At 70.6% G+C, this 115,343-nt stretch carries 81 protein-coding genes, 1 tRNA gene and 2 pseudogenes (1 of these 84 running past the window's edge); 36 read left to right on the forward strand and 48 right to left on the reverse strand.

The genetic code is table 11. The annotated features are described in order from the left end of the window. The first annotated feature begins 148 nt into the window (after positions 1–148). The 3 genes from ACFWJW_RS14270 (at position 149) to ACFWJW_RS14280 (ending at position 2,774) form a co-directional block, all read left to right on the forward strand. A complete protein-coding gene (locus ACFWJW_RS14270) occupies positions 149–826 on the forward strand; it encodes a response regulator transcription factor (protein ID WP_387239700.1) in 678 nt (225 codons plus the stop codon). A gap of 5 nt (positions 827–831) precedes the next feature. After that, complete coding sequence (locus ACFWJW_RS14275; RefSeq protein WP_387239703.1) at positions 832–2,034, forward strand: ATP-binding protein; 1,203 nt, start codon at positions 832–834, stop codon at positions 2,032–2,034. Between the two features lie 164 nt (positions 2,035–2,198). Next, on the forward strand, positions 2,199–2,774 hold the full coding sequence (locus tag ACFWJW_RS14280; RefSeq protein ID WP_387239706.1) for a hypothetical protein: 576 nt from the start codon (positions 2,199–2,201) through the stop codon (positions 2,772–2,774). Between the two features lie 70 nt (positions 2,775–2,844). Here the strand turns inward: ACFWJW_RS14280 and ACFWJW_RS14285 are convergent, their stop codons facing one another. From ACFWJW_RS14285 to ACFWJW_RS14300, 4 genes are all read right to left on the reverse strand, one after another. Further along, positions 2,845–3,549, reverse strand: a complete 705-nt coding sequence (locus ACFWJW_RS14285) for a class I SAM-dependent methyltransferase (protein ID WP_387239709.1) — start codon at positions 3,547–3,549, stop codon at positions 2,845–2,847. 103 nt (positions 3,550–3,652) lie between these two features. Beyond that, a complete protein-coding gene (locus tag ACFWJW_RS14290; RefSeq protein ID WP_387239712.1) occupies positions 3,653–4,933 on the reverse strand; it encodes an acyltransferase in 1,281 nt (426 codons plus the stop codon). Next, entirely contained in the window at positions 4,926–5,921 is a 996-nt protein-coding gene (locus ACFWJW_RS14295; RefSeq protein ID WP_387239715.1) for an alpha/beta hydrolase, read from the reverse strand. The genes ACFWJW_RS14290 and ACFWJW_RS14295 overlap by 8 nt, the downstream gene beginning before the upstream one ends. Positions 5,922–6,119: 198 nt before the next feature. Then, positions 6,120–6,272: a hypothetical protein gene (locus ACFWJW_RS14300; RefSeq protein WP_387239718.1), complete on the reverse strand. Its 153-nt coding sequence runs from the start codon at positions 6,270–6,272 to the stop codon at positions 6,120–6,122. 541 nt (positions 6,273–6,813) lie between these two features. Here ACFWJW_RS14300 and ACFWJW_RS14305 point away from each other — a divergent pair. After that, the gene (locus ACFWJW_RS14305; RefSeq protein ID WP_387239721.1) at positions 6,814–9,783 is read left to right on the forward strand and encodes a BTAD domain-containing putative transcriptional regulator; all 2,970 of its coding nucleotides are present in this window, start codon (positions 6,814–6,816) and stop codon (positions 9,781–9,783) included. Positions 9,784–9,933: 150 nt separating this feature from the next. Here ACFWJW_RS14305 and ACFWJW_RS14310 read toward each other — a convergent pair. Further along, positions 9,934–11,152 (reverse strand): annotated as a pseudogene (locus ACFWJW_RS14310) (RNA-guided endonuclease InsQ/TnpB family protein); the annotation flags it as partial. A gap of 181 nt (positions 11,153–11,333) precedes the next feature. Here ACFWJW_RS14310 and ACFWJW_RS14315 point away from each other — a divergent pair. The 13 genes from ACFWJW_RS14315 (at position 11,334) to ACFWJW_RS14375 (ending at position 26,373) form a co-directional block, all read left to right on the forward strand. Next, complete coding sequence (locus ACFWJW_RS14315; protein WP_387239724.1) at positions 11,334–12,515, forward strand: cytochrome P450; 1,182 nt, start codon at positions 11,334–11,336, stop codon at positions 12,513–12,515. 113 nt (positions 12,516–12,628) lie between these two features. Continuing rightward, entirely contained in the window at positions 12,629–14,173 is a 1,545-nt protein-coding gene (locus ACFWJW_RS14320; RefSeq protein WP_387239727.1) for a tryptophan halogenase family protein, read from the forward strand. A 145-nt stretch (positions 14,174–14,318) separates the two neighbouring features. Further along, positions 14,319–14,897, forward strand: a complete 579-nt coding sequence (locus ACFWJW_RS14325; protein WP_387239730.1) for a flavin reductase family protein — start codon at positions 14,319–14,321, stop codon at positions 14,895–14,897. After that, the gene (locus ACFWJW_RS14330; RefSeq protein WP_387239733.1) at positions 14,891–16,294 is read left to right on the forward strand and encodes a cation:proton antiporter; all 1,404 of its coding nucleotides are present in this window, start codon (positions 14,891–14,893) and stop codon (positions 16,292–16,294) included. The genes ACFWJW_RS14325 and ACFWJW_RS14330 overlap by 7 nt, the downstream gene beginning before the upstream one ends. A 193-nt stretch (positions 16,295–16,487) precedes the next feature. Continuing rightward, positions 16,488–19,073 (forward strand): amino acid adenylation domain-containing protein, encoded by a 2,586-nt coding sequence (locus ACFWJW_RS14335; RefSeq protein WP_387239736.1) that lies wholly within the window; start codon positions 16,488–16,490, stop codon positions 19,071–19,073. Beyond that, the gene (locus ACFWJW_RS14340; protein WP_387239739.1) at positions 19,057–20,052 is read left to right on the forward strand and encodes a TauD/TfdA family dioxygenase; all 996 of its coding nucleotides are present in this window, start codon (positions 19,057–19,059) and stop codon (positions 20,050–20,052) included. Before ACFWJW_RS14335 ends, ACFWJW_RS14340 begins: the two co-directional genes overlap by 17 nt. Positions 20,053–20,115: 63 nt before the next feature. Continuing rightward, positions 20,116–21,153, forward strand: a complete 1,038-nt coding sequence (gene sbnB, locus ACFWJW_RS14345; protein WP_387239742.1) for a 2,3-diaminopropionate biosynthesis protein SbnB — start codon at positions 20,116–20,118, stop codon at positions 21,151–21,153. Between the two features lie 14 nt (positions 21,154–21,167). Beyond that, the gene (gene sbnA / locus ACFWJW_RS14350; protein WP_387239745.1) at positions 21,168–22,163 is read left to right on the forward strand and encodes a 2,3-diaminopropionate biosynthesis protein SbnA; all 996 of its coding nucleotides are present in this window, start codon (positions 21,168–21,170) and stop codon (positions 22,161–22,163) included. Continuing rightward, positions 22,160–22,396, forward strand: a complete 237-nt coding sequence (locus ACFWJW_RS14355; protein ID WP_387239748.1) for an MbtH family protein — start codon at positions 22,160–22,162, stop codon at positions 22,394–22,396. Before sbnA ends, ACFWJW_RS14355 begins: the two co-directional genes overlap by 4 nt. Next, positions 22,396–23,379 (forward strand): TauD/TfdA family dioxygenase, encoded by a 984-nt coding sequence (locus ACFWJW_RS14360; protein ID WP_387239751.1) that lies wholly within the window; start codon positions 22,396–22,398, stop codon positions 23,377–23,379. The genes ACFWJW_RS14355 and ACFWJW_RS14360 overlap by 1 nt, the downstream gene beginning before the upstream one ends. Before the next feature lie 39 nt (positions 23,380–23,418). Then, a complete protein-coding gene (locus ACFWJW_RS14365; RefSeq protein WP_387239754.1) occupies positions 23,419–24,387 on the forward strand; it encodes an ATP-binding cassette domain-containing protein in 969 nt (322 codons plus the stop codon). Further along, the gene (locus ACFWJW_RS14370) at positions 24,384–25,142 is read left to right on the forward strand and encodes an ABC transporter permease (RefSeq protein WP_387239757.1); all 759 of its coding nucleotides are present in this window, start codon (positions 24,384–24,386) and stop codon (positions 25,140–25,142) included. Before ACFWJW_RS14365 ends, ACFWJW_RS14370 begins: the two co-directional genes overlap by 4 nt. A 205-nt stretch (positions 25,143–25,347) precedes the next feature. Then, positions 25,348–26,373 (forward strand): hypothetical protein, encoded by a 1,026-nt coding sequence (locus ACFWJW_RS14375; RefSeq protein WP_387239760.1) that lies wholly within the window; start codon positions 25,348–25,350, stop codon positions 26,371–26,373. A 111-nt stretch (positions 26,374–26,484) separates the two neighbouring features. Here the strand turns inward: ACFWJW_RS14375 and tgmC are convergent, their stop codons facing one another. The 3 genes from tgmC to ACFWJW_RS14390 form a co-directional block, all read right to left on the reverse strand. After that, the gene (tgmC, locus tag ACFWJW_RS14380) at positions 26,485–27,606 is read right to left on the reverse strand and encodes an ATP-grasp peptide maturase system methyltransferase (RefSeq protein WP_387239763.1); all 1,122 of its coding nucleotides are present in this window, start codon (positions 27,604–27,606) and stop codon (positions 26,485–26,487) included. A gap of 150 nt (positions 27,607–27,756) precedes the next feature. Continuing rightward, entirely contained in the window at positions 27,757–27,933 is a 177-nt protein-coding gene (locus ACFWJW_RS14385; RefSeq protein WP_235468077.1) for a hypothetical protein, read from the reverse strand. Positions 27,934–28,118: 185 nt separating this feature from the next. Continuing rightward, on the reverse strand, positions 28,119–28,310 hold the full coding sequence (locus ACFWJW_RS14390) for a hypothetical protein (protein ID WP_387239766.1): 192 nt from the start codon (positions 28,308–28,310) through the stop codon (positions 28,119–28,121). A 106-nt stretch (positions 28,311–28,416) separates the two neighbouring features. Here ACFWJW_RS14390 and ACFWJW_RS14395 point away from each other — a divergent pair, with 106 nt between their 5' ends. The 6 genes from ACFWJW_RS14395 (at position 28,417) to ACFWJW_RS14420 (ending at position 52,259) form a co-directional block, all read left to right on the forward strand. Next, entirely contained in the window at positions 28,417–29,253 is an 837-nt protein-coding gene (locus tag ACFWJW_RS14395) for a Scr1 family TA system antitoxin-like transcriptional regulator (RefSeq protein ID WP_387239769.1), read from the forward strand. Beyond that, complete coding sequence (locus tag ACFWJW_RS14400) at positions 29,250–29,453, forward strand: DUF397 domain-containing protein (RefSeq protein ID WP_387239772.1); 204 nt, start codon at positions 29,250–29,252, stop codon at positions 29,451–29,453. The genes ACFWJW_RS14395 and ACFWJW_RS14400 overlap by 4 nt, the downstream gene beginning before the upstream one ends. Positions 29,454–29,666: 213 nt before the next feature. Beyond that, entirely contained in the window at positions 29,667–37,886 is an 8,220-nt protein-coding gene (locus ACFWJW_RS14405; protein WP_387239775.1) for an amino acid adenylation domain-containing protein, read from the forward strand. A 71-nt stretch (positions 37,887–37,957) separates the two neighbouring features. Further along, a complete protein-coding gene (locus ACFWJW_RS14410) occupies positions 37,958–45,832 on the forward strand; it encodes an amino acid adenylation domain-containing protein (protein ID WP_387239778.1) in 7,875 nt (2,624 codons plus the stop codon). After that, complete coding sequence (locus ACFWJW_RS14415) at positions 45,832–51,483, forward strand: amino acid adenylation domain-containing protein (RefSeq protein ID WP_387239781.1); 5,652 nt, start codon at positions 45,832–45,834, stop codon at positions 51,481–51,483. Before ACFWJW_RS14410 ends, ACFWJW_RS14415 begins: the two co-directional genes overlap by 1 nt. Further along, the gene (locus tag ACFWJW_RS14420; RefSeq protein ID WP_387239784.1) at positions 51,480–52,259 is read left to right on the forward strand and encodes an aspartate/glutamate racemase family protein; all 780 of its coding nucleotides are present in this window, start codon (positions 51,480–51,482) and stop codon (positions 52,257–52,259) included. Before ACFWJW_RS14415 ends, ACFWJW_RS14420 begins: the two co-directional genes overlap by 4 nt. On the opposite strand, the gene ACFWJW_RS14425 is transcribed toward ACFWJW_RS14420, so the two are convergent. Then, positions 52,196–52,975 (reverse strand): thioesterase II family protein, encoded by a 780-nt coding sequence (locus ACFWJW_RS14425; RefSeq protein ID WP_387239787.1) that lies wholly within the window; start codon positions 52,973–52,975, stop codon positions 52,196–52,198. The two genes, ACFWJW_RS14420 and ACFWJW_RS14425, sit on opposite strands and share 64 nt — an antisense overlap. A gap of 227 nt (positions 52,976–53,202) precedes the next feature. Here ACFWJW_RS14425 and ACFWJW_RS14430 point away from each other — a divergent pair, with 227 nt between their 5' ends. From ACFWJW_RS14430 to ACFWJW_RS14450, 5 genes are all read left to right on the forward strand, one after another. After that, positions 53,203–54,402, forward strand: coding sequence for an NAD(P)/FAD-dependent oxidoreductase (locus ACFWJW_RS14430; protein WP_387239790.1), 1,200 nt, complete (start codon positions 53,203–53,205; stop codon positions 54,400–54,402). 225 nt (positions 54,403–54,627) lie between these two features. Continuing rightward, entirely contained in the window at positions 54,628–54,762 is a 135-nt protein-coding gene (locus tag ACFWJW_RS14435) for a lasso RiPP family leader peptide-containing protein (protein WP_018090024.1), read from the forward strand. Positions 54,763–54,796: 34 nt separating this feature from the next. Beyond that, positions 54,797–56,635 carry a lasso peptide isopeptide bond-forming cyclase gene (locus ACFWJW_RS14440; protein ID WP_387239794.1) on the forward strand — a complete coding sequence of 613 codons (1,839 nt, stop codon included), beginning with the start codon at positions 54,797–54,799 and terminating at the stop codon, positions 56,633–56,635. Beyond that, positions 56,613–56,870, forward strand: a complete 258-nt coding sequence (locus ACFWJW_RS14445; protein ID WP_387239797.1) for a lasso peptide biosynthesis PqqD family chaperone — start codon at positions 56,613–56,615, stop codon at positions 56,868–56,870. Before ACFWJW_RS14440 ends, ACFWJW_RS14445 begins: the two co-directional genes overlap by 23 nt. Beyond that, complete coding sequence (locus ACFWJW_RS14450; protein ID WP_387239800.1) at positions 56,867–57,319, forward strand: lasso peptide biosynthesis B2 protein; 453 nt, start codon at positions 56,867–56,869, stop codon at positions 57,317–57,319. The genes ACFWJW_RS14445 and ACFWJW_RS14450 overlap by 4 nt, the downstream gene beginning before the upstream one ends. Positions 57,320–57,550: 231 nt before the next feature. Here the strand turns inward: ACFWJW_RS14450 and ACFWJW_RS14455 are convergent, their stop codons facing one another. From ACFWJW_RS14455 to ACFWJW_RS14480, 6 genes are all read right to left on the reverse strand, one after another. Next, entirely contained in the window at positions 57,551–59,638 is a 2,088-nt protein-coding gene (locus ACFWJW_RS14455) for a DNA methyltransferase (RefSeq protein WP_387239804.1), read from the reverse strand. Next, entirely contained in the window at positions 59,635–60,396 is a 762-nt protein-coding gene (locus tag ACFWJW_RS14460) for a hypothetical protein (RefSeq protein ID WP_387239807.1), read from the reverse strand. The genes ACFWJW_RS14455 and ACFWJW_RS14460 overlap by 4 nt, the downstream gene beginning before the upstream one ends. A 440-nt stretch (positions 60,397–60,836) precedes the next feature. Next, the gene (locus ACFWJW_RS14465) at positions 60,837–61,517 is read right to left on the reverse strand and encodes a hypothetical protein (protein WP_387239810.1); all 681 of its coding nucleotides are present in this window, start codon (positions 61,515–61,517) and stop codon (positions 60,837–60,839) included. Next, positions 61,514–62,074, reverse strand: coding sequence for a hypothetical protein (locus ACFWJW_RS14470; protein ID WP_387239813.1), 561 nt, complete (start codon positions 62,072–62,074; stop codon positions 61,514–61,516). Before ACFWJW_RS14470 ends, ACFWJW_RS14465 begins: the two co-directional genes overlap by 4 nt. 231 nt (positions 62,075–62,305) lie before the next feature. After that, positions 62,306–64,729: a DEAD/DEAH box helicase gene (locus tag ACFWJW_RS14475; protein ID WP_387239816.1), complete on the reverse strand. Its 2,424-nt coding sequence runs from the start codon at positions 64,727–64,729 to the stop codon at positions 62,306–62,308. Then, positions 64,726–66,318, reverse strand: coding sequence for a site-specific DNA-methyltransferase (locus ACFWJW_RS14480; RefSeq protein ID WP_387239819.1), 1,593 nt, complete (start codon positions 66,316–66,318; stop codon positions 64,726–64,728). Before ACFWJW_RS14480 ends, ACFWJW_RS14475 begins: the two co-directional genes overlap by 4 nt. A 1,573-nt stretch (positions 66,319–67,891) precedes the next feature. Here ACFWJW_RS14480 and ACFWJW_RS14485 point away from each other — a divergent pair. Beyond that, the gene (locus ACFWJW_RS14485) at positions 67,892–69,193 is read left to right on the forward strand and encodes a GNAT family N-acetyltransferase (protein WP_387239822.1); all 1,302 of its coding nucleotides are present in this window, start codon (positions 67,892–67,894) and stop codon (positions 69,191–69,193) included. 200 nt (positions 69,194–69,393) lie between these two features. Here the strand turns inward: ACFWJW_RS14485 and ACFWJW_RS14490 are convergent, their stop codons facing one another. The 9 genes from ACFWJW_RS14490 to ACFWJW_RS14530 form a co-directional block, all read right to left on the reverse strand. Then, positions 69,394–70,251: a hypothetical protein gene (locus ACFWJW_RS14490; RefSeq protein WP_387239825.1), complete on the reverse strand. Its 858-nt coding sequence runs from the start codon at positions 70,249–70,251 to the stop codon at positions 69,394–69,396. 332 nt (positions 70,252–70,583) lie between these two features. Next, entirely contained in the window at positions 70,584–71,369 is a 786-nt protein-coding gene (locus ACFWJW_RS14495) for a phosphotransferase family protein (RefSeq protein WP_387239828.1), read from the reverse strand. Positions 71,370–71,376: 7 nt separating this feature from the next. After that, a complete protein-coding gene (locus ACFWJW_RS14500) occupies positions 71,377–71,859 on the reverse strand; it encodes an NUDIX domain-containing protein (protein ID WP_387239831.1) in 483 nt (160 codons plus the stop codon). Positions 71,860–71,897: 38 nt separating this feature from the next. Then, on the reverse strand, positions 71,898–73,490 hold the full coding sequence (locus tag ACFWJW_RS14505) for a hypothetical protein (RefSeq protein WP_387239834.1): 1,593 nt from the start codon (positions 73,488–73,490) through the stop codon (positions 71,898–71,900). After that, positions 73,487–74,521 carry a glycosyltransferase family 4 protein gene (locus ACFWJW_RS14510; RefSeq protein ID WP_387239837.1) on the reverse strand — a complete coding sequence of 345 codons (1,035 nt, stop codon included), beginning with the start codon at positions 74,519–74,521 and terminating at the stop codon, positions 73,487–73,489. The genes ACFWJW_RS14505 and ACFWJW_RS14510 overlap by 4 nt, the downstream gene beginning before the upstream one ends. Further along, positions 74,506–75,048: a hypothetical protein gene (locus tag ACFWJW_RS14515; RefSeq protein WP_387239840.1), complete on the reverse strand. Its 543-nt coding sequence runs from the start codon at positions 75,046–75,048 to the stop codon at positions 74,506–74,508. Before ACFWJW_RS14515 ends, ACFWJW_RS14510 begins: the two co-directional genes overlap by 16 nt. Positions 75,049–75,077: 29 nt before the next feature. Further along, entirely contained in the window at positions 75,078–76,163 is a 1,086-nt protein-coding gene (locus ACFWJW_RS14520; RefSeq protein ID WP_387239843.1) for a hypothetical protein, read from the reverse strand. After that, on the reverse strand, positions 76,160–77,575 hold the full coding sequence (locus ACFWJW_RS14525; RefSeq protein WP_387239846.1) for a protoporphyrinogen/coproporphyrinogen oxidase: 1,416 nt from the start codon (positions 77,573–77,575) through the stop codon (positions 76,160–76,162). Before ACFWJW_RS14525 ends, ACFWJW_RS14520 begins: the two co-directional genes overlap by 4 nt. Before the next feature lie 56 nt (positions 77,576–77,631). Continuing rightward, positions 77,632–78,006 (reverse strand): ATP-binding protein, encoded by a 375-nt coding sequence (locus ACFWJW_RS14530; RefSeq protein WP_387239849.1) that lies wholly within the window; start codon positions 78,004–78,006, stop codon positions 77,632–77,634. A gap of 412 nt (positions 78,007–78,418) precedes the next feature. Here ACFWJW_RS14530 and ACFWJW_RS14535 point away from each other — a divergent pair, with 412 nt between their 5' ends. Continuing rightward, entirely contained in the window at positions 78,419–79,828 is a 1,410-nt protein-coding gene (locus tag ACFWJW_RS14535) for a hypothetical protein (protein WP_387239852.1), read from the forward strand. A gap of 26 nt (positions 79,829–79,854) precedes the next feature. Then, positions 79,855–80,427: a GNAT family N-acetyltransferase gene (locus ACFWJW_RS14540; RefSeq protein ID WP_387239855.1), complete on the forward strand. Its 573-nt coding sequence runs from the start codon at positions 79,855–79,857 to the stop codon at positions 80,425–80,427. A gap of 131 nt (positions 80,428–80,558) precedes the next feature. Here the strand turns inward: ACFWJW_RS14540 and ACFWJW_RS14545 are convergent, their stop codons facing one another. The 8 genes from ACFWJW_RS14545 to ACFWJW_RS14580 form a co-directional block, all read right to left on the reverse strand. After that, positions 80,559–81,425, reverse strand: a complete 867-nt coding sequence (locus tag ACFWJW_RS14545; protein WP_387239858.1) for a hypothetical protein — start codon at positions 81,423–81,425, stop codon at positions 80,559–80,561. 41 nt (positions 81,426–81,466) lie between these two features. Next, positions 81,467–82,774 (reverse strand): WXG100 family type VII secretion target, encoded by a 1,308-nt coding sequence (locus ACFWJW_RS14550; protein ID WP_387239861.1) that lies wholly within the window; start codon positions 82,772–82,774, stop codon positions 81,467–81,469. Further along, a complete protein-coding gene (locus ACFWJW_RS14555) occupies positions 82,774–83,091 on the reverse strand; it encodes a WXG100 family type VII secretion target (protein WP_387239864.1) in 318 nt (105 codons plus the stop codon). The genes ACFWJW_RS14550 and ACFWJW_RS14555 overlap by 1 nt, the downstream gene beginning before the upstream one ends. 273 nt (positions 83,092–83,364) lie before the next feature. Then, on the reverse strand, positions 83,365–85,080 hold the full coding sequence (locus ACFWJW_RS14560) for a relaxase/mobilization nuclease domain-containing protein (protein ID WP_387239867.1): 1,716 nt from the start codon (positions 85,078–85,080) through the stop codon (positions 83,365–83,367). Then, the gene (locus tag ACFWJW_RS14565; RefSeq protein ID WP_168480680.1) at positions 85,077–85,637 is read right to left on the reverse strand and encodes a MobC family plasmid mobilization relaxosome protein; all 561 of its coding nucleotides are present in this window, start codon (positions 85,635–85,637) and stop codon (positions 85,077–85,079) included. The genes ACFWJW_RS14560 and ACFWJW_RS14565 overlap by 4 nt, the downstream gene beginning before the upstream one ends. A 344-nt stretch (positions 85,638–85,981) precedes the next feature. Further along, positions 85,982–86,752 carry a DUF2637 domain-containing protein gene (locus ACFWJW_RS14570; protein WP_387239870.1) on the reverse strand — a complete coding sequence of 257 codons (771 nt, stop codon included), beginning with the start codon at positions 86,750–86,752 and terminating at the stop codon, positions 85,982–85,984. A gap of 473 nt (positions 86,753–87,225) precedes the next feature. Next, positions 87,226–88,539: a DUF3631 domain-containing protein gene (locus ACFWJW_RS14575; RefSeq protein ID WP_387239873.1), complete on the reverse strand. Its 1,314-nt coding sequence runs from the start codon at positions 88,537–88,539 to the stop codon at positions 87,226–87,228. 234 nt (positions 88,540–88,773) lie between these two features. Beyond that, positions 88,774–89,004, reverse strand: coding sequence for a hypothetical protein (locus tag ACFWJW_RS14580; RefSeq protein ID WP_168480677.1), 231 nt, complete (start codon positions 89,002–89,004; stop codon positions 88,774–88,776). 94 nt (positions 89,005–89,098) lie between these two features. Between ACFWJW_RS14580 and ACFWJW_RS14585 the strand changes: the two genes are divergently transcribed. Continuing rightward, positions 89,099–89,800, forward strand: coding sequence for a helix-turn-helix domain-containing protein (locus tag ACFWJW_RS14585; protein ID WP_387239876.1), 702 nt, complete (start codon positions 89,099–89,101; stop codon positions 89,798–89,800). Beyond that, positions 89,797–91,455 carry a tyrosine-type recombinase/integrase gene (locus ACFWJW_RS14590; RefSeq protein WP_387239879.1) on the forward strand — a complete coding sequence of 553 codons (1,659 nt, stop codon included), beginning with the start codon at positions 89,797–89,799 and terminating at the stop codon, positions 91,453–91,455. The genes ACFWJW_RS14585 and ACFWJW_RS14590 overlap by 4 nt, the downstream gene beginning before the upstream one ends. A 129-nt stretch (positions 91,456–91,584) precedes the next feature. Here ACFWJW_RS14590 and ACFWJW_RS14595 read toward each other — a convergent pair. The 5 genes from ACFWJW_RS14595 to topA form a co-directional block, all read right to left on the reverse strand. Further along, positions 91,585–91,658, reverse strand: a tRNA-Thr gene (locus tag ACFWJW_RS14595). Between the two features lie 103 nt (positions 91,659–91,761). Further along, the gene (locus tag ACFWJW_RS14600) at positions 91,762–93,351 is read right to left on the reverse strand and encodes an alpha/beta hydrolase (RefSeq protein WP_387239882.1); all 1,590 of its coding nucleotides are present in this window, start codon (positions 93,349–93,351) and stop codon (positions 91,762–91,764) included. 391 nt (positions 93,352–93,742) lie between these two features. Further along, positions 93,743–94,993: a DNA polymerase III subunit delta' gene (locus ACFWJW_RS14605; RefSeq protein ID WP_387239885.1), complete on the reverse strand. Its 1,251-nt coding sequence runs from the start codon at positions 94,991–94,993 to the stop codon at positions 93,743–93,745. Between the two features lie 238 nt (positions 94,994–95,231). Then, positions 95,232–98,564, reverse strand: a complete 3,333-nt coding sequence (tmk, locus tag ACFWJW_RS14610; protein ID WP_387239888.1) for a dTMP kinase — start codon at positions 98,562–98,564, stop codon at positions 95,232–95,234. Positions 98,565–98,695: 131 nt separating this feature from the next. Further along, positions 98,696–101,599: a type I DNA topoisomerase gene (gene topA, locus ACFWJW_RS14615; RefSeq protein ID WP_387239891.1), complete on the reverse strand. Its 2,904-nt coding sequence runs from the start codon at positions 101,597–101,599 to the stop codon at positions 98,696–98,698. A 495-nt stretch (positions 101,600–102,094) separates the two neighbouring features. Here topA and ACFWJW_RS14620 point away from each other — a divergent pair, with 495 nt between their 5' ends. Both ACFWJW_RS14620 and ACFWJW_RS14625 read left to right on the forward strand, forming a co-directional pair. After that, a complete protein-coding gene (locus ACFWJW_RS14620) occupies positions 102,095–102,688 on the forward strand; it encodes a hypothetical protein (RefSeq protein WP_387239894.1) in 594 nt (197 codons plus the stop codon). After that, on the forward strand, positions 102,685–103,125 hold the full coding sequence (locus tag ACFWJW_RS14625; protein WP_387239897.1) for a DUF2752 domain-containing protein: 441 nt from the start codon (positions 102,685–102,687) through the stop codon (positions 103,123–103,125). Before ACFWJW_RS14620 ends, ACFWJW_RS14625 begins: the two co-directional genes overlap by 4 nt. 117 nt (positions 103,126–103,242) lie before the next feature. Here the strand turns inward: ACFWJW_RS14625 and ACFWJW_RS14630 are convergent, their stop codons facing one another. The 7 genes from ACFWJW_RS14630 to bldG all read right to left on the reverse strand — a co-directional run bounded on the left by ACFWJW_RS14630 (position 103,243) and on the right by bldG (position 110,980). Beyond that, the gene (locus ACFWJW_RS14630; RefSeq protein ID WP_387239901.1) at positions 103,243–103,647 is read right to left on the reverse strand and encodes a hypothetical protein; all 405 of its coding nucleotides are present in this window, start codon (positions 103,645–103,647) and stop codon (positions 103,243–103,245) included. 231 nt (positions 103,648–103,878) lie between these two features. Next, entirely contained in the window at positions 103,879–104,076 is a 198-nt protein-coding gene (locus ACFWJW_RS14635; RefSeq protein ID WP_386681963.1) for a hypothetical protein, read from the reverse strand. 125 nt (positions 104,077–104,201) lie between these two features. Beyond that, entirely contained in the window at positions 104,202–105,740 is a 1,539-nt protein-coding gene (locus tag ACFWJW_RS14640; protein ID WP_387239904.1) for a methyltransferase, read from the reverse strand. 139 nt (positions 105,741–105,879) lie between these two features. Continuing rightward, complete coding sequence (locus ACFWJW_RS14645) at positions 105,880–106,464, reverse strand: small secreted protein (RefSeq protein ID WP_387239907.1); 585 nt, start codon at positions 106,462–106,464, stop codon at positions 105,880–105,882. Positions 106,465–106,682: 218 nt separating this feature from the next. After that, a complete protein-coding gene (locus ACFWJW_RS14650) occupies positions 106,683–109,088 on the reverse strand; it encodes a sodium-translocating pyrophosphatase (RefSeq protein WP_387239910.1) in 2,406 nt (801 codons plus the stop codon). Positions 109,089–110,090: 1,002 nt separating this feature from the next. Continuing rightward, positions 110,091–110,528: an ATP-binding protein gene (locus ACFWJW_RS14655; protein ID WP_387239913.1), complete on the reverse strand. Its 438-nt coding sequence runs from the start codon at positions 110,526–110,528 to the stop codon at positions 110,091–110,093. 110 nt (positions 110,529–110,638) lie between these two features. After that, entirely contained in the window at positions 110,639–110,980 is a 342-nt protein-coding gene (gene bldG, locus ACFWJW_RS14660; protein ID WP_018089983.1) for an anti-sigma factor antagonist BldG, read from the reverse strand. 81 nt (positions 110,981–111,061) lie between these two features. On the opposite strand from bldG, the gene ACFWJW_RS14665 reads away from it, so the two are divergent. Beyond that, positions 111,062–113,506, forward strand: coding sequence for a DEAD/DEAH box helicase (locus ACFWJW_RS14665; RefSeq protein WP_387239916.1), 2,445 nt, complete (start codon positions 111,062–111,064; stop codon positions 113,504–113,506). 456 nt (positions 113,507–113,962) lie between these two features. Here the strand turns inward: ACFWJW_RS14665 and ACFWJW_RS14670 are convergent. The 4 genes and pseudogenes from ACFWJW_RS14670 to ACFWJW_RS14685 all read right to left on the reverse strand — a co-directional run. Then, positions 113,963–114,154, reverse strand: a pseudogene (locus tag ACFWJW_RS14670) (Rv3654c family TadE-like protein); the annotation flags it as partial. Positions 114,155–114,209: 55 nt separating this feature from the next. Further along, positions 114,210–114,605 carry a TadE family type IV pilus minor pilin gene (locus ACFWJW_RS14675; protein WP_387239919.1) on the reverse strand — a complete coding sequence of 132 codons (396 nt, stop codon included), beginning with the start codon at positions 114,603–114,605 and terminating at the stop codon, positions 114,210–114,212. Further along, positions 114,592–114,783, reverse strand: a complete 192-nt coding sequence (locus tag ACFWJW_RS14680; RefSeq protein ID WP_387239922.1) for a DUF4244 domain-containing protein — start codon at positions 114,781–114,783, stop codon at positions 114,592–114,594. Before ACFWJW_RS14680 ends, ACFWJW_RS14675 begins: the two co-directional genes overlap by 14 nt. Before the next feature lie 199 nt (positions 114,784–114,982). Continuing rightward, positions 114,983–115,343, reverse strand: the 3' end of a protein-coding gene (locus ACFWJW_RS14685) for a type II secretion system F family protein (RefSeq protein ID WP_387239991.1). 452 nt of this gene lie beyond the right edge of the window; 361 of the gene's 813 nt are visible here — the last part of the coding sequence; its start codon lies off the right edge, out of view; its stop codon occupies positions 114,983–114,985.

The following is a 115,343-nucleotide window of genomic DNA, read 5'->3' on the forward strand; positions in this document are numbered from 1 at the left end:
GTCACTCTTCCCCAAGCTCTCGGCTTCGCTCGAGCAGGGGAGACCCCAACCGCTCCGCGTCGACTCCCTCCTCCGCCTTGCGATCGCACGCACCACACACCGCTCCCTGATCCGGCCTGATCGGAAAGACACCCCCTAGGACGCCCCGATGACCGACGTGCTGCTCGTGGAGGACGACCCGCTGTTGCGGGAGGCCACCCAACTCTCCCTGGAGCGTTACGGATACCAGGTGCGGGCGGTCTCCGACGGGCAGGCCGGGCTGGCGGAGTTCCGTGACCGGGTGCCCGATGTCGCCGTGCTGGACGTCATGCTGCCGCGGCTCGACGGGGTCGCCCTGGTGCGCCTCATCCGGGCGGAGAGCCGGCTGCCGGTGCTGATGGTGTCGGCGCGCACCGACCCGGTGGATGTCGTCGTCGGTCTGGAGGCGGGTGCCGACGACTACCTCACCAAGCCGTACGACATCCCGGTGCTGGTCGCCCGGATACGCTCGGCGCTGCGGCGCGCCACGGACACCGCCCGGAGCGCGCCGCCCGAGGACGATCCGGTGCTGCGGTTCGGTGACCTGACGGTGGACACCGCCTCCATGGAGGTCCGCCGGGAGGGCCGGCTGCTCGGCCTCACCCCCACCGAGCGCAGGCTGGTGCTGGAGTTCGCGGCCGAGCCCGGTGTCGTGCTGTCGCGGATGACCCTGCTGGAGCGGGTGTGGGACTACACGTGCGGGGGTGACACCCGGGTCGTGGACGTCCATGTGAAGCGTCTCCGCGTCAAGATCGGCCACGAACGCATCGTGACCGTCCGCGGGTTCGGCTACAAGCTGGCGCCCTGACCGCCGTGGGACTCCGTACCAAGACCGCCCTCGTCATCGCCGGTACCGCCGCGCTCGTCGCCACCCTCATCGGCCTGCTGGTGCATCAGCTCACCGCCGAGGACCAGCGGAAGAACGCCGCCCATGCGCTGGACGCCCGGCTCGTCGAGGCGGTCAGCGCCTACGCCTCCGGGGTCGACAACGGTGCCCTGGTGAATCCGCGGGAGCTGCCCGCCGCGCTCCGCAGGACCGTCACCGAGCGCCCCGTGCGGGCCACCTGCCTCCAGCACGCCGACGGCTCCCGGCCGGTGCTGTGGGCCGCCACCCGCAGTGGCCGTGACCTCGTCGCCGTCCGGCGCTCCTACGTGCCCCAGGCCCGTGCCCTGGCCGCACTCGACCGGGTGCTGGTCGGCTCGGGGGCGGCCGTCACCGCGCTCGGCTGTGTGCTGGGCATCGTCGCGGCGGCCGGCGCGGGGCGGCGGATCACCGCGTCCGCGCGCACCGCGCAACGGATCGCGGACGGCGATCTGACGGACCGGGTGGTGCCCCGCGGCAAGGACGAGATCGCCCGGCTCGGCGCCGCCGTCAACACCATGGCCGACGCCCTGAGCGCCCGCCTGGAGGCCGAGCGACGGGTCACCGCCGATATCGCGCATGAGCTCCGCACCCCGGTGGCCGGTCTGGTGACCGCGGTCGGGCTGCTGCCGCCGGGCCGCCCGGCCGAGCTGGTCAGCGGCGGTGTGGACACCCTGCGCAGCGTGGTGGAGAACGTCCTGGAGGTGGCCCGGCTCGATGTGCCGGGCGTCGAGCAGGCGCAGTGCGAGGAGGTGCTGCCGAGCGCCCTGGCGCACCGGGCGGCGGCGCTGGCGGACGGGGACGTCGAGGTGCTGGTGCGGGGCGAGTCGGCGGTGACGACCGACCACCGCCGGGTCGAACGGATCCTGGTCAACCTGGTCGCCAACGCCCGGCTGCACGGCGCCCCGCCGGTGACCCTGGAGGTGGCGGGGTCGGCGGTGCGGGTCCGCGACCACGGCCCCGGCTTCCCCGCCGAGCTGCTGGACCACGGCCCGCAGCGCTTCCGCACCGGCGCCCGCGAGCGCGGTGCCGGGGTGGGGCTGGGCCTGACCATCGTGGCCGGCCAGGCGCGGGTGCTGGGCGCCCGGGTGACCTACGAGAACCCGCCGGACGGCGGCGCCCTGGCCACGCTGGACCTCGCGCCTGACAGTTGACGGGCCGGGGCTGTCCCTCGCGGCCCCGTGTCCCCCGCCGACCGGCTCCGGCGGCGCCCGCCGATAGGCCAAGCGGCCGTACCCGACGCCCTACCGCGGTACGGGTGCGGGGACACCGCCGGGGAGTGACGCGGGTGGGCGCGGGGCGAACTTACTGTCCCGGCATGACGAACCGACCCCCTGCCGCCGTACGGCGCCCGGACGGCTCCGCGGGCCCGCCCCGGCTGGCCGCGGCGGCCCGGCACGCCGGTCTCGCGGTGACCCTGTTCCCCGCCGGTGCCCTGGCAGTCTGCTCCACTCTCACCGGCCACCGGGAGGCCGCCCGGCGGCGGTGGCTGCGCGCCGGGCCGCTGCCGCTCGGCGCCCCCGCACCCGGCGTCGCCCGGCTGGTGTTCCACGGCGCGCTGACCATACTTCTCGGCGTCCTCGCCCTGCTGCTGACGGGCGCGCTCGCCCTGGCGATCGCCCGGGGTCTGCTGTACGGGTTCGTCGACCAGGCGCCGCACGACCAGTCCTGGGGCGGCCCCTCCCTGGCGGGCGCCTGGCTGGCGCACTTCGCCGTCTCGCTGCCCTGCGTCGCCCTCGCCCTGGTCATACTGACCGGCCTCACCCGGCTGAACCGCCACACGACGGCTCCGCTGCGCGGCGAACGCCGCCCCGCCTGGGCGCTGCCCGCCGCGGCCGTGTCCTGTGTGCTCGGCCTGCTCTTCGTCGTCGCCTTCGTGCACCAACTGCCGTAGCCCCGCACAACACGAAGTCCCCCTCCCGGCGCCGGGAGGGGGACTTCTGTGTCAGATGCCGCGAACGGGCTCAGCTCTGCGGGAGGTTGAAGTAGATCATCGGGTTGTGGCGGCTCTCGCGGACCGGCTCGCTGAGGTTCAGCTCCTTCTTCACCTCGGCCAGTCGCGCCGTCACCTCGGGGGCCTTCGCCACGGACGGGGTGAAGAACTCGACGTTCTGGGCGGCCAGCCACTTGATGATGACCGAGCCCTCGCTCATCGGCTTCGGGCGGCGGCCGTGGAAGACGTCGTGGACGCTGGTGGGCGTCCCGGGGCGGACCACCGGGAAGAGGTTGTCGATGTACCAGCGCGCGAAGCGGGCGCCGTGGTCGGCGTCGATGAAGAGGTAGTCGGTCTCCGCGGGGACCTTGGCGATGGTGTCCCGCAGGTCGCCCTTGGTGAACGTCCAGCGGCCCTCGGAGAGTTCGGCCGGCACGTTCTTCACGACGTTGTCGACGATGTCGAAGGAGTACAGGTGGCCGGTGCCGTTGTCGCGCAGCGCGCTCAGGATCCAGGTGGTGGACCAGCCGCGGAAGGTGCCCACCTCCACGACGACCTCGGGCGCCAGGTCCCGCAGCAGCAGGTAGGTGATCTCCGCCTCGTAGTCGTCGAGCTGGGCCTTCACCGTCTCCTTGTTGTCCCGGAGGAACTTCCGCTGCTGGTCGCGCACCGCCCTCAAGTCGTCCGCGTACTTCACGTAAAGCGTGCTTATCGATTCGAGCGTGAGGGTGGACATCAATCCTCCGGAGGGGAACGAGTGCGGGTGGTGCTGACGTACGGACGGAAGGCTTCGACGGGCCGACGCGGTGGCGAACTACCTTCTCATATCTCGTTATTGTTCAGTTATTACTTCGGTGTGCGCGGGCGTCCCGGTCCCGGAAGGCCGTGCCGAGCACGACGAGGACCACCGCGAACACCGGAATCCACCCGCACCGCGCCGCGAGCCAGCCCGCGGATTCCGGGCTGGTGTGCAGGCCGGGGAGGGTGTGCCCCAGGCCCAGCGTGATGACGGTCGTGGTGAGCATCGCGGTCTGGTGCCAGAGGAAGACGGTGATCGCCGAGAGGTTGAGCAGCGCCACCGCCGCCCAGAGGAACTGCGCCGGGGTCGCGCGGGTCCGGGGCGTCGCCGCGGGGGCCGGAGTTGTCACCGCCCGGCGCAGGGGGGCGCGCAGCAGCAGGGCCGCGCCGGCCTGTGCCAGACCGAAGGCGACCGCCGCGACGGTGGGCGGGTTGAGGTTGGAGAGCGCGGTGCCCGGGACGCCGACCATGCTCGCGGGATAGCCGCCCCAGAGGATCAGCGCCGCCAGGGCACCGCCGCCGCCGAGCAGCAGCGCCAGCGCGCTCCGGCGGCGGGTGAATCCGCCGGCCGCCCAGACCGCGCCGAGGCAGTACGGGACCAGCCAGGCCACCGGGATGTTCAGCAGGCGCAGGGTGTCGGCCCAGCCGCTGTCCGGGAACACCGTGCGCGAGGCGTCCAGCGCGGCCACCAGCAGGCAGGCCGCCACCGCGAGGCGGGCTGCTCCTGCCCGGTGCACCAGCGGCGTCGCCGCGATCAGCAGCACGTAGACGCCGAGGAACCAGAGGGGGGAGTACGCCAGCCACATCAGCGTGTGGATCGTCTCGTGCGCGGTGCCGGCCAGCACCAGGCCCAGCCAGACGAGTCCCCAGGTGAGGGCGAACGCCTTCGCCGGGCGGAGCAGGCTCGCCAGCCGCTGCTTCAGCCAGGTCCGGTAGCCGGTCCCGCGGGCCAGCGCCGCCTCGTAGCCGCGGGCGCTGACCCGGCCGCCCACCAGGAAGAACACGGCCAGGGGCTGCAATAACCAGGTCACCGGGGCGAGTCCGGGCCGATGTCCCAGCGGGCTGTCCCCGACCAGATGGCCGCCGGCCTGGAGGACGACGCCGCTCACCAGCCAGTGGCCCAGGACCACCCCCGTGATCGCCAGTGCGCGCAGCACATCGGCCGCCCGGTCCCGTTCGGCCGGGGTCGCCGCGTCGATGCGCAGCACCGCCGTGTGGAGGGCCTGCCAGGGGGTGCGCCGCGGGGGACGGGGGCGCAGCGGGCCGGTGGGCAGCGGGGGCCGGCGGACCGCTGTGGGCGGGCGCAGTTCCAGGTCAGTCATCGGAGACCTCCGTGCCCCGGCCGAGCGCGATCAGGGATATGTTGCGCAGCGGGAGTCCGCCGGGGCGGAGGTAGTCGCTGTGGCTGCCGGCGCCCGCGGGAAAGATCCGCGCTCCGAACGCGTCGCTGACGGGGTCGGTGCCGAACCCGACCTGTTCGCCCAGCAGATCGAGGCTGACGTGGGGCACGCCCTCGATCCAGTCGGTCGCGCCCCGGCCCGCCCACACCGGGACCCGGGTGCGCAGTTCGGCCCGGGAGCGTACGCCCGTTCCCGGGCTGCCGAAGAGCACCACGTCCGCGAGGGAGGACTCGGCCGGGGCGTCCATACGGCGCAGGGCGGTGGCGCACACCACGGACCCGTAGGAGTGGCAGAGCAGGGACACCCGGGCCGCGGCATTCACCGTCCGCAGGTCCCCGACCAGTCCGGCGAGCCGACGGCCGCCGTCCAGGGCGCGGTCGGTGGAGACGATGTCCCGGCTCATGGTGCGGGGCGCCGGGTAGCCGTACCAGGCCACCACCGCGGTCTTCCGCCGCGGCTGGAGCCTGGTCATCTCGGCGTGCAGCGCCCGGGCGCCGCCGTTCAGCGAGGCGTAGACGGTGCCCAGTTGGTCGAAGGTGTCGACGGTGGTGTCCGAGCCGGGCACCACGACCGCGATCCGGTCGGCGTGCGCGAGGTCGCCGAGCACCTCCACGACCTGGCCGTCGCCCCGCGGGCTGAAGGAGAGGAAGTGCCGGTCCGTCCGGGAAAGTTGGCCGAGGACCTTCGCCCGGCCGTCGTCGCCCATGGCGCGGGCCGCGCGCCGGGACTCGGTGATGAAGCGGTGGTTCGCCGCGTACCGCGCCGCCAGATTGTCCGCGCGGACGGCGGGGAGTTCGGGCCGCACCGGCGTGCCCGGCACGGTGGACCGTGCCGCGGCGGCGACCGTCACCACGATGGAGCATGCGGTGAGGGCCATCGCCAGCCCACGTCTGAGACGTGCAGCGCGCATCGCCGGCCGTCCTTCCTGTCCGTTCGGGGAACTGGAAGAGGAGGTTAATGACATGACCGGCGGGAGGAATCACGCTGCGGAGCGCTCTTCGCGGTAGCTCTCAGGTAGGGGGTCGACTACCCGGTGCGGGCCGGGGGCCGCCCCGCCGGGGCACGGACGGGCCCGGCGAGCGGACCCCGGGCCGGCCCCTGCCTGCTGTCACACCCAGTCCTGATTGCCCCGGGGATGCGCGGATACGGCCTGGTGCGGGACGCGGACGTTATCGGGGACGTCTAAGGTGGCGCAGGCGATAAGGGCCGGTGCGAGCACGAGAATGACACGCTGGGTGGTGGCGCCAAGTATCGCAGTCATGATTCCCCCTAGTGAATACGTGCACGGACGGTGGTCGACCGTCGGTGCCATGAGGCATGAATTTATCCGGCGGACGGCTTCACATCGTTATTGGCCGGCTTTTTTCCGGGTCAGCGGGTGGAAGCCGTGGCCCTTCAGTCCGACAGGCCGGCGCTGCGCGCGGGTGTCGTTCCGGTGAACTCCGGTACAACGAGGCCCGATTCGCAAATCGGCCGTCCCGGGTGCGCCTTTTGTCAGGTGGCTTGATTGCCCGTCAGTGCGGTGCGGTCGGTCCGCCACCCTCCGGCCGGTCACCCCGTCCGGCTCCGCGGGACACCCTCCCCTCATCGACGGTGCTCCGCAACGTCGTTTACCGGCCATCGCCCCACCGCTGCGATGCCCCGTTCGGCAACAAAAATCACGGCGCGAAAGCCCGCAAAAGTGGTGGAGTAGACCTCTGCCCGGGCCCTCGGGAGGAGCCACGCTCAGTGACCGCGTTACGATCCCTATAGTGGCTGGATCACGGGCCTAGCGGTCGTGCTACACGGGGGGTAACACAGCCATGCCAGAAGACCGTTCCATACCTCGCGCCGTCAAATACGCCGTACTCCGACCGCTGTTGGTCATCACCGACAGTGGCCGAATCGTAGGGGTCCACGGTCCACGGCAGCGCACCATTCTCACCATGCTGATCCTCGCCTGGGGTCGTGTCGTGTCGGTCGACAGCCTGGTCGACGCGGTATGGGGCGATGAACCTCCGGCCACGGCCAGGACGCAGGTGGCCATTTGCATCGGGGCGCTGCGCAAGTCCTTCAAACAGGCGGGCGTCGACGGCGATGTGATTCTGACGACCCACCCCGGCTATCGGCTGGAGACCGCCGGGAGCGAACTCGACGCCCTCCAGTTCACCTCCCTCGTCGCCGAGGCCGCCGCGCAGGTCAAGCAGGGCCGCCACGAACAGGGCCGGGTCCTCTACCGGCAGGCCCTCGACCTGTGGAAGGGGCCGGCGCTGGCGGGGGTGACGGGGCGGCCGGTCGAGGACGAGGCGACCCGGCTCGACGAGCGGCGCTACGCGGCCTATGAAGCCTGGTCCGAGGTCGAACTCGCCCTGGGCCACCACCAGGACATCATCTCCGAGCTGACCACGATCGCGAACAGTTCCCCGCTGCACGAACAGCTCCGGTACAACCTCATGCTGGCCCAGTACCGCGCCGGTCTCCGGGCCGAGGCGACCGAGGGTTTCCGGATGTGGCGGCGCAACTTCGTCGAGGAACTGGGCCTCGAACCGAGCGTGGCCATAAAGGAATTGCACGCCTCCATTCTTCAGGACGACCCGGGTCTGACACTTCCGGTGCAAGTCAAGCCGATGGTGGTGCCCGCGCAGCTGCCGCCGGACGTGGACCTTTTCCAGGGCCGGGCGGGGGAACTCGTGCGGCTCGACCGGCTGCTCGGGGAGAAATCCCCGCGTATCGGTCTGATCACCGGCGTGGCCGGCGTCGGCAAGACCGGCCTCATCGTGCACTGGGCCCATAAGGCCGCCGCGGAATTCCCGGACGGTCAGCTGTACGCCGATCTCGCGCAGTACGACGGCACCCAGCCGGCCTTCGTCGCGGCCGCCCTTCAGGGGCGTTTCCTCCGGGCGCTCGGGGTGCCCGGGGACCAGATACCGTCCGACCCCGCCGAGCTCGCCGCGCTCTACCGCAGTGTGCTCGCCGACCGGAAATCGCTCATCGTGCTTGACAACGTTCGCGCGATGCATCAGATCACCCCGCTGCTTCCGGGCAGCGGCCGCAGCTGTGTCCTCGCGGCCAGCCGGGAACAACTCGCCGCCGATTCGGGCACGGTCCGGGTCGATCTGGGGCTGATGACCTCGCACGAGTCCCAGACCCTGATCACCAAAATCGCCGGTGCGGACCGGGCCGGCGCGGAGAAGGCCGCGGTCAACGAGCTCTGCCGGCTGTGCGACGGGCTTCCGCTCGCCCTGCGGATCGCGGCGGCCCGTCTGGTCGCCAAGCAGCACTGGTCCGTACAGCACCTGGTGGACCGGCTCCGCGACGAGCACCGCCGGCTCGATGAACTCAGCACCGGCGGCCTGGAGGTGCGCGCCAGCTTCGCCCTCAGCTACCGCGGCCTGACCGAGCAGACGGCGCGGATGTACCGCCTGCTCGGGCTGCTCGACGTGCCGGACTTCCCGGCGTGGGTGGGCGGCGCGCTCCTCGATGTCTCGCCGGCCGAGGCCGAGGACATGATCGAGCGGCTGGTGGACGCCCATCTGCTCACCCCGGTCGGCAGCGACGCCACCGGCAGCATGCGCTACCGCTTCCACGATCTGCTGCGGCTGTACGCGCGGGAGCGGGCCGAGTCCGACGAGTCCGAGGACAAGCGCCGCGCCGCGCTGCACCGGGTGTTCCGTACCTATCTCACGCTGGCCGAGCAGGGCCACATCCGGGAGTACGGCGGCGACTTCGCGATCATCCACGGATCGACGCCGCGCCGGCACCTCGACGCCCCGCTCGTCGCCAGGCTCCTCCGCTCGCCGCTCGACTGGTTCGAGGCCGAGCGCCCGTCCCTGGTGGCCTCGATCCTCCAGTCCTGCACGCTCCGGATGGAGGAGCTCGCCTGGGACCTGGCGATGTCCAGCGTGGTGCTCTTCGAGACGCGCAACTACTACGACGACTGGCGGGCCGTCAGCGAGAAGGCGCTGGAGGCGAACCGGAACGCGGGGAACGTCCGCGGTGAGGCGGCGATGTGCTACGAACTCGCCTCCGTGGAGATGTTCCAGCAGCGCTTCGACGCCGCCATGCCGCTCTTCAACCGGGCCTTCCAGCTCTTCGACAGCGTGCGGGAGGTCCACGGGCGGGCGCTGACGCTGCGCAACATGGCGATCACCGACCGGGTGCAGGGCGGTCTCCGGTCGGCCATGAGCCGGCTGGACGAGGCACGCAACACCTTCCGGGTGGTGGGCGACGTGTCCGCCGAGGCCCACACCCTCAACCAGATGTCCCAGATCGAACTGGAGTGGGGTAACCCGGACGCGGCGGTGCGGCTCTCGCTGGAGGCCGTACGGATCGCCACCGCCCTGGGGGAGACCCGGGGCGCGGCCCAGGCGCTCAACCGGCTGGCCGCCGCCTATGTGAAGCAGCGCCGTTTCGAGGCCGCCAAGCAGTCGTACGACGGGGTGCTGCGGATCGTCCGTGGCAAGGGCGACACCCGCGGTGAGGCGTATGCGCTGATGGGCCTCGGGGAGACCCTGGTGGCCTGGGGCCAGTACGTCGAGGCCGAGAGCATCCTGTCGGACGCCCTGGAGATCGCGGAGCGGGTCGACGACCTCTTCCTCCTGGCCAAGGTCCATCTGGCGCTCGGCGCGTGCAGCCAGCAGCTGAACCAGCTCACCCGGGCGAGCCAGCATCTGCTGATCGCGCGCAACACCTTCCACGAGATCGGCTCCGTGTGGGGGGAGTTGCAGGCGAGCGCGGACATCAGCCGGCTGTCGGCGGAGGCGTGCGGGGGGCGGACGCTGCCGGGGCGGTGACCGCGGGGGCGGCGGTGGTGTGCCGGGCCGATAACGGGCGGAAAACGGTGCGGGATAGCGTCCGCTGCCGTTCGAGCCGGCCCCCACCGATAGAGGTTCAGTTGACTCCTCCCCCTCGTAAACGACGGGGATTCCTGGTTCACGTTGCCTGCGGCCCGGCGGGCCAACAGGTCTTACACGATCAGCGCCAGCCGGGTTGAAGACCAGCCCGGACCAGCATCACGCGGGCGGAGTTCTTATCCCTGGGGGATACGGCTCCGCACGCGGTGCAGGCATAGGTTCTCTCGGAAAGAGGAAGTGCGTGCTTGGTTCTCGCTCCGCACTGCGCACAGTCCATCGTGGTGTGCGCGGGGTGTACCAGATGCACGGCCCGCCCGTGCTTGCGGGCCATCTCGGCCAACGCCGCCTTGGTGGCGCCGATCGCGGCGTCGGCGGCCTTGCGGGCCATCGAGGACTTGGCAAGGAACTTCGGCCTGAAGTCCTCCACCGCCAAAGCGTCATGATCACGGACCACGCGCTTGGCCCACTTGCGAGCGGTGTCCTGACGCTGCCGGGCCACCTTCTTGTGGAGTCTCGCGGTCTGCCGCTTCGCTTCGCGGTAACCCTTCGACGCGGCCTTTCCCTTCGCGGGTCTGCGGCGGGCCATCATCCGCTGATAGTGCGCGAGGCGCTGCGCAGCCTTCTTCCCGTGCTGCGGGTGGGGAAGGTCGTGGGCGTCGGATGTAGTGGTCGCGGTCTCCGTAACGCCCCAGTCGACCCCGATCACACGACCAGTGGCGGGCAGGTCCTCGGGCACGGCGGGCACGACGAAGGAGGCGTACCAGGCGCCGGTACCGTCGCGGTACACACGCACCGAGGACGGCGGCTCGGGCAGGTCCCGCGACCACACCACCCGCACCACGGTGCCACCCGCCAGGTGCAAGCGGCCGTCTTTCAAACGGAAGCCACGCCGGGTGTATTCGAGGGTGGGAAGCGCGTCACGCTTCCTCTTGTACTTCGGCATCCCCGCCCGCTGCCGCATCGGCAACCGGGCCCCGATGTCCTTGAGCGCCTTCGCCCGCGACTTACCGAAGTCTCGGACCAACTGCTGCTGCGGAACGCATGCGCCCTCCCGCAGCCACGGCATCCGGGCACGGGCCTCGGTCAGCATCGCGGCGAGCTGCACCGGACCACACGTACGCTTCTCCGCCCCGTCAGGACGGGTCCTGTTCCAAGCACCCACCTGCCTGGACCTGGCCACGCACTCGTTCCACACCCACCGGCACCGGTCCCACTCCGCTTCCAGTGCAGCGCAGGCCGTGGACGACACACGAAGCCGGTAGGCAAACCGGGCATGCCCGCCACCTGCCGCCTTCGCTTCCATCGCCATGAACAGCAACCTACCCGGGGCGACTGACAGTTGAGAGCTCCAAGCCCATGTGAGCCGCCTCGTCACCGTTGCAAGTGGACGCCGATCCGCCCTGACGGCGAATCGACTTCCCCTGCCCCCTCACACGGGAGCTCCTGTTCCCCACCCGGCCAAAGCCGGGCGTATCCACGAAAGAGAGACGATGACTGTGCGCGACGAGATCGCCGTCCCGGATGCCGACGGCAGCAACGAGCTGTTCGACTGGCTCGGCAGGATGCGGGAGGGGCATCCCGTGTGGCAGGAGGGGGACGGGCCGTATCACGTCTTCCGTTACGAGGACGTGCAGCAGGTCATCTCCGACCCGAAGACGTTCTCCAACGACTCCAGCCGGGTCATGCCCCATCTGAAGCCGCTGACCGCGGGCAACATCAACTCGATGGACCCGCCGGACCACGGCAAGCTGCGCCGGCTGGTCAACCAGGCATTCACCCCGAAGACGGTGGCCGGGCTCGAACCCCGTATCGCGGCGGTGACGGACGAGCTGCTGGCCGCGGTCGACACGGAGCGGTTCGACCTGGTGGACGTGCTGACGTATCCGCTGCCGGTGATCGTCATCAGTGAGCTGCTGGGGGTGCCCGCCGCGGACCGGGAGCTGTTCCGGGTGTGGGCGGACCGGTTCATCGCGCTCGGCGAGCAGCCGATCGCGCCGGAGGACTTCGTCGCCACGTTCCAGGCCGCGACCCGCGAGATGGACGAGTATCTGCTGGGCCACTGCCGAAAGCGCCGGACGGACCCGAAGGACGACCTGATCAGCCGGCTGGCCACCGCCGAGATCGACGGGGAACGGCTCACCGACGACGAGGTCGTGAAATTCACCGGAATCCTCTTTCTGACCGGGCACCTCACGACGACGCTGCTGATCGGCAATGCCATGCAGTGCCTGGACAGCCATCCGGACGCCTATGCGGAACTCCGCGCCGACCGCTCGCTGATCCCCTCGGCGATTGAGGAAGTGCTGCGGTTCCGCTCGCCTTTCACCACGGTCAGCCGGGTCACCGTGACCGATGTCGAGGTGGGCGGACATCTCATTCCGGCCGACCGGATGGTCACGCCGTGGGTGATTTCGGCGAATCATGACGAGGCGCAGTTCCCGGACGCGCACCGCTTCGATATCCGGCGGACGCCCAACCGGCATGTCGCCTTCGGGCGCGGCGGTCACTTCTGTGTGGGCGCGCCGCTGGCCCGGCTGGAGGCGGAAGTGGCGCTCAATGCCCTGCTGGACACCTTCCGTGAACTGCGTGTCGATCACGGCCGCGACGTCGCCTATCACGCCCGCGGAATGTATGGCGCGAAGAATCTGCCGATGACGGCCCGGCGTGACTAATATAGATCGCTCGTTCCCCGATAACGAAGTAAAAATGCACCTGTCTAACTTCTGTGCGTGAATCAGCCCACCCGCCCTTCTGAGGCCCGTTCACGAACAACAGGAGTCACAGCGTGATTAATTCAGTGGTCATTGTCGGCGGCGGCACTGCGGGATGGATGAGCGCCTCGTACCTCAAGGCGGCGTACGGTGACCGCATCAACGTCACTCTGGTGGAATCCGACCGCGTCGCGACGATCGGCGTCGGTGAAGCGACCTTCAGCACGGTCCGGCATTTCTTCGACTATCTCGGCCTGGACGAGCGCGAATGGATGCCGGAGTGCTCCGGTTCGTACAAGCTGGGCATCCGGTTCGAGAACTGGCGGGAGCCGGGGCAGCACTTCTACCACCCGTTCGAGCGGCTGCGGACCTCCGACGGGTACACGCTGGCCGACTGGTGGCTTCAGGAGGGCGACCGCAGCGAGCCGTTCGACCGTTCCTGCTTCATCACCCCGGCGCTGTGCGAGGCCAAGCGCTCGCCGCGGCTGCTCGACGGTTCCCTGTTCGCGGGCGGTCTGGACGGCTCGCTGGGCCGTTCGACGCTGGAGGAGCAGCGGGCCCAGTTCCCGTACGCGTACCACTTCGACGCGGCCCTGCTGGCGAAGTTCCTGAGCAAGTACGGCACCGACCGCGGGGTCCGTCATGTCGTCGACGACGTGACCGAGGTGGGCCGCGACGAGCGCGGCTGGATCAGCCATGTCGCCACCCGCGAGCACGGCGACCTCACCGGTGACCTGTTCATCGACTGCACCGGCTTCAAGGGCATGCTCATCAACGAGACCCTGGACGAGCCGTTCGAGTCCTTCCAGGACGTGCTGCCGAACAACCGCGCCGTCGCGCTGCGCGTCCCGCAGCCCGACCAGGCCACCACCGGGATGAACCCGTACACCACGGCGACCGCGATGGACGCCGGCTGGATCTGGAACATCCCGCTGTTCGGGCGGAACGGCAACGGCTATGTGTACTCCGACGAGTTCTGCTCCCCGGAGGAGGCGGAGCGCACCCTGCGGAACCACGTCGCCCCCGGCCGGGACGACCTGGAGGCCAACCACATCCGGATGCGCATCGGGCGCAACCGCCGCTCGTGGGTCAACAACTGTGTGGCCATCGGCCTGTCCAGCGCCTTCGTCGAGCCGCTGGAGTCCACCGGCATCTTCTTCATCCAGCACGGCATCGAGCAGCTGGTGAAGAACTTCCCGGACGAGCGCTGGGACCCGGCCCTGGCCGACGACTACAACAACCGAGTCGCCGAGGTCCTGGACGGGGTCAAGGAGTTCCTGGTCCTGCACTACAAGGCGGCGCAGCGCGAGGACACCCCGTACTGGAAGGCGGCCAAGACCCGCGCCCTGCCCGACGGGCTCGCCGAGCGCCTCGCCATCGGCACCTCGCATCTGCTCGACGAGCGCACCATCTACCAGCCGTACCACGGCTTCGAGCAGTACTCCTGGATCACGATGATGCTGGGCCTCGGCCATGAGCCGGAGCGGCCGCGCCCCTCCCTCGCGCACATCGACCCGGCGAACGCGCGCGCCGAACTCGCGCGGCTCCGGGCGGACGCGGACGAGCTGGTCGCCGCCCTGCCCAGTTGCTACGAGTACATCGCCTCGCTCAACAGCTGAGCCACCGGGCTCACTTCCGCTGCCGACGCCCCTACCCCCATCCCCCCGGCGGGTACGGGCGTCGGCGCTTCACCCGCCCGTGCGGCCGGGAGTCCGGGGCCGGCCCCGGGACGAACCGGCGCCCCAACCGGAGGACGACCTCACCATGGCTAGCCTTCCCCCACCCTCGTCCGCACCGGATACGGCCACCCGCCCGGTGCCGGCCGACGACTTCCGTTCGCTGATGGGCGCCTTTCCCAGCGGCGTCGCGGTGATCACCACGTACGGGGCGGACGACCGGCCCCGCGGGCTGACGTGCAGTTCGCTGTCGAGCGTGACGACCGCGCCGCCGACCCTCTCGGTCTGGCTGACCACCCAGGGCGAGACCCTGACCGCGCTGCGCGCCTACGGCGCCTTCGCGGTGAACCTGCTGCACGACCGGGGGGAGCGGGCCGGTGAGGTCTTCGCGCACCGGGTCGCGGACCGCTTCGCCCAGGTCGGCTGGCGGCGCTCGCCGGACGCCGGGCTGCCGTGGCTGGCCGACGACGCCTTCGCGGTCGCCGAGTGCCGGGTGACGAAGCTGGTCGAGGTGAGCGACCACACCCTGGTGGTGGGCGCGGTCACCGGTGTCACCCAGCATCCCGGGACGCCGCTGCTGTACGGGGCGCGGCGCTTCGCGTCCTGGCCCGGCGGTGAGGTCCCCGCCGCGCCGCTCGCCGTCGGCACTTCGGTGACCTCGTGCTGAAGGTCGTCGCGGGCGTCGTCCTGCTGCTCGGTGCCGTGGGGCTGTGGTGGGGCCGGCTGGGCTCCGGGGGGTCGTCCACCGAGGTCGACACGACGGCCAGGTTCCTGCTCGCCGTCATGGTGATCATTCTGCTCAGCCATCTGCTGGGCGCGCTGCTGGGCCGGCTCGGCCAGCCCCTGGTGATCGGTGAGATCCTCGGCGGCCTGCTGCTCGGCCCCTCCCTGCTGGGCTGGGTGTGGCCGTCCGGGCAAGCCTGGCTGCTCTCCCCCGATGTCGTCTCCGCCCTCAACACGGTGGCGCAGCTCGGGCTGATCGTCTTCATGTTCCTGCTCGGCTGCGAGCTGCGCCTGGAGAACCCCAAGAAGGCCGTCGGGACGCTCGGGGTGAGCGTGCTCGGCGCGATGGGCCTGCCGTTCGTGGCCGGGCTCGGACTCGCGGCGCTGGCCCCCGGGATGTTGCAGGGCTCGTCCCCGCACGCGGTGGGCTACCTCTGCTTCTTCGGGCTGGCCCTGTCGGTGACCGCCCTGCCGGTGCTCGCCAGGATCCTCACCGACCTGCGGCTGGACCGCACCCCCATCGGCCAGTTCGCGCTGGCCGGTGCGGCGGTGGGCGACGGGATCGCCTGGCTCGCGCTGACCGTCATCCTCGCGGTGACCGGGTCCGGTGACGCCTCCGGTATGGGCAGCACGATCGCGCTGGTGGTGGCCCTGGTCGTGTTCACCGCGCTCGTCGTGCGTCCGCTGCTGGCGACCGCGGTGCGCCGGGCGGAGGAGCGGCCCGGCAAGGGGACGCTGCTGCCGCTGCTGCTGGTCGGTGCCATCAGCTATGCCGTGGTGACGCATCTGCTGGGGCTGCACGCGGTCATCGGGGCGTTCCTCTTCGGTACCGCGGTCCCCCGCGACTCCAAGGTCACCGAGCGGATGAACCAGCAGCTCCAGGGCTTCACGCTGACCGTGCTGCTGCCGCTGTTCTTCGCCGGTGTGGGGCTCAATGTCTCGGTCGGCGCCCTGGGGCGGGACCCGTGGCACTGGCTGGTTCTCGCCGCCGTCATCGTCGTGGCGACCCTGACGAAGCTCATCGGTGCGGGGGGCGCCGCCCGGCTGATGGGGTACCGGCCGAAGGAGGCGCTGCGCTTCGGCGCGTTGATGAACTGCCGCGGGGTCACCGAGCTGGTGGTCGCCGGCATCGGCTGGCAGCGCCATCTGATCAGCACGTCGGGTCTGACGGTGCTGGTCCTGATGGCGGTCGGCACCACCGCGATGACCGGCCCGCTGCTCAAGCTGCTGGGCACGAAACCGCCGGAGTCCCCGCCCGGGGAGAGCGACGGCCCGCCCGCGGAATCCGACGGCCCGGCCGTCCCCGCCCTCCAGGGCGCTCCGCTCCGGGCGGACGCCTGAGAGGGGCACCAGCGCGGCCGGACGCCTGAGGCGGGCGCCGCGCGGCCGGCCGCCTTTCCCGGCCGGTGTCCTTCGGAGTATCGCCCGTGGTCGGCGGCGCGATATCTCGCCAATAAGCCACCGACCTAGCGTCTTGTTCGCTCATGGACAGTACCGAGCCATGACAACCGGCATGGCCACAAGGGAGGTTGCGGTGACGGCTGCGGACCGCGCATTCTGGCAAAGAGTTCTCGGCGGCGGATACACCCCCTTGCCCCGGTGGCCGGGGAATCCGGCGGATTCCGCTGCCGTATGCCGCACCGCGATACCGGCCGGCACCGCGCAGGCGCTGCTGCTCCGGTCGGAACGGCAGGGACTTTCTCCCGACATCCTGCTGCTCACCGCCTATGTGCGGGTGCTGGCGGCGGTCACGGGTGATTCCTCCGTGGTGACCGGATATCTGCCCACCGGCTATCGCCCCACCGGATATCTGCCCGGAAAGGGAGCGCGGAAAGACCCGCAAGGAGACCCGCAAGGAGACCCGCAAAACGGCCCGGATATGGGCCCGTTGCCGCTCTGGGCCGCCCTTTCCGGCGGCTCGTGGGCGGAACTCGCCACCGAGGTCGCGCAGGGGGCGGACGAGGTGCGGCGGCATTCCCCGCAGGTCCTCGACGAGCTGCGCACCGAGACCGGCCGGACGGCGCCGCTGTTCGACACCGTGCTGGTCGACGGCCGGGCGGCCGGCCCCGAGGACCTGACCGCCAGCACCGTGCTCGCCGCCGGCCTCTCCCGGACCGGGGACGACCTGGACCTGGTGCTGAGCCACCGCCCCGGCGCACTGGACGGCGAGCAGGCCGGCCGGTTCGCGGGCTATCTGCTCGCCGCGCTGCGCGAACTGGCCGAGCGGCCCGAGGCGGACCACCAGGAGTGGAGCCCGGTGCCGGAGCGGGAGATCGCCCAGCAGCTGGCCGAGTTCGCGGGCCCGTACCGGGAGCTGCCCGACCGCCGGGTGCATGAACTCTTCGAGGACCAGGTGCGGTTGCGGCCGGACGACATCGCCGCCGTCCACGGCACCGAGTCCTGGACCTACCGGGAGCTCAACGAGCGCGCCAACCGCGTCGCCCACGCGCTGCGCCACGGCGGGCTGCGCGACGAGGACGTGGTCGCGGTGGTCACCGAGCGCACGCTGCCGTGGCTGGTCGCCGTGCTGGCCGTGTTCAAGGCCGGCGGCGTCTATCTGCCGGTGGAGCCGCACTTCCCGGCCGACCGGATCAGCGGAATGCTGGTGCGCGCCGACTGCCGCCGGGTGCTGACCGAGCGGGACGCGTCCCCGGGCCTGACCGAGGCGCTGGCCGGGCTGCCCGGCGTGCGCGCGGACCATCTGGCGGAGCTGCTCGCCGGGGACCACCCGGTCACCGACCCCGGTGTGCCGGTGGCCGCCGGGCAGAGCGCGTACATCTACTTCACCTCGGGCTCGACCGGGGCGCCCAAGGGCGCCGTGTGCGAGCACGCGGGCTTCCTCAACCATCTGCTCGCCAAGATCGACGATCTGGAGATCACCGAGGGCCGGGTGGTCGCCCAGACCGCGCCGCAGTGCTTCGACATCTCCCTGTGGCAGCTGGTGGCCGCGCTGGCCGTCGGCGGGCGCACCCTGATCATCGGGCAGCCGGACATCCTGGACACCGCACGCTTCATCGAGACGCTCGCCACCGGCGGTGTCGAGGTCCTCCAGGCCGTGCCCTCCTACCTCGAAGTGGTGCTGACGGAGCTGGAGCGCAGTCCCCGCGCGCTGCCCCGGCTGCGCCATGTGTCGGCGACCGGCGAGGCGCTCAAGAAGGAGCTGGTGGAGCGCTGGTTCGCCACCTTCCCCGAGGTCGCGCTGGTCAACGCGTACGGCCTGACCGAGACGTCCGACGACACCAACCACGAGGTGATGCGCCGGGTGCCCGAACAGGGCTCGGTGCCGCTGGGCCGGCCGGTCGCCAATGTGCGGATCCATGTCGTCGACGAACGGCTGCGTCCGGTGCCGCTCGGCTCCCCGGGCGAGATCCTCTTCTCCGGCGTCTGCGTCGGACGGGGCTACGTCAACGACGAGGAGCGCACCCGGGCCGCGTTCATGCCCGATCCCCTGCTGCCCGGTGAGCGGATGTACCGCTCCGGCGACTTCGGGCGGTGGCTGCCGGACGGGCGGCTGGAGTTCCTCGGCCGCCGGGACGCCCAGGTCAAGATCCGCGGCTTCCGGATCGAGATCGGCGAGGTGGAGAACCAGCTGCTCCGGGTCGACGGGGTGCGGGACAGTGCCGTCGTCGTCACGGGAGAGGGCGAGGGCCGGCAGCTGGTGGCCTTCCACAGCGGCGAGGAGCTGTCCGACGAGCGGCTTCTTGAGGCGCTCGGCGCGGCGCTGCCCAGTTACATGATCCCCAGCCGGTTCCGCCGGCTCGACGTGCTGCCGCTCACCGCCAACGGCAAGATCGACCGCAAGGCGCTGACCCGGCTCGCCGGGCAGGAGGAGTCCGCGGACGGCGGCGTGGAGCTGCGCACCGGCACCGAGCGGCGGCTCGCCGAGCTGTGGTCCCAGGTTCTGAAGGTGCCGGCCGAACGGATCGGCCGGGCCTCCCATTTCTTCGACAGCGGCGGGACCTCGCTGTCCATGCTGCGGCTGGCGATCGCGCTGGACCGTGTGGTGACGCCCGTCGAACTCCAGCAGCACCCGGTTCTCGCGGACTGCGCGGCGTTGCTCGACCGCCGGGCCGCCGAGGCTCCGAATCCAGGAAGGCAGCCAGTTGACAGCCACGTTTGACGGCCCGGCCGTCCCCGAAACCCTCGGCGACGGCGCCGAGTTGCTCCTCGGCGAGGGCCGGCCCCCGGTCCTCCGGCTGACCGGTCCCGAGCTCCCCGCCGAGACCGTGCGCACCCTGCTCGCCCGGCACGGCGCCCTGCTCGTGCGGGGCCTGGGTCTGGCGGCCCCCGCCGATCTGGGCCGCGCCGCGCGGGCGCTCGGGGTGACCCCGATGACCGAGCGGGAGGGCTTCACCGGCCGGACCGACTTCGGCGACGGCGTGTACGGCGCCTCGGAGTGGCCGGCCGATGAGCCGATGTGCATGCACCACGAGCGGAGTTACGGCGACGAGGTGCCCGGCATCGCGCTGTTCGGCTGTCTGACGGCGCCCCGCTCCGGCGGCGCGACCGCCGTGGCCGACGCCCGGACCGTGCTGGCCGCGCTGCCCGCCGACGTGGTGGAGCGCTTCGCCCGCGAGGGCTGGCGGCTGGCCCGCAACTACCGTGACATCGGCGTCAGCTGGACCGAATCCTTCGGCACCGACGACCCCGCGCAGGTCGACGCGTACTGCCGGGCGCACGCCCTGGACCACGAGTGGCTGCCGGACGGCTCGCTGCGCACCGTGCAGCACCGCGCCGCGGTGGTGCACCACCCCGCCACCGGCGAGCGGCTCTGGTTCAACCAGATCGCCTTCCTCAACGAGCTGACCATGGACCCGGCGGTGCGCGAGTACCTGGTGTCCCTGTACGGGCCCGACGCGCTGCCGTTCACCACCTTCCACGGCGACGGCGAGCCGGTCCCGGCGCAGGTCGTCGAGGTCATCAACGAGGTGTACACGGCGGCGACCGTACGGGAGCCGTGGCAGGCCGGCGACCTGCTCGTGGTCGACAACCTGCGGATGGCGCACAGCCGCGAGGCGTACGAGGGCGACCGCGAGATCGTGGCGCTCTTCGGCGACCCGGTGCGCCTCGACGGACACGTCCTGCCCGCCGCCACCTGACAGGCCGGGCCGGTCCGGAAGCCGGCCCTCCCTCCTCTCCTCTACGGTTCCACGGAGCTTCACATGCCCCAGCAGCACGCTGCGCCTTCGTTCTCCGTCCTCTCCGGAGCCCAGGTGCACCAGGTCCTCGACGCGCACCACCAGGGCGTCGTCGACCTGATCGAGACGGCCTACCGGCTGCACGGCGGAGGCGAGACGGTGAACCCGCCGTCGTACTTCCTCCGCTTCCCCGACCGCCCGTCCTCCCGGATCATCGCGCTGCCCGCCTCGATCGGCGGCGAGCGGCCCACGGACGGCCTGAAGTGGATCTCCAGCTTCCCGGAGAACGTCGAGGCCGGGATCCCGCGCGCCTCGGCGGTGCTGATCCTCAACGACCATGACACCGGCTACCCGCTGGCCTGTCTGGAGAGCTCCATCATCAGCGCCGCGCGCACCGCGGCGTCCGCGGCGCTCGCCGCCGACCGGATCTCCGCCGCGCGCGGCACCCGGCCGGCCCGGGTCGGGTTCTTCGGCGTCGGGCTGATCGCCCGCTACATCCACACCTATCTGGCGCGCACCGGCTGGGAGTTCGACGAGATCGGGGTGCACGATCTGTCGGCGGCGCACGCGGGCGGCTTCGCCGACTACCTCCGGGAGTCCGGCGAGACCGGCACGGTCACCGTGCACGGCTCCGCCGAGGAGCTGATCCGCTCCTGCGACCTCGTGGTCTTCGCCACCGTCGCCGGCACCCCGCATGTCACCGAGCCCGGGTGGTTCGCGCACAACCCCCTGGTACTGCATGTCTCGCTGCGCGATCTGTCGCCCGAGGTGGTGCTCGGCGCGGCCAACATCGTGGACGACGTGGAGCACTGCCTGAAGGCGGACACCTCGGTGCACCTGGCGGAACAGCGGGTGGGCCACCGGGACTTCCTCGACGGCACGCTCTACGACGTCCTCACGGGGAAGGTGCGGCCGCCGGCCGACCGGCCGGTGATCTTCTCCCCGTTCGGCCTGGGGGTGCTGGATCTGGCACTCGGCAGGCATGTCTACGAATCCGTGAAGGAATCCGGCGAGCTGCGGGTCGTCGACGATTTCTTTCACGAGATGCGCCGTTACGGCTAGGGCGGGAGGCACCCGTGCCGACTATTTCGGCTCCGCAGGAATTCAACGAGGAAGACCTGTACGTCGATCTCGACGCCGTACTCGGAATCCCGCTCCACCTCAAGTGCGAGGGCTTCAATTTCACCGGATCGGTGAAGCAGAAGGCCGCGCTGGAAATGGTCGAGGCCGCGGAGGAGGCCGGGCGGCTGTCGCCCGGTTCCGTCCTGGTGGAATCCTCGTCCGGCAATCTGGGCGTCGCGCTGAGCGTCATCGCGGCCAGCAAGGGCTATCGCTTCGTCTGCGTCACCGACTCCCGGTGCAATCTGGCCTCCAAGCGGCTGATGGAGGCGCTCGGCGCCACCGTCCACACCATCGCGGAGCCGGCGGCCGAGGGGGGCTTCCTCGGGGCGCGGATCGCCTACGTACGCAAGCTGTGCGAGGAGGACGCGCGCTACGTCTGGCTCAACCAGTACGTCAACCCGGCCAACTGGCGGGCGCATTACCGCTACACGGCCCCCGGCATCCACCGGAGTTACCCCGGGCTGGACGTGCTCTTCGTCGGGGCGGGGACCACCGGGACCCTGATGGGCTGCGCCCGCTGGTACAAGGAGCACCGGCCCGGGGTCCGCATCGTGGCCGTCGACAGCGTCGGCTCGGTCGCCTTCGGCCACCCGCCGTCCCCCCGGATGATCCCGGGCCTGGGCTCCGGGGTCCGGCCGGCGCTGCTGGACGAGGACTTCATCGACGATGTGGTGCTCGTCCCGGAGCCGGACACCGTGCGCATGTGCCACCGGCTGGCCGGGCGCGGCTTTCTGTTCGGCGGCTCCACCGGGACGGTCGTCAGCGGCGCGGACCGGTGGCTGGCGGAGCGCGGCGGACCGGCGGGGCTCTCCGCGGTCGCCATCTCGCCCGATATGGGCGAGCGCTATCTCGACACCGTTTACCACACCAACTGGGTGCAGGGCGTCTACGGCGAGGACACCCTCGGCCCCGCGCACCCCAGCCATGAGACGAGAGAGGCAATACGATGACCAACCCGTTCGAGGACGCCGAGGGCCGCTACCTGGCCCTGGTCAACGACGAGGGCCAGTACTCCCTCTGGCCGGCGTTCGCCGAGGTCCCGGACGGCTGGACGGCCGCCCTGCCGGAGACCGGCCGCGCCGAGGCCCTGGAGTACATCGCCGCGCAGTGGACCGATATGCGTCCGCTGAGTCTCGTCCGTGCGATGGAGGGCTCCGAGGGCACCGCGAAGGCGGCCTCCTGATGACCGTGACACTCGACACCGGGGCGGCGGCGCGGGTCGCGTCGCTGACCCCGGACGAATCCGTGGCGGCGGAGCAGGCCGCCCGCCGGGTGATGGCCTCCGGTGCCGCCCTGGTGGACAGCGCCGGCTGGGTCGATGCCGCGCGCACCGGCTGGTCGGAGCTGCCGCTCGGGCTGCGCCGGCCGCTGCACGAGTTCCGCCGCGACTCCGGGCGCAGCGGGGTGCTGCTGCTGCGCGGGCTGCCGGTGGACGAGGCCGCGCTGCCCGACACCCCGTCCGGCGCCGGTTCCGTACAGCGGTCGGGTGCGGTGGCCGCCGCGGTGCTGACGATGGTGGCCTGCGGGCTCGGCGACCCGGCCGCCTTCCGGCCGGAGAAGACCGGCGCGCTGGTCCAGGACGTGGTGCCGGTGCCGGGGAAGGAGGAGTTCCAGGGGAACGCGGGCTCGGTCCTGCTGACCTTCCACAACGAGAACGCCTTCCATCCGCACCGGCCCGACTTCGTGATGCTGCTGTGCCTGCGCGCCGACCACGAGAAGGTCGCCGCGCTGCGGACCGCCGGTATCCGTGCGGCGATGCCGCTGCTGAGCGAGGAGACCCGGGCGGTGCTGGCCGCACCGGAGTTCGTCACCGCTCCCCCGCCGTCCTTCGGCGGGTCGGACGGCGGCACCGAGCCGCACCCGGTGATCTTCGGGGCCCCCGAGGACCCGGATCTGCGGATCGACTTCGCGGCCACCCGGCCGGTCACCGACCGGGCCCGCCGGGCGATGGACGAGCTCGGCGACGCCTTCGAGCGGACCGGGCAGAGCACGGTGCTGGCCCCGGGCGATCTGGCGATCGTCGACAACCGGGTCACCACCCATGGGCGCAGCGCCTTCCAGCCGCGCTACGACGGCCGCGACCGCTGGCTCCAGCGCACCTTCGTCCTCACCGATCTGCGCCGCTCCCGCGGCTCCCGATCCGGAGACGGTTACGTCCTTGACTGACAGCCTCCCCACCGCAATTCCCGAAAGGACCCGGCACCCATGACCCCTGCCATCCGGATCGAGAATCTGGCGAAGAACTTCGGCAGTACGGCCGCGATCCGGGGGGTCAGCCTGGAGGTGCCGGCCGGCCGGGTGCTCGGGCTGCTGGGCCCCAACGGCGCCGGCAAGACCACGCTGGTGCGCATGGTCTCCACGCTCATCCGGCCGGACAGCGGGCGCATCCTGGTGCACGGGCACGATGTCGTGCGCGAGGCCGCCAAGGTGCGCCCGCTGATCGGACTCACCGGCCAGTACGCCTCGGTGGACGAGGACATCTCCGGCTGGGAGAACCTCTATCTGATCGCCCGGCTGTTCAACCTGCGCGGGCGCAAGGCCCGCGCCCGCGCCGACGAGATGCTGGAACGCTTCAGCCTGACCGACGCCGGCAAACGGCCCGTCGGCGGCTACTCCGGCGGCATGCGCCGGCGGCTCGACCTGGCGGCCAGCCTCACCGGCGACCCCCGCGTCCTGGTCCTCGACGAACCAACAACGGGCCTCGACCCGCACAGCCGCAACAGCCTCTGGGCGGAGGTGAACCGGCTCGCCGGCGAGGGCACCACCGTGCTGCTCACCACCCAGTACATGGAGGAGGCGGAGGCGCTCGCCGACGCCCTGGTGGTGATCGACAGCGGCCGGGTCATCGCGTCCGGCTCCACCGCCGAGCTGCGGGCGCGGCTGGGCGGGCAGACGCTGCACATCCGGCCCGAGCACCCCGGCGATCTGGCACGTGTCCACCGGGTCCTGGTGGCCGCGGGCCACACCGAAGCCACCGTCGCCGCGGACGAGGGACGACTCCAGCTGCCGCTGACCGACGGGGGCAGCCAGCTCACCGCCGTGGTCCGCACCCTCGGCGAGGCGGACATTCCGCTCGCCGCCCTGCACACCCACATTCCGAGCCTTGACGAGGTCTTCCTCAAGCTCACCGGACCCGCGGCCAGGGAACCCGTCGCCGCTAGGAGCGCGGCATGAGTTCACTGGTACGTCACTCACTGGCGCTCTCGCGCCGCAATCTGCGCAAGTCGCTGGCGAGCCCGGGGCAGGTGCTGGACACCGCGCTGATGCCGGTGGTGCTGTCGGTCATCTTCATCTACGCCTTCGGCGGCGCGATCGCCGGGAACAGCGCGGACTACCGGCAGTATCTGATGCCGGGAATCATGGCCCTGAACCACACCATCGTCTCCCGCACCGCGGGCATCGCGCTCAACACCGATTTCTCCTCCGGGGTGATGGACCGCTACCGGTCGATGCCCGTCGCCCGGTCCGCCGTGCTCATCGGCCGGGTCTCGGCGGACTCGGTACGGCTGCTGATCAGCCAGCTGGCGGTGTTCGCCTTCGCCCTGCTCATCGGCTTCCGCGCGGACAACGGCCTGCTGCCCACCGTCGCCGCCTTCGGTCTGCTGCTGCTGTACGGCATCGCGCTCTGCTGGGTGAACGCCTTCATCGGCCTGGCCGCCCGCAGCATCGACACGGTGCAGAGCGTGAGCACCATCGCCATGCTGCCGCTCCAGTTCGGCAGCTCGGTCTTCGTCGCACCCCACACCATGCCCGACTGGCTACGGGTCTTCGTCGAGCACAACCCGATGACCCTGGTCGTCGACGCCTCCCGCAACCTGATGATCGGCGGCCCGGTCGCGGCCTCCGCCCAGGGCGCCCTGCTGTGGATCGCCGGGCTGATCGCGGTGTTCTTGCCGCTGTCCGTGTGGAAGTACCGGGCGCGGACCTGACGGGGAACTGGCATGAGGCAACAGGCCCGAACGCCATGAGGTCCCGCCGGTGTGAGGCCGGCGGGACCTGTTACTGCGCGCCGTGACGAGCAGCGGCTTGTCGGAGGGCGTCAAGAGGCAACTCCGCACGTGGACGTCCTCTTGGCCAGGGGGAATGTCCGGCCTTCTTACATTCCTCTCACAACTGTGCTGCACCGTGGGGTTCATGGCGACCAAACGAATTGCTGTCGGTGTCGGAATTCTCGTGGCGATGGGGCTGACGGGCGCGGCCGCGGTGGCCTCCGGGGCTCCCGCTCCGGTGTCCGGAAAGGCTTCCGCCGCAGCGCCCGGAAAGAAGGCGAAGAACCATCTTTACGCCTCCATCGGGGATTTCGACGCAAACGTGATGCCGTTGATCGATCGTCCCGATGTCGCCGGCGTGCAGCTGGTGGTGCCGTGGAAGGCGCTGGAGCGGAAGAAGAATCAGTATGACTTCTCGGAGATCGACCGGGCGCTGAACGCTCTGAAGTCCCGCCACAAGAAGCTGTTCATCCAGGTCCAGGACCGGTTCTTCGCGCTGCCGGCGAGGCTCCCGGACTATCTGTTGAAGGATCCGGAGTACAAGGGAGGCGCGGCTCCGACAAAGAACGAGAACGGCCTCGGCCCCGGTGAGCCCGGGGCGGTTGCGGCGCAATGGAACCCGCAGGTGCGGGGCCGTTTCCAGCAGCTGCTGAAGGCGATGTCACAGCGGTTCGACGGTCGCCTCGCCGGGGTGAACCTGCCGGAAACCGCTACCGAGGTGGACACCAAGAAGGACCACACCGGCTACAGCGACGACGCCTACTTCAAGGCAGAACTCGACAACATGGCCTACGGCAAGAAGGTCTTCACCAAGACGCCGTTCATCCAGTACGTCAACTTCTGGCCCGGTGAATGGAAAAACAGCCGCAAGTACATGAGCCGCACCTTCGAGTTCGCCAAGGCGCACGGGATCGGCCTGGGGGGACCGGACATCCTGCCGGACCGCCCGGCGCAGATGGAGAACTCGTACCCCTTCTTCAAGAAGTACCGGGGGCAGCTCCCCATGGTGGCCATGGCCGTACAGGAACCCGACTTCGAGTACAAAAACCCCAAGACGAAGAAGCCGTACACCCGGCAGGAGTTCACCGACTTCGGCACGAACACCCTCGGAGCCGACGTCATCTTCTGGGCCACAAGCGCGCCCTGGCTCCACCAGCCGGCGGCACGATAGAGCCCCCATTCCTCGCGGCTGGGTAAGGCGCCTTGTCACCCGAGGTCATGAGGTGACCTGACGCCCGCCGGCCAACCCACCCGGTGGGGCAAGTTGGGAAGGCGAGAACGGTCACGCCCAGGTGACGCGTTGCCCGTCGGGGCCGACGTGCAGCCGCATACGGTCGGCCGACGGGCACCCGTCCGCCTGCCAGCGTGCAAGGTGCTCGGTGATCTCGTCCCACAGGCGCCCCGCGCCGCCCTGCCGCACCATCCACCGCCCGCTGTCTTGGTAGACGACCGCCCATGACTCCGCGTCCACGTCGATCACGACGTGCTCCGTCCGGCCGTCCCGTTCCAGGGTGAGCCGCTGCGCGCGCGGCGCGGCGAACTGCGCGACGAACCGGGCTGTCCAGTCGTCGAGCACATCCGCGCCCAGCTCTGCGGGCATCGCCTCGCCCTCGGTGAGGTCCGGCAGCATCCCGAGCGGGGGCGGAAGGTGCGGACGGGCCAGCATGAACGAGACGTGTCCGCCGAGAACCGGGCCGCCGGCCGTGCCATCGTCGGCGACCGTGAGCCGTACGAGTTCGGAGGCGTGCATCCATCCGCCGACCGTCACCAGAACCTCACCGCCGGGCCGTGTCTGCGCAAGCCAGTCAGCCGGCACGGTGTGCACGCTGCACGTGGCGATCACGCGGTCATACGGGCGGCCCTCCTTATAGCCCGCCAGCCCGTCACCGATCACGCAGGTGGGCCAGTATCCGGCGCCCGCGAGAGCCATCCCTGCACGGGCGGACACCTCGGCATCGACCTCGACCGTGGTCACGTTGTCCTCGCCGACGACATGGCAGAGCAGCGCGGTTGAGTAGCCCGTGCCCGTGCCGATCTCCAGGACGCGCGTCCCCTCGGTCGCCCGCAGCTCTTCGAGCATCCGCACGACCAGACTCGGCAGGGTGGATGACGACGAGGGGGCCGCGGCGATGCGCCCCTCGACCTGGTCAGGGAAGACGCCCCCGGCGACCTGCGTCACAAGGCTGTCGTCTTCGTAGATCCGCGCGAGCCCTTCCGCGGAGTCCCCTGTCGCGGGCCGGTACCAGCCGCCCTCTTCGTACTCGAACCAGCCGCGCGAAAGGAACGCCTCGCGGGGCACCGTCATGACCGCCGCCTCCCCTTCAGGGCTGCGCAGGGCGCCGGACTTGGAGAGACGCCGCGCGAGGTCAGCCCGTAGGTGTTCCGAGTGCAGGGGGTCAGTCATGCCGACTCGCTCCGTTCTCCAACAGGTCTGCGATTGCGTGTGTGAGGGGCAGGAGGACCCGCCAGCGTGAGGCCGACGGGTCCTGTTGCTGCGCACCGTTACGAGTAGCGGCCTGTCCCTACTCCGGCACGAGCATCGACGGAGCAGGCGCTACTTGCCGTCCCCGCCCTGCGGCTGCGGCTCGCGGGGGGCCTCCGGGGGCATGGGCCCGCCGTCGTGCTTGCCGCCGTCCGCCTCCATGTCCGCGGGGTGCATGAACGGGACTCCGCGCCAGCCTTCCGCGTCGGGCGTGCGCGTCTCATACGTCTCGACAGCCAGGGCGCTCATCTACCAGCCTCCTCTTTCGCAAGGGGCCATGCCGCCGTACCGTCGAGGGCATGACCCATAGGGCCGCAGAGGTTTTCCTCCGCGGTTGGTCACCCGTCCCGGCTGCTCGACTGTCCAGGTTCCGCCGCCGGGGCGGGAGTCTTCGGGCGCTCATGGTTCCGTCGCCTCGGTCACCACTTCGGCAGTCATCGCTGCCCCTCGTGCTCGGGGTGGTTCCTGAGTTCGATGTTCAGGTCCACAACTTTGCTCTTGTCGCCCCGTGCCTCTGCCAACTGCCGCTCGTTTACCAGCGCCTGGCAGATATCGCACTCCGCTGCGGGCTTCGGGGCGGGCCGGGGTTCGCCGAGATGTACGGGTGGGGTCAGACTGCCGGACACGGCCACTCCTCTCCGTAGTGATTCCACTACCAGGAGTCCTCAGCGTGGCCTACAGTCAGGGACCATTCAACGTGTCACGTGCGGACGGAAGGACAGTGAAGGCCCTTTGAATCGCAACGACTTGAACCCGGACGCCTCCCCTGAAGCGGCCTACGGAGCGCGATTGCGCAGTCTGCGAGAGGCGCGCGGCTGGACGCAGGAGGAGCTGGGCGAACGTGCGGAGTATTCCAGCGTGCATGTTTCGGCCGTCGAAAATGGTCGGAAGCCTCCAACCCTCCGGTTCTCGCGCAGCGTGGACCGTGTCTTCGGCCTTGAGGGCACGGCAGACTCGTTCGAGCGTGCGTACCGCGAGATCAAACACGGCAGCCTGTTGGAAGGATTCCCGGAGTACGTCGGGTACGAAGGCCGGGCGGTAGAGATCCGGCTCTACAACATTGGGACCATCCCCGGTCTCTTGCAGACACCGGAGTACGCACGCGTGCTGGCGGACAGCGCCGTGCGGCGGGGCGCTGTCGCGCCCGAACAGGCGGATGAACGTGTCGCGTTTCTGGCAGAGCGTCAGGCGGCGCTGGAGCGGCAACGGCCGCCCATGGTGTTTGTGACCCTGGACGAAAGCTGTATTCGTCGGCCGGTCGGCGGCTCCACTGTCATGGACGCGCAGTTGGCGCGGCTGGTCGAGTTTGCTGACCTTCCGAACACGCTGTTGCAGGTGGCGCCGTACGACATAGGGGAGCGCCGCACGTTTGACCTGCCCGTCAACCTCTTGACGCTGCCGGACCGGTCCCTGGTTTGCTACGCCGAATCTCAGGCGCAAGGAAACCTGGACCGGGAAAGTACCTCCGTGGTGCCCATGTTGACGGCATACCATCAATTGCAGGCCGAAGCACTATCGCAGGCGGCATCCGTGGCCATGATCGAGCAGGTACGAAAGGGCACCCCGTGACAACCGACTCCCCCCGCTGGTTCAAGTCCTCCTACAGCAACCCAGCGAACGGCGGCGACTGCATCGAGGTTGCCGCCAATATCCCGGGCGTCGTTCCCGTCCGTGACAGCAAGGCCCCGCACGGCCCGGCGCTCACCTTCACCGCGTACGGCTGGTCGGCGTTCGTCGCCGCCGTCAAGGGTGGGGAGTTCCCTGCCTGAACCCGCAGCAGACCCCGAGTCACCGGCCCTCGCCACACGGCGGGGGCCGTTGTTATGTCGGCACACACGGGGTGGCGCCCACGAACCCCACCACACGCGGAAAAACACCAGCTCAGCAAGCGAAATGGCTTCAATAGCGCACTGAAACCCGGGCTTCTTAACCTCCGGTCGGTTGATGTGCCGCGTTTCTGCTGATGCACAAGGAGTTCCCCGATGAGTGGTCCGAAGGCCCAGGCGCAGTGGCAGGGAGTGGAGCGGACGTTCGCCGCGCTGACGCTTCCCGAGCTCTTCGAGGACCAGGTGCGGCGTACTCCTGACGCGCCGGCGCTCGGCTGTGGTGACGAGCAGCTCAGCTACCGGGAGTTGAACGCCCGCGCCAACCGGCTGGCCCGGCTGCTGACGGAGCGGGGCGTGGGGCCCGAGCGGATCGTGGCGGTCCTGGTGCCGCGGTCCGTCGATCTCGTGGTGTCGCTGCTGGCGGTGGCGAAGACCGGGGCCGCTTATCTGCCGATGGACACCGACTACCCGGCGGACCGCGTCGCCTTCATGCTGTCCGATGCCCGTCCGGCCTGTCTGCTCACCACGGCCGGGGCCGGGGCGACGGCGGAGGACTTCGACGGGCGCGCCGTGCTGCTGGACGCTCCGGACGTGGCGGAGGCGCTGTCGCGGGGCGCGGAGACCGACCTTGACGACGGGGCGCGGACCGCCCCGCTGCGTCCGGCGCATCCCGCCTATGTCATCTACACCTCGGGCTCGACCGGTGTGCCCAAGGCGGTGGTGATCGAGCACCGTGCGCTCGCCGACTACCTCGGCTGGTCGCGGCAGACGTACCCGAGCGCCCGCGGCACCTCGCTGTGGCACTCGTCGGTGTCCTTCGACATGACCGTCACCTCGCTGTGGGTGCCGCTGGTCAGCGGCGGCCGGGTGCTGGCGGGCCCGCTGGAGGGGGAGGCGTTCGGCGGTGCGCCGGAGTGCACCTTCCTGAAGGCCACGCCCAGTCATCTGCCGCTGCTGGATGTGCTCCCGGCGGGCTTCTCCCCCACCGAGGAGCTCATGCTGGGCGGTGAGGCGCTGATCGGTTCGGTGCTGGACGTGTGGCGGCGGCGGCACCCGGCGGCGACCGTGCTGAATGTCTACGGGCCGACCGAAGTGACCGTCAACGCGGCCGAGTTCCGGCTGGAGCCCGGTGAGCCGACCCCCGACGGTGTGCTGCCGCTGGGCCGGCTGATGGACAACGCCCGCGGCTATGTCCTCGATGCCGAGCTGCGGCCGGTGGAGGAGGGTGTCGCGGGTGAGCTCTACATCGCCGGGCCGGGGCTCGCGCGAGGTTATCTGGGGCGGCCGGGGCTGACGTCGGAGCGGTTCGTGGCCGATCCGTACGGTGCCCCGGGCAGCCGGATGTACCGGACGGGCGACCTGGCGCGCTGGCGCGCCGACGGGCAGCTGGAGTTCCTGGGCCGTACCGATCACCAGGTGAAGGTGCGCGGGCACCGGGTCGAGCTGGGGGAGATCGAGGCGGCGCTGCTGCGGCATCCGCTGGTCTCCCGGACGGTGGTGCTGGTCCGGGAGGACCGCGAGGGTGACCAGCGGATCGTCGCCTATGTGACGGGGACGGGCGGAGCGGGGACGGGCGGTGCGGAAGCGCCCGAGCCGGCGGTGCTGCGGGAGCTGGTCGGGGAATCGCTGCCGGACTACATGGTGCCGTCCGCCGTGGTCGTGCTGGAGCAGTGGCCGCTGACGCCCAATGGCAAGGTGGACCGGGCCCAGCTGCCCGTACCCGACTACGCCTCGCAGGCCGGGAGCGGTGGGCGGGCGCCCCGTGACGCCACGGAAGAGACCCTTGCCGCGCTCTTCGCCGACGTGCTGGGGCTGCCCGCCGTCGGCATCGATGACAATTTCTTCCACCTCGGCGGGCACTCGCTGCTCGCCACCCGTCTCATCAGCCGGGTCCGTGCCACGCTGCACGCCGACCTCACCGTCCGCGCGCTCTTCGAGCACCCCACCGTCGCCGCGCTCGCGCCGGAGCTCGCCGCCGCCCCCACGGCCCGCGGCCCTCTCGTGCCCGTCACGCCCCGTCCGCCGCGCCTTCCGCTCTCCCCCGCGCAGCGCCGGCTGTGGTTCGCCTACCAGTTGGAGGGCCCCAGCCCCACGTACAACATCGCGCACGCGTTCCGGATCGGCGGTCCGCTCGACCACCCGGCGCTGGCCACCGCCCTGGCGGACCTCACCGGGCGGCACGAGGCCCTGCGCACCCGTATCGCCGAGCACGACGGGGAGCCCTACCAGACGGTCCTTCCGGCCGAGCAGGCGCGCCCGGAGCTGCCCCTCGTCGCCACCACCGAGGAGCAGCTCCCCGAGCACCTCGCGGAGCAGGCCGCGCACGCCTTCGACCTCAGCCACGAGAACCCGTTCCGTGCCGTGCTCTACCGCCTGGCCGAGGACGAGCACGTCCTGTTTCTCCTCATGCACCACATCGCCGGCGACGGCTGGTCCACGGGCCCGCTGCTCCAGGACCTCGGCGCCGCCTACACCGCGCGCCGGGGCGGCAGCGCGCCCGTCTGGCAGCCCCTCGCCGTCCAGTACGCCGACTACACCCTCTGGCAGCGGGAGATCCTGGGCGCCGAGGACGACCCCACCAGCCTCGCCGGGCGTCAACTCGACTTCTGGCGTGAGCAGTTGACGGGTCTGCCGGAGCTACTGGAGCTGCCGCTGGACCGGCCCAGGCCCGCTGTCGCCAGCCATCGCGGCGCGAGTGTGCGCTTCGCCCTGGACGCCGGGCTGCACCAGGGTGTCGCACGGCTGGCCCGGCAGTGTGACGTCACCGTCTTCATGGTCTTCCAGGCAGCGGTCGCCGCGCTGCTGTCGCGGCTGGGCGCGGGCACCGACATCCCGCTGGGCACCGCCGTCGCCGGACGCACCGACGACGCCCTCGACGACCTCGTCGGCTTCTTCGTCAACACCCTGGTGCTGCGCACCGATGTCTCCGGCGACCCGAGCTTCCGGGAACTCCTCGGCCGGGTCCGGGACACCGATCTGGCCGCCTACGCCCATCAGGACGTGCCCTTCGAGCGGGTCGTCGAGGCGGTCAACCCGGTGCGTACGCTCTCCCACACGCCGCTGTTCCAGACGATGCTCACCTCGCAGAACACGCCGGACCACGGCGCCGCGACGGCCGGACTGGACGCCGTGGCCGAGGAAGTACCGCGGCGGACCGCGCGGTTCGATCTGTCCTTCCACACCTGGGAGCGGCAGGCCGCCGACGGCGCGTGGGCCGGGGTGGACGGGCTGCTGGAGTACGCCACCGACCTCTTCGACGAGGCCACCGCCGAGGCCCTGGTGGCCCGGCTGGTCCGGCTGCTCGGCGCGGCCGTCGCCGGGCCCGATCTGCCGGTCGGGGAGCTGAATCTGCTGACCGCCGCCGAGCGGGACCGGCTGCTGCACGCCTGGCAGGGCGAAGCGCGCGGGCTGTCCGGGCGGACGGTGCCGGAGCTGTTCGAGGACCGGGCCGCGGATGTTCCGGACGCCCCCGCCGTCGTGCACGAGGGCACCACGCTGACCTACCGCGAGCTGAACGAGCGGGCCAACCGGCTGGCCCGGGTGCTGGCCGCGCGGGGTGTCGGGCCGGAGAGCTATGTCGCCGTGGCGATGGAGCGGTCGGTGGAGCTGGTGGTCGCGCTGCTGGCGGTGCTGAAGGCCGGCGGCGCGTATCTGCCGCTGGACCCGACCTACCCGGCGGACCGGCTCGGCTTCATGCTGGCCGACGTCGACCCGGTGCTGGTGCTGACCGGGCGCGGGGTGATGGAGGAGGTCCCGGCGCCGTGCCCGCTGCTGCGGCTGGACGAGCCCGGTGCGGCCGCCGAGGTGGCGGCGATGGCCGCCGCCGACCTCACCGATGCGGACCGCAACGGCCCGCTGTCGCTGGACAACGCCGCCTTCGTGATCTTCACTTCGGGCTCCACCGGCCGCCCCAAGGGCGTCACGGTCCAGCACCGCTCCCTCGACGGCTATCTGTCCTGGACCCGGTCCGCCTACCCCGGCGTCGCGGGCACCGCGCTGGTGCACTCGCCGGTCGCCTTCGACCTCACGGCGACCGGCCTGTTCGCCCCGCTCACCTCGGGCGGCTGTGTGCAGCTGATCGAGCTGGACGCGTCGAGCGCGGCGGCCGAGGGTCAGCGCAGCCCCAGCTTCGTGAAGGCGACCCCGAGCCATCTGCCGCTGCTGATCGAGCTCCCCGACGCGTTCTCGCCCGACGAGCAGCTGGTGCTCGGCGGGGAGTCGCTGATGGGTGAGGTGCTGGACGAGTGGCGGGGCCGGCACCCCGGGGCGACCGTGATCAACGAGTACGGGCCGACGGAGACCACCGTCGGCTGCTCGGAGTACCGGATCGAGCCGGGGGACACCGTCCCGGCGGGTGTGGTCACCATCGGCCGGCCGGTCTGGAACACCCAGATGTTCGTGCTGGACGCGCGGCTCCAGCCCGTCCCGGTGGGCAGCCCCGGTGAGCTGTACATCGCCGGGGACCTGGTGACCCGCGGCTACCACCGGCGCCCCGACCTGACCTCCACCCGCTTCGTCGCCAACCCCTTCGGTCCGCCCGGCAGCCGGATGTACCGGTCGGGCGACCTCGGCCGCTGGCGGGCGGACGGACAGCTGGAGTTCATCGCCCGGGTCGACGACCAGGTCAAGCTCCGGGGCTTCCGGATCGAGCTGGGCGAGATCGAGGGCGTCCTCGGCGCCCACCCCGAACTCGCCCAGGCCGCGGTGATCGTGCGGGAGGACCGCCCCGGCGACAAGCGGCTGGTCGGCTATGCGGTCCCGGCCCCCGGCTGCTCCCCGGACCCGGCGGAGCTGCGCCGCTACGCCGCCCGGCAACTGCCCGACTACATGGTGCCGGTGGCCTTCGTGCTGCTCGACGAGCTGCCGCTGACGGTCAACCGGAAGCTGGACCGCCGGGCGCTGCCGGTGCCCGACTACGGCTCCGCGCGCGCCCCGGGCCGGGGTCCGCGCACCGCGCACGAGGAGATCCTGAGCGGTGCGTTCGCCGAGGTCCTGGGCCTGCCGCGGGTGGGCGTGGACGACAACTTCTTCGATCTGGGCGGCCATTCGCTGCTGGCGACCCGGCTGATCGCCGGGCTGCGCGGCACGCTGGGCGTGGAACTGTCCATCCGGGCGGTCTTCGAGACGCCCACGGTGGCGGGGCTCGCGGCCCGGCTCGACGAGGCCGAGCGGGCCCGTCCCGCACTGGTGGCGGCGGACCGCCCGGAGCGGGTGCCGCTGTCGTTCGCCCAGCGGCGGCTGTGGTTCATCCACCGCCTCCAGGGCTCCAGCGTCACCTACAACATCCCCACCTGGATACGGCTGTCCGGCCCGTTGGACCACGACGCGCTGCGGGTCGCGGTCGCGGACGTGGTGGCGCGGCACGAGGTGCTGCGCACGGTCTACCCGGAGGCGGACGGTGAGCCGTATCAGCAGGTCCTGCCGGCCGGGGAGCTGACGCCGGAGGTGTCCTTCGTCCCGGTGGCGGGGGAGGCGGGGCTGGCCGAGGCGCTCGCGCAGGCCGCCCTCCACCCGTTCGGGCTGGTCGGTGAACTCCCCCTCCGGGTCAGCGTGTTCTCGCTGAACGAGCGGGAGCATGTGCTGGCGGTGGTGATGCACCACATCGCCAGCGACGGCTGGTCGATGGCGCCGCTGGCCCGGGATCTGTCGGAGGCGTACGGCGCGCGCCTGGCGGGCCGGATCCCGGAGCGGGCCGCGCTGCCCGTCCAGTACGCGGACTACGCGCTGTGGCACCGGGAGCTGCTGGGGTCGGAGGACACCCCGGGCAGTGTGATCTCGCAGCAGCTGGCGTTCTGGGAGCGGGAGCTGGCCGGCGCCCCCGAGCTGCTCGCGCTGCCGCTGGACCGGCCCCGCCCGGCGGTGGCCAGTCACCACGGCGGCAGTGTGCAGCTGGAGCTGGACCCCGAGCTGCACCGTCAGCTGGTCGCGCTGGCGCAGAGTTCCGGTGCCACGCTGTTCATGGTGCTGCACGCGGCGATCGCGGCGCTGCTGTCGCGGCTCGGGGCCGGCACCGACATCCCGGTCGGGACCGCCGTGGCGGGCCGTACGGACGCGGCGCTGGACGACCTCGTCGGCTTCTTCATCAACACGCTGGTGCTGCGCACCGATCTGTCCGGCGACCCGACGTTCCGCGAGCTGCTGGCCCGCGCCCGGAAGACCGACCTGGCGGCCTACGCCCACCAGGACGTGCCCTTCGAGCGGGTCGTCGAGGCGGTCAACCCGGACCGGGTGCTGTCGCACTCCCCGCTCGTCCAGGTCGTGACGACGCTCCAGAGCTACCAGCGGGGCGCGCTGGACTTCCCCGGCACCGAGGCGACCGCGCCGAAGGTCACCAACGAGATCGCCAAGTTCGACCTGATCTTCTTCTGGGAGGAGCGGCAGGACGCGGACCTGGTCCCGGACGGCATCGGTCTCGAGGTGAAGTACGCGACCGACCTGTTCGACCACGGGACCGCGGTGACCCTCGCGGACCGGCTGCTGCGGGTGCTGCGGGCGGCCGTCGCCGATCCGGACCGCACGGTCGGGCAGATCGAGATCCTCGCGCCGCAGGAGCGCGACCAGTTGCTCTCCGGCTGGAACGACACCGCCCGCGGCACGCCCGCGGCGACCCTGCCCGCGCTCTTCGAGGAGCGGGTGGCGCAGGCTCCGGACGCGGCTGCCCTGGTCCACTGGGGCCGGACGTACCGCTACGCGGAGCTGGCGGAGCGGGTCAACCGGCTGGCCCGGCTGCTGATCGAGCAGGGCGTGGGCCCGGAGCGGGTGGTGGCGCTGGCGCTGCCGAAGTCGGCGGAGCTGATCGTGGCGATGCTGGCCGTGGTCACGGCGGGCGGGGCCTATCTGCCCGTCGACCCGGAGTACCCGGCCGAGCGGATCGCCTACATGCTCGACGACGCCCGCCCCACCTGCCTGCTCACCCTCACCGGCACGCCCCTCCCGGAAACCGACTGCCCCCGCCTGCTCCTGGACGACCCCACCGTCGTCGCCGAGCTGAACGACCTGCCCGCCACGCCCCTCGACGCCCGCGCCAAGCTCCAGCACCCCGCGTACGTCATCTACACCTCCGGCTCCACCGGCCGCCCCAAGGGCGTCGAGGTCACCCACGCCGGCGTGGCCGACCTGTCCGCCGCCGCGCGGGAGAACTATCTGCTGGACGGCGACAGCCGGGTGCTTCAGCTCTCCTCGCCCAGCTTCGACGCCTCGGTGATCGAGCTGGTCATGGCGCTCACCACCGGCGCCGCCCTGGTGGTCCCGGACGGCGGGCCGCTGGCCGGTGAGGCGCTGGCCGAGGTCCTGCGGGACACCCGGATCACCCACACCCTGATCCCGCCGGCCACCCTGGCGACGATCCCGGACGGTCAATTCCCGGACCTGCGCACCCTGGTGACCGGCGCGGACGCAGTGAGCGTGGAGCTGGCCGGCCGCTGGGCCACCCGGTACCGCATGATCAACTCGTACGGTCCGACCGAGTCCACCGTCGCCGCCACGATGAGCCGCCCGCTGTCGGGCGAGGGCGTGCCGCCCATCGGTGTCCCGGTCGCCAACACCCGGGCGTACGTGCTGGACGCGGGGCTGCGGCCGGTGCCGGCCGGTATCCCCGGCGAGCTGTACCTCGCCGGGCACGGCCTCGCCCGGGGCTACCGGAACCGGGCCGCGCTGACCGCGGAGCGCTTCGTGGCGAACCCGTACGGGGCGCCCGGGGAGCGGATGTACCGCACCGGGGACCTGGTGCGGTGGCGCGCCGACGGCGAGCTGGAGTACGTCGGCCGGACGGACGCCCAGGTGAAGGTGCGCGGCTTCCGTATCGAACTCGGTGAGATCGAGGCGGTGCTGGACGCCCATCCGCGGGTCAAGCAGACGGTGGCGCTGGTCCGCGAGGACAGCCCCGGCGACAAGCGGATCGTGGCGTACACCGAGCTGCTGCCCGAGCTGTCCGGTCCGCTGCCCGCCGAGGAGCTGCTGGAGCAGATCTCCGGCAGTCTGCCCCGGCACATGGTGCCGTCCGCGGTCGTCGTGGTGGAGCAGTGGCCGCTGATGCCGAACGGCAAGGTCGACCGCAAGGCGCTGCCGGTGCCGGGCCGTCCGGCGCCGTCCGCCGGATCCGAGGGACCGCGGAACCCGCGCGAGGAGACGCTCTGCGGGCTCTTCGCCGAGCTGCTGGGGCTGCCGGAGGTCGGCATCCACGACAGCTTCTTCCGGCTGGGCGGGCACTCCCTGCTGGCGACCCGGCTGATCAGCGGCATCCGGGCCGCGCTCGGCGCCGAGGTCACGGTCCGGACGATCTTCGAGAATCCGACGGTCGCCCAGCTCGCGCAGCAGCTCGACGGCGCCCGCAAGGCCCGCCCGTCCCTCCGTTCCATGCGCCGCCGGCCGTCCTGAACCACCGGTGGTGCAGTCCGCCCGGCCGGTCCCCCCTGTTGTGAGTTCCTGAAGGAGTCCCTTTGTTCCCCATGTCGTTCGCCCAGCGCCGGCTGTGGTTCGCGTTCCAGCTGGAGGGACCCAGCCCGACCTACAACTGCCCGCTGTACGTGCGCCTGTCGGGCGAGCTGAACCGGGACGCGCTGGTGGCCGCGGTCGCGGATGTGACCGGCCGGCACGAGGTGCTGCGGACCCGGTTCGCGGCGGAGGCCGGCGAGCCCTGCCAGGTGGTGCTGTCCCCCGAGGACGGGCGGCCCGAGGTCCGGTTCGTGGAGCTGGCCGGGGAGGCGGCGCTGACCGGGGCGCTGGCGGAGCAGGCGCGCTACTGCTTCGACCTGACCGCCGAGGTGCCGCTGCGGGTCACGCTCTACCGGGTCGCCGAGCGGGAGCACGTCCTGCTGCTGCTGATGCACCACATCGCGGCCGACGGCTGGTCGATGGCGCCGCTGGCCCGGGATCTGTCCGAGGCGTACGCGGCCCGGTGCGCGGACGCCGGGCCACAGTGGGAGCCGCTGCCGGTCCAGTACGCCGATTACGCGCTGTGGGAGCAGGACGTGCTGGGCTCCGAGGACGACCCGGAGAGCCTGCTGTCGGAGCAACTCGGCTACTGGCAGCGGCAGTTGGCGGACGCGCCGGAACTCCTCGAACTGCCGCTGGACCACCCGCGTCCGGCGGCGGCGAGCCATCGGGGCGCGACCGTGCGCTACACCCTGGACGCCGGTCTCCACCGGCGGCTGGTGGAGCTGGCCCGCGCCTGCGACGCCACGGTCTTCATGGTCGTCCAGGCCGGGCTCGCGGTCCTGCTGTCGCGGCTGGGGGCCGGGCGGGACATCCCGGTCGGTACCGCCGTGGCGGGCCGTACCGACGAGGCGCTGGACGACCTCGTCGGCTTCTTCGTCAACACCCTGGTGCTGCGCACCGACCTCTCCGGCGACCCGACCTTCCGCGAGCTGGTGGCCCGGGTCCGGGAAACCGACCTGGCCGCCTACGCCCACCAGGACGTGCCCTTCGAACGGGTCGTGGAGGCGGTCAACCCGAACCGGTCGCTGTCCCACACCCCGCTCTTCCAGGTGCTGCTGACCCTCCAGAGCAACGCGGACAGCACCTTCTCCCTCCCTGGCGTCGAGGCTTCCTTCGGCGATGTGGCGACCGGGGTGGCCAAGACGGATCTGACCTTCTACCTGGAGGAGCGGTACACCCCCGAGCAGGCCCCGGCGGGCATGGTCGGCGAGATCCAGTACGCGGTGGACCTGTTCCGGGAGGAGAGCGCCGAGATCCTGGCGCAGCGGCTGATCCGGGTGCTCGACGCGGTGACCGCGGCCCCGGACCGGGCCGTTAGCCAGGCCCCGGTGCTCGACGCGGCCGAGCACCACCAGCTGATCGTGGAGCGCAACGCCACCGGCCACCCGGTCCCGCCGGCGACGATGCCGGAGCTCTTCGACACCTGGGTGGGCACCGATCCGCAGGCGCCCGCCGTGGTGTTCGAGGACCTGGTGCTGAGTTACGCGGAGGTGGCGGAGCGCGCCAACCGCCTGGCCCGGCTGCTGATACGGCACGGGGTGGGCCCGGAGCGGGTGGTGGCGCTCGCCGTGCCGCGCTCACCGGAGATGGTGATCGCGGCGCTGGCGGTGCACAAGGCGGGCGCGGCGTATCTGCCCGTCGACCCGGAGTACCCGGCCGAGCGGATCGCCTACATGCTCGACGACGCCCGCCCCGCCTGCCTGCTCACCGTCGGCGGCGTCGCGCTGCCCGAAACCGGCTGCCCCCGCCTGCTCCTGGACGACCCCGCCGTGGTCGCCGAGCTGCACGACCTGCCCGCCACCCCGCTGGGCCCCCGCGCCGGCCTCCAGCACCCCGCCTACGTCATCTACACCTCCGGCTCCACCGGCCGCCCCAAGGGCGTCGAGGTCACCCACGCCGGGGTGGCGTCGCTGGCGGCCACCCACGCCGAGGCCTTCGCGGTGGGGCCCCGGTCCCGGGTGCTCCAGTTCGCGTCGCTGAGCTTCGACGCCGCGGCCTGGGAACTGATCATGGCGCTGACCACCGGCGCCGCCCTGGTGGTGGCCCCCGCGCCCCGGCTGGCGCCCGGCGAGCCGCTGGCCCGGCTGCTGGCGGAGCAGCAGGTCACCCATGCCACGCTGCCGCCCGCCGCGCTCGGCGTGCTCGGGCCGGACGGGCTGCCCGACGGGATGACGCTGGTGGTGGCGGGCGAGGCCACCGCCCCGGAGCTGGTGGGGCGCTGGTCGGCCGGGCGGCGGATGGTGAACGCCTACGGCCCGACCGAGGCCACCGTCTGCGCCACCATGAGCGAGCCGCTGTCCGGCGCCCAGGTGCCGCCGATCGGCGGCCCGATCCGCAATGCCCGGGTCTATGTCCTGGACGCCGCGCTGCGCCCGGTGCCCGCGGGGGTCGCGGGCGAGCTGTATGTCACGGGCCCGGGGCTCGCGCGGGGCTATCTCGGGCGGCCGGGGCTGACGTCGGAGCGGTTCGTGGCCGATCCGTACGGCGCCCCGGGCAGCCGGATGTACCGCACGGGCGACCTGGCGCGCTGGCGGGCCGACGGCCAGCTGGAGTTCCTGGGCCGCACCGACCACCAGGTGAAGATCCGGGGCTTCCGCATCGAACTCGGCGAGATCGAGGCGGCGCTGAGCGCCACCGGGCGGGTGGCCGAGGCGCTGGTCACGGTGCATGACGACGCGGCCGCCGGGCGCCGGCTGGTGGCCTATGTGACGGCCGCGGGCGGTGCGGAGGCACCCGACCCGGCGGCGCTGCGGGAGCTGGTGGCGGAGTCGCTGCCGGACTACATGGTCCCGTCCGCCGTGATCGTCCTGGAGCAGTGGCCGCTGACGCCCAACGGCAAGGTCGACCGGGCTCAACTGCCCGCCCCCGACTACGCCTCCCGGGCCGGCAGCGGCGGCCGGGCGCCCCGTAATGCCACCGAGGAGACCCTCACCGCTCTCGTCGCCGAGGTCCTGGGCCTGCCCGCCGTCACCATCGACGACAACTTCTTCCACCTCGGCGGCCACTCCCTGCTCGCCACCCGCCTCATCAGCCGGATCCGCACCGCCCTGCACGCCGAGATCCCGCTCCGCGCGCTCTTCGAGCACCCCACCGTCGCCGCACTCGCGCCCCAGGTCACCGGTGCCCACACGGCCCGCACCCCGCTCACGGCCGCCGACCCGCGGCCCGCGCACCTCCCCCTCTCCCCCGCCCAGCGCCGCCTCTGGTTCGCCTACCAACTCGAAGGCCCCAGCCCCACCTACAACATCCCGCACGCCCTGCGCCTGACCGGCCCGCTCGACCACACCGCCCTCACCCGGGCCCTCGCCGACCTCACCGAGCGCCACGAGACCCTGCGCACCCGCATCACCGAGCACGACGGGGAGCCCCGGCAGACCGTCGACCCCGCCGACGCAGCGCGCCCCGGCCTCCCCCTCGTCGCCACCACCGAGGACCAACTCCCCCACCACCTCGCCGAACAGGCCGCCCACTCCTTCGACCTCACCCACGAGCACCCGCTCCGCGCCACCCTCTACCGCCTGGGCGAACAGGACCACGTCCTGCTGCTCCTCCTGCACCACATCGCGGGCGACGGCTGGTCCATCGCCCCGCTCCTCAACGACCTGTCCACCGCCTACACCGCCCGCCACCAGGGCGCCGCCCCCGCCTGGCGGCCCCTCACCGTCCAGTACGCCGACTACACCCTGTGGCAGCGGGAGGTGCTGGGCTCCGAGGACGACCCCGACAGTCTGATATCGGGCCAACTGAACTATTGGCGCGAGCGGTTGGCCGGTGCTCCGGAGCTGCTGGAGCTGCCGCTCGACCACCCCCGGCCCGCCGTCGCCTCCCACCGGGGCAGCACGGTCGGGCTGGCCGTCGACGCCGAGGTCCACCAGGGGCTGGTCGCGCTCGCGCAGGCCACGGACTCCACGCTGTTCATGGTGCTGCACGCGGCGGTCGCCGCGCTGCTGTCGCGGCTCGGCGCGGGCACCGACATCCCCCTGGGCACCGCCGTCGCCGGACGCACCGACGACGCCCTCGACGACCTCGTCGGCCTGTTCATCAACACGCTGGTGCTGCGCACCGATGTCTCCGGCGACCCGAGCTTCCGCGAACTCCTCGGCCGGGTCCGGGACACCGACCTGGCCGCCTACGCCCACCAGGACGTGCCCTTCGAGCGCGTCGTCGAGGCGGCGCAGGTCTCCCGGGTGCTCTCGCACATCCCGCTCGCCCAGGTGATGCTGCACCTCCAGAACAACGCGGACGCACCGGGCAGCCTGCACGACGGCCTGCGGATGGCGACCGAGCCGACCACGCTGGAGGCGGCCAAGTCCGATCTGTCCTTCGGGCTGCGCGAGCGGTTCACCGAGGCCGGCCGCCCGGCGGGGCTGACCGGTTCGCTCGAATACGCCGAGGACCTCTTCGGCCGCGACGGGGCGCGGGCCCTCGCCGAGCGGCTGGTGCGGCTGCTGACGGCCGCCGCGGCCGCACCGGACCGGCCGGTGAGCGAGCTCGACCTGCTGGCGCCCGGCGAACGTCAGCGGCTGCTGGTGGAGTGGAACGGCACCGCCGAGGAGGCGGCCCCGGCCTCGCTGCCGGAGCTGTTCGAGGCGCAGGTGGCCCGCACCCCCGACGCCGTGGCCGTGGTGTACGAGGGCGCGTCGCTGACGTACCGCGAGCTCAACGCGCGGGCGAACCGGCTGGCCCGGCTGCTGGTGGCGCACGGCGCCGGCCCGGAGCGCTTCGTGGCGCTCGCGCTGCCGCGGACCGCCGAGCTGGTCGTGGCGCTGCTGGCGGTGGTGAAGTCCGGGGCGGCGTACGTCCCGGTGGACCCGTCCTATCCGGCGGACCGGACCGCGTACATGCTCGCCGACTCCGGCCCCGAGCTGCTGCTGAGCACCGCGGAGGCCGCGGCCGGACTGCCGGAGTCCCGGCCCCGGACCCTGCTGCTGGACGACCCCGGCACCGCCCGTGCGCTGGCGGAGTACGACGGCGGCGACCTGACCGACGCGGACCGCGGCGGCCCGCTGTCACCGGCGAACGCCGCGTACGTCATCTACACCTCGGGGTCCACCGGCCGCCCCAAGGGCGTCGTCGTCCCGCACCGCAATGTGGCGCGGCTGTTCGCGGCGACCGAGGAGTGGTTCGGCTTCGGCCCGGACGACGTGTGGACGCTGTTCCACTCGTACGCCTTCGACTTCTCCGTATGGGAGCTGTGGGGGCCGCTGCTGTACGGCGGCCGGCTGGTCGTGGTGCCGTACGCGGTGAGCCGCTCCCCGGAGGACTTCCTGCGGCTGCTGGCCGACGAGCGGGTGACGGTCCTCAACCAGACGCCGTCGGCGTTCTACCAGCTGATGCAGGCCGACGCGGAGCACCCCGACCTGGGTGCGCGACTGGCCCTGCGCCGCGTCGTGTTCGGCGGCGAGGCGCTGGACCTGGGCCGGATGGCCGAGTGGTACCGCCGCCACGGGGACACCGCGCCGGTCCTGGTGAACATGTACGGGATCACCGAGACCACCGTGCACGTCAGCCATCTGCCGCTGGACGAGCGGGCGGCGGCCGGGCAGACCCGGAGCCTGATCGGCCGGGGCATCCCGGACCTGCGGATTCATGTCCTGGGCGACCGGCTGGAGTTGCTGCCGCCGAACGTGCCCGGCGAGATGTATGTGGCGGGCGCCGGACTGGCCCGCGGCTATCTGCACCAGCCCGCGCTCAGCGCCGGGCGGTTCGTGGCCGACCCGTTCGGCCCGCCGGGCTCCCGGATGTACCGCACCGGTGACGTGGCCCGCTGGACGGCCGACGGGCAGCTCGAATACCTCGGGCGCGCCGACGACCAGGTGAAGGTGCGCGGCTTCCGGATCGAACTCGGCGAGATCGAGGCCGCGTTGGAGGCCCACCCGGCGGTGGCGCAGGCCCGGGTCATCGTCCGGGAGGACGGGCCCGGCGAGAAGCGGCTGGTCGGCTATGCGGTCCCGGAGGCCGGGCCGGACGGGCTGCCCGCGGCGGGTGTGCTGCGGGAGCACCTGTCCGCCGCGCTGCCGGACTACATGGTCCCGGCCGCCGTCGTCGCCCTGGACGCGCTGCCGCTGACCGCCAACGGCAAGCTCGACCACAAGGCGCTGCCCGCGCCCGAGTACACCGGCAGCACCACCGGGCGGGCCCCGCGCACCGCCCGCGAGGAGACCCTGTGCCGGGTCTTCACGGAGGTGCTCGGCGTCGCGCACGCCGGGATCGACGACAGCTTCTTCGAGCTCGGCGGGGACAGCATCAGCTCCATCCGGCTGGTCTCCCAGGCCCGGGCCGCGGGTCTGGACGTGACGGTACGGCAGGTCTTCGAGTGCCGTACGGCCGCCGCGCTCGCCGCCGTCGCCACCGAGATCACCCAGGACACCGCTCCGCGCCCGGCGGACGACGGCGTGGGCGGCTTCCCCATGACGCCGATCATGCACTGGCTGTACGGGCAGGAGGGGCCCACGGCGGGCTTCAACCAGTCGGTGACGGTCCGGGTACCGGCCGGGCTCGGGGAGCAGCGGCTCACCGACGCCGTCCAGAGCTGGCTCGACCACCACGACGTGCTGCGGCTGCGGATGGCGCGGGACGGGGACGGCGCGGACCGGCCGGTGGTCGGCGCGCCCGGATCCGTCCCCGCGGACTCCGTCGTGCACCGGGTGGAGATCGCCGGACTGGCGGCCGGCGCCCGGGACCTGGCGCTCGCCGAGCACGGGGAGAAGGCCCGGCTGCGGCTCTCCCCGCACGACGGCCCGGTGGTCCAGCTCGTCTGGTACGACGCCGGGGACGCGGCACCGGGACTGCTCCAGATCCTGATCCACCACCTCGCGGTGGACGGCGTCTCCTGGCGCATCCTGCTGCCGGATCTGCGCACGGCCTGGGAGGCCGCCGCCGACGGGCGGGCCCCGGCGTTCGCCGAGGTGCGCACCTCGTTCCGCCAGTGGGCACAGCGGCTGGCCGAGAGCGCGCAGGAGCCCCGCTGGGAGGACGGCCTCGGGGTGTGGACCTCGGTCCTGAGCGACCCGTCGGCGGCCGCGCTGCCCGGCGTCCGGCCGGTGGACCCGCGGACGGACACCGCGGAGACCGTGCGCCATCTGACCCTCGAACTGCCGCCGGAGCGCCTCGAACCGCTGCTGACGACGGTGCCGGCCGCCTTCCACGCGAACGTGAACGATGTGCTGCTGACCGGCTTCGCGCTCGCCGTCCTGGAGTGGCGCCGCCGGCGCGGCGACCGCTCGGCGCCGGGCGTCCTGGTCGACCTGGAGGGCCACGGCCGCGAGGACATCCTGGAAGGCGCGGACCTGTCCGCCACCGTCGGCTGGTTCACCAGCCTCTACCCGGCGCTGCTGGCGCCCGCGGCCGTCGACTGGGCGGAGCTGCGGGCGGGCGGCCCCGGCGTGGGCGCGGCCCTCAAGGCGGTCAAGGAGCAGCTGCGCGCGCTGCCGGGCAACGGGGTCTCGTACGGCATGCTCCGCTACCTCAACCCGCGTACCGCACCGCGTCTCGCCGAACTCCCCGCCCCGCGCCTCGGGTTCAACTACCTGGGCCGGTTCGCGGCGGCGGACGGGAGCGACGGCGGGCTGTGGACCATGGCGAACGGCCTGCCCTCCCCCGCCCCGCGCGATGCCGGGGCCGCGGTCCCGCACGCGCTGGAGGTCAATGCGCTCACCGAGGACCTGCCGGGCGGTCCGCGGCTGAACGCCACCTGGTCCTGGCCGGCCGGCCTCCTCCCGGAGCCGGCCGTGCGCGAACTCGCCGAGCTCTGGTTCGAGGCGCTGGACGCCCTGGCCGTCCACACCGCCGGCGCCGAAACCGGCGGTCACACACCCTCCGATCTCTCCCTCGGGCTCTCCCAGGACGAGATCGACGCACTTGAAGCAGAACTGGGGATGCTCTGATGAAAAAGCAGTCCGCGCTGGAAGACGTCCTTCCGCTGACGCCGCTCCAGGAAGGCATGTTCTTCCACTCCTGGTACGACGACGAGGCGGTCGACGTCTACGGCGTCCAGATGGTCCTCGCGCTCGACGGACCGCTGCGCCCGGACCTGCTCAGGGCATCGGCGGCGGCGCTCCTCAAGCGCCACCCCAACCTGCGGGCGGGCTTCCGGCAGCGGGCGAACGGCCAGCCGTTCCAGGTGATCCACCGCGAGGTGCCGCTCCCCTGGGAGGAACTCGACCTCACGGCACAGGACGACGCCCCGCGGCGGCTGGCGGAGTTCCTCACCGCCGACCGCGCCCGCCGCTTCCCGCTCGACCGCCCGCCGCTGATGCGGTTCACCCTGGTGCGGCTCGGGCCCGACCGGCACCGGCTGGTGCTCTCCAACCACCATCTGCTGCTGGACGGCTGGTCCACCCCGATCCTCGTACGGGAGCTGTTCACCCTGTACGAGCACGGCGGCGACGACCGGGCCCTGCCGCCGGTCGTGCCGCAGCGCGGCTACTTCAGCTGGCTGGCCGCGCAGGACGACGCCGGCTGCGAGCGGGCCTGGCAGCAGGCGCTGGACGCGCTGCCCGGCCCCTCGCTGGTGGCGCCCGCCGACCCGGGCCGGGTGCCGGTCGCCCCGGAGCGGGTGGTGGCGGCGTTCCCCGAGGGCTTCGGCGGGGACCTCGACCGGTTCGCCCGGCAGCGCGGGCTGACCGTGAACACCCTGGTCCAGGGCGCCTGGGCGGTGGTCCTCGGCCGGCTCACCGGCCGCGACGACGTGGTCTTCGGCACCCTGGTCTCCGGCCGCCCGCCGGAGGTCGCCGGGATCGAGTCGATGGTCGGGATGTTCATCAACACCGTCCCGGTCCGGGTACGGCTCGACGCGGGCGCCCCGGTCGCGGACAACCTCGCCCGGCTCCAGGACGAACAGACCGGGCTGCTCAGCCGGCACCACCTCAGCCTCGCGCGGATCCAGCGGCTGGCCGGCACCGGCGATCTCTTCGACACCTTCCTGGTGTTCGAGAACGCTCCCGGGGACGACGGCGCCCGGCCCTCGTACGCGGGGGTGCGGGTCGAGGTCGTCGAGGGCCATGACTCCGCGCACTACCCGCTGCGGGTGGTCGCCGGTCTCACCGGGCAGCGGCTCCAGATCGAGCTGGAGTACCGTCCCGACCTCTTCGACCGGGACGAGGCCGCGGCCGTACTCGGCGCGCTGGAAGGCGTACTGGGCGAGATCGTGGCCGGTCCCGGGCGGGCCGTGGCCGACCTCGCCTGCCCGCTGCCGGCCGCCTTCCGGCGACTGGACGCCGGTGCCCCGGCTCCCGGGCCGGGCGCCGGCAGCGAGGCCGAGGTGCTGCCGCCGGTCGCCAGGACGGCGTTCTCGGCCACCGAGGAGATTCTCCGCGGCCTCTTCGAGAGCGTGCTGGGCCGCCCCTGCCCGGGTGTCGACGACAGCTTCTTCACGCTGGGCGGGCAGTCGCTCACCGCGATCCGGCTGCTCAGCCGGATCCGCGCGGCCTTCGGCGTGGAGCTGCCGGTGCGCTCCGTCTTCGAGTCGCCGACCGTGGCCGGGCTGGCCGCCCGGCTGGCGCAGGCGGACACCACCCGCCCGGCCCTGGTGCCGGCCGTGCGCCCGGACCGGCTGCCGATGTCGTACGCCCAGCGCGGTCTGTGGTTCGCCTTCCAACTGGAGGGCAGCAGCCCGACGTACAACATCCCGCTGCCGCTGCGGCTGCGCGGCGCCCTGGACCGGGACGCGCTGCGGGCCGCGGTGGGCGACGTGATCGAGCGGCACGAGGCGCTGCGCACCCGGTTCGCTGAGGTGGCCGGTGCGCCCTGCCAGATCGTGCTGCCCGCCGAGGAGGCCCGCCCGGAGCTGGAGTACGTCACGCTCGACGGCGAGGAGCAGCTGGCCGCCGCCCTGGCCGAGCGGACCGGGCGCGGCTTCGACCTGGCCGGGGAACTCCCGCTGCGGGCCACGCTGCTGCGGATCTCCGACCGGGAGCATGTGCTGCTGCTCCTCATGCACCACATCGTGAGCGACGGTTCCTCGCTGGCGCCGCTGGTCCGGGACCTGTCGGTGGCGTACGGGGCGCGGCTGCGGGGCGGCGCGCCCCGGTGGCGGCCGCTGCCGGTGCAGTACGCCGACTACGCGCTGTGGCAGCGGGAGCTGCTGGGCGCCGAGGACGACCCGGACAGCGTGCTGGCGCGGCAACTCACCTACTGGCGCGACCAGTTGACGGGCGCGCCGGAGCTGCTGGACCTGCCGCTGGACCGTCCCCGCCCGGCGGTCGCCAGTCACCGCGGCGCGACCGCGCCGTTCACCCTGGACGCCGCGACGCACGAGCGGCTGACCGAGCTGGCCCGGCGGTCCGATGCCACGGTCTTCATGGTGCTCCAGGCCGGACTCGCGGTCCTGCTGTCGCGGCTCGGCGCGGGCAGCGACATCCCGGTCAGCACCGTGGTGGCGGGGCGCACCGACGAGTCGCTGGAGGAGCTGGTCGGCTACTTCGTCAACAACCTCGTGCTGCGCACCGATGTGTCCGGCGACCCGACCTTCCTGGAGCTGCTGGGGCGGGTCCGCGAGACCGATCTGGCCGCGTACGCGCACCAGGACGTGCCCTTCGAGCGGGTCGTCGAGGCGGTCAACCCCACCCGGACGCTGTCCCACGCACCGCTCGCCCAGGTGGCGCTGATCCTCCAGAACACCGGCGGCGCCACCCTCGAACTGCCCGGCCTCGACGTCTCCTTCGAGGGCGAGGCCGAGGGGGCCGCCAAGGTCGACCTGGCGTTCAACCTGAGCGAGTCCCGTACGGCCGAGGGCCGCCCGGCCGGGATCGGCGGTCTGCTCGAATTCGCCGCCGACCTCTTCGACCCGGAGACCGCGCGGCTGCTCACCGCACGTCTGGCCCGGGTGCTGGCCGATGCCTGCGCCACCCCCGAACTGCCGGTCAGCCGCCTGGCGGTGCTCTCCCCCGACGAGCGCGACGCGCTGCTCCAGGACGGGCCGCACCGGCGCCCGGCCCCGCCGGCCGCCACCTTCGCCGAGCTCTTCGAGCGCCAGGTGCGCCGCGGCCCGGACCGTCCCGCGCTGGAGACGGACCGCGTCCTCAGCTACGCGGAACTCAACGAGCGGGCCAACAAGCTGGCGCGGCTGCTCGTCGCGCGCGGGGCGGGCCCCGAGCGTGCGGTCGCGGTCGCGCTGCCGCCCTCCGGGCACCTGGCGGAGGCCGTCCTCGCCGTGCAGAAGGCCGGTGCGGTGTATCTGCCGCTGGACCCGGGCTATCCGGCGGAGCGGCTGGCCGCGATGGTCTCGGACGCCGATCCCGTCCTGCTGCTGACCACGGCCGCGCTCGCGGACCGGCTGCCGGAGACCGGTGCGGTGCCGGTGCTGCTGCTGGACGACGCCGCCGTCACGGCCGCGTGCGCCGCCCTGTCCGGCGCGGACCTCACCGACGCCGAGCGGACCACCCCGCTGCGGCTCGACCACCCGGCGTACACCATCTTCACCTCCGGCACCACCGGCCGCCCCAAGGGCGTCGTGGTCACCCACACCGGGCTGGCCGCGTTCGCCGCGAACCAGGCCGCCCACTACGGCGTCGAGGAGGGCAGCCGGGCGCTCCAGCTCGCCTCGCCCAGCTTCGATGTCTCGGTGGCGGAGCTCTTCTGGTCGCTGCTGTGCGGCGGGTGCCTGGTCGTGCCGGAGGCGACGCCCACGGGCGCGGAGCTGGTCGAGGTGCTCCGGGAGCGCCGGATCAGCCATCTGATGATCCCGCCGTCGGTCCTGGCCGAAGTGCCCCGGACCGCCCTGCCGGAACTGCGGGTGATGATCACCGGCGCGGAGGTGCTGCCCGCGGAACTGGCCGGGTTCTGGGGCCGGGACCGGATGCTGATCAACGCCTACGGGCCCACCGAGGCCACCTGCGATGTCAGCTTCGCGGTCCGCGACCCGCGCCCCGCGGACGGCACGGCGGTCATCGGGCGGCCGATCGACGGCGCCCGGGTGTATCTGCTCGACGCGGCCCTCCAGCCGGTGCCGTCCGGTGTGGTCGGCGAGCTGTATGTCTCCGGCACCGGCGTGGCCCGCGGCTATCTGGACCAGCCGGCGGTGACCGCGGACCGCTTCGTCGCCGACCCGTTCGGCGCCCCCGGCTCCCGGATGTACCGCACCGGAGACCTGGCGTACTGGGACGGCGAAGGACAGCTCCGCTTCTGCGGCCGGGCCGACAGCCAGGTCAAGGTACGCGGCTTCCGGATCGAACTCGGCGAGGTGCGGGCGGCGGTGAGCCGGTGCGCCGGGGTGGGCCGCGCCGTGGTGACCGTCCGCGAGGACCGGCCGGGCGACCGCCGCCTGGTGGCCTACGTCCAGCAGGCGCCGGACGCACCGCCGTTGAGCCCGGCGGCCGTACGGGACGAGACCTCCACACTGCTCCCCTCGTACATGACCCCGTCCGCGTTCGTCGTCGTCGACAGCTGGCCGCTGACGCCGAACGGCAAGCTCGACCACCGGGCGCTGCCGGCGCCCGCCCCGGTCACCGGGCGGTCCACCCGGCCGCCGGCCTCCCCGCAGGAGGAGCTGCTGTGCCGGCTCTTCGCGGAGGTCCTGGGGGCCGAACAGGTCGGCGTGGACGACAACTTCTTCGAGCTGGGCGGCCATTCGCTGCTGGCCACCCGGCTGGTGAGCCGGCTCGCGGCGCTGCTGGGCGGCGCCCCGGCGCTGCGTGACGTGTTCGCCGCACCGACCCCGGCCCGGCTCGCCGCCCAGCTCGACGGCGGCGGCAGCAGCGCGTTCGAGGTGATGCTGCCGCTGCGCACGGCGGGCCGCACCGCGCCGCTGTTCTGTGTGCACCCGGTCGCCGGATTCAGCTGGCGCTACTCGGCGCTGCTCGGCGCCCTGAGCACCGACCACCCGGTGTACGCCCTCCAGTCCCGGGGCCTGGACGGCACGGAACCGCCCGCCCGTTCCCTGGACGCGATGGCCGAGGACTACGTCCGCGAGATCCGCCGGGTACAGCCCGAGGGCCCGTACCACCTGCTGGGCTGGTCGCTCGGCGGGATCATGGCGCACGCGGTGGCCACCGCGCTCCAGGCGCAGGGCCAGGAGGTGGCGCTGCTCGCGGTGCTCGACGCCTACCCGGCGCCGGCCGACGGCCCCGGCACCGGCGGTCCCCAGGAGATCCTCACGCAGATGTACGAGGGCTACGCCGATATCTACGGCCTGCCCGAGGGCGCCTCCCCGGAGCTGCCGGACACCGAGGTGATGCGGGCCCGGATCACCGACTGGCTGGGCCGCGGCGAGAGCGAGCTGCGCCATCTCGACGACGCGCAGCGGGCCGTGGCGCTGGACATCATGGTGAACAACGTGACGCTCACCAACGCGCGCCGGCTCGACCGGTTCCGCGGCACGATGCTGCTGGTGGTGGCCACGCAGAAGCAGCAGGAGTGGACCAGCCCGCAGTCCTGGAAGGAGTTCCTCGACGGCGAGCTGGAGATCCACGAGGTGGACTGCGAACACGCCAGGATGCTGGAGCCGGAGCCGGCCGCCGACATCTGCGCCGTCCTCGCACCGCGGATCGCCGGGCCGCGGGACACCACGGCCGGCGCGGCGGCGGGGAGCACCCGATGAGCACCCCGGTGCTCCCGGCCGCGGCGGTCCTCGGCGTCCTGGGCGGCATGGGCCCGCTGGCCTCGGCCGAGTTCCTCCGGACGCTGTACGCGGGCGAGTGGCACGGGCCGGAGCAGTCCCGCCCGCGGGTGCTGCTGGACTCCGACCCGGCCTTCCCCGACCGCACCGAGGCCATTCGGCAGGGCAGGGCCCGGGAGATGACCGAGCGGCTGGAGGACCGGCTGGCGCAGCTGCTGGAGCGGGGCGCCGATCAGGTGGTCGTGGTGTGCTTCACGGCGCACCACTTCCTCCCGCTGGTCGATCCGGCGCTGCGCGGGCGGGTGGTGTCCCTGGTGGAGACCACGGCGGCGGAACTGGCCGGTGCCACCGGCCGGTTCCTGATGCTGTCCACGGAGGGCAGCCGACGGGCGCGGATCTTCGAGTCGCAGCCCGGCTGGGACGCCGTGGCCCACCGGGTGGTGCGCCCCGACGAGGACGCGCAGGCCCGGATTCACCGGCTGATCTACCGGATGAAGCGGTACGGTCCGCTGCCGCACGAGGCGCTGCCGGAGGTGGAGCACCTCATGCGGCGCCACGACTGCGCCGGTGTCGTGCTGGGCTGCACCGAATTCCACCTGGTCTCACGGGATCTGACGGAACGGTACGGCCCGGACCGGACGGTGGACGCCCTGCGCACCCTCGCGGTCCGCTTCTCGGCGGGGCTGCCGGCCCCTCAGCCGCTGGTGAGCAGCCTGCCCACCTCGGCCACCAGAGAGGGCGCCTGCTCCAGCAGGTAGAAGTGGTCCCCGGAGCGGACCCGCAGCCCGAAGTCCCCCTCGGTCACCTCCGCCCAGGCCCGCATGTCCGCCTCGTGGACATGCGGGTCACGGTCGCCGAGCAGGGCGGTCACCGGCACCCCCAGCCGGGGCAGCGGAACCGGCGGCCGGTAGTCGTCGATCAGCCGGTAGTCGGCGCGGATGGCGGGCAGCAGCAGCTCCCGCAGGTCGGGGTGGTCGAGGGCGGCGGAGAACGTCCCGCCCAGCGCCATGACATCGGCCACCAGCACCTCGTCGCTCTCCCGGGAGATCCCCGAGGGCCGCAGCCGGGACGGTGCGCTGCGGCTGGAGACCAGCAGCCGGCTCAGCACCCGGCCGTGCCGCCGCTCGATCCGCAGCGCCACCTCGTGCGCGACCGACGCCCCCATGCTGTGCCCGAAGAAGGCCAGCGGCCGGTCCAGGGCGGGCACCAGCTCCTCGGCGATCCGGTCGGCGAGCTCGTCCATCGTCTCGACGGAGGGCAGCGCGATCCGGTCCTCCCGGCCGGGATAACAGACCGCGACGACCTCGATATCGGCCGGCAGCCACTGCGGCCAGTCCCGGAAGAAGCTGGCCGCGCCGCCGGCGTGCGGAAAGCAGACCAGCCGCAGCCGGGGGTCGGGAACGGGCCGGGGGCGGCGGAACCACTCCTGGTCGAGGGCGCGGTGCGGGCCGCTCGCGGCGCGGGAAACAGTCATGGTCAACCCTTCGGGGAGATACGGCACAGGGGAGGTACGACCGGGGCCGGACTCGGCCGGGGACGCTAGCGGACGCCCCTATCGACGCCGTATCAAGACCCCGTCGGCCCCGCGGAACCGGGCAGGAATAACGACACAATGACGCCGCGATTGCCGCCCTCCCTAACGTCCTGACCAGGAACTCGGCCCGCCCAGCAGCGGGTCACGAGCGGGTCAGGGAGTCGACTGTGTACGACGTCATCGTGGTCGGGGCGCGCTGCGCCGGTGCCTCTACGGCCATGCTCTTCGCACGTGCCGGATATCGGGTGCTGATGGTGGACCGCGCCGAGTTCCCCCGGGACACGCTCAGCACGCTCTACATCCACCAGCCCGGGGTGGCGCTGCTGCGGCGCTGGGGTGTGCTCGACAAGGTGATCGCGACGGGCTGCCCGCCGCTGGACCGGGCGGTCTACCGGATCGCGGACATCCGCATCGAGGGCTGCTCGATCCCGGTCGACGGCCACCGCGCGGCGTACGCCCCGCGCCGCTATCTGCTGGACGGGATCCTCGCGGACGCCGCGGTCGCCGCGGGCGTGGAGTTCCGCCAGGGCTGCACCGTCACCGAGGTGCTGTCCGACGACGAGGGCCAGGCCACCGGGGTGCGCTGCCGTACCTCCGACGGCGCGACCACCGAGGAGCACGCCCGGCTGGTGGTCGGCGCCGACGGGATGCGCTCCCGCTTCGCCACCATGGTCGACTCCCGCATCACCACCGAGCACCCGCCCGCGACCTGCGCCTACTACACGTACTGGGAAGGCGTCACCGACCGCTTCGAGCTCTACGAGGCCCCGGGCCGCTGGGTCGGCACCGTGCCCACGAACGACAACACCACGCTGATCGCGGCGTACTTCCCGCAGTCCGAGTTCGAGCGGGTCCGCAAGGACGCGATGGGCGCCTACCTGGAGGCGGTCCGCGACACGGCTCCGGAGCTGTCCGCGAAGATCGCGTCACAGACCCCGCTGGAGCGGCTGCACGGCACCGGCGACCAGCGCAACTACTTCCGGGAGGCGGCCGGACTCGGCTGGGCCCTGGTGGGGGACGCCGGCCACCACAAGGACTCCATCACCGCCCGCGGCATCACCGACGCCTTCCGTCAGGCGCAGCTGCTGGTGGACTGCGTCGGCACGGGCCTGCGCGACCCCGAGAAGCTGCTCGACGGGCTGGAGGAGTACGCCTACCAGCGCGACGAGATCCTCATCGACGCCTACCACTCGACGCTGTCGGTGGCGGCCCTCGAAGTGGCCGAGCACCGCCTGTCCATGCTGCGCACCGTCGCCGGGGACCAGGAGCTGATGGACCGCTACTTCGCCACGCTGGCGGGCGTCATCGGCGTGGAGGAGTTCTTCACCCCCGAACTGCACGCGCGCGAGCACCTCACGCGCCAGTAGGAGCCCGCCACCCGGCGCACTCCCCCCAACCTCCGTCCGGCGGCGGCCGGTTCACCTCACCACGGGCCGCACCGGACGGCTGCTGAAACGTCGTGCCCCGCACCCGGCGGGACACGGACGGTCACCTCGGTCGAGACCACAGCCAGTTCGGCCACGACCCCGACAGAGGTGCCGCCTTACCGCAGGTGGCCGCCTGACCACCTGCTTTCACTGAAGGAGGCTGTGATGGAAGAGCAGAACGAGCTGTCCACCGTGGAGCCCTACGCCGCCCCGATGCTGGTCGAGGTCGGCGAGTTCAACGAGGACACCCTGGGCTTCATCGGCTGGGGCAAGGACATCTTCGGCCACTACGGCGGCTGACCGTCCCGTCCCTGATCACTCTCAGGAGTAGTAGATGACCGGTGCCGGATTCGTGGTTCTGCCGGACACGGCGGCCGCAGCCGAGGTTCACGCGGCGGCGCCCTGGGCGTCCCCGCGGGTGCTCTCGCATGCGTCGGGCCGGCCGTGGCTGGTGGGCGCCTGGTCACCCGCGGAACTGCGGGTGGCCACCGCGGGCCCGGTGCAGGTGGCGGTGGCCGGGGTCTGCCCGGTCACCGCCACCCGGTTGTCCGAACTCACCGCCCGGATACGGACGGTGTCCGACGTGGACGCGCTGGCCGCCGCCCTGCCCGGGGCCTGCCATGTGGTGGCCTCGGTCGGCGGACAGGTCCGCGTCCAGGGCAGCCTGACCGGACTGCGCCGGGTCTTCCACACCCGGGTCGACGAGGTGGACATCGCCGCGGACCGGGCCGATGTGCTCGCCGCGATGACCGGTGCCGGGATCGACACCGGCGCCCTGGCCGTACGCATCGCCTGCGGCGGCCTCCTCCCCTCCCCGCTCGCCGACCAGCCCCTGTGGTCCGGCATCACCGCCCTCGACCCGGACCACTGCCTGGTCTGGGACCGCGAACGGGCCCGCACCCTGCGCTGGTGGCAGCCGCCCGCCCCGGAAGCCCCGCTGTCGGCAGGGGCACAAGCCGTGCGGGACGCCCTCACCACCGCACTCCACGACCGCACGCCCGACGAAGGCCGGCTCAGCAGCGATCTCTCCGGAGGCATGGACTCCACCTCCCTCTGCTTCCTCGCCGCCCGGAACACCCCGGACCTGCTGACGTTCCGCTGGGGCGAGGCCGAGGCGGGCAACGACGACGCCGCCTTCGCCGCCGACTCCATCAGCGCCCTCGACCGCGCCGAACACCTCGTGGTGCCCCCCGGCGACCTCCCGCCGCTGTTCGCCGACCCGGACGCCCTCATGGACACCGAGGAGCCGTACCCCTTCGTCCGCACCGCGGCCCGCACCCGGTACACCGCACACCTCCTCGCCGACCGCGGCGCCCGCCGCCACCTGGCCGGCCACGGCGGCGACGAACTCTTCACCCCCTTCCCCGGCTATCTGCACCCGCTGCTCCGCCGCCGTCCACTGACCGCCCTCCGGCACGTCCGCGGATACGCCGCCCTCAAACGCTGGCCCATACTGCACACCCTGGCCGCGCTGACCCGCCCCGGGGACGAGGCGGCCTGGTGGCGCGCCCAGGCCGAGCACCTCACCGACCCGCCGCTGCGCAAGCGCCGGCCCAGCCTCGGCTGGGGCCTGTGGCCGCTGCGCGCACCGTCCTGGGCCACCGGCACGGCCACCGACGCGGCCCGCGCGGCACTCCGGCGGACCGCCGACCGGTCCCGTCCCCTCTCCACCGACCTGGGCCAGCACCAGACCCTGGTCGCCCTGCGCACCAGCGCACCCTGGTACCGCCTGCTGGCCCGCCCGTTCGCCGAGGCCGGGGTGCAACTGGACGCCCCGTTCTTCGACGACCGGGTCGTCGAAGCCGTCCTGGGCGTCCGGGTGCACGAGCACGCCGGCCCCTGGCGCTACAAGCCGCTGCTGGCCGACGCGATGCGCGGCATCGTCCCCGGGAGCGTGCTGGGCCGCGGCACCAAGGGCGAGTTCAGCGACGAGGCGAGCACGGGGCTGCGCCGCAACCTCCCCGCGATCCTCGACCTGTTCACCGATTCCGCCCTGGCCGCCCACGGCCTGATCGATCCCGGGAAACTGCGCACCCAACTGCTCTCCCCCCAGGCCGACAACGCCATGGGCATCGCGCTGGAGCCGCTGATCGGCTGCGAACTCTGGCTGCGCGCCGCCACCCGCCCCACCCCTGCCCGGAGGTCCGACGATGTCCGTACGCCTGCATCCTGACGTGGTCACCACCGACACCGACGACGGCACGGTCCTGCTCAACGAACGCACCGGCCGGTACTGGCAGCTCAACGCCACCGGCGGCCAGGTCCTGCGCCAACTGCTCGACGGCCACGCGGCCCCCCGGATCGCCGCCGAGGTCGCGGCCCGGCACCACATCGACCACCAGCGGGCCGAGCGCGACGTGGCCGCGGTGATCGAGCAACTCCACGCCGCCCGGCTGGTGATCGCGTGAGCCTGCCCGTCGCCCTGTCCGAACGGCGCAGACTCCCGCTGCACCGCCGCCTCGTCCCCCTGCTGGCCGTCGGCATCGCCCGCCTGCTGGCCAAGGCCAAACCCGCCCGGCTGCGCACCGTCCTGGAATTCGCCCGCCGCGGCGCACCCCCGGCCACCCCCGACCAGGCCCTCGCCGCCCGCGAGGCCGTCGTCTCCGTGAGCCTGCGCTGCGCCGGCCAGGGCTGCCTGCAACGCTCCATCGCCACCGCCCTCCTCTGCCGCGCCCACGGCTCCTGGCCCACCTGGTGCACCGGCATCCGCACCCACCCCTTCGCCGCCCACGCCTGGGTAGAAGCCCACAACCACCCCATCGGCGAACCCCACCCCAAGGGCCACTACAAGCCGCTGATCGCGATACCTGCGGTGGGGGCGGGGGGTGGTGGGCGCGGGGGCGGCACAGCTACCTAGCAGTTACGGCCCGGGACACTGCTGACGCCTCCTACGCGGCACTGCACCGCGCACAGTTCGGGCCGGCCGGCGCGGAGCCGACGGCCACAATTGCCCGCCCCCTGTCACTGCCGCAGGTAGGCCGGCACCGCCAGGACGCGCCGGTGATCGGCGCCGCTCTCGGGGAGACCGAGCTTGTCGCGGCGACCAGAACCGGGAGCACCGGCCACGCGCGCGCCCTCGGGGGCCCGTTCAGTCGGGCCGGCCGAGCAGCGTCGCGATGCTCTCCGTCGCCAGCGAGTCCACCCGCGTGGTCACTGACTCATCGAGGTCAACGCCCGTGGAGGCGAGGTAGGCCAGCAGCGACCCGCGGACGACTGACCTGACATCGCCGGCCCCGACATCGATTCCGCGATCTCGAAGGCCCGCCAGCTCCTTTGTGGCAGTGGCCAGAGCCTCCGCCATCGAGAGGTTCGGATTCGTCGCTCCGTCGGCGCCCCTGCGGCACACCACGACGCTGTCGAGGTTGGAGGGCTCACGAGCTCCGGCTTTGACGATGCTGGTCGTCATCTCGCCCTTCACCGGCTGGACGGCCATCACGACCCAACCGGAGCGGCGGAGCGACTCAACCACCCGCACCCACCCGCTCATCCGAGCCTGGTGGAAGGTGAAGGCCAGCAGGCCACCCGGCTTCAAGACCCGTGCACACTCGGTCCACACAGCCTCGATCGCCTTACCGAACTCCACCGGGTCCGCATGCTGGACCTCGCCTGCTCGACGGGTCGTTGCCGCGTCGGAGTACCCGGCGTACGGCCGCATGCACTGGAGCCACGCGTGGAAGAAATCCGCGAGCTCCGCGTAGTGGACGTTATCCATATAGGGCGGATCAGTGACGATCAGGTCCACCGACCCGTCCGGGATATCCATTTCTGCCGCGTTTCTGGTGGCGACATAGGCCGCCCGACCCGCAGCCGAGGCGAAGGACTCCCATGAGTCGGCAATGGTCACACCCAGCGGCTTTGACAACCCCGTGACACGCTCGATCCCGGCACCTCGGTCAATGAGGTCGACGGGTTTCGTTTTGTATTCGTGGGCGCGGCGCAGGCGGCTCTTGTAGAGCGTGGAGAACGCACCCGAGGACTGCGGCGTTCCCCAAGGATGAGCCTCCAGCGGCGTCCGCTCCGGCTTCAGGATGTGATGACTGAACATATGCCGGACAGCGCCCGTACCCTCGCCCTTGAACGAAGTGAACAGGTTGTTGAACTCCAGCGTTCCGGAGAACAGGGCGCACAGCGCTTCACGTTCCGGCGCAGGACCGGCCACGTCGCGAATTGCCGTCGCGATGAGCGAGAGCGAAACCAACTGGCGCGCATTGAAAAAGTCGCGCCACTCGCGGAAATTCCACTTCAGGGCCTGGTTGGTGTTGTTTCCTGACGTCAGCCCGCCGCGCGGAAGTACGGCGGACTCCGGCAGACCGGCGAGCGCTTCGACGCACTCGTCGTAGAGCTTGCGATCCCAATCGGTAATGGCCTCGTAGCTCTTTGACCCGTCAGAGTTGGCCACCATCTTGGCGTACATCTCGTATCCCGGTCGCGCGCCACCGAGGGCAGCGGAGGTCTTGAAGCGGTGACCTTGCCGGCAGGTCGTCAACTGGCCCCGTACTGCGCCACGCTGAGTGATGAGGTGGCCGTTCGCGCAGGTCTCGGTATCGAAGTCATACCGACTCTCCTGCACGGCGAGACACTCGGGGCAGACAATCTGCGCCTTGGGAACTCGCTTCGGATACGCATTCTTGGAGAAGACCGGCGAGTCGAATAGCCGGACAACCTCGGAGCAATCAGGGCAATCGACGGTCGCGACCCAGAAATAGTAGAGAACGGTTCTCCCGTCCTCTGTCCGGTGGAGGCGGTCAACCTCTGACCGGCAGGCCGACTCGACCGCCTGGTAGGCGGTTTCCAGTGCCCCGAGGTCCCACGACTGAACAGCTTGGCGCTGGACAAGCGTCGCCACTGGGTTGATGTCGAAGCAAACGGCCCTGGCCCCGAGTTTGAGGGCTTCCACGCCGGTCACACCCGAGCCGGAGAACGGGTCGAGCACCACGGCACCCGCCAGATCAAGCGACGACCCGTATGCCTCTGCGGCATCGGCTCCATCAGGTGTCGTCGCCGACGTAAGAATCCCCCGGAAAACGGTGCCGAGGCGCTTCGCCCACCACTTGTGGGTGCTGGTGGCCGGGCGGTGGACCTCCTTGCGCCACGACTCCTTCGTACCGACCTCGCTGAGCATCGCTGCCGGAAAGGTTGACTCGAGGCTGGTACGCGAGGGCACCACGGCTGTCACAGCCGGCCCCTGGCGAGGGAAACCCGCTTGGAGTCGCCCGCGCCGCGCGAGCGATAGGCCCGGAAACTCTGGACCGTACCGGCATAGGGGTTCGGTGCCGTGTGCGTCACCATCTCGTTGGTCTGGAGGTTGAACTCGTACGACACGATGACCTCGTCAGCCTCCATCCGGTCGAGCTCACCCACCTGCACAAGGGCATCCGACTGAGGCCGGAAATCGGCAGGCATGATCAGAGTCGCGAGCCCAGCGGTGCCGGAAGCCAAGGCGAACGGTGTGGGGACGACGTACATCTTGCGGTCGCGAACCAGGATATCGCCGTATGAGCCGAAGCCACGGAACGACTTGTTCTTGTGGACATACGCACCATCGGCATTGAGGAAGCTCCCGTGGCACATCACCAGATCCACCACCGGGTACTCATCGACGCCGCGCTCCGACTTCGGGTAACGGCCGAACACGTAGAAGACCTCGCGCCCACCGTGATTGCCAGTGGGCACTTGAGAGTTGGAGTCGTAGTCGGCCTCGCGGCCGGGAAATTCCAAACCCTTGACTTCGTACCCCTCCGGATGATGAATGAGGCGGAAATCAGGATAGGTGTTACGGCCGGGCTCGTCGTACGGCAGCCCGCATGCCTCAATACGCTCCTGCACCCAGTTCTGGAAGTGGTACTCCTTGTCGCTGGCGGAGACACGCCGGATCAAGTCACCGTCCGCCCGAGCGCGCTCGCACTCCAGAAACACCTGCTCGACCGCGCTCACTGCCACCCTCTGCCACTCTTCGTCCACCCGGACCGCCGCTCATGGGCGATGCCCCGAGGCTACAGAACAGGTCGCCCACTCCGAACCGTTCCCGACCGTCGGAACGCCCCCACCCCAGGACTGCCGAATCCCTGTGCGCGACCCCTGACCAGCCCCGAGATCCCGCGGCTCCAAGGCCGAAAAGCGAAGAAACCCCAGGTCAAAAGCGTGACCTGGGGTTTCGTCTCGGAGCCGCCTTCGGGATTCGAACCCGAGACCTACGCATTACGAGGGGGTGCGGGATCATGACGGGCACTGCCGGATGATCATGTCAGATCCTGTTTTGGCTGGTCAGAGGCTTGTCGACCTCGTGCGTCTGACGCCCAATCCAATGAGTGCTGCGCGGTCCGCTCACGCAGCGCTCACGCAGATCGCAACCGTCGCAGGCTTGATCGACGGCCTCAGATCACCGTTGAGGGCGAATGCTTATTCAGGTAACTCTTGAAGGTCTTCCTGATCTCTGCCTGGAGGTAACCCGCCTGCGGCGAGTTGGGCACCACATCGCGCTCGAAGCCTCGCTTCCGAGCATCGAGATACCTGACGATGCTCGGTGAACCGATGTTGGAGACGAAGAGCTCGCTCTGAGTGCGGATGTCGGCACGCAGGCCCTCAAAGTTCCGCGCCAGCCCGATGCCGAGGTTGGACACATAGTACTTGCACTCGACGATGAGGATGCTCTGACTTCCGCGCGGCTCGACCTCCTGTTCACGGCTCAAGGCCGCCTCCTCGGCGGGCAGTACCAACACGTCGCATTCGTGGCGAACGCCTGACGAGCCGGTCACGAAGACGCCAAGGTGGACCTCGAGGGTGGGAGCACCGTCGAACTCGATCACAGCGTGGGTGAAGGGCTGACTGTCCCCATAGAGATGCCCCGGCCCTGTCCGGAAGATGAGGTTGTTGACCTTAGCCCCGTAGACATCTTCATACCTGACGGTGGCGCCATGCCGACTCGCCGTAGCCACGATCAGCGAAAAAATGAACCCTTCGTAAACATCGGACGGCTTCGATGCGGCGTCGTACGAGATCGTCCCCGCCGCCAGAACGCTCTTGATCTCCCCGATCAGCTCATCGACCGCAGTCACCTCTGCACCTCCCGCGACACCGCAGTCACCAGTTGGCTGACTCGTTCACGCCGATCCAGGGGCACCTGGTTCGCCAGGATCTCCGTTCGGCTGCGACGCGACCGAGTGCTTTCGTCTGGTTCGAACACGACTCCCTCAGCCATGGTGCGGCGACCGTCCTCGCCGTCGGGCTCCGTCTGAAGTGTCTTGAGCGTCTCCAGTTCGATCTCAGGCAGTTCGACAAGCACCCGCCTCACCGCATCAAGCAGCAGCTGGACACGTTCCTGGTCCGTCATGGCTCGCGTAGCGATAACCAGCGTCCCTCGCTTGCGTGACGCCTCATACTCACCGGCGCCAAGCAGGTTCCGATCCACCGCCTCGTAGCGGAGCGCTGCCGATGCCGGCGTTGCGGCATGGGGCTCATCACCGCGGCGTTGGGGACGCCGACGCAGGATCTTCTCCTCCGGCACGCCTGCTGCAATCGCGGCATCGACATCATCGAGAACCCAGGCCAACGCGGTTCCTTGTAGCGCTTCGCGGAGCGCCTGCTCAGTGCGGCGCAGTTCGAACGGGTTCACGGCTCCCCCTTGCCTAGAAGACCTATGGCCGTTGATGCTGATCGACTTGTGGCGCGCCTGTCACGAGTGGCAGGCGCGCCACAAGTCTTTGAGACAGGGCGGTGGTGTCGGCGCCGGGAGTCGCCGAGGCAGGCAGGGCACCGTTTCCCCGGACCAGAGGTGCCATGCCTTCAACGCCCTGACGTCGGATCCACCGTGGCGCCGCCCAGTCCACTCACGCAGTGAGAGTGCTCATTCCGGCTTGGCCAGCGCGATCAGAGACTCCCACGACCCTTTGGCGTCCTTGATGATCTTCTCGGTCGCGAAGATGTACCGCCACGTGCCGAACTCGCCATAGTCCCGGACGAAGCGCGCCCAATCCTCAGCAGCTCGCCGCTTCTCCAGCACCTCGGGGTCATTCGCTCGGTCGTTGGCCTTGCCCTCCACGACCCAGTACGTTCCTGCGGCGTCAAGCACGATGAAGTCCGGATAGTACTTCTTCCCGTTGTCCCGCTCGATCCAGATGGGTCCTGGGTCGTAGTTGCGCAGCCACCACTGAACGCTGGGGCTCGCGTCGAACAGGTGCGCCATGGCGTACTCGGTGCTGCCGGCGTCGAAGGAGGCAACCGGTTCGACCGAGTGCTCCCAGCCCTCGTACCAAAGGTCCTTACGGAAATCCGCCCACTTGCTGACGACGTTCGAGGGCATGGGCGGCGGGGGGACAGTCGGGACGTCTACCGGACGGAAGGCGTAAGCGGGCTGGAGCTTACGGGTGTCGTAGGCGGTCTTGACCAACTTGCCGAGGGCAGTGGCTGCCTGGGCGGCACGCAGTTCACCCCATTCGTGCTCCTGGTCTTCCGCGGTGACGCCGGCTCCCGCCAAGAACTCGCGGACAACGCGTTCGGCCGCTCGGGATTCGGCAAGCGTCTCCTCCACGTAACCGCTGTTCCAGATCCGCCCAAAGAGATCGTTGCGGAGCTCGGAGATTGAGATGAACTTTTGGGTGGCGTCAACCGATTCGGCTGCCGTCACGAACGTGCCCACCTTGCTGTCCAGCCCACGCTGGGCGTCGACCGCCTGCCGCACCAACGGGACCTTGAACTCGTGCTTGTAGGCAGCGCCCTCAGACCGCGCGGCCGCGTTGTCGATGTAGCTGAAGGAGAAACGAACAGGAAGAATCTCCCGCTCACGCCTGGGGAAGCGGATCGTCGGCGCACCGGCGACCTTGGCGCGAAGCGTTGCGACGGCCTTCGTGTCACGCTTGCCTTGGGCCATGACAGCGTCAAACGACTCCACGTGCAGCAGCGGAGAGCCGTCCACCAAGTCGTCACCGATGACACGCGGACGGGAGGTGAAGGTCAGGATCTGCTGCTCATCGCCGCTGCTCGGCTGGTCCGCAATAGGGGCCGGCCGCGGACGGCCCTTGTCCAGGTCACCACCGTCAGCGGGCAGAACCTGTTGCAGCAGCGCATCCTTGTTCGCCAGGAGTTGCCGGTAAGACTCGTGGGCAACGAGGTCAACCGTGTCCACCATGGGAGTACCGACCCGCCGCCCGTAGGGCAACCGCAGCCCTCGGCCGAGGACCTGCTCCGTCAGGGTCTCCGACGCGAGAGCCCGCAGGCCGACGATGACCCCAATGTTCTTGACGTCCCAGCCTTCCTTCAGCTTGTTCACCGAGACCACGACGCGCACCGGCGAGTCGGCCTCTTCCACCGCAGCCAAGGCCCGCAGCGCGGTGTCGCTCGACTGCGAGGTGACGGTGAGCACCTGCCTCTCACCGGGAAACATGTCATCGGCTGTCAGCCTGTTTGCGACGCGCTCGGCGTCAGGGATGTCACGGCATACCACGAACAGCACAGGGTGCACGGGCGTCCTGCCTTGCGCTTCTGCCCATGAAGTCCAGGCGGCGTCCTTTATCCGCAACAGGTGGCAGGCGTCGGCAAGGACCGTGCTCTCGTCCTTCCGGCCATCCGGGCGGTAGACGATCACAGGGACCTTCACAAAGCCATCGGCAATGGCCTCGGCGAGGGAGTACTGGAAGATCGGCTTCACACCTGGTGCGGGTGTTGCGGTGAGTCCGACGACTGCTCGCGCACCCAGGTCCTCGATGGCCTGGTTAAATGACTTGGCCTTTGAGCTGTAGACGTGATGCTCGTCCGCGATGACTACAAGGTCTTCTACCTGCTGAAGGTGCTGATAGAGGCCCGTGCCGATGAACTCGTCTCGGGCCCGGACCCGCCTGGACGTCTTGTCGCTGGGCCGGATCAACTGCTGCACGTTGAAGACGAACAGCTTCGTGACCGTGGTGTCGTGCAGCGCGTCGCCCACCTGCCCTCGAGAGAAGTTCTCCGAGGTGATCACCAACGGCTCGGCATCGCTGCCCTGCACAAACTTCGCATGCCCAGGGGTGAAGTTGGCGACCGTCTTGTCCTGGATCGTCGTCCCCGGCGTGACGACCAGGATGTTCCGAACTCCCTGCGCGGTCAGGTAATCCACCAGGCCGGCAAGGATGTACGTCTTGCCGACACCCGTCGCCAGATCGCACACCACTTCGCGGCCATCCCCGTCCGCGATCTCCTCGGCAACCGCGCGGACGGCGGATGCGTTGGGTGCCCGAAGGTCCAACCTCGCCGCGATGTCGTCCACAAGCGAGGCGTCATAGTCGATCCAGGTCATCGCACAGCCTTCCCGCGACGCACCAGGTCGCGAGGTGCCTTAAGCACCTTGGACCCCCGGCTCAGCTCCGCAACGAGACTCTCAGCTTCGGGCGTGACGCCCCTGCCGACGATCACTGCTCGTTCTCCCTCATCCAAATGCCCAATAACGCCTCGGGCCACGACCTCGTCCACGACGCCGTCGACAACGGCCAGCCGAGCACGTCCCTTCGTGCCGCAGAACGGCCCATCGTCGGTGCTGTCGTACATGAAGCCCAACTGGGCTGTGACGACGGAGGCAAAGTCTTCGCCCTTGACCCAATCCGCGAGGAAGACGCGGCCATCTACGATCTCGAACGCGGACGGTGCCGCCTTGAGGCTCCTGAAGCCGCCTCCGCCTTCCCATCCAACGGTCTTGGTGACGCCTCCCGGATCGTCGCCAGCGACGACCTTCTCCAACCGGGGCCGGGTGAAGGTCTCAGCCGTCTCGTCGAGGATCTCGGCGGTCACCCAGCGGCGCCCCATCTTGTGCGCTACCGCAGCTGTAGTGCCCGAACCGGCGAACATGTCGACGACAACGTCACCCGGATCAGTGGCGATCTGGATCACGCGCTTCAAGAGAGCCTCAGGCTTCGGGGTCGAGAAGATCCGCGACCGGTCGAAGAGCTTGGTCACCTCAGCCTTCGCCTGGCGGTTGTCGCCGACCTCGTCGTGCGTCCAGAAAGTGGTAGGCACGAGGCCGCCCAATTCCGACTGGAATCGCTTTCGGAACGGGAAGGTGCGCCCCGTCTTCCCCCACCAGAGCCGGTTGTCCTCACGTAGTCCGTCGAATGTCTCCCTTGAGCACGACCACCAACGGTTGCCTCGCGGGGAAAACACGTCGCCGTGTGGACCGACCACCTCATAGCGGCCGTCCTCGTATGCGTGGGAGGCCGTGAGGTCCGACCTGCGCCAAGGGCCACGAGGGTCGTTGTCCGGGTTCCAGAACTCCTGATCGCTCAACTCAGTGCGATCGATCTTGTTGAGCACAAGATCGCTCTTGGAGCGGGCGTAGACAAGGAGGTAGTCATGCACCGAGGAGAGGTGCTGGGCTGAGTTGTTGCGAGCGTGGATCTTCTGCCAGACGACGGTCCCGACGAAGTTGCCACGCCCGAAGACCTCGTCCATGAGAACGCGGCAGTACGCCATCTCGGCATCGTCCAGATGCACCCAGACCGATCCGCCGGGGGCCAGGAGGTCGCGGATAAGCAGAAGTCGGTCACGCATCATCGTGAGCCAGACAGAGTGCTCGAGCGCGTCGTCGTAGTGCTGGAAAGCCTGGCCCGTGTTGAATGGCGGATCGATGTAGACGAGCTTCACCTTACCGCGGTAGTGATCACCGTACTCTGGGTTACGAACCAGAGCATGCAGGGCGTCATAGCTGTCGCCGTGAATGAGAAGGTTGTCCGCTGCCGTGCCGGTGACATCGCCGGCCTTGCCGGTTTCCTGCAGTAGCCGGACTTCTGTAACCCGCGGGTCTTGCCGTGAAACCCACTCGTATCCGCCATCCGCCGTGTTCCGCAGGGCCTCATCCCTGCCGACCCACGACAGGGTCAGGCGCCCACTCGTCACCCGCGACCACTCCCATGCACCTCGATCGGTCCGCGATTCAGACGCAGACCACAACACTCACTGCAAAGGTACCGGCCACCGCCGACAGCGACGGGCGGTTGCGAGTCGTCGGTGCTGCAGTTCTGCAAGTAGGCGCCATCCAGCACAGGCGGTGTGTGGCGCCTCACAACCTCCTAGCCGGCCTCGGGCCCCTACTACTCGGAGATGCCCGTGGCGATCACCGCCTTGTGGACGACGTAGCAGTCCGGTGATGAGCGGATGTCGTCCATGGCGAGCCTCGCACCCTTGACTCCACGAGAGGCGTGAGGCGGAAGAGAATCCGCACGAGGTAGACGTCGGCAATCTCCTGGACGAGATACAGATGACTGCCTTGTCGGTGAGCAGAGGTGGTCCTACAGGTCGCGAAGCGCTACGAGAGCTCGCCCCACCACAAAACGGGCCCTAGCGGACTCGACGCCGTCAGACGCGCAGGCGCGGCGGGTAGCCCTGGGCGGTGGTCGCCCCCGACAGCGATGCCCTCCTGGTGGGCCGGCGGTGCGACGACGCTGCCGGAATCACGTGACAGCCGCGCGGATCTGCATTGACAGTGGCGTCGGACATGTTGCTCGCTCCCGTTTCGGGTCCGCCAGTAGCCCTGTGACAAGGCATGGGTGGCCGTGGATTCCTAAGATTGCCCCCGGTCACCTTGGTGAAGGTGCAAGGGTGTCGAGATGGACGCTGGAGTGGCTGCCCTTCTCGGTGCGGCAGTGGGAGGTCTCCTCGGCGCGGGTGGGACCATCGGCGCGGCTGCGCTGTCCGGACGAGCTCAAGGGCGCAGCCAGCATTCACACTGGCGACGCCAGGGACGGCGCGAGGTTTACAGCCGATTTCTTGAAGCCATCAGCGCGCACCAAGAGGCACTCGGGAACCTCTCCTCTATGGCATACGCCGCGATCCGGGGAGATCACTCCCCGGAGGAACTCAATGTGGCCTGGCAGGAGGCATCAGCTCTACTTCCCGCAGTACGAACCGCCGGCCCAATTGTCGTGATCGAAGGGCCACGCAGCGTCGCCGAACTAGCCGAAGACATCGTGAACCTCGCTACCACGGCGACTAGCAACGCCCGGTCCTATTCCCTTATCCACGCCCGACAGGCGTACACCGACTCGGCGTTGGGGCAACGCTCCCGGAACGTGAACGAAGCAGCCTCAGAGCTGAAACAGAAGCTCTCAGCCTTCGCCGATTTGGCGCGGAATGCCCTGGATGCCCCGGATGGCGTCCATTCATGACGCATGGCCCCCTCTGCGACCCACGCCGGGCGATTCCGCCAGGCAAGTCTTTGCGGCCTCCTGGAGGAGGGCTGGACATCCAACGTGAGCCGTCCGCGGAGTCGGTGCCACCTGGTGGCCGGATGCGCAACATGTACGTACTCCACTCCCATTGGCCGGGGTTGATACCGAAGAGACGGATGAGGTTGACCGGTTCGGCCGTCCAGCGAGCATCGCAGGGGCAGCATAGGCGAGGCATGTTCGCCGGCCGCAGCCATCGCACGCAGGGCGGCGAGGAAACAAGCAGCAGGGCAGGAGCAGAACACGTGACCGAGCGAACCATCTACCTCGACCCCGACCCACGCGACTGGCGCTCCCGGAAGATCCGCGTCCGGGCCACTCGCTGGTACGCCAAGATCAGCCTCGATCGTGATGGGTACGTCGACTCCACTTCCTCGCGTAGAGACGACCTCGAGCTGCCCACCGCCTACACAGAAGCCGTCGACAGGGCGCGCGACGCGTCAATCGACCGCATCTGGTACGACGGCTTCCCGGGAAGCTTCTCGTGTGGGAACGGCCCACGTTGGGTCGATCTGTTCGTCCAGTTCCCGCATGCCGAGGCCACGGTCGAAGCGCTCCGCTTAGCCGAGCTCGAACGCGACTACAGCGGGCTCCATGCGCTCGCCGACCGGCTGGCGCTCCCCATCGATGACTGGCTTGCTCCTGGCGAGCGGGAGCTGGTCCGCGGCGTCGACTTCGACTCGCAGCCCGGCGCGTTTCTGAGGTTCCTGCGCGGCAAGGCCAAAGGGCGCGGAGTGCGCCTCAACGGTCGGGCGACCGCCGGGAGCGTGTGGGTACGGCCGACGCTGTCGCTCGCCGAGAAGCAGCGACGGGAGATGTTTCCCGAGCAGTACCCCGGCTGGGAGGATCGCTGGACCGGTTACGTCGAATCGGAAAATGCGCCCGTCCGTCCCTGGGTGGGCGGCCGAGACCAGGGCCTCAGCTACGGCGCAACACCCGTTCATTTCCGCGCTGTGGAGACGCCGGGTAGCCGCGATTGCCCTTGTGGCATGGACTTGCGGGAGCCTTTTGGCGACGGCAAGGAGCACACCGCTCACCACGCGGCGTGGGCTTTCGGCATTCGGGTACCCAGGAACCTGGAGTGGTGGGGTGATCTGGCCGTCGTGACGACGCAGTCACCCATTTCGTGGAGGAAGCTGACCTACCAAGTGGCGCGGATGCCACAGAAAGAGAACCACTACGACTTTCGCTCGTGGTCCCACCTTGACGAGCCTGAGGCGACCCCCGACAACATGCGCGCATACCTCTTGAAGGTGAACGGGTACGTCATCGGCTACCTCGCCGCCCATGACACCAGCGAGCACCGCAGCTGGGATCTGATCGACGGGTCACAGTACGGCGACGAGGATGACACCCTGCGCCCACAGATCATCCTCGTCTGGGTGGCGGACTCCTACCGCCGTCAAGGCGTCGGCGCCACGCTCGTGCAAGCACTCGCCGACGACTTCGGATGCCAGATCCCCGATGTGTCCTGGTCGAGCCCGGTCAGTGACGCGGGCCAACGCCTCGCACGCCGGGTGTCACCCGCAGGCATCTGGGTCAGCTGACCCGCCGGCAGGTTCCGTGCCGCCGGCCGGCGGGCAGTACCAAAGGTAGGCGCTGCCCGCCGAAGTTGCTCCTACCCCTCGTGGTCCGCGGCCGCCAGTAAGCCTCAATAAGACATGACGTGCAGTCCTCAGACCAAAGGTTCACTTCGGATGCCTGCCCCCGAAATGGCTACCGACGGCGCCTACGCGGACAGAGACCGTCAACATCTCTGAAGGTCCTCGGCGATCTGTGCCGCCATGTGGCGTGCGGGTTCGAGGCGCGGATCCTCGGGGTGGGCGTCCGGGACCAGGATCTTCGCGCAGATAAACAAGATCATTAGCTTGCCATCCCGGCTCTCCAGATCCTTGGACCGTTCGCGGCGGACGCGCTCCGCCAGAACCGGAACGGCAAGGGAGTTGCCCCACAGTGACGCAGAATCCAACCCTTGAGGAGCCACGCCCCAGTCCTCCCAGTCGAACAGGCAGAACTTCGGCCCGGTCACGTTCGCCCAATTCAGATCCGCGTGCGCCGGCAGCCACCGTCTCACTGTCGCATCGACACCACCGGGGAGAAAACGATGGACCGCTTCAGCGACACGGCTCTGCGTGATCATCACGGTGTCTGGGGTGGCGACGCGCCTCGTGTGCTGCTCGGCCAAGGCATCCAGCGACGTATTGAACGCCTGCCACCAGTCGTCCGGCAGCGCCGGCTCGGCGGCTAGGACACTGTTGCCGACGGGCGCTCCGGGCAGAAGGTCCGTCTCATCGGCCCGCCACATCACGGCGTCCCCAGGCTGTCTCCACGCAGCTCCTCGATGCCATTGCGGCTTCGACACCCCCTCCAGAAGAGCAGCGCATTCGGTGCCGTTCCAGCCTTGGCTGCCGATCTTGTCAAAGCAACGCCGCTCAACCCGCACCCACGTGCCACGATCTGTAGGCGCCCCCAGCGTTCGACGCTTGCGCACCAGAGAACCCCGGTCCAATTGTGTTCGAAGTGCACGCTCGACCTCGTCGAGCACGCCATCGAGCGGCTCAACTCGCAGATCTGCTGACGCGTTGGCAGATGAGGAAGATGACACCGGACCTCCTTGGGGGCGGACCGAAAGCTAGCAAGAAACCGGGATATCCAATCCACTTACCTGCTGGAGAGCAGCCCGAATGCCAAAAGTTGGAGCGCTGATTGGGACGTCTCAGCGAGACAGGCTGTGACGCCACTGTCGCTCACATGCCGCCTGACCGTCCGAGGACGACGATTCGAACGCCGTTCAGTGCCGTGACGGCAATGCGACTGCGTTCGTCTTCGCACGGTTCGATGGCGAAGCGCGCGAGACCCTCGACGGCCCGCAACGGGGAGTCCTATCGTCGCCCCAAGAGATCACTCGCGGGACCAGAGGTTATGCAGTCCCAGCAGCTACGTGACGCTCGAACCAGTTAGCCTCCCGGCTGCCCGTTTCCGTACGGCACGGTCTGTGCTCAGCGCAGCGTCGGCGAGCAGGTGGATGCGCCAGTACAGCTGGAGTCGGCCTTCGGCCGTGGCATCGGGTCGACTGACAAGAGCGAGTACGGGCGTGGGGTCGTCGAGGTCAAGGCGTACGGCGAGGCGAGCGAGGTCGGACAGATGGTCGCCGAAGATGGCCAGCTCCCAGTCGATGAGCAGTCGGGAACCGGCGGGTTCGCGAAGGAGGTGGCCTGGCTGCAAGTCGTGATGGAGCAGCACTGGCTGGATGGCGCTGTCGCTGACGTCGACTTCTTGGTGAAGGCGTCGGGCCACGGCGCGTAGGGCCGGGGCGGCAGCCGCGTACGTGCGCAGGCGGTCGTGGAGGTAGTCGGTCCAGCTGTGGTGTTGTCGACCGTCGGCGAGGCGGCCGAAGTGCGTGCCGGGGATGCGGTGGATGACGGCCAGCGGTTCGGCGAGGTCTGCCAGGAACCGGTCGATGGGCACAGGCTTCGCGTGTAGTGCGGCCTGCGCGGTCCATGGAGGGGTGCTGCTGCCGCTGGACGCGGCGAGCAGCTGTGGACATGGGGCACGGTGGCTGGTCAGGAGGCGGAGAGCGGCGGCTTCGTTGGCGGCGCGGCTCGGGTCGCCGTAGTGCTTGAGGATGTACGGCGTTGGTCCTTCCACCGACCAGACGCGGTTGGCCTGGCCGGTGGTGATCTCGCGGGCGCTGAGCGGGACGCGGCCGTCGATACCGTGCATAGCGCTGTCAGGCGACATCGCCGAGGTAGGTGCCGGGGGGCTTGGGCGTCTCCGTGAGGGAGGCGATTGGCTGGCGGATGGCCTGCGGCAGCAGGTTGAGGGCAGGGACCTTGCCCAGCGGTACCCACTCCAGGCCGGTCTGCACCTCGTCCTGGGCATGGCCGCCGAGCTGGCCGGGACCGCTGGTGGGGGTGCAGAGGAAGATCGCTTCGATGCGATGGGTGTTGGCTTCGCTTTCGGGGTGGTCGTGGTTGGCGCCGATGTATTCACGGAGCCACAGCAGCCGCTCGACGGTGACGGTCAGGCCGGTTTCCTCGTCGACTTCGCGCGCGACGGCGTCGCCGAGACTCTCTCCGGGGTGTTGGCCGCCTCCAGGGAGGAAGTAGCACTCCTGGTCCTCCCAGACGGCACGCATGAGGAGGATCTGGTCGTCGTGGAGGACAACGGCTTTGGCGGAGGTGCGAATTTCGGGGGTGGCGGATTCAGTCACTTGCTGGTCCAACTTCCTGGTGTGGATTGGGTGGTGCTTCAGCGCTCAGTCTTGCCGAAGGTGGTCGCGTGTCCGGTGATGCGGCGGAAGATCATCCGCCAGGGGCCGACGAGACGGATGAACGGTTGGGCGGGGCTGCTTGCGATCAAGCCTGCTCGGCGGCCGCGTGTAGGGCATGGAGCAGCAGCGATGCGGCCGGTTGGGGATACGACCGCGGCATGGAGGGCAGGGGCCAGCCCGATGAGTCGGACGGTCAGGACAGGGCCATGCAGCAGGACGCCCGTGAGGGCAAGCGCAGACCACAGCGGACCGGCCCACCCGGCGGAGACGATCGCGGCGGCGATCAGCGGGGCGCCGGCAGCCCAGGCCACCTCGTCGGCCCATTCCCGGAGTACCAAGAGCGCCTTGCCGATGCGGGTGAGAGCGCTCGGCAGGTGAGCGACGGCCTTCGCATGGCGGTCCGGTCGGGCTGACGTGTGGAAGGCGAGGGCGTGGAGGTTGGTCAGGCCGTGTGGCTCGGTGTACGGCTCGTCCAGGACGGCGACGGTGGCGGGTGCGATGTCGGCGCCGAGGAGGGAGAGGCGGTGGCCGGTGCCGAGATCCTCCATGGGTTCGGGGAAGCCACCGAGGGTTCGTAGGGTCGGCAGGTGGACGGTCATGCCACAGCCGACGCCGTAGACCATTGGCCGCAGCAGTGTCCTTATAAAGCTAGGGACTTGGGTGGTGGTGAGCCATTGCGTCAGGCGGATTCGGGCGAGTTCGATGCCGAGTGAGCGGCGGAGCTGGTACAGCCATTCCCCCGCCAGAAACAAGCCGGTGCTGCCAGGCGGAAAGGGACGGCGGCCGAGCAGCGGCAAGCGCTGCTGCTGGATCAGGGCCGGTGGCCGGCCGGTGAGGGCCCTGTGGCGAGTAGCCGTCTCGGCGAAGGCGGTCAGCGTACGGACGTCCGGGGTGGCGTCGGCGTCATAGACGCAGAGAAAGGTGCTGTCCGCGTCGTTCTCGTCGTGCCAACCGAGAGGGCCGAGAATCTCGTCGACGCGGTCAACGGCGTGGTTGAGCTGTCCGGCCTTACGGCCGCCAGAGTCAGGTTGGTGCAGGTGCACCAGACGCAGCCCCACGGCTGGCTGGCCTTCGGCCAGGGCGGCGACGGTTTCGCGTGTCGTGGGCTCTGAGTCGTATAGCTCGGCGAGAAGGGGGAGGCGCTTCTCCCTGGGCGCGGCGTTGACCTCGTCAGCGACGTCGCCGCAGCGGGCGCGGGGGAATGCCCCGCGCAGTTGCGCCTCGGTGAGGCAGCTGGTGTCCGCCAGTGCCCGAAGGCGACCACGGTCGCGCCGACGGGCGTTCTCTTCTCGTTCGGTGGTGATGGCGACGACCACTGCACGTTCTCGTGGGTAGTCGAGGGCCGTGAAGGCGGCGATCGTCTCGGGGGCAAGGGTTTGCTCGCGGAGCATGGGCAGCAGGACCACCAGCCAGGGCCCGTCCTCGTCGGCCGAGACGGGGTCTCGGCGTGCGTTGTCCAGCAGCCAACGGGCACAGAGTTCGACTGCGACGAGTGCCCAGAGCCCGCGGGCCAGCAGGAGCACGAGCAGGACGGGAACGGCGTAGTGGAGCCACAGTTCGGCCAGCATCATCGTTCGTCCTCCAGCAGGCGGTAGACGGAGCGAACTTGATCGGCGATGCGCGGCCAGGCGAAGAGCTCGGCGCGCTCCCGGGCCGCGGCACGTCGTGCAGCGTGGGCTGCGGTTCCGAGTTCGCCGATGAGGGTTTCGACGGCTTCGGCGGCGGCAGCTGCGTCACTGGGCGGTGTGAGCGAGGCGGCCGAGCCGTGGCCCGTGTAGTACGAGATGCCTCCGGTGTCGGTGGCGACTACCGGGGTTCCGCAGGCCAGGGCTTCCAGGAGGGCATTGTTGGCGGTCGCCTCCGTCAGGGGGAGGAAGACGGCCGTGGCCTGGCGGTAGAGCTGGGTGAGGGTGAGTTCGCTGATTCCTTCCAGCACGCGCACGGCCGGGTGCCAGGTGCGCCGGTCGGCCTGACGGGTGACGACGGCGAGCTCGATGTCGTTGCCGTGCCGTCGATGGAGCTGGTCGTGGACCGTGTCCAGGACGTCCCAATCGCGCAGCCACCAGCCCACAGTCAGGATCAATGGTCGGCCGCCGGGCTTCGGGACTCCTGACGGCGCGAAGGCGGCGGTGTCGATGCCGTGCGGGATCAGGTGCACGCGCTCCTCGGACAGGTGGTTGGCAAAGAAGGCCAGCTGGTCAGGGGCGAGGGCGATGATCTGGCTTGCGTGTGCGGCGAGCCGCCGCCAGTTCGTGGCCGGCATGAAGCGGGCCAGGTGTGCGGGTGGCTGGTGATAGGTGACGGCGGTCGGGCCCGGTCGGTGGCGGGAGAACCAGAACTGCTCGTCGCCGTAGAGGATGTGGGCGGGCCCGCGTCTGGCGAAGACGCGTGCATCCGTGGCGAAGTGTTCGGCCGGGTAGAACGGCAGGGGGCAGCGGCGGCGAAGCCAGTGATGGGCTGCGGTGGCGATCTTCTGGCTGGTGATTCCCCGTGGCGCGGTGATGCGCTCGGCTTCCGGCAGGTAATCAAGGAGCCGGTCGTAGCCCCCATGGTGGCTGTGCCAGGGGACGCGGACGGCCGAGGCGATCACGGTGTGCGGCACGGTGCCACCGCCCTCGCGACTGGGGGCAGCAGACTCATGTCTCGGAGCGCCGGCGCAACTGCCGTGGATCTGGTGAGGTGCAGCACGGGCAGCTCATGCGGCTTGCTGGGGCCGAGGTGGTGGCGCCAGCGACGGCGGTGCTGACGGTGATGGGCCGGGCCCCAGAGGAGAATCGAGTCCCGGGCGAACAGATGCCGGAAGGTCTCCTGGTTGCCGGCGAACAGCTCCTCGCCACGGGCGGCTCGCCGGAATGAGCGCTTGAGCAGCCGGGGCAGGCAGGTGCGCAGGGGGAGGTCGAGCCAGATCGCCAGCTCCGCGTGGCCCAGCAGCATCTCGCCGACAGGTCCGCCGTAGTTGCCATCGGCGATCCAGGTCTCTGCGCCGAGCGCTTCCCTGGCCCGCTTCTGGAAGATCACGGCGTCGACCGGCGTCCAGCCCGCTCCCCAGAACAGGTTGTCGAGGTCCAGGTGAGGCAGTCCTGTGTGACCGGCGATCTCGGCGGCGATGGTCGATTTTCCAGAGGCCACGGGACCTACAACAGCGATGCGCTTCGGGATCACGAGAGCCTCCTGGCAACGGTGTCGGCGAGGCGTTCCAGCAAGTGGGGAGTACGCACACCGGCGGTGACCCTGAACACCGGGACTTTCGTGGCCAGGTCGTCCAGCACCTGACCGGCCTGAGCACGCAGTCCCTCCACCGACCGGCCCCGACAGACGAACCATGGGTGAAGCCAGTCCTCGTCGTCCGGGGTACAGCACGCGGCGGCCAGGTCGGCACGGGCGGTTTCGCCGTGCAGCGGCTGGATGCTGAGCGGGGTGTCATCGTCGCGAAGCCGGGGCAGAAGCACGAGGCGCAGTGGAGCGCCCTCGCGGACCTGGGCCGCGAAGGCGGCGGCGAAATCCCGCGGGGTGCAGCTCGCCTTCTGATCCGTACCGAACGTGCGAGGGAGCACCCGGTGCGGTGGCAGGGCCTCGCGCGGCGTCAGAGCGGACAGTGTGCCTCCCGCGATGCGGATGGACAGTGGGACACCGATGACGTCGGCCGCATTCTGAGTGAGCATCGCGCGATCGGAGGCCACCAGGTCCGCTCGGCGGTGGCAGGCGAGAGCGGCGAGCACGGTGGTCTTGCCGGCTGTGGTGGGTCCGGCGATGAGCACCCCGTTTCCGTCGATGGACGCCGCGGCGGCATGGAACGCGGTCCAGCCCCGGTCTTCGCCGCACCGCATCACGACTTCCCGGACGATGCGCAGCAGATAGCGCTCTCCGCGATGTGCATCAGGGTCGAGGACGATGTGCAGGCGCCCGGTGGAGTCGTGCGCATAGAGATGATCCTGTGACAGGTGCGAGCGGGGATGAGGGCGCCACCAGTCCACGTCACCCACCCGCGACCGCAGGTACGGCTCGCCGCGGAACGGCTCGACGCACCGGCTTTGCACCGTCTGGAGGCGGGCGGTCCGGTCTACGAACAGCTCACGGTTGCGGCGGATACGGATGCTGGACAGCCGACCACAGGGTGGGGCCAGCGCGGCCTCGGGGACGAAGCTGTGCAGGTGAGTGCGCTGTTCGACGGCGAAGTCCTGGTCCACCTCGACATCGAAGACGTGTCCGGCGAAGGTGACGGACGTCGTCGTGGTGGTGGTCATGAGCGGCTCCCCGCGGGAACCGCGTCCTGGCTGCTGAGAAGCTCCTCGGTGGCCCCCGTGACCAGACGGCGTGCGATATCGACGCCCATCTTCACCGCGTGGTCCATGTTGCCGATCTCGTACCGCCAGGTACCGAACCGGCCGCGAGGGTAGATCGCTTGGCCTTCCAGCCACGGCACCGTCAACGCCAGCGCCTCGTCCCGGTCCAGAGTGGGGATCGGGTAGGCGTACGGGATCATCTCCACATGGGCTGTGGCCAGCTCGGCCAGCCCGGGAACCAGGCGATGTCGCCGCAGCGCAGCATCGGCGGCTTTCGCCAGGGCACGCTGGTTGACCCGAGTCCCGGGCATCACGGAGATCTCCGTCATCCATGAGCTGAAGGCGGTGGTGTCGGCGCCGGGGACGTTGGCAGGCGCGTACTTGCTGAAGTTGGTGGCGCGGTAGAACGGCACGTCGTCCTCTGGGAAGTAGAACCATGACCGCTCGTCCAGGGTGGGGGCTCGGTATCCGAGGCCGACCATGGCGACGGTGGTGTGCTTCAGCCGGCGGGCCGCCTCCCGTACGTCAGGTGGGCTCGTCGTCGTCATGGCGGCGAGTCGGTCCAGTGGCATGGTGGCCACGACCTGGTCGTAAGGGACCGCCTCCCCGCTCTCCAGTCTCACGAGGCAGGCGCTCGGGTCGATCGATGTGGCTGGGGCTCGGGTGCGAACTCGGTGGCCCAGGCGGGCGCCCAGTCGTCGCCAGATCTCTCCAGTTCCCCCGATGGAGGGGAAGGCAAACTTGGAGTTCGGTCCCCACCGCTGCATGGGGGCCTTGACACCGTAGAAGGCTGCCAGGATCTCGTCGAGGTCGACCGGTGCCACTCGCTCCGCGACCCAGCCTGCGCTCATCTTCTCTGGTGAGATCGCCCAGACCTTGGTGTTGTACGGGGCGAAGAAGCGCTCGACGAGGCCGCTTCCGTACTGGGCCTGGAGCCACGTCGCGAAGTCGGTGTCGGTCGGCAGGGTCTGTTCGCGCTGTTGGCAGGCGTGGGTCAGCGACACCAGGCACGCTTCGGCGTCGGCCTGCGGCAAGCAGTGGAGGTGCTGCTGGAAGGGGTAGGGCACCCAGCGGTCGCGGAATCGGATGTACGAGGACCGGTCGTGGTGCAGCAGTTCATGCGGGGCGAAGAGCTCGCCCAGGAGCCGGTCGAACTCTCCGAAGTGAGAGAAGACCACGTGGCCACCCAGGTCCCAGGTGAAGCCGGCACGATCGACCACGGATGACGCCAGCCCCCCGACGGTGGGCGACGCCTCCAGCAGGGTCCAGTTGCGGTGGCCGAGCCGGTCCAGTTCGCTCGCGCACGCCAGTCCGCAGGGGCCGGCACCGAGGATGACGATGCGGCCGGGTAAGGGATCTTGGGCTTTGGGCATGGATTCCTCTTTCCTGTAAAGGCGTTCGTGATCGGTGTGAACAGGTCGCATCCCCGTCAGATCTCGCCTTTGGGCGTGCGAGGGCCAGGGGCAGTGATCTTGAAGGTGATCCAGACGGTCTTGCCGATGCCGTGCTGCTCGTCCACGCCCCACCCATCGGACAGTTCGTCTACCAGGAGCAGGCCGCGACCCGAGGTGTCATCAAGGCGCGGATGCTTCCGATGCGGCCGGTCCGCATCCTGATCGTGAACCTCCAGCCGAACCACCGATCCGCTGATGACTAGCCGTGCCCGAAATCCGAAGCTGGGCGGACCTGCATGTACGAGCGCGTTGGTGGCGACCTCTGACAGGCACAGACACACGTCATCGAGGCGGTCCCGGACTCCCCAAGACGACAGAGCCTCGACGGCGAACTTGCGTGCCTCACTCACGGACGAGCCGTGTGGAGAGAAGGTCCGCTCGCGCCGCAGGGGTGGTCCGCTGTCGCTCCAAACGGCCTCCGCACGCCGAATCGCGGTACGGGGCTCTGCCTGTCGCCGCATCGCGCTGTCTCCTGCTGCTGGCATTGCCGGAACACCACCTCGTCGCTCGCGTTCAGGGCGGGCATCGAGCCTGACGTCCAAGCGGCACGCCTCACCACGACATGAGTGCCGACGTCTGATTCGGGCTTGGCGAAGTGGACGACATGGGTACCGTCACGTTGCCGCCGTCTCCACCGTCATCTCCTCGCACACGGCAGCTCTTACTCCCGTATGGCGGCATGGCGGGGCTACCGTCGAACCGACGAGCCGACCGGAACCCATCGGGGGATTGATGGCTCAAAGGCCCACTCTTCTACGGACATTGATCACCAGACGCCACTGGCAGGTGTTCGAAACCTTCAAGCTTCACTTCGAGCGCACGGCCAACGAACTCGCCGAACAGGACCGTGATCCGACGCTTGTCGGCCTGACGGTGTCGAAGCGGCAGTTTGAGCGGTGGTACGGGGGCGAGGTGAAGACCCGCCCCTACCCGGCCTTGTGCCGGGTACTGGAGGCCATGTTCCGACACCCCGTCGACGTCCTGCTCGGTCCAGCGGACGAGGGCGGTGCCGCAGTCGATGCCGTTCCCCAGCTTCGGCTCGTCATGCCGACACGGCCGCCGTCGCCCTCGCTCGAAACCAGCGAAGGAGACAGCGGCTTCGACGGCGTCGAGTTCACCAGCAGACCCGTTCCAGGCGACAACGCCGGCCGGGACACGTTAGAGAGGCAGGTCGCCATGGCAGCTCGCCGTGCATTCCGCTTCAGCGCGATGGCAGAAGGCAGCAACGTAGGCCCCGAGACCCTGGACGAGCTCCACCAGGAGGTACGTCGTCTAGCCGCCGCCTACCCGCAGCTGCCGCTGGCCCCCCTCCTCGGCGGCCTCGTCGAAGTCCAAGACCTCTCCTTCCGCTTCCTCGAACACGGCCATGTCCGCCCCGGCCAGGCCCGCGAGTTGTACCTGCTCTCCGCCATCACCTCCGGCATGCTCGCCAAGGCCAGCCACGACCTCGGCGACCCGCGATCGGCGATGACACAGGCCCGGACCGCCTACGTCTGCGCGGACAACGCCGACCACCACGGCATGCGCGCCTGGGTCCGCGGCCTGCAATCCCTGATCGCCTACTGGGACGGCCGACACCAGGAAGCCTCCAAATACGCTGCCCTCGGCATCTCCCAGGTGGCAGGCGTAACCGGCACCAGCGCCGTATGGCTGTCTTGCTTGCAAGCCCGTGCCGGAGCCGCACTCGGCGATGTGGCAGCCGTACGGGAATCGCTCGCAGAAGCTGAACGGGCGCGCGATGCGGCGTCCCCCGACGACCTGGACGAGTTCGGCGGCATCATGACCTTCCCCGTACCACGCCAGCTCTACTACGCCGCCGACGCCACCGCCTGGCTCCCAGACGCCCCCGAGGCACAACAACAGGCCGAAGCGGCCGTCGCCGCCTACCGCCAAGCGGAACCTGAAGAGTGGGCTTTCGGCGACCAGGCCGGCGCCCACACCGACCTTGCCCTCGCCCGCATCCACGCCGGAAGCCTCGACGGTGTCGACGAGGCCATGCGGCCTGTTCTCGACCTGTCCGCCGATCAGCGCATCAACGGCATCGTTGCCTCGGTGCGGCAGGTCCACACCGCGCTTCGGGATCCCCGGTGGCTCACCGCACCCGAGGCTCGCACGACACGGGAGGAAATCGAGGCGTTCACCGCGGCTCCTGTCGCCGCCCTGCCCAGGTAACACCGCCTGCGAGTAGGGTCCCGACCATGCATCCGGTCGACATCGCAGGCCCCCGGCTTCAGTTGCGCGAACTCACCAGCGACGACGTGGACGCCGTACACGCCATCTACGGCGACGCCGAGGCCACCCGCCACCTGAGCTTCGAACCCCGAACTCGTGAACAGGTCGGGGAGATCGTCGCCCGCTCCATCGCCTCCTCCGGCGAGCAACCCCGTACCGAATACGCCCTCGGTGTGGTCCGCAAGGAGGAAGGGGACCTGGTGGGCTTCGCCCGCCTGGCGCTCGACCCGCACGCCCAGAAGGCCGCCACCATCGGCTTTGCCCTGCGCCCCCACACATGGGGAGCGGGCCTGGGCGCCGAAACCGTTCACCTCATGTGCGACCTCGGCTTCAACCGCCTTGGCCTGCACCGCATCTGGGCCGCTCGTGCACCGCTGAACTCTGCCTCCGCCAAGACCCTGCTACGCGCCGGCATGACGGAGGAAGGCCGCATTCGGGAGCACGTGTTCGTACGAGGAGCGTGGAGGGACTCGATCACGTACTCGGTCCTGGATCACGAATGGCGGGAGTCAGACGGATCCGCGACGGCCAAGGGATGACAGTCACCACGCCGTGACCAAGCGCAGAGCGCCCGCCGGCCATGACCGACGCATGCGGTCATGGCCGATGCATCAGCACCGCGTTCGGCCTACCTCCTATCGGGTCAGCAGATCCACGGAGGCGCTCGGCGTCATCCCCTGGACCAAGGCATGGGCTCGGGGCGGCGATACCACCACCAAGCCTTCTGCGCCGAACCAGCTGTCGGCTCATCATGGCCATCGACGATGACGTGTTCTTCGTCGTCGACCGTCAACTCTTGATAGAGGCTGTCAACCTTGTCGAGGTAGCGCTTGTACAGCGTGGCCACGTTCTCCGGGAGTTGGCGCAGATACCCTTCGATGTCATCGCGATATCCGAGCACTTCCCGGTAGAAGTCCACGGGGTACCAACCAGATGGCTCCCAGTCATTCTCGGCGCGTCGAGATAGCTTCTCCCACGCCCCCAGGTATGACTTGGCGATGCGTGCCACCTCGGCAACCTCAGCTGTGATGGTCAAACCATCCGCTTCGCCGCCGGCCCCCTTCAGCGACTGGAGGGATTCCGCAAATGAATCGGCCAGAGGTGTAGCAATCTTCTGCTCACGCACTACTTCCGGAAGGTTCATCACAGGAACATCCGGCAAACCATCAACAAATGCCTCAACGGCTGTGACTGTGAATGCTGGCTCGTCATCGTCTGACTCGCTCAGCCGGGCCCGTGTTGTCAGCCCCTCTGGGGTAACCAACCAGTGAGCGCTCATGGCGCTCTCCTGAGGAGGGTACAAGACGGACGTGCCAAGCATGCTCGCGAGCGCTGCGGAGAATTCGGCTTCTGGAGGCTGCTGCCCCACCGAGTCCTGAGCGTAGATATCCAGGGATAGCGACACGTTGCCCAGGACGCGCGAGTATTCGCAGGACGCCAGGGCATCCCAGTTGCGGTCCTCTTGATCGCCATCAGCGTCGGCAACATCCACTTCTCTCAATTGAACTCGGAAGATCGCAGCGAGAGCTTCAGCCATGACGCCCGGGTCACAGCTATCAACGAGGAAAAGATTATACGTCATGGTGTGTAAGTCCCGTTGTAGATGGCCATGGCCTTTTCGACGACTTCCGGGTTGTTGACGAAGCGAGGGTTACGCGTCAGTTGCGGAGCCGCCGAGAGATCCCCCTTAGCCTTTACGATCTGCGATAGCGCCGCATACTCATTCCGGTCCATTTCCACAAACCCTGGACCCTTGGCAGGGTATACGGTCCCGTTCTCATGGACACCGTAAGTGCGACCGTTGATCTCATAACGCTCACCGTCCGGCAGCCAGGTCGCCTTCCCTTCAGCGATGCCGGCGATATCCTTCTCGACCTCCTGAGAATATCCCGGGAGGATGATGGTGTTCTCTTCTTTGATGTTCTTACCCGCTCGACCTGCGCCACCAATGGTATGCCGATCGTTTGGCCGCTTGAGTGTTTTCCCGGCCGCAGGTCCCTTTATATTGCCTAAGGTTTCCCAGCCACTGGCCTTGGGAGTTCCGGAGGCTCCCCCACCGCTGCCCTCTGTGTTGCGCATCAAGGGGCGCCCGGTCGGGCCGACAGGGCCGACTGGCCCCTCGCCGGCCATCACGAGGCGCGGGCCACCCACATCCAGCTTCATCTTGCCGAAAGCGTTCTTGAAGCCGCCAGCGTCGCCTATAGCCTTCGCGGCGCGGCCCGCGCCGCCCAGGGCGCCCCCCAGCAAGACCCCAGTGGCTCCGGCCTGCTTGATCTCATCTAGGTTGATGCCCTTCTGGTCCCCCAGAAGGTTGCGGCCGCCCTGGGCGACGACCACGTCGACGGTGATGGCTTCGATGCCGCCGATGGCGGCAGTGGCCAGGACCGTTCCGGCGATCTCGGTGACGGTGGCAGAAACGGCGATGCCCGCCGTACTCGCTGCGGCGACGATCGCTTCGGTGGCGCCGACTGCCGCGAGCTCGGTGATACCGCCGGTGAAGACGGCCAGGGCCGTACCGACGACCAGAACCGCGCCGGCGATCTCCAGCTCGTGCTCGATCTTCTTCTTGGCCTCGGCGACCTGGTCCGCGTACTTGTCCAGGGCCTTGGCCATGTCGCGGGCGGCGCTGGCCACGTCGTCGAGGTAGCCCTTGCCGCCGCCGTGGTACTTGCGCCAGAACTCCCCGAACGCATCGATTGACTTGCCCTTGTTGTTGTCGATGACGTCCTGGGCCTTCTTGTGGCAGGCAGCAGTGCAGTCCTCGACGTCGTCCGCGTACGTACGCCAAGCACGGGCGGCTTCCCGGAGTTCGTCCTCGTCGCCCTCCGGCCACCACATGCCGGTGAGGTCCTGGACGATCTCCTTGGCCTTGTCGGCGGCGCCCACTACTTACCGCCCTCGAAGCCGGATTTGGCCGAGTGGTCGGCGTCTTCGTGGTTGGCGGCCATGTCGTTCATGGCTTTGGTGATGCTGGACAGGCCCTTGACCAGGGCTGCGGCTGCCTTCGCGATCTGTGCCTGATGTGGGGCGTAGGCGTGCTCGAACTTTTTGCCCTGCTCGTCACCGCCCCACGGCTCCCCCAGCCCGCTCAGTGTGTGGCGAAGCTTGGTTGTCGCCCGTTCCAGGGCAACAGACTCTCGATGGAACGTTGGAGCGGCGGACTTGAGTTGGTCGGTGTCTATGTCAAAGCCGTCGCCAGCCATGCCGTGCCTCCCCGTTGGCCGTGTACTCGTAACCCGTCGCGAGCCGCCGACAATGCGTCGGCTCACAGATAGCGACCCTCGCATACGGCACTGACAATCGCCCTGGTGGGAGCGGGTTTCAGCCACGGTATGACGCTGCCCGAGTAGTGGCAGGGCAAGACCGCAGCCCCCTACCAGGCGGGTTCCAGCAGGGGGCGATTCGCCGAGCGCACGTCCAACCGCTCGCTGCACGACCGCAGCAGAGCCACGGTCGTGCAGCGGCGTGTTGGACAGCTAGCGACGCGGGCGGCGCTGCTGCTCGGCTGGTGCCGTAGTTGCCGCCGTTGGCTGGGCGAAGTCGGGCCCGAGGGGCGGGTGTGGAGCCGCGGTCGTGGTGCGGAGGCGGGCTGCTGCGGCACGGCGGTTGGGGATGGGGTTGCGTCCGGTGTGCTGGATGCGGGTGATCAGGACTCGGGCGGGTTGGCGAGCGGTGGCCAGTTCGCGCTGGGCGGCTGCTTCCTTGAGGAGTTGGTGGGGTTTGTGACCGCGGGCTTGGGCGTCGGCGAGGACGGTGGCGAGGGCCGGCCAGCCGGTGTCGGTGAGGATCCGCGCGGCGTGGTCGGGGATGGCGGCTCCTACGTCGCTGGCCAGGGTGCGGCGGGTCTCCTCCTTCGGCTGGCGTTGCACGAGGTCTGTGAGTTCCGGGGTGAGAGCGCGGTCGGCGGCGGTCCGAAGGTGCTGGAGGGCTTGGCGGGCGGCATCGGCTTGGTGGGCGTGGCCCTTGGCCTCATGCCAGCGTCCCGCGACGATTGCGGCCCAGACGAGCGCTGCGACCAGGGCGGCGAGGGAGCTGCCGTCGGGGCCGGTGGCGGTGTGGGCGATGTCGCGGGCCGCGTTACGCAGAGTATGGGCAGCTCGGTCTTCTGCCCGGATCTGGGAGCGCTGGGCCCGTGCGAACGCCTTCGAGGCGGCTTGGAGTTCAGCGCGCAGGTCGGTGGGCGCTGTCTGGGCGGTGGCTTCGATCAGTTCGCCGAGGGCGGTGATGTGCGCCTGGGCTCGTGCGTCGTAGGCAAGGTCGGTGTGGAGACTGTCGAGGGCGTCAGTTGCTCGGTGCCAGGGGGTGCTGGGCTGGGCGCGGCGGGCGGTGGGGTGCTCTTCGGGCTGGCTGGATTCGAGGCGGGCCTTGATCTTGGGAAGGGAGAGGTCGGGGGCGATCTTTCCGCCGGGGTGGAAGATCTGTTCGTCGTCCTTGTTGAGGTCGCCGGGGCGGCCGACGGCGTAGCCGAGGAGGTCGCCGGATGGTCCCCGCTTGGCCTTGACTCGGATGCCCTCGGCTTCGAGGTAGGCGAGGAGTTCCTCGGCGCTTGTGGCGTGGGGGATAGCGGCGCGGATGCGGTGCTGGAGCCAGTCCTTGCTGGTCTGTTCCCAGCCGAGGCGCTGGGCTTTGTGCATTTCGGCCTGGGTGGGACGTCGGGTGCCGGTGCGGTCGCCCTTCTTCAGGCGGCGCAGACCGTAGTCCTTCTCGATCTCGCGGCATGCGTCGCCGACGCGGATGCCGCTGTCGTGGAGTTTGGGGCGGCGGCCGTCTTCGCGGACGGTGGTGGCGAGGATGTGGATGTGGTCGTCTGCGTGGCGTACGGCGATCCAGCGGCAGGCCAGGTCATCACCGGCAGGGGCGATGCCGGCCGCGGCGACGACGCGCTGGGCGATCTCGCTCCATTCGGTGTCGGAGAGGTGGCGGTCTTCGGGTGCTGCGCGGACGGGGCAGTGCCAGACGTGGTCGGTGACAGGCTTGCCGAACTCGCTGTTGCGCAGGCGGACGGGCTCGTCGAGGTGGCGGGCGAGTTCGGTGAGGGTGGCCGTCTCGTCGCGGCCGGGGTCGGGCATGCCGAGCATCGCGAAGCCGGCCACGATGTGCGGGTCGAAGTGTTCGTCGTGGGTTCCTCGGCCGTAGAGGTAGGCCAGCAGGCCGCGGGTGTTGGCGCCGGGCGCCTTGATGGCGGCGATCATGCGGCAAGGTCCTCCCCCGGGTCGGCAGGCTGGCGCAGGGCCTCGGCTATCAGTTCCAGCAGGTGGTGGAGTTCGTCGAGGCGGTGGCGTATGTCGGGTGGGGTGAGGTCACTGTTGAGGGCACGGGCGATCTGGTTGACGTTGACGCCGATGCGGTTGAGCTGACGCAGGACCTGGGCGCGAAACATGTGCGTGCGGCGGCGATCCTCGGACAGGGGAAGGTTGGCAGTGAACCGGCCGGTGATGAAGGCCAGGACGACATCGGCGGCGAAGCCGGACTCGCCCTTGTAGCCGTGCTCGGTGGCGGCCTCCTGAAGGCCGGCGTGCTCGTAGTCGGTGAACCGCAGCGGGCCGACGCGGACGGTGCGCTTGTTGCCGCTGAAGCGACGGATCGTGGGCTGGGCGTTCTTCACGGAGGGCTCGCCGGTGGCGCTCTCGGCGGCGCGGGCGGGGCGGAGGGTCTCGCGTTGGATGGCGTGGAGCGTGTCCGGGTCGGGGCCACCCTCGGCCCCGACCCCTTGGCCCGGCGTCCCCTGGCGCTGGGCCGTCTCCGCCACCCCTGGGGCGGAGATCCCCGAAGGCCGGCCTTGAGTCGGACTCGGGGTACTACTGGCTCCGCCAGGGGCAATCCATCCGAATGCCCGCCGCAAAAGGCCCATCGCTCCAGGGGACTTCGTCAGCAGCCGTGGCTCGTTGTGAGTGGCCTCGGCGTGGTGTGGGTCGTGCGTCATGGGTGGCTCTCCGGAAGGTGCGAGTGGGGCAGGCGGGCTGACGAGGAAGGGCAGGCAGAGTCCAGGCGGTCCACGGCCCCCTCCACAGGTGTGGATGACCAAGCGGTGAGGGGGCGGTGACCGGTGGCGGGGTGACCGGAAGGGTTCCGGTCACCCCATGGGGCGAGCGGTCAGTCCCTATCGGGACCGGTGCCGGAAGCGGCTTCGAGCTCGCGTCGAAGGACTTCCATCACCTCGGTCAGCCGTTCCCCGCTGACCGTCAGTCCCTTGGCCCGTATGGCCTCTTGGACAATGTCTCGGGTGGCTTTGCCCTGCTCTGCAGCGGCGATCCGACCGATCTCCACGAGTTCGTCGACCGTGGCCCCAGCTGGGCGGCCCCCACGTGGCTTGCTGTCCGATTCCCGGAGCTGAGGTTCCGACGACCGGGCGGAACTGCCAGCCGATGGCTCAGTGGCACGGACAGCAGCATTGGTCACTGACTCCGGCCCCTCATCCAACGCCGGTCCCATTCGGCCGATCGGCCAGTCGACCAGCTGGTGGATCTGCCGCATCAGGACGCCGAAGGCCAGCAGCGCGGCGGTCGGGGGTACGGCAGCGACCACATAGTCGAGCAGGGGCTTCGCTCCGGGCCCGCCGGCCCCGCTGACCCCAGCTACGTTCAGCGCGATGGAACCGACCGATCCGGTGGCCGTGAGGGCGATGGCCCACCCATCAGTGAGCCGCCGCAGGCCCGCGCGGAGCATCAGCAACTCCCCCGCGACGATGAACGCATCCAACGTCGCGGGCCAGGCCCATTGGCGTACGGGGGAACTCTTGAGCCCGTGCTGCCCAGCGACCTCGGCAAGGTGCGCGTAGGAGAGCCAGAACCCACCGGCAGTCAGGGCGACGATGACGGTTCCCGCCGCGACGAGCGCATACTGCTCGGCGGTCTGTTTGGTCATCACCTGCTTCCCTCCTGGCCTAAAAGCGCGGCTCCCACCGGTGTCCTGATCGGTGTGGTCGGCGAGTGGTGCGAGGGTGGTCAAGCGGGGTTCTCCTGTGGTGGTGGCGTGGTCCGTCTTGGCCGTCTTGGCCGTTGAAACCGCAGGCCAGAGCAGGTACGGCACAGGCGTTGGCGTTCCGTCTCGGCGGCGGTGCCGACGTATTGCGGCACCGCCGCCCTCGGGTTGGAGCGTGGGGGTGACTGTGGACGGGGCGGATCCGTCTTCCGTCTTGGCCGAAGCTCCTGTGACCTGCGGCGATACGGCAGGGACGCCTAGGACGGCACAAGACGGAGGCGGGAGACGTCCTGGCGGTCAGCGCGCCGTTGGTGATCGCGTTGCCGTCTTGAGCCCGGCTGCCGTCTTGCCTTCACCGCGTTTGACCTGCGGGATCACGGCAGGGACGGCAAGGACGGCAACCGGAGGGGCGGGGCTCAGCCCGAGCTGGGCGCGGAGCCGGGGTCGACCGGGTGCACGGTGGGGCAGTAGCGCCGCCACGCGTCGAGGAACTTGTTGCGCATGTAGCCCTTGAGCTGCCTTCCGTCGGCCATGCGCACGTTGCCGGGCCGAATGTCGAAGTCGGGCAGCATCCTGCTGAGCTCTCGGGCCGTTAGGCCGTCACGTCCCCGCTCCGCCCACGGGGCTTCGGCGTCTTGGCGTAGGTGGTGGAGGAGGTCGTCCCCTGTGGACAGGCTGTCCACCTCACGCTGGGCGAAGAAGACCTGTCGGATGTCGGCGAGGATTCGTGCACCACTGGGGTGGTCCTCCTCGGCCGCCACTTCGGCAGTGACCATCCGCACGCAGGCGACCCGCGCCAGCCGGGGCCATCGTCCGCCTGCCAGATCGGCGACGATCACCAGGGGCTCCCAGGTGTCGGCGGCGCGGTCTTCGACCGGCATGTCCGGCTCCAGGTTCGCGGCCTCCTCCAACAGCGGCATGGCCCATGCGTGGATGCGGTCGCGTATCTCGTGCAGGGCGGGGATGTCGCGGCGGGAGCGGAAGGGCCTGACCTTCTCCCCCTCGGCCCGGCGCCGCATGCGGATGACCACCGACCGGTCCATGACCGTGTCCGGCAGGTCCCCGATTCCCGCGATGGCCGCCATGGCGAAGGTGGCGAACTTGTGCGGGGTGTGGTCGTTGCCGACGACCCGGGTGACGTACCGGCCGCGCTGATGACCGGCGTTGAGCAGGCCACGCGTCTCCTCGTTCTTCTCCGCCACCTTCGGGCCGAAGATGGTGTCGGCCTCGTCCACCAGCAGCGTCGGCGGCTCCTCCTCATTGATCGAGCGGAAGATGGCCGCCGGTGTGGTGTTGATGGTCAACATCGGCTCGTGGACCGTCTCGGTCAGCACGTCCAGAAGCCGCGACTTGCCGCAGCGCTTCGCCGGCCCCACCACCGCCAGACGCGGGGCGTGCTGCCACGCGGGCTGGAGATGCGTCGCCGCTACCCACAGAGTGATGGCGTCCAGGGCCTCCGATGCGGGCGGGATCACGAACTGCGCTATCTGGGCACGCAGTTCGTCCAGCAACTTCGAGCCAGCTGTCGACTCCGCATCGGGTATGGCCTCCAGCCCGCTCGCCGCGTCCGCCTCGTTGGTGCTGCTGTCGGCAGCACCGTCGCTCGGGTCTGCCGCGGTGCTGTCGGCCTGCGCTGCGCGCAGGTGGGCGCCTGGCTGGCCGGGGATGGCCGTGGCGGGCCAGGCCGCTCGGGCGGGGGCGGAATAGGACTCGCGGTTCTCGGGTGCCACTGGGCGGCTCCTCCTCTGGCGGTGTGGGGCTTGCACGCCCCTACCGCCGGGTCGGTTCTCATGGGATTGCTGGGGAGCCTTGGGGCCTCCGGCGTTGCACCGCCGGAGGCTCTCCCCCCTTCTCGCGGGCGCCGCGGTACCGCGAGCGACCACGGACAGTACGGCCACGCCACGCCACAGTCCAGCGTTTCTGTGTCAGCTCAGCGCAGAAGCGCCTGCTGCGCACCAGCCGCTTCACGCTGCCAGTCCCAGCAGGGCCAACAGGTCCGCCGTCACCACCCGGTAGGCGTTGCCGAGTCGCAGCACCTTGCACGGGTACTGATCACGCTTGGCGAGCTCGTACCCCTTGCTCCGCCCCAGCCCCAACGCCCGGTTGCCTGTCTCCAGGTCAACGGCGGCGGGAAGCTCCAGAAGCTCCTCGCGGCTCATCCCCTTCGCTCGCCCGCCAGCTTCGTTCTCGCGCATGCGCACTCCACCCACTACTGAGCCCTCGGCGAACGCGACCATCGCGCCCGTCTCCAGGCCACGGAATCAACGCTAGGCGAGCTAATGTGTCTGCATGACACAACACCGTCGCGACCATGGATATGAGAAGGCCGACGACGAGGACGACGTCCTTGAGTGGGTGGACCAGGTCATGGCCACCGTGGCCGACGAGGTCCGCAGACGACGGAAGGAACTGGGGTGGAGCGCACAGGACTTGGCCGACAAGTGCGAGGAGCTCGGCCACCCGATCCCCCGCAACGTGATCGCCAACATGGAGTCCGGGCGCCGTTCCAACCTGCCCCTGGTCGACGTCATGGTCCTGGCCAAGGCGCTGAACACCCCGCCCATTTGCCTCATCTATCCCGTCGGCTACGTCGACGACGTGCAGCGGCTCCCGCTTCAGCACCCCACCTCCACCCTGAATGCCCTGCACTGGTTCACCGGGGAGGACACCGAACTCGGCGCGGACGACGACATGCTCCGCTACTTCCGCGCCCACCACGCTGCCGAGGAGCAACTGCAGAGCGCACGACGCGATGAGGAGTACGCGCGCTACCACGCCGAGACCGCCCCGAACGCCGATCGGAAGGCCGAGGCCCTCCGCGCTCAGGCCCGTGCCGCCGAGGCAGCTGACGATGCCGAGAGCCGCCTGCGCAGGACCCGCGCCTTCATCCGGGAAGAGGGCGTCACGCCTCCCTTCCTGTGGCCCGACCTTGCCGCCGCAATCGATTCACCCGGGAGCGATCCCGATATCACCGAGGAGAATGATCTTTGAAGGGCTCCACCTATCGCCGCTGCTCCTGCCGCGACCCGAAGACCGGCAAGGAACTCGGCACCTCCTGCCCCAAGCGCAACAGCAGGAACCACTGCACCTACTCCATACGCCAGGAGCTCTCGCCTCGTGAGGACGGCAGTCGACGCTCGTTCGCCCGTCGCGGGTACAGCAGCCTCAAGTCGGCCCAGGCCGAACTCGACCAAGTCCGCGCTCTCCTCGGGCTGGCCGAGTCGGACGACCCCGAGGGCACAGAACTCATCGCCGAGATGCTGGCGGAGGTCAGCCGCGAGCGGTCGCCTCTGCCTGACGTCGAGGAGACGAGGCGGCGCCTGAACGCCGGCCAGGATCTCATCGGCAGCCTGACAGTGAGCGAGTGGCTCGACCAGTGGCTGGCCGGTAAGCGCATACGCAAGTCCGGCCTCAACCGCTACGAGACCGATATTCGCGTGCACTTGAAGCCGCGCACCGGAAACCGGCGGCTGGACCGGCTGCGCGTCAGCCACCTCAGCGAGATGTTCACGGACATCCGCGACGCCAACGCCCAGACCCTGGAGGATAATGCCCAGCGGCGAGCCGCGATCGAGGAGCTGACGACCGTACCGTGGAAGGGCGTGGAGAACCGTGCCCGCCGCAAGGCGATGAAGGCCGCGATCGACGAGATGCCGCGCTTCCGTCGCATCACCGGCCCCGCCACGCGTCAGCATGTCAAGGCCACTCTCCGCGCGGCCCTGAACGACGCGATCGGGCAGCAGATCATCACGTTCAACCCGGCCGCCCACGTCGAGATCGATCCCGTACGCAAGCCGAAGGCCCTCGTGTGGACGGACGAGCGGGTCGCCAAGTGGGAGCAGACGGGCGAGAAGCCGTCGCCGGTGATGGTCTGGACACCCCAGCAGACCGGCGCCTTCCTCGACTTCGTTGCCGAGGACCGGCTGTACGCGATGTGGCACCTGATCGCGTTCCGTGGCCTGCGCCGTGGCGAGGCATGCGGGCAGCTGTGGTCGGAGACAAACCTCGACACCCACTCCCTCACAGTCTCCTCCCAACTCGTGCAGGATGGATGGGAGATCGAGGCGTCCGATCCCAAGACGGACAGTGGGTATCGCGTGGTCGCGCTCGACGACGACACCGTCGAAGTCCTGAAGCGGCACCGCGAGCGGCAGGAAGCGGACCGCGCGGAGTGGGGCTCGGCCTGGGTCGAGACCGGCCACGTCTTCACTCAGGAAGACGGCTCCTGGCTCCACCCGGGCAAGGTGACCGACCTCTTCGAGCGCCTCGTCGCCGCCTCCGGCCTCCCGCCGATCCGGCTGCATGACCTGCGCCACGGCGCAGCAACGCTCATGCTGGCCGCCGACATCGACATCAAGATCGTGTCGGACACCCTCGGGCACAGTGACACCCGCATCACGCGGGACATCTACCAGAGCGTCCTGCCCCAGGTCGGCAAGAGCGCCGCCGAGGCGACAGCAAAGCTGGTCCCGCTTCAACGCAAAGCCGAGGCGGAGAAGGCGGCCCGCAAGGCCGCGAGAAAGGAGGAGGCCAAGAAGGCCGCGGCGAAGAACGCCGGCAAGGGCAAGGGCGGCAAGCCGAAGAACAAGGCGAAAGCCCAGCCCAAGGCCGACAAGAAAGCCAAGCTTCGGAAGCCCAAGAAGTAGGTCTCTGAGCGCCCCCGCTCACGCATCGCTCACGCAAGCCATCTCGCGGCACCGCTGCCGCGCGACACGTCATGCCCCGAGCAACGCAAAAGGCCAGGTCACGGGCTATGTGACCTGGCCTTTTCTCGGAGCCGCCTTCGGGATTCGAACCCGAGACCTACGCATTACGAGTGCGTTGCTCTGGCCAACTGAGCTAAGGCGGCCTGGTGCGCGGCCCAGTCTACACATCGTGGAGGGGTGCTCCGTAACCGGATGATGAGCTGGTCAGGGGTGGGCGGGGCAGCGTGGGGGCGGGTGTGGTGTGGGTCACTTGCAGTGTTTGCCCTTGGGGGGGACGGAGCCGTGGAGGAGGTAGTTGTTGATCGTCTTGTCGATGCAGGTGCTGCCGCGGCCGTAGGCGGTGTGGCCGTCGCCCTCGTAGGTGAGGAGGGTGGCGCTGGAGAGCTGGGCGGCGAGGGCCTTGGCCCAGACGTAGGGGGTGGCCGGGTCGCGGGTGGTGCCGACGACGAGGATCGGGGCGGCGCCCTTGGCCTCGATGCGCTGGGGCGTGCCGGTGGGCTTGACCGGCCAGTACGCGCAGTTCAGGGCGGCCCAGGCGAAGTTTTCGCCGAAGACCGGGGATGCCTTGCGGAAGCTGGGCAGGGCGGCGCGGACCTGGTTGGGGCCGGTGAAGGCCGGGGCGAGGTCGAGGCAGTTGACGGCGGGGTTGGCGTACATCTGGTTGGCGTAGGTGCCGTTCGGGTCGCGCTCGTAGTAGCTGTCGGAGAGCGTGAGCAGCCCGCGGCCGTTGCCGTTCTCGGCCTGGTCTAGGTATTCACGCAGGACCGGCCAGGCGCGCTGGTCGTACATGGCGGCGATGACGCCCGTGGTCGCGAGGGATTCGGTGAGCTTGCGCTCCTCGCCCGTGGCCACCGGATGGGCGTCCAGCTTCTTGAAGAGGGCGGAGAGCTGCCGGCCGGCGTCGTCGACGCTCTTGGTGCCGAGCGGGCAGTCCTCGTGCTTGATGCAGTCCGCGGCGAACGCCCTGAAGGCGGTGTCGAAGCCGGCGGTCTGGTTGAGGTTGACGGTGCGGGAGTCGAGCGCCGGGTTCATCGCGCCGTCCAGGACCATCCGGCCGACGCGGGACGGGTAGAGGCCGGCGTAGGTCGCGCCGAGGAAAGTGCCGTAGGAGGCACCCACGTAGGTGATCTTCTTGTCGCCCAGGACGGCGCGCAGCACGTCCATGTCACGGGCGGCCTCGATGGTGGAGACATGGCGGAGCAGTTGGCCGTCGCGGGCGGCGCAGCCCTTGGCGAAGCTGCGGTAGGCGCTGGTGAGCTTGTTGACCTCGGCCGGTGAGTCCGGGGTCACATCGGTCTGGGTGTAGCGGTCCATCTGCTTGTCGGTCAGGCACTCGACCGGTTCGCTGCGGGCCACGCCGCGGGGGTCCATCGCCACCATGTCGTAGCGCGCGCGGACCGCGGCGGGCTGGGGCGCGTACTGCTGGAGGTACTGGATCGCCGAAGCGCCGGGGCCGCCGGGATTGACCTGGAGGGAGCCGATCTTGCCACCGGGACCGGTGGACTTCTTGCGGGCCACCGCGAGCTTGAGGTCGGTGTCCGCACTGGGCTTGGAGTAGTCGCGGGGCGCCTTCATCGTGGCGCACTCGAAGCCCGCCACCCCACAGGGATGCCAGCTCAGCTTCTGGTCGTAATACGGGCGCAGCGCGGCCGGGGTGGCGGCCGGGAGGGGCGTGAGGGAGGCGGCCTCGGCGGGGCGCTGGGCGCCGGCCGCCGTTCCGCGGCCCGGGGACGCGTCACCGTCGGGGGACGAACTCCCCGAGGAGCAGCCGGAGATCAGCAGAGCGGTGGCCGCGAGGGCGGCGGCAGAGGTGCGGAGCAGGCGGCTGGTGGCCATTGGGCGGTCCCTTGGTCTCGGTCCCTGGAGCATGGGGTGTGGAGTGTGGAGTGCGGTGTCGGTCCTTGGGGTGGGGTGCGATGGAGCCCGTACGTACTGGTGGTGGGGACGTCGTGGTGTGGCGTCGTGTGGCGCGGCGTGGTGTGGCGTGCGGGGTTGGCGGGTGGCGGTGGCGGGTGGTCGGCGGCGCTCTCGCACGGAGAGTATCCGGCCGGGGACGTGGCGTGTGCGGCTCCTGGAGTGAAGGGTCGGAGGGCCGGCGGGGGCGGGGTGGGTGGAGGTCGGACGGCCGGCGGGGACCGGCGCGGTGGATGGAGTCGAACGGCCGGCAGGGGCCGCGCGCTGGGTAGAGGTCGGACGGCCGGCAGGAGCCGGCGCGCTGGGTGGGCGGTCAGCCCGCCCGGAGGGCCACCGTCATCGCCTCGACCGCGAGGAGGGGGGCCACATTGCGGTCCAGGGCCTCCCGGCAGGCGATGACGGCTTCTATCCGGCGGAGGGTGCGTTCGGGGGTCGAGGCGGTGGCGATGCGCTGGACGCTGTCGCGGACCTCGTCGTTGGCGAGGGGTACCGAGGCGCCCATCTGGAGGGCGAGGACGTCGCGGTAGAAGCCGGTGAGATCGACCAGGGCCAGGTCGAGGCTGTCGCGCTGGGTACGGGTCGAGCGGCGCTTCTGCTTGTCCTGGAGTTCCTTCATGGCGCCGGCCGTGCCGCGCGGCAGCCGTCCGTTGGTGCCGGCCGCGGCGCCGAGCGCGGCGCGCAGTTCCTCGGTCTCCTTGGTGTCGACCTCCTCCGCGACCTGCTTGGCGTCCTCCCCCGCGGCGTCGATCAGCTCCTGGGCGGCCTTGAGGCAGCCGCCGATGTCGTCGACGCGGAGCGGGAGTTTGAGTACGGCCGCCCGGCGGGCGCGGGCGCGCTCGTCGGTGGCGAGGCGGCGGGCCCGGCCGATGTGCCCCTGGGTGGCGCGGGCGGCCCGGCCGGCGGCGTCCGGCTCGATGCCGTCCCGCCGGACGAGGACGTCGGCGACCGCGTCGACCGGGGGCGTCCGCAGCGAGAGCAGGCGGCAGCGCGAGCGGATGGTGGGGAGGACGTCCTCCACGGAGGGGGCGCAGAGCAGCCAGACCGTACGGGGCGCGGGCTCCTCGACGGCCTTGAGGAGGACGTTGCCGGCGCCTTCGGTGAGGCGGTCGGCGTCCTCCAGGACGATCACCTGCCAGCGGCCGCCGGACGGGGAGAGCGAGGACCGGCGGACCAGGTCGCGGGTCTCCTTGACGCCGATGGACAGCAGGTCCGTACGGACGATCTCGACATCGGCGTGGGTGCCGATCAGGGCCGTGTGGCAGCCGTCGCAGAAGCCGCAGCCGGGGGCGCCGCCGAGGGCGCGGTCCGGGCTGACGCACTGGAGGGCGGCGGCGAAGGCGCGGGCCGCGGTGGAGCGGCCGGAGCCGGGCGGGCCCGTGAACAGCCAGGCGTGCGTCATCTGGGAGGCGCCGCCGGGGTCAGCGGACGGCGGCTCCGGCTGCGCACCGCGCGCCGACTGCGACCCCGCCTGCTCCGCGGAGACCAGGGCGTCCGCATCGCGCGCGGCCGCGGCCAGCTGCGCCGTCACCCGGTCCTGGCCGACCACGTCGTCCCATACCGCCATCGCTGTCCGCCGTTCCTGTGCCGTTCCGTCCTGCCCGTGCCGCGCGGAGGGCGGGTGTGCCCGGCCCCGCACACCGCGCAGTGCTCCGCGCCCGACCCATTGTGGTGCAACCCACTGACAAACGAATCCGGAAGCCGGCGCCGGACGGCCGGACGACGCCCTCCGGACGCGGAAAACGGCCGTGGCCGCCGCGGGGAAGCTGCGGCCACGGCCGTTCGTACGGGGGCGTCCCGGCCGGCTAGCCGCGCCGTCCCCGGCCGCCGCGCCGGCCGTCCTCGCCCCTGCCGTCGTCCGCGTCCTCGTCCCCGCGCGGGCCCAGCAGCTCGTCGGCGAGCGTGGGCAGATCATCCAGCGGGGTCTCCTCCGCCCATTCGGGGCGGCGGCGGGCGCGCTGCGGGATCTCGACGGGGTGGCCCGTCGCCGGGTCGATCTGCGGGAGTTCGCGGGTGCGCTCGGCGCGCGACTCCGCGGGGACGGACGCCGCGCCGTTCCTCCCGGCCGCCGCCTCCGGCGTCTCCTTGCGGAACATCCACGGCGGCACCCGGTCGGCGGGGTCACCGCTCCGCCCGTGCTCGCCACGTGCCTCGTCGTCCCGAACGGGCGGCAGTACGGCGGTCTCCTCGGCGTCCCGTACGGGCGGCAGCACGGCGGTCTCCTCCGGGTCCGCGCCGGTGTCCAGGCCGTGCCAGGGGTCCTGCGTGTCCCGCACCGGGGGCAGCACCGCCGTCTCGTCCGCCGCACGGGAGCCCGTGTCGCCCGGCGTTCCGGGCCGCGGCAGGGACTCCTCGGTCCGCTCGCCGTCCGAACCGGAACCGGACGCGGAGCCCTCGTCGGACGTGCCTCCCAGCCGCTTCCGCAGGTCCGCGACGTAGGTCTCCGCCGTGGGCGCGTCGGCCGCCTCCGCCGCCTCGGCCGCGGCCTTGGCCTCCGCCGCCGCGGCCGCCTCGGCGGCCGCCTTCCGCGCCTCCTCGGCGCGCACCAGTGCCGCCTCGGCCTTGCGCTGCTTCTCCAGGCGGCGCTCCTCGGCCTCCTTGCGCAGCCGCGCCTCTTCCTCGTGCTGCTTGCGCAGCCGCTCCTGCTCGGCCTGGCGGGCCCGTTCCTCCGCCTCGCGGCGTGCCCGCTCGGCCTCCGCGGCCTGCCGGGCCTCCTCGGCGCGCTTACGGGCCTCCTCGGCCTGGCGGGCCTCCTCGCGCGCCCTGGCCTCCTCGGCCTCGCGGCGCTTGCGCTCTTCCTCCTCGGCGCGCAGCTTGGCCAGCTGCTCCTGGCGCTCGCGCTCCAGGCGCTCCTCCTCCGCCTTGCGCGCCGCTTCCTCCTCGGCCTTGCGGCGGGCCTCTTCCTCGGCGGCCTTACGGGCCTCGGCCTGCGCCTGGAGCTCGGTCTCGGACAGCGGGAGCACCTGGTCGAGGCGGTGCCGTACGACGGTGGTGACGGCTTCCGGTTCCTGGCCGGCGTCGACGACCAGATAGCGCGCGGGGTCGGCGGCGGCCAGTGTGAGGAAGCCGGACCGTACCCGCTCGTGGAAGGCGGCGGGCTCGGACTCCAGCCGGTCCGGTGCCTCGGTGAAGCGTTCCCGCGCGGTCTCCGGGGAGATGTCGAGCAGCACCGTCAGATGCGGCACCAGGCCGTCGGTGGCCCAGCGCGAGATCCGGGCGATCTCCGTGGGGGCGAGATTGCGCCCGGCGCCCTGGTAGGCGACCGAGGAGTCGATGTACCGGTCGGTGATGACGACCGCACCGCGCTCCAGGGCCGGGCGGATGACGCTGTTGACGTGCTCGGCCCGATCGGCGGCGAACATCAGCGCCTCGGCACGGTCCGAGAGCCCGGACGTCGAGACGTCCAGGATGATCGAGCGCAGCCGCTTGCCGATCGCGGTGGCGCCCGGCTCGCGGGTCACCACGACCTCGTGGCCCTTGCCGCGGATCCACTCCGCGAGCGCCTCGACCTGAGTGGACTTCCCGGCGCCGTCGCCGCCTTCCAGGGCGATGAAGAAACCGGTGGGGGCGGGCGCCTGCGCCGGCTCGCCGCCGCGCAGCGCCTCCCACAGATCGCTCCGCAGCGGTACGCCCTGCCGGTCGTCGGCCTTGCCGAGCACCAGCGCGGCGACCGGCAGCAGCAGCGCCCCGGCCAGCATCAGGGTGTAGGCGGCGCCGCCGTACGCGAAGTTGAAGGCACCGTCGCCGAGGTGGTGCGGGCCGATGACGGCCGCCAGAAGCGGCGCGACGATGGCGGCCACGGCGATGGAGAGGCGGACGACGGCGTGCAGATGCTCGGTCGTGCGGGCGGCACGGAATTCCTCGGACTCCTGGTCCAGCAGCACGTGCCCCGTATTGGCGGCGATCCCGGCACTGATGCCGGCCAGCAGGGCGAGCAGGAGCACCGTCGTCTGGTCCGGGACCAGGCCCATCGCCAGCAGCGCGAGGCCGGTGGCGGCCACCGCGAGGGCGAGCAGCCGGCGCCGGGAGAGCGTGGGCAGCACCCGGTGGGCGCCACGGATGCCGACGGCCGTGCCGCCGGTCAGCGCGAGCACCAGCAGCGCGTAGGCGGCCGGGCCGCCGCTCAGGTCGTAGCCGTGCAGGACTGCGAGCGAGACGGCCGCGGCGAGGGCCGCCGCCACCGCGGCGCAGGCGGTCACCAGCAGCGGGATCGCGCCGGTGCGGCCCTTGTCGGCGGCCGGCCGGGCCGGGCCGCCGTCCGCCTTCTCAGCCTGGCCCGGCTGCCCGGCGGCCTTGGGACGGCGCAGCCCCTCCAGGGGGGAGCGCGGCCGCGGCGTCGGCACACCGGGGAACTCGATGAAGTAGAGGATCGATACGGAGGCGGCGAAGAGCCCGGCGGCGACATAGGAGCCGAGCGCGGCCTGGTGCAGCCGGAACCAGTCGATGCCGGTGCCCAGCAGCTTGCTGAGGAGCGTGCCGACCACCAGGACGGCGGCCGCGATCGGCAGCGAGACGAAGGTGGTGCGCAGCGAGAGGCGGCGCAGGGCGTCCATGTTGTCGGGCAGCGGGCGGACCGCGGCGCCCTCGGGGGGCGGGGTGGGCAGCAGCCCGGGTGCGGCGCTCTCCCGTGCGACGGTCCAGAAGCGTTCGGCGACACCGGTGACGAAGACCGTGACCAGCAGCCAGGCCAGTGCGTTGTCCGGCGTCCAGTCGATCCAGAGGGGGGCGATGACCAGCAGCGCGAGCCGCAGCACATCCGCGCCGATCATCGTCCAGCGCCGGTCCAGGGGTCCGGCGGGTGCGGTGAGCGCGGACAGCGGGCCCAGCAGGACGGCTCCGAAGAGCAGCATCGCCAGCATCCGGGCCGCGAAGACCACGGTGACCGCGAGGGCGGCTCCCCGATAACCGCCGCCGAAGGCGGCCTCGCCGCCCAGGGGGACGTACAGCGCCGCCTGTAGGGCGAGCAGTACGAGGACAAGCATGGACAGGGCATCGCCGATGCCCCCGACAAATTGGGCGCTCCACAGTCGCTTCAGTGGGGGGAAGCGGAGCAGGGCTCGCACGGCGCGCTCGCGGGAATCCGCCGCTAGGGCGCCTGAAGTGGGGGTCACGACCGTTGGCTGCTCGGCACGCGTCATCTCGCCAGCCTATCGATACGGTGCGGCGCGTCGAGCGCCTGCCCGAACAAATGGGCGGGCACGACGGAACGTGTCCGTCTTGCCCGCCCTTGTCCTGCGGTTTCGCCGGCCGGCACCGGCCGGCAAAAGCCTCAGTCCTCGGCCGACACCGCCGTCTTCTTTGCCGCCGCCGTCTTCGCGGTGGCCTTCTTGGCGGTCGTCTTCTTCGCCGCGGTCGTCTTCTTCGCCGCGGTCTTCTTGGCGGCCGTCTTCTTCGCGGCGGTCTTCTTCGCCGCCGTCTTCTTGGCCGGCGCCTTCTTGGCCGCCTTCTTCGCGGTCTTCTTCGCCGGCCCCTTGGCGCGCTTCTCCGCGAGCAGCTCGTAGCCCCGCTCGGCGGTGATCGTCTCGACGTCGTCGTCCCGCCGCAGCGTCGCGTTGGTCTCGCCGTCGGTGACATACGCACCGAAGCGGCCGTCCTTGACCACCACCGGCTTACCGCTCACCGGGTCCGTACCCAGCTCCTTCAGCGGCGGCTTGGCGGCGGCCCGCCCGCGCTGCTTGGGCTGGGCGTAGATCGCCAGCGCCTCCTCGACGGTGATCGAGAAGAGCTGCTCCTCGGTCTCCAGGGAGCGCGAGTCGGTGCCCTTCTTCAGATACGGGCCGTAGCGGCCGTTCTGCGCGGTGATCTCCACGCCCTCGGGGTCGGTGCCGACGACGCGCGGCAGCGACATCAGCTTGAGCGCGTCCTCCAGCGTCACCGTGTCCAGGGCCATCGACTTGAAGAGCGAGGCGGTGCGCGGCTTGACCGCGTTCTTGCCGGTCTTCGGGGTGCCCTCGGGCAGGATCTCGGTGACGTACGGGCCGTAGCGGCCGTCCTTGGCGACGATCTGGTGGCCGGACTCCGGGTCCATGCCCAGCTCGAAGTCGCCGCTCGGCTTGGCGAGCAGCTCCTCCGCGTACTCCACGGTCAGCTCGTCGGGCGCCAGGTCGTCGGGGACGTCGGCGCGCTGGTGGCCCTCGGCGTCCTTCTCGCCGCGCTCCACATACGGGCCGTAGCGGCCGACCCGCAGCTTGATGTCGTCGCTGACCGGGAAGGACGAGATCTCCCGGGCGTCGATCGCGCCCAAGTCCTCGACCAGCTCCTTGAGCCCGCCGAGGTGGTCGCCGTCGCCGTTGCCGGCGTCCGCGGCACCGCCCTCACCGTGGCCCTCGCCGAAGTAGAAGCGCCGCAGCCACGGCACGGACTGCGCCTCACCACGGGCGATGCGGTCGAGGTCGTCCTCCATCTTGGCGGTGAAGCTGTAGTCGACCAGCCGGCCGAAGTGCTTCTCCAGGAGGTTGACCACCGCGAAGGACAGGAAGGAGGGGACGAGCGCGGTGCCCTTCTTGAAGACATAGCCGCGGTCGAGGATCGTGCCGATGATCGACGCATAGGTCGACGGGCGGCCGATCTCCCGCTCTTCCAGCTCCTTGACCAGCGTGGCCTCGGTGTAGCGGGCGGGCGGCTTGGTGGCGTGCCCGTCGGCGGTGATCTCCTGCGCGGCCAGCGCATCGCCCTCGGCGACCTGCGGCAGCCGGCGCTCGCGGTCGTCGAGCTCGGCGTTGGGGTCGTCGGCGCCCTCCACGTATGCCTTCAGGAAGCCGTGGAAGGTGATGGTCTTGCCGGACGCGCTGAACTCGGCGTCCCGGCCGTCGGCGGCCCGGCCACCGATCTTGACCGTGACGGAGTTACCGGTCGCGTCCTTCATCTGGGAGGCGACGGTCCGCTTCCAGATCAGCTCGTAGAGCTTGAACTGGTCGCCGGTCAGCCCCGTCTCTGCCGGGGTGCGGAAGCGGTCGCCGGACGGGCGGATCGCCTCGTGCGCCTCCTGGGCGTTCTTGACCTTGCCGGCGTAGGTGCGCGGCTTGTCCGGCAGGTAGTTCGCGCCGTACAGATGCGTCACCTGCGCCCGGGCCGCGGCGACCGCGGTGTCCGAGAGCGTGGTGGAGTCCGTACGCATATAGGTGATGAAGCCGTTCTCGTACAGCTTCTGCGCCACCTGCATCGTGGACTTCGCGCCGAAGCCGAGCTTGCGGCTGGCCTCCTGCTGGAGGGTGGTCGTCCGGAACGGGGCGTACGGCGAGCGGCGGTAGGGCTTGGACTCGACCGAGCGCACCGCGAAGTCGGTGTTCTCCAGGGCGGCGGCGAGCGCGCGGGCGTTCGCCTCGTCCAGATGGAGCACGCCCTCCCGTCGCCCACCACCGCCCTTGCCGGAAGTCGCTTCGCTCCCCTCGTGATTCTTGAGCTGCCCGTTGGGACCGAAGTCACGGCCCTGGGCGATACGGCGGCCGTCGACGGTGTTCAGCCGGGCGGTCAGCGTCGAGGGGTCGCTGGCGTCCCCGGCCCGGCCGGTGGCGAAGGTGCCGGTCAGGTCCCAGTACTCGGCGGAGCGGAAGGCGATGCGCTCGCGCTCCCGCTCGACGACGAGACGGGTCGCGACGGACTGCACCCGGCCGGCCGACAGCCGGGGCATGACCTTCTTCCACAGGACCGGCGAGACCTCGTAGCCGTAGAGGCGGTCGAGGATCCGGCGGGTCTCCTGGGCGTCGACCAGCTTCTGGTTCAGATCGCGCGGATTGGCCACGGCCTCGCGGATCGCGTCCTTGGTGATCTCGTGGAAGACCATCCGGTGGACGGGGACCTTGGGCTTGAGGATCTCCTGGAGGTGCCAGGCGATGGCCTCGCCCTCGCGGTCCTCATCTGTGGCGAGGTAGAGCTCGTCGGACTCGGCCAGCAGCTCCTTGAGCTTCTTGACCTGGTCCTTTTTGTCACTGTTGACGACGTAGATCGGCTGGAACTCGGCGTCGACATTCACTCCGAGACGGGCCCAGGGCTCGCCCTTGTACTTCGCCGGGACCTCTGCGGCGCCGTTCGGCAGGTCGCGGATGTGTCCGACGCTGGCCTCGACCACGTAGCCAGGGCCGAGGTAGCCCTTGATCGTCTTCGCCTTGGCAGGCGACTCGACGATGACGAGTCGGCGGCGGCCGCCGTCTGTGGTCTCGCTGGTCGGGGACAACTTCGCTCTTCTCTCCGGTCGACGCTGGGACTGCTCCCCGGCCGGACGCCGGGACGCACTGCGGTGACGCTTGACGCTGCGGAGTGTGACGGTACCTCCCGGCCCCGTGTCAAACGGAAAAACCCCGCAACGCCACTCGAACGGTAACCCGACTACATGCCTTCATGCCGCCCGGACCGCATCAGGCGCCCGTCACGGGCCCCGGGGGCGGTCCCATGGATCATGACGGGGCCGTCCTGCTCCCCGGTGTCCACGCCGGCCGTTCCCCGCGCGCCGCAGCGCGGCACCTCCGGTGATTCCGCACAGTGACGGTTCATCGCTCGCCCGGGGCCGCACACCGCACCGTCCGCCGGCCGGCGACTGTCACAAGGCGGCGCCGGATGCCGTCATTGCCTTGATACAGCACGTGACCGGGCTGGCAGGATGGACACGGCACGGCTCGCCGTTCGAGCCGGGTACTGCCGTCATCACGCACACTCGGGGGGATCACCACCCATGGCCAACCAGCACCCCGGACCGCCTCCGGAACAGCCGCCCGGCCAGCCCGGTCAGAACCCGTACGCCACGCCGGAGAGCGGTCGGCCCGCCGACCCCGGTTACGGCTATCCGCAGGGCGGCCGCCCAGGGGAGCCCGGATACGGCTACCCCCAGCCGCCCGCGCCGCCGCAGCCACAGCCCGGTTACGGCTATCCGCAGGACGCCGCCCAGCCGGCGCCCGGCGGCTTCCAGCCCGGGGCCCAGCCGGGCGGGATGGCGCTGTCGCTCGGCGATATCGCGGTGACCGGCGACACGGTCATGACGCCGGCCGGGCCGATGCCGCTCCGGGGCGCGGTGTGGACGGCAACGGATATGTCGCGGACGGAGGAGAAGATTCCGGCGCATGCGGTCGTCCTCGCCATCGTCTTCTTCCTCTTCTGCCTGCTCGGGCTGCTCTTCCTCCTGATGAAGGAGCGGGTGACGACCGGGTTCGTGCAGGTCACGGTGAACAGCGGCGGCCGGCACCACTCCACGATGATCCCGGTGCAGTCCCGCGAGCAGGTGATGTTCGTGCTCAACCAGGTCAACTACGCCCGTTCGCTGAGCGTGTGAGCACCGAGGAGTCCTGGGGCCCCGCCGAACCCGTGGGCCCCTCCGGGACGGCGGTCCGGACGCGCACCCTCCGCCGGGCGACGGTCGTGCTCGGCGTCGGCGCGGCGGCCGCCGTCTATCTCTGGCACACCGATCCGCACCAGCCGGGGCAGCTGCTGATCCCCTGCCCCTTCAAATGGGCCACCGGGCTGCTGTGCCCGCTGTGCGGCGGGACCCGGATGGCGTACGACCTGATGCACGGCGAGGTCGTGACGGCCTTCCACGACAACGCCGTGCTGCTCACGCTGGGCGGGCCGGTGGTGGCGTACGCCGTCGGACGCTGGCTGGTCGCCGGCCTCCGCGGCCGGGTGTACCGCCCGCGGCTGTCGGGCCGCGGCAACGCCGTGCTGCTCGGCGTCGCCGCGGTGTGGATGCTCGCCCGCAATCTCGTCGGCTGAGGGCTCGTAGACGACACGCCACGGGGCGGCCTGACGGTCCGGCCGCGGTCCGGACCGTCCGGCGTCCGTGCGTCGTGTCAGGGCGTCAGCACCTCGACGCGTCCGCGCCGCAGCGCCTCAGCGCACGGTGACCGTGACCACCGGCGAGACGGTGCTGCCGGTGGCCATGCGGAGCTGGTTGGCGCCCTTGATGCCGAGCTTGACCCGCACCGCGTACGCACCGCTGGAGTTGACCGGCGTCTGCGCGGGCAGCGAGACCCACTTCGTGCCCTGCTTCTGCTGGACGGTGAGCTTGGTGCCGGCCTTGATGCCCTTGGCGACGCCGGTGATCCGGAACTGCTCCCATGCCTTGACGGTGGTCACACTGGCCTTGGCCGTCAGGCTGGCGGCGGCCGGAGCGGTGGCCACGGTCGGCGCGGGCGTGTGCAGATCCTGCGGTGCGGCGAAGGCCGCGGCGGAGCCGCCGGCCAGCAGGGAGACGGCGATGACGCCGACGGTGGCGTAGCGGAGTGCACGGTTCATTGGGTTCCTCCCCGAGGGGCCGGCCCATGGGCCGGCCGGCCTGTTGGTGACCTTCACTGAGGGAGATGCCCTGATGGCACCGAAAAGTTCCCGCGTACCGGCACACACCGGCCATTTATGACAGAACTGGCCGGAAGTGAACGGAACGCCTTCCGACGGCAGTTGAGGACGGCGTCCCGTTACGAGGGGGCCGAACCGGCGGGCAGCGGGACGACGGGGCGACGCGGGCGGCTACAACGCCATCAGCAGCCAGCAGCCGGTGGCCAGGAACACCACCCCGGACAGCAGCGCCGTCACCGTGGCGACCGGACGGCTGACACCGTCGGCGACCGGGGAGCCGGTCCGCGCGCATACGCCCGTCCACACCAGAAGTCCGGCGCCGAACAGCGCGAACGCCACACCGGCGAATGCCTCGGGTCCACTCTCCATGCGCGCAGCGTGGCACCCCGGGGCGGCATCCCGGCGAACGCCGGATGAACGACGCCGGTATGTCGCCCGCCGCTCCCCCGTCCGCATCAGCCGCCCGTATCAGCCGCCCGTATCAGCCGTCCACGTCAGCCGCCCACGGCCACCGGCTCCAGGAACCCCTGCTCGACCAGCATCCGGATCGAGGCCGGGGTACGGTCCCGCAGCAGGACCGGGTCCTCGCCGACGAGTTGGGCGATGGCGTCCAGGATCCGCCCGGCGGGCAGGGTGCCGTCACACACCCCGGCGAAGCCCGCGCCGACCGTGTCCACCTTCGTGGCGCGCCGCATACCGCGGTTCTGACGCAGCACCACATGCTCCGGGTCCTCCGCCCCGGGCAGCCCGACCTGCTCCTGGACCACCTCGTCGGCGAGCTTGAAGTGGCCCGCCAGCAGCGCCGCGTCGTCCGTGGTCCGCAGATAGTCCTGGCGGTCGAAGTGCGCCACGATCGCCTCCCCCAGCGGCTGCTCGACCGGATGCGGCCATTCCTCGACGGTGACGGAGGAGGTCTCCGAACCGGACTTGCGCAGCGTGATCCAGCCGAAGCCGATGGCCTTGGTCCCGCGCGCCTCGAACTCGTCGAGCCAGGCGTCGTAGCGCGCGGCATATGCCTCGTCGCCCGCCCGGTGGTCGCCCGCGTCGCGCAGCCACAGCTCGGCGTACTGGGTGACGTCCTGCACCTCGCGCTGCACGATCCAGGCGTCACAGCCACGCGGCACCCAGGACCGCAGCCGGTCCTGCCACTCCTCGCCCGCCACATGCTGCCAATTGGCCAGCAGCTGGCAGTAGCCGCCGTCGTTGAGATACGCGGCGGACTGCTGGACCAGCGTCCGGCAGAGGTCGTCGCCGCCCATGCCGCCGTCCCGGTAGGTGAGGCGGGCGCCCGGGGAGATCACGAACGGCGGGTTGGACACGATCAGGTCGTACGTCTCGTCACCGACCGGCTCGAACAGCGAGCCCTCCCGCAGGTCCGCCGTCTCCGCCCCGGAGAGCGCGAGCGTCAGCGCGGCGATCCGCAGCGCCCGGGGGTTGAGGTCGGTGGCCGTGACGCGAGTGGCGTGCTGGGCGGCGTGCAGCGCCTGGATGCCGGAGCCGGTGCCGAGGTCGAGCGCCCTGCCGGCCGGGCGGCGCACGGTGATCCCGGCCAGGGTCGTGGACGCCCCGCCGACGCCGAGCACCAGCTCCGCACGGTCCGCCTCCCCGACGCCCCCGATACCGCCGGCCCCGCCGACCGCACAGCCCAGGTCGGAGACGATCCACCAGTCCTGCCCCTCGGGGCCACCGTACGGCCGCACGTCCACACTGGCGCGCAGCTCGTCGCCGTCCTGCACCAGCCAGCCGTCGGCGAGGCAGTCCGCGACCGGCAGCGCGGCCTGCGCGCGCCGCCGCTCCACCGGGCGCTGGAGCAGGAACAGCCGCACCAGGGTCTCCAGCGGGCTGTCACCGCGCGTCGCCCGCAGGGCGGGGACGGTCTCGCTGCGCGCCAGCGCGGCATAGGCGGGCGCGCCGAGCAGCTCCAGCAGCCCGTCGGCGGTGAAGGCGGCGGCCAGCAGCGCCTCGCGCAGCCGGGCGGTACGGGCGTTGCTCTCGGGGTCCTGGGCATCTGCGGTGGGGAGGTGCGTACTCACGCCCACCATTGTCGGCCCTGCCACTGACAAACGGCGACGGCCCGGCGCCACGCCCGCTCCGGGCGCGTCGCCGGGCCGTCGGAGCCGTTGCCGGTCCGCGACCACCGCGGCTTCCCGGCCCGTCCGACTCCCGTGGCCGCTACGACTTCTTGGACTGCGTCGGCGCCGGGGAACCGGACGCGGCGGGGTTCTGACAGCCCTTCTGGGCGGCCATCGCCGTGCCGACCTCACCGGCCTCCAGGTTCTTGAAGGCGGCCTCGCTCTGCTTGTTGAGCTTGTTGATGCCGTTGGACAGGTCGCGCAGACCGTCCGCGAACTTCAGCTTGTCCGAGGTGTCGAGGCTGTCGACCTGCTTCTGGAGGTCCGCGTATCCCTTGGAGAGCGAGTTGAGCTCCTTGACGGCGTTCTGCTGTGCCTGCTTGCCCTGTTCGGTCGGCGGGGGCCCGGCCTTCTCCAGCGACTTGGCCAGCGAGGCGTAGGCGCCGGAAATCTTCTGGAAGGCGGCAGAGTCGGTCTGCTGGACCTTCTTGGAGTCGGTGCTGCCGTTGTCGGCCGTCTGCATGGCGCCGTTGGCGTCCTGGATCTTCTTGAACTGGGCCTGCGCAGGGTCGCAGAAACTCTTCGCCCAGTCATTGAGCTTCTTGTTGCTGTCGTCGCTGCAACCGGTCAGCGCGAGCACCAGTGCGGCACCGCCGGACAGCGCACCCACAAGCTTCTTGTTCACCGGATTGGTCCCTTCCATGGCTCTCGGCCCCGGAACATACACGCCGAAACGGCCCGGCCCACCGGTCGGGCATCCCGCCCTGCCCTCATTGCAGCCATTTGCACCAAGGACCGCAGGGCCACCCGGGCAAGCGGAAGGCGGGTGGCCGGCGTCCGCAAAATACGCCGTCCACCCGCCCAGTTGAGCGGCCCGCGCGCCCTGTTGGTGCTCCTCGGCGGCTAGGACGCCACCGCCGTCTTGGCCGACTTGGCGATGCTTTCCGGATCTTCGGAGTTGTCTTCGTCACCCACGGCGATTCCGCGCCGCTTGGAGACGTAGACCGCGCCGACGATGACGGCGATCGCCAGCAGCGCGACCACCAGCCGGACGCCCGTGCTCTTGTCCTGGCCGTAGGAGAACTTGACCACCGCGGGGGCGATCAGCAGCGCCACCAGGTTCATGACCTTCAGCAGCGGGTTGATGGCCGGACCCGCGGTGTCCTTGAACGGGTCGCCGACCGTGTCACCGATGACCGTCGCGGCATGTGCCTCGCTGCCCTTGCCGCCGTGGTGCCCGTCCTCGACCAGCTTCTTGGCGTTGTCCCACGCGCCACCGGAGTTGGCGAGAAAGACCGCCATCAGCGTGCCGGTGCCGATCGCACCCGCCAGGAACGAGCCGAGCGCGCCGACGCCGAGCGAGAAGCCGACCGCGATCGGGGTGAGCACGGCCAGCAGCCCGGGAGTGGCCAGCTCACGCAGCGCGTCCTTGGTGCAGATGTCCACGACCCGCCCGTACTCGGGCTTCTCGCTGTAGTCCATGATCCCGGGGTGCTCCCGGAACTGCCGGCGCACCTCGAAGACCACCGCTCCCGCAGAGCGCGACACCGCGTTGATCGCCAGCCCGGAGAACAGGAAGACGACCGAGGCGCCGAGGACCAGCCCGACGAGGTTGTTGGGCTGCGAGATGTCCAGGCTGAGCCCCATGCCGGTGGCGGCGCTGCCGACGCCCCGTACGGCGGTGGCGATCGCGTCCCTGTACGAGCCGAAGAGCGCGGCCGCGGCCAGTACGGCCGTCGCGATGGCGATGCCCTTGGTGATGGCCTTGGTCGTGTTGCCGACCGCGTCCAGGTCGGTCAGCACCTGCGCGCCGTCACCGGTGACATCCCCGGACATCTCGGCGATGCCCTGCGCGTTGTCGGAGACCGGGCCGAAGGTGTCCATCGCCACGATCACGCCGACAGTGGTCAGCAGGCCGGTGCCGGCCAGCGCCACCGCGAACAGCGCCAGCATGATGGAGGCGCCGCCCAGCAGGAACGCTCCGTAGACGGCCAGGCCGATCAGCACCGCCGAGTAGACGGCCGACTCCAGGCCGATCGAGATACCGGAGAGGACGACCGTGGCCGGGCCGGTCAGCGAGGTCTTCCCGATGTCCCGTACGGGGCGCCGGGTGGTCTCGGTGAAGTAGCCGGTCAGCTGCTGGATCAGCGCGGCCAGCACGATGCCGATGGCGACCGCCACCAGCGCCAGCATCCGCGGGTCGCCGCTGGTGCTCAGGATCTCGACGTCGGTGACGCCCTTCAGGCCCTGGTAGCTGGACGGCAGGTAGGTGAACACCGCGGCGGCCACCAGGACCAGCGAGATGCCCGCGGAGATGAAGAAGCCGCGGTTGATGGCCGTCATGCCGCTGCGGTCACTGCGCCGGGGCGCGACCACGAAGATGCCGATCATCGCGGTGAGCACACCGATGGCCGGGACCAGCAGCGGGAAGGCGAGCCCGGCGTCGCCGAAGGCCGCCATACCCAGGATGAGCGCGGCGACCAGGGTCACCGCGTACGACTCGAAGAGGTCGGCGGCCATACCGGCGCAGTCACCGACGTTGTCGCCCACGTTGTCCGCGATGGTCGCGGCGTTGCGCGGGTCGTCCTCGGGGATGCCCTGCTCGACCTTCCCGACGAGGTCGGCGCCGACGTCCGCGGCCTTGGTGAAGATGCCGCCGCCGACCCTCATGAACATCGCAATCAGCGCGGCGCCGAGACCGAAGCCCTCCAGCACCTTGGGCGCGTCGACCGCGTACACGAGCACCACGCAGGAGGCACCGAGCAGGCCCAGCCCCACGGTGAACATTCCGACGACGCCACCGGTACGGAAAGCGATCTTCATCGCCTTGTGCGAGACGGCCGTAAGATCCTTTTCCTGGTTTTCACCCTCGGCCGGAGTGGCTTCCCGGGCGGCCGCCGCGACACGCACATTGCTGCGTACGGCGAGCCACATGCCGATATAGCCGGTGGCCGCCGAGAATCCGGCGCCGATCAAGAAGAAGGCGCTGCGTCCGGCGCGCTGCGTCCAATTGTCCGCAGGCAGCAGCATGAGCAGGAAGAACACCACGACGGCGAATACACCGAGGGTCCGCAACTGCCGGGCCAGGTAGGCATTTGCGCCTTCCTGCACGGCCGCCGCGATCTTCTTCATACTGTCGGTTCCCTCACCGGCCGCGAGCACTTGGCGGACCAGCACCGCCGCGACAGCCAGCGCCGCCAGGGCGACCACGGCGATCACCAGCACGATGCCGCGGTTGCCCGCCGTAAGTGACGGCCCGGCCAGAAAAGTGGGGGTGTCAAGCAACTGAGGGGTGTAAGGCCCCGCCATTCGTCCTCCTTGACGTTTGGCACATGGGCGCGCGGAAGCACGCTCAGGCGTCCTGAGCAAGATGTGGACGGATTGTAGGGAGCCGCGGTTGATCAAAACAGTACGCGTCAAAGGGAATTCGCCGGTAGCGGCGAAGATCAAAAGGCCGACGCGGTACGGAATTCGCCCGGACGAAGGAAAGCCGCGAATTCGCTGACCACTGCCCGATGATCTCTCTGTCGTACTGATCGCCCATGGGTCGCCCACTGATCGCCGCTGCTCAAGGACGCGGCTTCGGCGACTGGGCCGATTGAGGTGTGCGTGACACCGGAGAGAATTGTTCCGCCCGGCTACGGCCGAACGGGTGACCCGGGCCGCGCGACCCCCTCCCCGGCACCCCATGAAGAGCCATCAGATCGAGTCCGGATCGCAACGCATGAGACGGGAGCGGAGAACCGGGACGGGCTGGGAGGGGCTGGGGCGGGAGGGGCTGGGCGGGCCGGGGACGGGCCGGGACTGCACGAGCCGGCATGGGGAGGCTGTGGCGGGCGGCTGCGGGGGCGGTCCGGGGGTGCGCCGGGCGGCGGTCTGGGGTGCGCCGGGGCGGTCCGGGGCGGGTGCACCGAGGGCGGGCGCGGGGTCGGCAGCGCTCCGATACCTCGGGCGTACGGGGCCGAGCCCGCACCGGGCCGGAGCCATCAGGGACCTTCAGAGGTCCGGGGGCCTTCAAAGGACCGGCGGCATTCAGAGGACCGGCGCATTCGGAGGTCCGGGGGCCCTCAGAGGGCCGGCGGCATCACGGGTCAGAGCGCGGCAGAAGGCCGTACGGGCGCCTCTCCGGCGATCTCGTAGCCCCCGACACCGCCCTCGTGAGCGAGCCCGCCACAGCCGCCGTCATCGCCCTCGGGACCGTCGGGGCGTGGATGAGCGGATGACCGGTGGACTGCGGACGTGACGGCTCGTGCCGCGTCACCTACGGACAGCGCGACTCGGAGACATCTCGCGGACCTGGCCGTCGAAGTCCTACGGCAGGACCGCGGCCGTCGTGGTGGGCCAGGTCATGCGGATCAGCCCGCCGTCCTTGCCGGCGGTCACCTCGACATCGTCGACCAGCCCGCTGATCACGGCGAGGCCCATCTCGTCCTCGCCCTCGGCTTCGGTCTCCGCGACACCCTCGGCCTCATCGGCGCCCCGCGCCGTACCGGAATCGCCGGTCACCCCGTCGCCCACCTCGATCGAGAACTTCTTCTCGTCCTCGATCAGCAGGACCCGCACGGGCGCGGCGATGTCATGGCTCTCGTGCAGGCCCACGGCCCGGCTGCACGCCTCACCGACGGCCAGCCGCACCTCGTCCAGCACGGCCTCGTCCACTCCCGCGCGCCGTGCCACAGCAGCCGCGACCAGACGCGCGGTGCGGACATGCTCGGGAAGGGCGCTGAAGCGAAGTTCGACGGTGGCCATGCCATCCCCCTCGATATGCGGGCGTGCGACGCAGGGGGCCGGACCTCCGTCCGGTACCCCCCACTTCTTCCTCCCCCCGCGCCTGGTGGCGCGGGGGACCGGCAAAACCGTCAGTCAGTCGCCGAGACGGCTTCCTCGACCGAGGTGTGAATCGGGAACACCTTGGTCAGTCCGGTGATACGGAAGATCTTGAGAATGCGCTCCTGGTTGCAGACCAGGCGCAGCGAGCCCTCATGGGCACGCACCCGCTTGAGCCCGCCGACCAGCACGCCGAGCCCAGTGGAGTCCAGGAAGTCGACACGTTCCATGTCCACCACGAGGTGGTAGCTTCCGTCGTTCACAAGCTCGACCAGCTGCTCCCGCAGCTTGGGCGCGGTGTATACATCAATCTCGCCACCGACCTCGACGACCGTACGGTCGCCAACGGTCCGGGTCGACAGGGACAGGTCCACGGATCCTCCAGCACCTTGCTATCGAGCGGTCGCCCCCCTGGGGCCTCCCCACCGAAGGTAGGGGCGGATCTGGCAGCCGCCATGGCATTCAATCACTTACCAGCGGGCGTGCACGACGCCCTTTCAGCATTGTCCGTCACTCCGGTGACACACTCGGTGCCGATGGCCTCCAATCCACTCCCGCCGGATGCGGGCGCACGTCCGTCCCCAGGCATGATTCTCGAACGTCTCGCCCGGGGCGCGACCCGCGCTGCGCGCATCACTCATACGGAGCACTTGCCCCCGCGCATCGGCAGCCATGCCGACTGGCCGGAACAGATCCGGCCGGAAGTGATCGATGCCATCCGCTCGGCCGGAATCGATCGTCCCTGGGCCCACCAGGCACGGACGTCCGAACACGCGCTGCGCGGCGAATCGGTCGTCGTCGCCACCGGCACCGCCTCGGGGAAGTCCCTGGCGTATCTGGCGCCGGTCCTCTCCACGCTCCTGGACGGCTCCGAGGCCCCGAACGGGAGAGGGGCCACGGCCCTGTATCTGGCCCCCACGAAGGCGCTGGCAGCCGATCAGCGGCGCGCCGTACGCGAGCTGGCCGCCCCCCTGGGCCCGGCCGTCCGGCCTGCGGTCTACGACGGCGACACCCCCGTCGAGGAGCGCGAATGGGTCCGCCAATACGGCAACTACGTCCTGACCAACCCCGACATGCTGCATCGCGGCATCCTGCCGTCGCACCCCCGCTGGTCCTCCTTCCTGCGGGCGCTGCGCTATGTCGTCATCGATGAATGCCACAGCTATCGCGGCGTCTTCGGCTCCCATGTCGCGCAGGTCGTCCGCCGACTGCGCCGTGTCTGCGCCCGTTACGGCTCCGAGCCGGTCTTTCTGCTCGCCTCCGCCACGGCCGCGGAGCCGGGCCGGGCCGCGACCCGGCTCACCGGACTGCCCGTCGTGGAAATCACCGAGGACACCTCGCCGCGCGGCGAATTGGTCTTCGCGCTGTGGGAGCCGCCGCTGACCGAACTCCACGGCGAGCAGGGCGCCCCGGTCCGCCGGACCGCCACCGCCGAGAGCGCGGATCTGCTCACCGACCTCGCCGTCCAGGGCGTCCGCACCGTCGCCTTCGTCCGCTCCCGGCGCGGCGCCGAACTGATCGCCCTCATCGCCCAGGAGCGGCTCGCGGAGGTGGACCGCTCGCTGCCCGGCCGGGTCGCCGCCTACCGGGGCGGTTATCTGCCCGAGGAACGCCGCGCGCTGGAACGCGCCCTGCACAGCGGTGAGCTGCTCGGTCTGGCCGCCACCACCGCGCTCGAACTGGGCGTGGACGTCTCCGGCCTGGACGCCGTGGTCATCGCCGGGTATCCGGGGACCCGGGCGTCCTTGTGGCAGCAGGCCGGCCGGGCGGGCCGCTCCGGGCAGGGCGCGCTCGCCGTGCTCGTGGCCCGCGACGACCCGCTGGACACCTATCTCGTCCACCATCCCGAGGCGCTCTTCGACCAGCCCGTCGAGTCCACCGTCCTGGACCCCGACAACCCCTACGTGCTGGCCCCGCACCTGTGCGCGGCCGCCGCCGAACTCCCGCTCACCGAATCCGACTTCCCGCTCTTCGGGCCCGCGGCCGGCGGGCTGATGCCGCAGCTGGAGGCCGCGAGCCTGCTGCGCCGACGGGCCAAAGCCTGGCACTGGACGCGCCGCGAGCGCGCCGCCGACCTCACCGACATCCGCGGGCAGGGCGGCTCGCCGGTGCAGGTCGTGGAGGCCGGTACCGGGCGGCTGCTGGGCACCGTGGACGCCGCCGCCGCGCACACCACCGTCCACGACGGCGCGGTGCACCTCCACCAGGGCCGTACCTACGTCGTGCAGCAGCTCGACCTCGCCGACGACGTGGCGCTCGTCGAGGAGGCCAGCCCGCCCTATTCCACGACCGCCCGGGACACCACCGCGATCGCCATCCTGGAGACCGACACCGAGATCCCATGGGGCGACGCCCGGCTGTGTTTCGGTTCCGTCGAGGTCACCAACCAGGTCGTCTCCTTCCTGCGCCGCAAGCTGATCACCGGCGAGGTCCTGGGCGAGACCAAGCTCGATCTGCCGCCCCGTACGCTGCGCACCCGCGCGGTGTGGTGGACGGTCACCGAGGACCAACTCGACGCCGCCCGCGTCAATCCCGAGCAGCTGGGCGGCGCCCTGCACGCCGCGGAGCACGCCTCCATCGGCATGCTGCCGCTCTTCGCCACCTGCGACCGCTGGGACATCGGCGGCGTCTCGGTGCCGCTCCACCCGGACACCCTCCTGCCGACCGTCTTCGTCTACGACGGCCACCCGGGCGGCGCCGGATTCGCCGAGCGCGCCTTCCACACGGCCGCCGACTGGCTCACCGCCACCCGCCACGCCATCGCCTCCTGCGAATGCGAGGCCGGCTGCCCTTCCTGCATCCAGTCGCCCAAATGCGGCAACGGCAATGACCCGCTCCACAAGCGGGGAGCCATCCGGCTGCTGGGCGAGCTGCTGCGCGGGGCGCGACAGGGGGCGTAGGCGGGGTGCTGCCGCGACCGGACGTCGCCGGGGTGCCGGTGCGGCGGAGCGTTGCCGGGGTGCCGGCACGGTGGGATGTGGCCGGGGTGCCGGCACGGCGGCGGGACGTGGCCGGGGTGCTGCCGCGGCGGGGCGTCGCTGGGGCGCCCGTACGGCGACCGAATCGGCGGGACGTGGCCGGGGTACCGGCACGGCGGGGCGTAACCGGGGTACCGGCACGGCGGGGCGTAACCGGGGTACCGGCTCGGCGGGGCGTAGGCGGGGTGCTGCGGCGGCGGGACGTGGCCCGGGCGCCGGCACGGCCGGGCGTAGCCGGGGTGCCGGTGCGCGCCGGGCGCGGGCCGTGGTGGCCGGGGCCGGTTCGGTTCGGGGCCGGTCCGGGCCGCCGCGCCCCGGTGGCCCGGCCCGAGCTCGTACCCGGGAGGTGAACGGGCGGCTGCCCGCCTCGGCCGAGACATCGGCGACCTGCCCGGTCACCGCGCAGCGCACCAGGCGGGTGTGCTGCGCGGCCGCCACCCGGCGGGCCGCAGCGCAGGCCACGGCCGGGCCCTGAAGGGCGTGATCCGCGGCGGCCAGCGCCGCCAGGTCCGCGGCGCCACCGGCCCGGTGCCGCGCCGTGACGGCCTGGCCCACGCCGATCAGGGCCACGAAGACCGCGCAGAGCGCCGCCGCGGCGAAGACCGTCCAGACCGTCGCCGAGCCCTCATCGCCGTACCGTCTCCTCCGCAAGAGCCACCGCCTCCCCCGTGACCCGCGCCGTCAACCGCCACACGCCGGGCAGCCCGGCCGCGACCCGTACGCGGACCAGAGCGCCCTCCCGTGCCAGCGAGATCCGCGCGGCCCGTGGAGCCGCGCTCCGGGCCGCCGCAATCACCGCCGCCCGTGGTTCCGACCGCGCCGCGGCACGCGCCCCGGCCCGCGCCGCGTCCACACACTCGATACGGGCACAGACCGCCATCAGCCCCCAGATGAGCGCCGCCACCACGGCCACCAGGACGGGTATGACCACGGCCGTCTCCGCCGTCACGAATCCGGCGTCGCGAGTCCGCGGGACGCCCCGGGCCCGCAGGCCCGGGGCACCGCCGTCAGAACTGCGCATTGATCGCCCTCTCGAGCGTCGACCGCAGCAACGCCTGGACCGGTCCGCTCGTCACAACCTTGTAGAGCACCGCGGCCAGGGCACACGCAGCGAGCGTCCCGACGGCGTACTCCGCCGTGGTCATCCCCCGGTCGTCGCCCCCGATCGCGCGCAGCCGCGCCCACCACCGTCGCAACATTCCGCCCCGAAACATTCGAACCCCCTTTGAACGGCCCCTAGAAAGGGCCACTGATCCATGACTTCTGATGAATGACTTCGCCGGTCCGCCCGTCGCACCGCCCTGCAGATCGGCCCGGCCGACCCGGTACGTCGGTACGAGCTCGCCAACCCACCCGCCGCGATCGCCGCCCCGGCCGCGAACGCAGCGCGCCCGCCGCTCAGTTACGGCCCAGCAGGCCGTCTGCCAGGCCGATCAGCACGGGTGCCACCCCGAGCGTCAGGAACGCCGGCAGGAAGCACGCCGACAGCGGCAGGGTGACCAGCACCCCGGCCCGTCGGGCCTGCGCGGTCGCCGTCCGGGCCTGCTCGGCCCGGAGTTCGGCGGCGATCCGGGAGGCCGACTCGACGGCCGGTGCCCCGGATATCCCGGCGCGCTCCATACAGCGCGCCAGCCCTTCGGCGCCGGGGAGCGCGGCCAACCGTGGCCATACGACCGCCGGTTCACCGCCCAGGCGCAGTTCCGCCGCCACCTGGCGCAGCCGCTCGGCGACCGGCCCGTCGAGCGACCGGCCCACCGCC

The sequence above is a fragment of the Streptomyces sp. NPDC127097 genome (assembly GCF_042724075.1).
Lineage (GTDB): Bacteria > Actinomycetota > Actinomycetes > Streptomycetales > Streptomycetaceae > Streptomyces.

Bases quoted from the DNA above. Each gene is read 5' to 3' on its own strand.
- ACFWJW_RS14370 (WP_387239757.1), top strand. From the start codon at position 24,384: ATGAGTTCACTGGTACGTCACTCACTGGCGCTCTCGCGCCGCAATCTG.
- ACFWJW_RS14435 (WP_018090024.1), top strand. From the start codon at position 54,628: ATGGAAGAGCAGAACGAGCTGTCCACCGTGGAGCCCTACGCCGCCCCG.
- ACFWJW_RS14325 (WP_387239730.1), top strand. From the start codon at position 14,319: ATGGCTAGCCTTCCCCCACCCTCGTCCGCACCGGATACGGCCACCCGC.
- ACFWJW_RS14680 (WP_387239922.1), bottom strand. From the start codon at position 114,783: ATGTTGCGACGGTGGTGGGCGCGGCTGCGCGCGATCGGGGGCGACGAC.
- ACFWJW_RS14285 (WP_387239709.1), bottom strand. From the start codon at position 3,549: ATGTCCACCCTCACGCTCGAATCGATAAGCACGCTTTACGTGAAGTAC.
- tgmC (WP_387239763.1), bottom strand. From the start codon at position 27,606: ATGACTGACCCCCTGCACTCGGAACACCTACGGGCTGACCTCGCGCGG.
- ACFWJW_RS14600 (WP_387239882.1), bottom strand. From the start codon at position 93,351: ATGGCCACCAGCCGCCTGCTCCGCACCTCTGCCGCCGCCCTCGCGGCC.
- ACFWJW_RS14415 (WP_387239781.1), top strand. From the start codon at position 45,832: ATGAAAAAGCAGTCCGCGCTGGAAGACGTCCTTCCGCTGACGCCGCTC.
- ACFWJW_RS14505 (WP_387239834.1), bottom strand. From the start codon at position 73,490: ATGATGCTGGCCGAACTGTGGCTCCACTACGCCGTTCCCGTCCTGCTC.
- ACFWJW_RS14580 (WP_168480677.1), bottom strand. From the start codon at position 89,004: ATGCGCGAGAACGAAGCTGGCGGGCGAGCGAAGGGGATGAGCCGCGAG.
- ACFWJW_RS14355 (WP_387239748.1), top strand. From the start codon at position 22,160: ATGACCAACCCGTTCGAGGACGCCGAGGGCCGCTACCTGGCCCTGGTC.
- ACFWJW_RS14410 (WP_387239778.1), top strand. From the start codon at position 37,958: ATGTCGTTCGCCCAGCGCCGGCTGTGGTTCGCGTTCCAGCTGGAGGGA.
- ACFWJW_RS14375 (WP_387239760.1), top strand. From the start codon at position 25,348: ATGGCGACCAAACGAATTGCTGTCGGTGTCGGAATTCTCGTGGCGATG.
- ACFWJW_RS14360 (WP_387239751.1), top strand. From the start codon at position 22,396: ATGACCGTGACACTCGACACCGGGGCGGCGGCGCGGGTCGCGTCGCTG.
- ACFWJW_RS14315 (WP_387239724.1), top strand. From the start codon at position 11,334: ATGACTGTGCGCGACGAGATCGCCGTCCCGGATGCCGACGGCAGCAAC.
- ACFWJW_RS14420 (WP_387239784.1), top strand. From the start codon at position 51,480: ATGAGCACCCCGGTGCTCCCGGCCGCGGCGGTCCTCGGCGTCCTGGGC.
- ACFWJW_RS14560 (WP_387239867.1), bottom strand. From the start codon at position 85,080: ATGATCGCCGCCATCAAGGCGCCCGGCGCCAACACCCGCGGCCTGCTG.
- ACFWJW_RS14300 (WP_387239718.1), bottom strand. From the start codon at position 6,272: ATGACTGCGATACTTGGCGCCACCACCCAGCGTGTCATTCTCGTGCTC.
- ACFWJW_RS14635 (WP_386681963.1), bottom strand. From the start codon at position 104,076: ATGGAGAGTGGACCCGAGGCATTCGCCGGTGTGGCGTTCGCGCTGTTC.
- ACFWJW_RS14570 (WP_387239870.1), bottom strand. From the start codon at position 86,752: ATGACCAAACAGACCGCCGAGCAGTATGCGCTCGTCGCGGCGGGAACC.
- ACFWJW_RS14545 (WP_387239858.1), bottom strand. From the start codon at position 81,425: ATGGCTGAAGCTCTCGCTGCGATCTTCCGAGTTCAATTGAGAGAAGTG.
- ACFWJW_RS14440 (WP_387239794.1), top strand. From the start codon at position 54,797: ATGACCGGTGCCGGATTCGTGGTTCTGCCGGACACGGCGGCCGCAGCC.
- ACFWJW_RS14655 (WP_387239913.1), bottom strand. From the start codon at position 110,528: ATGGCCACCGTCGAACTTCGCTTCAGCGCCCTTCCCGAGCATGTCCGC.
- ACFWJW_RS14665 (WP_387239916.1), top strand. From the start codon at position 111,062: ATGGCATTCAATCACTTACCAGCGGGCGTGCACGACGCCCTTTCAGCA.
- ACFWJW_RS14555 (WP_387239864.1), bottom strand. From the start codon at position 83,091: ATGGCTGGCGACGGCTTTGACATAGACACCGACCAACTCAAGTCCGCC.
- ACFWJW_RS14675 (WP_387239919.1), bottom strand. From the start codon at position 114,605: ATGCGCAGTTCTGACGGCGGTGCCCCGGGCCTGCGGGCCCGGGGCGTC.
- ACFWJW_RS14520 (WP_387239843.1), bottom strand. From the start codon at position 76,163: ATGACCACCACCACGACGACGTCCGTCACCTTCGCCGGACACGTCTTC.
- ACFWJW_RS14425 (WP_387239787.1), bottom strand. From the start codon at position 52,975: ATGACTGTTTCCCGCGCCGCGAGCGGCCCGCACCGCGCCCTCGACCAG.
- ACFWJW_RS14305 (WP_387239721.1), top strand. From the start codon at position 6,814: ATGCCAGAAGACCGTTCCATACCTCGCGCCGTCAAATACGCCGTACTC.
- ACFWJW_RS14525 (WP_387239846.1), bottom strand. From the start codon at position 77,575: ATGCCCAAAGCCCAAGATCCCTTACCCGGCCGCATCGTCATCCTCGGT.
- tmk (WP_387239888.1), bottom strand. From the start codon at position 98,564: ATGACGCGTGCCGAGCAGCCAACGGTCGTGACCCCCACTTCAGGCGCC.
- ACFWJW_RS14405 (WP_387239775.1), top strand. From the start codon at position 29,667: ATGAGTGGTCCGAAGGCCCAGGCGCAGTGGCAGGGAGTGGAGCGGACG.
- ACFWJW_RS14270 (WP_387239700.1), top strand. From the start codon at position 149: ATGACCGACGTGCTGCTCGTGGAGGACGACCCGCTGTTGCGGGAGGCC.
- ACFWJW_RS14475 (WP_387239816.1), bottom strand. From the start codon at position 64,729: ATGACCTGGATCGACTATGACGCCTCGCTTGTGGACGACATCGCGGCG.
- ACFWJW_RS14650 (WP_387239910.1), bottom strand. From the start codon at position 109,088: ATGGCGGGGCCTTACACCCCTCAGTTGCTTGACACCCCCACTTTTCTG.
- ACFWJW_RS14280 (WP_387239706.1), top strand. From the start codon at position 2,199: ATGACGAACCGACCCCCTGCCGCCGTACGGCGCCCGGACGGCTCCGCG.
- ACFWJW_RS14540 (WP_387239855.1), top strand. From the start codon at position 79,855: ATGCATCCGGTCGACATCGCAGGCCCCCGGCTTCAGTTGCGCGAACTC.
- ACFWJW_RS14290 (WP_387239712.1), bottom strand. From the start codon at position 4,933: ATGACTGACCTGGAACTGCGCCCGCCCACAGCGGTCCGCCGGCCCCCG.
- ACFWJW_RS14620 (WP_387239894.1), top strand. From the start codon at position 102,095: ATGGCCAACCAGCACCCCGGACCGCCTCCGGAACAGCCGCCCGGCCAG.
- ACFWJW_RS14385 (WP_235468077.1), bottom strand. From the start codon at position 27,933: ATGAGCGCCCTGGCTGTCGAGACGTATGAGACGCGCACGCCCGACGCG.
- ACFWJW_RS14585 (WP_387239876.1), top strand. From the start codon at position 89,099: ATGACACAACACCGTCGCGACCATGGATATGAGAAGGCCGACGACGAG.
- ACFWJW_RS14365 (WP_387239754.1), top strand. From the start codon at position 23,419: ATGACCCCTGCCATCCGGATCGAGAATCTGGCGAAGAACTTCGGCAGT.
- ACFWJW_RS14295 (WP_387239715.1), bottom strand. From the start codon at position 5,921: ATGCGCGCTGCACGTCTCAGACGTGGGCTGGCGATGGCCCTCACCGCA.
- ACFWJW_RS14630 (WP_387239901.1), bottom strand. From the start codon at position 103,647: ATGAACCGTGCACTCCGCTACGCCACCGTCGGCGTCATCGCCGTCTCC.
- ACFWJW_RS14445 (WP_387239797.1), top strand. From the start codon at position 56,613: ATGTCCGTACGCCTGCATCCTGACGTGGTCACCACCGACACCGACGAC.
- ACFWJW_RS14605 (WP_387239885.1), bottom strand. From the start codon at position 94,993: ATGGCGGTATGGGACGACGTGGTCGGCCAGGACCGGGTGACGGCGCAG.
- ACFWJW_RS14495 (WP_387239828.1), bottom strand. From the start codon at position 71,369: ATGCACGGTATCGACGGCCGCGTCCCGCTCAGCGCCCGCGAGATCACC.
- sbnB (WP_387239742.1), top strand. From the start codon at position 20,116: ATGCCCCAGCAGCACGCTGCGCCTTCGTTCTCCGTCCTCTCCGGAGCC.